The 87,981-nt window shown below is 55.6% G+C and carries 90 protein-coding genes; 40 read left to right on the top strand and 50 right to left on the bottom strand.

The genetic code is table 11. From position 1 onward, the window contains the following. Positions 1-181: 181 nt before the first annotated feature. On the bottom strand, positions 182-976 hold the full coding sequence (gene dph5 / locus QW520_00450) for a diphthine synthase (GenBank protein MEM0448282.1): 795 nt from the start codon (positions 974-976) through the stop codon (positions 182-184). 9 nt (positions 977-985) lie between these two features. On the opposite strand from dph5, the gene QW520_00445 reads away from it, so the two are divergent. Next, positions 986-2,005, top strand: coding sequence for a class I SAM-dependent methyltransferase family protein (locus tag QW520_00445; GenBank protein MEM0448281.1), 1,020 nt, complete (start codon positions 986-988; stop codon positions 2,003-2,005). Here QW520_00445 and dcd read toward each other — a convergent pair. After that, entirely contained in the window at positions 1,982-2,473 is a 492-nt protein-coding gene (gene dcd, locus QW520_00440; protein MEM0448280.1) for a dCTP deaminase, read from the bottom strand. The genes QW520_00445 and dcd overlap by 24 nt on opposite strands. 277 nt (positions 2,474-2,750) lie before the next feature. Between dcd and QW520_00435 the strand changes: the two genes are divergently transcribed. The 9 genes from QW520_00435 (at position 2,751) to QW520_00395 (ending at position 14,061) form a co-directional block, all read left to right on the top strand. Next, positions 2,751-6,290 (top strand): fibronectin type III domain-containing protein, encoded by a 3,540-nt coding sequence (locus QW520_00435; GenBank protein ID MEM0448279.1) that lies wholly within the window; start codon positions 2,751-2,753, stop codon positions 6,288-6,290. 183 nt (positions 6,291-6,473) lie between these two features. Further along, a complete protein-coding gene (locus QW520_00430) occupies positions 6,474-7,556 on the top strand; it encodes an ABC transporter substrate-binding protein (protein MEM0448278.1) in 1,083 nt (360 codons plus the stop codon). Between the two features lie 9 nt (positions 7,557-7,565). Continuing rightward, the gene (locus tag QW520_00425) at positions 7,566-8,618 is read left to right on the top strand and encodes an iron ABC transporter permease (GenBank protein MEM0448277.1); all 1,053 of its coding nucleotides are present in this window, start codon (positions 7,566-7,568) and stop codon (positions 8,616-8,618) included. Further along, positions 8,608-9,423, top strand: a complete 816-nt coding sequence (locus tag QW520_00420; protein ID MEM0448276.1) for an ABC transporter ATP-binding protein — start codon at positions 8,608-8,610, stop codon at positions 9,421-9,423. The genes QW520_00425 and QW520_00420 overlap by 11 nt, the downstream gene beginning before the upstream one ends. Next, on the top strand, positions 9,405-10,520 hold the full coding sequence (locus QW520_00415) for a histidinol-phosphate transaminase (GenBank protein MEM0448275.1): 1,116 nt from the start codon (positions 9,405-9,407) through the stop codon (positions 10,518-10,520). Before QW520_00420 ends, QW520_00415 begins: the two co-directional genes overlap by 19 nt. A 19-nt stretch (positions 10,521-10,539) precedes the next feature. Beyond that, positions 10,540-11,517 carry a cobalamin biosynthesis protein gene (locus QW520_00410; GenBank protein ID MEM0448274.1) on the top strand — a complete coding sequence of 326 codons (978 nt, stop codon included), beginning with the start codon at positions 10,540-10,542 and terminating at the stop codon, positions 11,515-11,517. Continuing rightward, entirely contained in the window at positions 11,508-12,653 is a 1,146-nt protein-coding gene (cbiS, locus tag QW520_00405) for a bifunctional adenosylcobinamide hydrolase/alpha-ribazole phosphatase CbiS (GenBank protein ID MEM0448273.1), read from the top strand. The genes QW520_00410 and cbiS overlap by 10 nt, the downstream gene beginning before the upstream one ends. Next, the gene (gene cobS / locus QW520_00400; GenBank protein ID MEM0448272.1) at positions 12,623-13,462 is read left to right on the top strand and encodes an adenosylcobinamide-GDP ribazoletransferase; all 840 of its coding nucleotides are present in this window, start codon (positions 12,623-12,625) and stop codon (positions 13,460-13,462) included. The genes cbiS and cobS overlap by 31 nt, the downstream gene beginning before the upstream one ends. Next, positions 13,438-14,061 (top strand): NTP transferase domain-containing protein, encoded by a 624-nt coding sequence (locus QW520_00395; protein ID MEM0448271.1) that lies wholly within the window; start codon positions 13,438-13,440, stop codon positions 14,059-14,061. The genes cobS and QW520_00395 overlap by 25 nt, the downstream gene beginning before the upstream one ends. Positions 14,062-14,679: 618 nt before the next feature. On the opposite strand, the gene QW520_00390 is transcribed toward QW520_00395, so the two are convergent. From QW520_00390 to QW520_00380, 3 genes are all read right to left on the bottom strand, one after another. Beyond that, positions 14,680-15,786, bottom strand: a complete 1,107-nt coding sequence (locus QW520_00390; protein MEM0448270.1) for a TIGR00303 family protein — start codon at positions 15,784-15,786, stop codon at positions 14,680-14,682. A gap of 125 nt (positions 15,787-15,911) precedes the next feature. Next, a complete protein-coding gene (locus QW520_00385) occupies positions 15,912-16,955 on the bottom strand; it encodes a hypothetical protein (GenBank protein MEM0448269.1) in 1,044 nt (347 codons plus the stop codon). A gap of 69 nt (positions 16,956-17,024) precedes the next feature. Beyond that, complete coding sequence (locus QW520_00380) at positions 17,025-17,981, bottom strand: calcium/sodium antiporter (protein ID MEM0448268.1); 957 nt, start codon at positions 17,979-17,981, stop codon at positions 17,025-17,027. Between the two features lie 76 nt (positions 17,982-18,057). Here QW520_00380 and QW520_00375 point away from each other — a divergent pair, with 76 nt between their 5' ends. Beyond that, complete coding sequence (locus QW520_00375; GenBank protein ID MEM0448267.1) at positions 18,058-18,336, top strand: hypothetical protein; 279 nt, start codon at positions 18,058-18,060, stop codon at positions 18,334-18,336. Between the two features lie 15 nt (positions 18,337-18,351). Here the strand turns inward: QW520_00375 and QW520_00370 are convergent, their stop codons facing one another. The 3 genes from QW520_00370 to QW520_00360 all read right to left on the bottom strand — a co-directional run bounded on the left by QW520_00370 (position 18,352) and on the right by QW520_00360 (position 22,128). After that, positions 18,352-19,365 (bottom strand): Ig-like domain-containing protein, encoded by a 1,014-nt coding sequence (locus QW520_00370; GenBank protein ID MEM0448266.1) that lies wholly within the window; start codon positions 19,363-19,365, stop codon positions 18,352-18,354. Positions 19,366-19,381: 16 nt separating this feature from the next. After that, positions 19,382-21,565 carry a carbamoyltransferase HypF gene (gene hypF / locus QW520_00365; protein MEM0448265.1) on the bottom strand — a complete coding sequence of 728 codons (2,184 nt, stop codon included), beginning with the start codon at positions 21,563-21,565 and terminating at the stop codon, positions 19,382-19,384. A gap of 113 nt (positions 21,566-21,678) precedes the next feature. Then, entirely contained in the window at positions 21,679-22,128 is a 450-nt protein-coding gene (locus tag QW520_00360) for a (2Fe-2S)-binding protein (GenBank protein ID MEM0448264.1), read from the bottom strand. 225 nt (positions 22,129-22,353) lie between these two features. On the opposite strand from QW520_00360, the gene gcvH reads away from it, so the two are divergent. The 3 genes from gcvH (at position 22,354) to QW520_00345 (ending at position 23,444) form a co-directional block, all read left to right on the top strand. Beyond that, a complete protein-coding gene (gene gcvH, locus QW520_00355; GenBank protein ID MEM0448263.1) occupies positions 22,354-22,737 on the top strand; it encodes a glycine cleavage system protein GcvH in 384 nt (127 codons plus the stop codon). Beyond that, positions 22,734-22,904 (top strand): hypothetical protein, encoded by a 171-nt coding sequence (locus QW520_00350; protein MEM0448262.1) that lies wholly within the window; start codon positions 22,734-22,736, stop codon positions 22,902-22,904. The genes gcvH and QW520_00350 overlap by 4 nt, the downstream gene beginning before the upstream one ends. A 63-nt stretch (positions 22,905-22,967) precedes the next feature. After that, positions 22,968-23,444 carry a peroxiredoxin gene (locus tag QW520_00345; GenBank protein ID MEM0448261.1) on the top strand — a complete coding sequence of 159 codons (477 nt, stop codon included), beginning with the start codon at positions 22,968-22,970 and terminating at the stop codon, positions 23,442-23,444. A gap of 2 nt (positions 23,445-23,446) precedes the next feature. Here the strand turns inward: QW520_00345 and QW520_00340 are convergent, their stop codons facing one another. Together QW520_00340 and QW520_00335 are read right to left on the bottom strand one after the other, a co-directional pair. Further along, positions 23,447-24,772: a response regulator gene (locus tag QW520_00340; protein MEM0448260.1), complete on the bottom strand. Its 1,326-nt coding sequence runs from the start codon at positions 24,770-24,772 to the stop codon at positions 23,447-23,449. A 97-nt stretch (positions 24,773-24,869) separates the two neighbouring features. Next, positions 24,870-25,661, bottom strand: coding sequence for an S-methyl-5'-thioadenosine phosphorylase (locus QW520_00335; protein ID MEM0448259.1), 792 nt, complete (start codon positions 25,659-25,661; stop codon positions 24,870-24,872). A gap of 234 nt (positions 25,662-25,895) precedes the next feature. Between QW520_00335 and QW520_00330 the strand changes: the two genes are divergently transcribed. The 3 genes from QW520_00330 to QW520_00320 all read left to right on the top strand — a co-directional run bounded on the left by QW520_00330 (position 25,896) and on the right by QW520_00320 (position 28,182). Continuing rightward, positions 25,896-26,432 (top strand): flavin reductase family protein, encoded by a 537-nt coding sequence (locus tag QW520_00330; GenBank protein ID MEM0448258.1) that lies wholly within the window; start codon positions 25,896-25,898, stop codon positions 26,430-26,432. 92 nt (positions 26,433-26,524) lie between these two features. Then, positions 26,525-27,106 (top strand): flavin reductase family protein, encoded by a 582-nt coding sequence (locus QW520_00325; protein MEM0448257.1) that lies wholly within the window; start codon positions 26,525-26,527, stop codon positions 27,104-27,106. Then, positions 27,103-28,182, top strand: a complete 1,080-nt coding sequence (locus QW520_00320; GenBank protein MEM0448256.1) for a pyridoxal phosphate-dependent aminotransferase — start codon at positions 27,103-27,105, stop codon at positions 28,180-28,182. Before QW520_00325 ends, QW520_00320 begins: the two co-directional genes overlap by 4 nt. Here QW520_00320 and pheA read toward each other — a convergent pair. From pheA to QW520_00265, 11 genes are all read right to left on the bottom strand, one after another. Continuing rightward, positions 28,172-29,011: a prephenate dehydratase gene (gene pheA / locus QW520_00315; GenBank protein ID MEM0448255.1), complete on the bottom strand. Its 840-nt coding sequence runs from the start codon at positions 29,009-29,011 to the stop codon at positions 28,172-28,174. The two genes, QW520_00320 and pheA, sit on opposite strands and share 11 nt — an antisense overlap. Before the next feature lie 343 nt (positions 29,012-29,354). Beyond that, positions 29,355-30,722 (bottom strand): aspartate kinase, encoded by a 1,368-nt coding sequence (locus QW520_00310; protein ID MEM0448254.1) that lies wholly within the window; start codon positions 30,720-30,722, stop codon positions 29,355-29,357. Continuing rightward, positions 30,719-31,375, bottom strand: a complete 657-nt coding sequence (locus QW520_00305) for a histidinol phosphate phosphatase domain-containing protein (GenBank protein ID MEM0448253.1) — start codon at positions 31,373-31,375, stop codon at positions 30,719-30,721. The genes QW520_00310 and QW520_00305 overlap by 4 nt, the downstream gene beginning before the upstream one ends. Position 31,376: 1 nt before the next feature. Then, positions 31,377-31,979, bottom strand: a complete 603-nt coding sequence (gene hisIE / locus QW520_00300) for a bifunctional phosphoribosyl-AMP cyclohydrolase/phosphoribosyl-ATP diphosphatase HisIE (GenBank protein ID MEM0448252.1) — start codon at positions 31,977-31,979, stop codon at positions 31,377-31,379. After that, complete coding sequence (gene hisF, locus QW520_00295) at positions 31,976-32,728, bottom strand: imidazole glycerol phosphate synthase subunit HisF (GenBank protein MEM0448251.1); 753 nt, start codon at positions 32,726-32,728, stop codon at positions 31,976-31,978. Before hisF ends, hisIE begins: the two co-directional genes overlap by 4 nt. Then, positions 32,728-33,279 carry an imidazoleglycerol-phosphate dehydratase gene (locus QW520_00290; protein ID MEM0448250.1) on the bottom strand — a complete coding sequence of 184 codons (552 nt, stop codon included), beginning with the start codon at positions 33,277-33,279 and terminating at the stop codon, positions 32,728-32,730. Before QW520_00290 ends, hisF begins: the two co-directional genes overlap by 1 nt. After that, positions 33,276-33,986 (bottom strand): 1-(5-phosphoribosyl)-5-[(5-phosphoribosylamino)methylideneamino] imidazole-4-carboxamide isomerase, encoded by a 711-nt coding sequence (locus QW520_00285; protein MEM0448249.1) that lies wholly within the window; start codon positions 33,984-33,986, stop codon positions 33,276-33,278. The genes QW520_00290 and QW520_00285 overlap by 4 nt, the downstream gene beginning before the upstream one ends. Next, positions 33,983-34,582: an imidazole glycerol phosphate synthase subunit HisH gene (gene hisH, locus QW520_00280; protein ID MEM0448248.1), complete on the bottom strand. Its 600-nt coding sequence runs from the start codon at positions 34,580-34,582 to the stop codon at positions 33,983-33,985. Before hisH ends, QW520_00285 begins: the two co-directional genes overlap by 4 nt. Next, positions 34,573-35,598, bottom strand: coding sequence for a histidinol-phosphate transaminase (hisC, locus tag QW520_00275; GenBank protein MEM0448247.1), 1,026 nt, complete (start codon positions 35,596-35,598; stop codon positions 34,573-34,575). The genes hisH and hisC overlap by 10 nt, the downstream gene beginning before the upstream one ends. A gap of 36 nt (positions 35,599-35,634) precedes the next feature. Beyond that, on the bottom strand, positions 35,635-36,498 hold the full coding sequence (gene hisG / locus QW520_00270) for an ATP phosphoribosyltransferase (GenBank protein MEM0448246.1): 864 nt from the start codon (positions 36,496-36,498) through the stop codon (positions 35,635-35,637). Positions 36,499-36,683: 185 nt separating this feature from the next. Further along, positions 36,684-37,061: a winged helix-turn-helix domain-containing protein gene (locus QW520_00265; GenBank protein ID MEM0448245.1), complete on the bottom strand. Its 378-nt coding sequence runs from the start codon at positions 37,059-37,061 to the stop codon at positions 36,684-36,686. A gap of 202 nt (positions 37,062-37,263) precedes the next feature. Between QW520_00265 and QW520_00260 the strand changes: the two genes are divergently transcribed. Next, positions 37,264-37,836 carry a DNA-3-methyladenine glycosylase I gene (locus QW520_00260; protein ID MEM0448244.1) on the top strand — a complete coding sequence of 191 codons (573 nt, stop codon included), beginning with the start codon at positions 37,264-37,266 and terminating at the stop codon, positions 37,834-37,836. A gap of 255 nt (positions 37,837-38,091) precedes the next feature. Here the strand turns inward: QW520_00260 and QW520_00255 are convergent, their stop codons facing one another. The 12 genes from QW520_00255 to QW520_00200 all read right to left on the bottom strand — a co-directional run bounded on the left by QW520_00255 (position 38,092) and on the right by QW520_00200 (position 49,665). Further along, the gene (locus QW520_00255) at positions 38,092-38,826 is read right to left on the bottom strand and encodes a UPF0280 family protein (GenBank protein MEM0448243.1); all 735 of its coding nucleotides are present in this window, start codon (positions 38,824-38,826) and stop codon (positions 38,092-38,094) included. After that, a complete protein-coding gene (locus QW520_00250; protein MEM0448242.1) occupies positions 38,823-39,215 on the bottom strand; it encodes a hypothetical protein in 393 nt (130 codons plus the stop codon). Before QW520_00250 ends, QW520_00255 begins: the two co-directional genes overlap by 4 nt. Positions 39,216-39,419: 204 nt before the next feature. Next, entirely contained in the window at positions 39,420-39,830 is a 411-nt protein-coding gene (locus QW520_00245; protein ID MEM0448241.1) for a 4Fe-4S dicluster domain-containing protein, read from the bottom strand. Continuing rightward, on the bottom strand, positions 39,830-40,996 hold the full coding sequence (locus tag QW520_00240; GenBank protein MEM0448240.1) for a homocysteine biosynthesis protein: 1,167 nt from the start codon (positions 40,994-40,996) through the stop codon (positions 39,830-39,832). Before QW520_00240 ends, QW520_00245 begins: the two co-directional genes overlap by 1 nt. A 54-nt stretch (positions 40,997-41,050) precedes the next feature. Beyond that, on the bottom strand, positions 41,051-42,115 hold the full coding sequence (gene asd / locus QW520_00235; protein MEM0448239.1) for an aspartate-semialdehyde dehydrogenase: 1,065 nt from the start codon (positions 42,113-42,115) through the stop codon (positions 41,051-41,053). After that, the gene (locus tag QW520_00230; protein ID MEM0448238.1) at positions 42,112-43,188 is read right to left on the bottom strand and encodes a prephenate dehydrogenase/arogenate dehydrogenase family protein; all 1,077 of its coding nucleotides are present in this window, start codon (positions 43,186-43,188) and stop codon (positions 42,112-42,114) included. The genes asd and QW520_00230 overlap by 4 nt, the downstream gene beginning before the upstream one ends. After that, entirely contained in the window at positions 43,163-44,257 is a 1,095-nt protein-coding gene (gene aroC, locus QW520_00225) for a chorismate synthase (GenBank protein ID MEM0448237.1), read from the bottom strand. The genes QW520_00230 and aroC overlap by 26 nt, the downstream gene beginning before the upstream one ends. Continuing rightward, positions 44,254-45,522 (bottom strand): 3-phosphoshikimate 1-carboxyvinyltransferase, encoded by a 1,269-nt coding sequence (aroA, locus tag QW520_00220; GenBank protein ID MEM0448236.1) that lies wholly within the window; start codon positions 45,520-45,522, stop codon positions 44,254-44,256. Before aroA ends, aroC begins: the two co-directional genes overlap by 4 nt. Next, complete coding sequence (locus QW520_00215; protein MEM0448235.1) at positions 45,519-46,370, bottom strand: shikimate kinase; 852 nt, start codon at positions 46,368-46,370, stop codon at positions 45,519-45,521. The genes aroA and QW520_00215 overlap by 4 nt, the downstream gene beginning before the upstream one ends. After that, complete coding sequence (aroE, locus tag QW520_00210; protein ID MEM0448234.1) at positions 46,367-47,833, bottom strand: shikimate dehydrogenase; 1,467 nt, start codon at positions 47,831-47,833, stop codon at positions 46,367-46,369. The genes QW520_00215 and aroE overlap by 4 nt, the downstream gene beginning before the upstream one ends. Then, positions 47,830-48,858, bottom strand: coding sequence for a 3-dehydroquinate synthase II (locus tag QW520_00205; protein ID MEM0448233.1), 1,029 nt, complete (start codon positions 48,856-48,858; stop codon positions 47,830-47,832). Before QW520_00205 ends, aroE begins: the two co-directional genes overlap by 4 nt. A gap of 6 nt (positions 48,859-48,864) precedes the next feature. Further along, a complete protein-coding gene (locus QW520_00200; GenBank protein MEM0448232.1) occupies positions 48,865-49,665 on the bottom strand; it encodes a 2-amino-3,7-dideoxy-D-threo-hept-6-ulosonate synthase in 801 nt (266 codons plus the stop codon). Positions 49,666-50,278: 613 nt separating this feature from the next. Here QW520_00200 and QW520_00195 point away from each other — a divergent pair. From QW520_00195 to QW520_00185, 3 genes are all read left to right on the top strand, one after another. Further along, a complete protein-coding gene (locus QW520_00195; protein ID MEM0448231.1) occupies positions 50,279-50,629 on the top strand; it encodes a hypothetical protein in 351 nt (116 codons plus the stop codon). Between the two features lie 6 nt (positions 50,630-50,635). Next, positions 50,636-50,932, top strand: a complete 297-nt coding sequence (locus tag QW520_00190; protein ID MEM0448230.1) for a hypothetical protein — start codon at positions 50,636-50,638, stop codon at positions 50,930-50,932. Positions 50,933-51,126: 194 nt separating this feature from the next. Then, positions 51,127-52,299 (top strand): ATP-binding protein, encoded by a 1,173-nt coding sequence (locus QW520_00185; GenBank protein MEM0448229.1) that lies wholly within the window; start codon positions 51,127-51,129, stop codon positions 52,297-52,299. Between the two features lie 851 nt (positions 52,300-53,150). On the opposite strand, the gene QW520_00180 is transcribed toward QW520_00185, so the two are convergent. The 6 genes from QW520_00180 to QW520_00155 are packed head-to-tail and all read right to left on the bottom strand — an operon-like array spanning position 53,151 to position 59,710. Next, positions 53,151-53,957, bottom strand: a complete 807-nt coding sequence (locus QW520_00180; GenBank protein ID MEM0448228.1) for a uroporphyrinogen-III synthase — start codon at positions 53,955-53,957, stop codon at positions 53,151-53,153. Beyond that, complete coding sequence (cobA, locus tag QW520_00175; protein MEM0448227.1) at positions 53,954-55,597, bottom strand: uroporphyrinogen-III C-methyltransferase; 1,644 nt, start codon at positions 55,595-55,597, stop codon at positions 53,954-53,956. The genes QW520_00180 and cobA overlap by 4 nt, the downstream gene beginning before the upstream one ends. Continuing rightward, positions 55,597-56,871, bottom strand: coding sequence for a glutamate-1-semialdehyde 2,1-aminomutase (hemL, locus tag QW520_00170; GenBank protein MEM0448226.1), 1,275 nt, complete (start codon positions 56,869-56,871; stop codon positions 55,597-55,599). Before hemL ends, cobA begins: the two co-directional genes overlap by 1 nt. Further along, entirely contained in the window at positions 56,868-57,845 is a 978-nt protein-coding gene (gene hemB / locus QW520_00165; GenBank protein ID MEM0448225.1) for a porphobilinogen synthase, read from the bottom strand. The genes hemL and hemB overlap by 4 nt, the downstream gene beginning before the upstream one ends. After that, a complete protein-coding gene (gene hemA / locus QW520_00160) occupies positions 57,796-59,100 on the bottom strand; it encodes a glutamyl-tRNA reductase (protein ID MEM0448224.1) in 1,305 nt (434 codons plus the stop codon). Before hemA ends, hemB begins: the two co-directional genes overlap by 50 nt. Beyond that, on the bottom strand, positions 59,093-59,710 hold the full coding sequence (locus tag QW520_00155; GenBank protein ID MEM0448223.1) for a bifunctional precorrin-2 dehydrogenase/sirohydrochlorin ferrochelatase: 618 nt from the start codon (positions 59,708-59,710) through the stop codon (positions 59,093-59,095). The genes hemA and QW520_00155 overlap by 8 nt, the downstream gene beginning before the upstream one ends. A 141-nt stretch (positions 59,711-59,851) precedes the next feature. On the opposite strand from QW520_00155, the gene cbiT reads away from it, so the two are divergent. The 14 genes from cbiT to QW520_00085 all read left to right on the top strand — a co-directional run bounded on the left by cbiT (position 59,852) and on the right by QW520_00085 (position 72,094). Further along, a complete protein-coding gene (gene cbiT / locus QW520_00150; protein ID MEM0448222.1) occupies positions 59,852-60,394 on the top strand; it encodes a precorrin-6Y C5,15-methyltransferase (decarboxylating) subunit CbiT in 543 nt (180 codons plus the stop codon). Further along, positions 60,391-60,999 (top strand): cobalt-factor II C(20)-methyltransferase, encoded by a 609-nt coding sequence (locus QW520_00145; protein MEM0448221.1) that lies wholly within the window; start codon positions 60,391-60,393, stop codon positions 60,997-60,999. Before cbiT ends, QW520_00145 begins: the two co-directional genes overlap by 4 nt. A 2-nt stretch (positions 61,000-61,001) precedes the next feature. Beyond that, positions 61,002-61,715 carry a precorrin-4 C(11)-methyltransferase gene (gene cobM, locus QW520_00140; GenBank protein MEM0448220.1) on the top strand — a complete coding sequence of 238 codons (714 nt, stop codon included), beginning with the start codon at positions 61,002-61,004 and terminating at the stop codon, positions 61,713-61,715. Beyond that, positions 61,712-62,578: a cobalt-precorrin 5A hydrolase gene (cbiG, locus tag QW520_00135; protein MEM0448219.1), complete on the top strand. Its 867-nt coding sequence runs from the start codon at positions 61,712-61,714 to the stop codon at positions 62,576-62,578. The genes cobM and cbiG overlap by 4 nt, the downstream gene beginning before the upstream one ends. Beyond that, positions 62,553-63,344: a precorrin-3B C(17)-methyltransferase gene (gene cobJ / locus QW520_00130; GenBank protein ID MEM0448218.1), complete on the top strand. Its 792-nt coding sequence runs from the start codon at positions 62,553-62,555 to the stop codon at positions 63,342-63,344. The genes cbiG and cobJ overlap by 26 nt, the downstream gene beginning before the upstream one ends. Further along, positions 63,292-63,957, top strand: coding sequence for a precorrin-8X methylmutase (locus tag QW520_00125; GenBank protein ID MEM0448217.1), 666 nt, complete (start codon positions 63,292-63,294; stop codon positions 63,955-63,957). The genes cobJ and QW520_00125 overlap by 53 nt, the downstream gene beginning before the upstream one ends. Beyond that, the gene (locus tag QW520_00120; protein ID MEM0448216.1) at positions 63,954-64,958 is read left to right on the top strand and encodes a cobalt-precorrin-5B (C(1))-methyltransferase; all 1,005 of its coding nucleotides are present in this window, start codon (positions 63,954-63,956) and stop codon (positions 64,956-64,958) included. The genes QW520_00125 and QW520_00120 overlap by 4 nt, the downstream gene beginning before the upstream one ends. Positions 64,959-64,999: 41 nt before the next feature. Continuing rightward, positions 65,000-65,587, top strand: a complete 588-nt coding sequence (locus tag QW520_00115) for a cobalt-precorrin-7 (C(5))-methyltransferase (protein MEM0448215.1) — start codon at positions 65,000-65,002, stop codon at positions 65,585-65,587. Then, positions 65,584-66,936: a cobyrinate a,c-diamide synthase gene (locus tag QW520_00110; protein ID MEM0448214.1), complete on the top strand. Its 1,353-nt coding sequence runs from the start codon at positions 65,584-65,586 to the stop codon at positions 66,934-66,936. The genes QW520_00115 and QW520_00110 overlap by 4 nt, the downstream gene beginning before the upstream one ends. A gap of 239 nt (positions 66,937-67,175) precedes the next feature. Next, complete coding sequence (gene cfbA, locus QW520_00105; GenBank protein MEM0448213.1) at positions 67,176-67,574, top strand: sirohydrochlorin nickelochelatase; 399 nt, start codon at positions 67,176-67,178, stop codon at positions 67,572-67,574. Beyond that, positions 67,571-68,869, top strand: a complete 1,299-nt coding sequence (gene cfbE, locus QW520_00100) for a coenzyme F430 synthase (GenBank protein ID MEM0448212.1) — start codon at positions 67,571-67,573, stop codon at positions 68,867-68,869. The genes cfbA and cfbE overlap by 4 nt, the downstream gene beginning before the upstream one ends. Continuing rightward, positions 68,866-69,951 carry a Ni-sirohydrochlorin a,c-diamide reductive cyclase catalytic subunit gene (gene cfbD / locus QW520_00095; GenBank protein ID MEM0448211.1) on the top strand — a complete coding sequence of 362 codons (1,086 nt, stop codon included), beginning with the start codon at positions 68,866-68,868 and terminating at the stop codon, positions 69,949-69,951. Before cfbE ends, cfbD begins: the two co-directional genes overlap by 4 nt. Next, positions 69,948-70,742, top strand: coding sequence for a P-loop NTPase (locus tag QW520_00090; protein MEM0448210.1), 795 nt, complete (start codon positions 69,948-69,950; stop codon positions 70,740-70,742). The genes cfbD and QW520_00090 overlap by 4 nt, the downstream gene beginning before the upstream one ends. Beyond that, positions 70,739-72,094: a cobyrinate a,c-diamide synthase gene (locus QW520_00085; protein MEM0448209.1), complete on the top strand. Its 1,356-nt coding sequence runs from the start codon at positions 70,739-70,741 to the stop codon at positions 72,092-72,094. Before QW520_00090 ends, QW520_00085 begins: the two co-directional genes overlap by 4 nt. Positions 72,095-72,192: 98 nt before the next feature. On the opposite strand, the gene QW520_00080 is transcribed toward QW520_00085, so the two are convergent. After that, a complete protein-coding gene (locus QW520_00080) occupies positions 72,193-73,290 on the bottom strand; it encodes an iron ABC transporter permease (protein ID MEM0448208.1) in 1,098 nt (365 codons plus the stop codon). A gap of 122 nt (positions 73,291-73,412) precedes the next feature. Next, positions 73,413-74,855: a hypothetical protein gene (locus tag QW520_00075; GenBank protein MEM0448207.1), complete on the bottom strand. Its 1,443-nt coding sequence runs from the start codon at positions 74,853-74,855 to the stop codon at positions 73,413-73,415. A 92-nt stretch (positions 74,856-74,947) separates the two neighbouring features. Here QW520_00075 and QW520_00070 point away from each other — a divergent pair, with 92 nt between their 5' ends. After that, a complete protein-coding gene (locus QW520_00070) occupies positions 74,948-75,709 on the top strand; it encodes an ABC transporter ATP-binding protein (protein ID MEM0448206.1) in 762 nt (253 codons plus the stop codon). A 52-nt stretch (positions 75,710-75,761) separates the two neighbouring features. Here QW520_00070 and QW520_00065 read toward each other — a convergent pair whose 3' ends face one another. Both QW520_00065 and QW520_00060 read right to left on the bottom strand, forming a co-directional pair. Continuing rightward, positions 75,762-76,670 carry a methyltransferase domain-containing protein gene (locus tag QW520_00065; protein MEM0448205.1) on the bottom strand — a complete coding sequence of 303 codons (909 nt, stop codon included), beginning with the start codon at positions 76,668-76,670 and terminating at the stop codon, positions 75,762-75,764. Between the two features lie 90 nt (positions 76,671-76,760). After that, positions 76,761-77,621 carry a class I SAM-dependent methyltransferase gene (locus QW520_00060; protein MEM0448204.1) on the bottom strand — a complete coding sequence of 287 codons (861 nt, stop codon included), beginning with the start codon at positions 77,619-77,621 and terminating at the stop codon, positions 76,761-76,763. Between the two features lie 364 nt (positions 77,622-77,985). Here QW520_00060 and QW520_00055 point away from each other — a divergent pair, with 364 nt between their 5' ends. Next, entirely contained in the window at positions 77,986-78,420 is a 435-nt protein-coding gene (locus QW520_00055; GenBank protein ID MEM0448203.1) for a CBS domain-containing protein, read from the top strand. A 107-nt stretch (positions 78,421-78,527) separates the two neighbouring features. Then, complete coding sequence (locus tag QW520_00050; GenBank protein MEM0448202.1) at positions 78,528-79,808, top strand: SLC13 family permease; 1,281 nt, start codon at positions 78,528-78,530, stop codon at positions 79,806-79,808. 17 nt (positions 79,809-79,825) lie between these two features. Here QW520_00050 and QW520_00045 read toward each other — a convergent pair whose 3' ends face one another. The 3 genes from QW520_00045 to arsB all read right to left on the bottom strand — a co-directional run bounded on the left by QW520_00045 (position 79,826) and on the right by arsB (position 83,437). After that, a complete protein-coding gene (locus QW520_00045; protein MEM0448201.1) occupies positions 79,826-81,112 on the bottom strand; it encodes a sodium-dependent transporter in 1,287 nt (428 codons plus the stop codon). A gap of 366 nt (positions 81,113-81,478) precedes the next feature. Continuing rightward, entirely contained in the window at positions 81,479-82,108 is a 630-nt protein-coding gene (locus QW520_00040; protein MEM0448200.1) for a (Fe-S)-binding protein, read from the bottom strand. 204 nt (positions 82,109-82,312) lie between these two features. Further along, on the bottom strand, positions 82,313-83,437 hold the full coding sequence (gene arsB, locus QW520_00035) for an ACR3 family arsenite efflux transporter (GenBank protein ID MEM0448199.1): 1,125 nt from the start codon (positions 83,435-83,437) through the stop codon (positions 82,313-82,315). Between the two features lie 95 nt (positions 83,438-83,532). On the opposite strand from arsB, the gene QW520_00030 reads away from it, so the two are divergent. Further along, the gene (locus QW520_00030; protein MEM0448198.1) at positions 83,533-83,973 is read left to right on the top strand and encodes an arsenate reductase ArsC; all 441 of its coding nucleotides are present in this window, start codon (positions 83,533-83,535) and stop codon (positions 83,971-83,973) included. A gap of 34 nt (positions 83,974-84,007) precedes the next feature. Next, complete coding sequence (locus tag QW520_00025) at positions 84,008-84,421, top strand: metalloregulator ArsR/SmtB family transcription factor (protein ID MEM0448197.1); 414 nt, start codon at positions 84,008-84,010, stop codon at positions 84,419-84,421. A gap of 107 nt (positions 84,422-84,528) precedes the next feature. On the opposite strand, the gene QW520_00020 is transcribed toward QW520_00025, so the two are convergent. From QW520_00020 to QW520_00005, 4 genes are all read right to left on the bottom strand, one after another. Then, positions 84,529-84,966, bottom strand: a complete 438-nt coding sequence (locus QW520_00020) for a putative zinc-binding protein (GenBank protein MEM0448196.1) — start codon at positions 84,964-84,966, stop codon at positions 84,529-84,531. After that, a complete protein-coding gene (locus tag QW520_00015; protein ID MEM0448195.1) occupies positions 84,963-85,184 on the bottom strand; it encodes a thioredoxin family protein in 222 nt (73 codons plus the stop codon). Before QW520_00015 ends, QW520_00020 begins: the two co-directional genes overlap by 4 nt. A 42-nt stretch (positions 85,185-85,226) precedes the next feature. Beyond that, a complete protein-coding gene (locus QW520_00010; GenBank protein ID MEM0448194.1) occupies positions 85,227-86,312 on the bottom strand; it encodes a permease in 1,086 nt (361 codons plus the stop codon). 760 nt (positions 86,313-87,072) lie between these two features. Further along, on the bottom strand, positions 87,073-87,981 hold a 909-nt coding region (locus QW520_00005; protein ID MEM0448193.1), incomplete at its 5' end, for a hypothetical protein.

Raw genomic sequence — 87,981 nt, 5'->3', positions numbered from 1 at the left:
AGTCATCGCCAGCGCCAGGGACATGGACGAAGTGCAACTGCAGAAGGTGGTTAGGGACGTGGCCCTGCGCCTTCCGAACACCCGCATTCGCTACACCGCTCGTGTTGATCCTACTTTGGGAGAAAAATTGAAAGTGGTGCTATTGCTGGGAATCGGCCCGAGCCGTCCTTAAGGTCCGTCCTTAAGGTATATCAATTATCTCCGAAGGAGCGCCTGCAAGCCTTACCAAGGCTTCCGCCTCCATGAAGTGCAGCTTGCCAGGTAGGACGAGGGTGTGCAATGGCGGCCCTAGATCCATGCTTTTCATGCTCGGCGCGAACCCGGCCACAAGCTTCTCCGTCGCCGACCCCACTCGGGCGCAGCCGACGATCAAGGTGGTATCTTTTATGAGTCCTCCCCTAAGCTTCTCTTCAGCTTCCATCAGCCAGCTCACACCCTCCATGGCGCTCATATAGCGGCCCTCGCTCTCCCTGATATCCAAGAGGATGAGGGAATGCAGCCCGCGCTTGGCATTCTCCAGGATGTGCTCATAGGGGCTCGAGGGCATGAATCCCTTTTCCTGGAAGGGCAGTGTCACCGTCCGCCCGAACTTGTAGGGTTGAAGCCCTAGTGCGGAGGCGCAGGCAGTGAATATAGAGATTCCATGGATCAGCCTGGTCGCGATGCCTAATTCAATGGCTCTGAGCCGTAGGTCCACATGTGTGGTTGCAGCCATGGTATCCCCGGCGGTCACGAAGGCCACCCGCTTCTCCTTTGCGGCCTCGAGGACCTCTTCCCCCTCCTCCACGTCTATTCTATCCAAGAGGCGGATGGGCCTACCGATGAGCTCCTCCAATGTAGTAACATCACTGTCGATGAGCCTTGAGGTGTAGAATTCGCCGAAGACCTCCTCGCAGGATCTTAGCTCTCGCAAAGCCCTCAGGCTCATATCCTCCACCCCTCCTAGCCCTAAACCGACAAATATCAATTCGCCCATGGCATCACCGTGCGCTCCCTCTGTCTCAAGGTGCCTAAGGGGAAAGGAGAAGAGATCCGTAAAAAGCTTTTAGAGAAGGGCCTACTGGATATAGCACTTAGGGTGAGGAGGGAGGGAGAAGCACTTCTCCTGCCCGTGATCTCCGATGAGGCACGAACGCTAGGCCATGAGGTCATTGAGGAGGAATTCGAATATATTGGAATGGCCCATTCTGACTATAAGGAATTGGTGGAGGTTCCAGAAGGATTGCGACCTCTTCTCCCCACCTCCTTCGATGTTATCGGTGATATAGCCATTATCAAACTACCTGAAGAGCTGCTCCCCTTCTCCCCTTCTATCGGAAAGGCTCTACGCGAATCGCTGCCTCACATTCGCACGGTAGCGGTGGACCAAGGCGTGAAGGGAGAGATGAGGGTGCGCCAGTTGGATGTAATCTCTGGGGGGCCAGGCACTGAGACGACTCATACTGAATATGGGATAAGGCTCCTCATCGACCCCGCTAAAGCATACTTCAATCCCCGCCTGTCCAATGAGCGTAAAAGAGTGGCCTCCATGGTCAGAGAAGGGGAGATAGTAGTGGACATGTTCGCTGGCGTTGGCCCTTTCGCAGTGATGATAGCCAAACACGCCAAGCCGGAGAAGGTATATGCCATCGACCTGAATCCCGCAGCTGTTTCCTACCTTAAGAAAAATATCGAGCTCAATAAAGTGCGAAATGTCGAAGCTAAAGAGGGGGATGCGCGTGAGATCATCAAGCAGCTGCCTTTGGCGGACCGCATCATCATGAATCTCCCCCATTCGGCATTGGAGTTCTTGCCGGCTGCGCTGATGCGCCTCAAGCTAGGTGGCATGATTCACTTGTATCATATTTGTTCTCGCTCCGAGGTGGAGGAAGCGGTTAAGAAACTACTCCAGAGCGCTTTAGGCATGGGGCATAGGGTGGAAGTTCTCAGGGCGGAGGAGCTCAAGACGTATTCTCCTAGCATGAGCGTCTATGCTATCGACTTACGCCTTGCGGAGAGGGTCTAGAGTTATCCCCCTCTGTCCTTGATAATTGCCCGAGCGTTTCTCATAGGTCCGTTCCACCTTCGAGCTCATGGTCTCGAAGCACATTTGCACGAAGCGAGCCCCGATAGGGACTTCGACCTCTTTGTCGGAAGCGTTGAATCCTGCGAAGGTTAGAGTTCCGTGAAAGCCAGCATCGATCTTGCCCAAGCCTACAAGCAAGCCTTTCCTTATCCACGAAGTCCTCGTCCATAGTTGAGCGGCGATGTTATCTGGCATCTCCACGAATTCTACAGTTGAGACATAGAACATGCTCCTAGGAGGTATCTTAGCTATTCCATCCTTGAACACCTTTCCTTCTGATGGCAATGAGAGCTCTGCCACGCGCAGGTCATAACCATTGGGGGTGAGAGACTCAGGGGAGTAGTCGCGTATGGTTAGCGTTCCATCCTTCAGCCGGCGCTCGATCTCATGGTCTGGCAATAGGCACATGTAATTGGAATCGTCATAAACATAAAGAAAGATTGTGAAGCTCTTCTGGACTTGATTCGGAAACAAGGCTTATCTCTAAGAAATAGGGCGAGGCGAACCGCTGATAAAATTGCCATCCATTTTAATATCGTCACGGCGGTCTGCGGCGATGACAAGAGTTATATTCCAGTCGATGGCTAATTATTTCATCCGAAACAAGGTGGGGGGGGGGGGGAGGGCCGATAAAATTCGGCGCTGCCGGTCTTCTTATCCTGTTTTGGAGGGAGGACAGTAAGGTATGATAATTGATGCTGAAAAGCTAAAGCAAGGTTTCAGCCTGCTGGTTTTCATAATGCTGATGATCACGGGGGCGCTGGCAATCATCGGAATACCGTCCCAAGCCCAGGCGTCGACTAATCTAGGTGATTCTGGCTTGGGTGTGGGCACCGCGCCATCAGCGCCTAGGGATTTGACGGTCGATCACGGTCCCGGATTCAACTGGTTGTGGTGGAGACATCCTGTAAGCCAAGGTTCGGAGCTCATTAAGCGATATGAGATTTGGCGCGGCGAAACCCCTGGTGGAGAGACGCTGCATGATTGGGTCTATGTTGGCTCTACATATTATGAAGGCACGTATCTGGGAGGATGGGAGTTCTACAATGATAGCACCGATGTGAATGTGGGGACTACGTATTATTACAAGATAAGAGCCGTCAGCGATGCTGGCAGCGGTCCCTTCTCGAGCGAGGTCTCCGCCACCCCCAGCTATATTGGGGATGTGCCATTGGCTCCTTCAGTGACAGGGCAGAATGGCATTTACTCGGCAGACGTCAGTTGGGACTGGCCTTCAGTGCCGGCTGGCAGTCCACCAGCCAGATTCTTCTTCACCTACCGCGACCCGCCTATCTTTTTCTCCGATACCTGGGATGAGTGGCTGCGTGACACCTCCGCATCGGATGAGGCCGGTTTTGACACAAGGGTGGGCTCATCCTATACTTACAGCGTCAGAGCAGTGAACACCTATGGTCAAGGGGATGAAGGCACAGTCACGGTCCTGATCCAGGGCACAGGAAATCTTCCCTCCGCACCTTTGAATCTCAATGGCTACGGCTTCAACAAATCCGTGATGTTGACCTGGAGCCGGCCTTCCAACCCTTCGGCCATAGGATTCGAAAGCTATGAGGTCTGGAGAGCGACGGCCTCTAATGGGCCCTTCACCAAGATTACGGAGCAGCTGACGTTGTGGGGATACGATGGCTTCTTCTTTGATGCGGGGCTCACGAACGGGGTCACCTATTGGTACAAGGTGAGAGCGAAGAACACCAATGGGGTGAGCGAGTTCTCCAACGTAATAGAAGCTACGCCTACGGAATTCAGCTTACCCTTCGAAGTTTCTCATTTGATGGCCTATCCCGGGAACAATCAAGTCCTCTTGATCTGGGGTTCTGCTTGGAACGCCACGGGTTATGACATTTACCGAGGCGAATCGTCGGGAGGAGAAGTTAAGATAGACCAGATCGCGGGCACTAATTACTACTTTGACACCTCAGCTTTGAATGGCCACACCTATTATTATTATGTCAAACCGAAGAGAGGGAGCTTCGTTGGCAACGCTTCCAACGAGGTTTCGGTCACACCCTCAGTGGGAGAGGTTCCTGGTCCACCAGTAGGCCTCGTGGCCACACCCGATGTCGAAGGTGCAATGCTTTATTTGCCGTCGCAGACCGTCACCTCCATTCTCATAGGATATGAGGTCTACCGAAATGGAACTGCTCCAGGCACATGGGATTTGGCAGAGGCGGTGGTGGATCTTTTCGCTGAGTATGGATTCTCATGGTGGGATTCAGGTAGAATCGACAGCATGAACTACCAATACAAAGTCAGGTTAAAGAATCTGTATGGGGTAGGGCCTTTCTCGGATGTAGTAACATCCTTCGGCAGTCCCACGGGTGAACGTCCTGATAGCGTGTCTGGACTTACTGCTACGGGAGGGCCGGGAAAAATCACTCTGCAGTGGCCCGCACCCTATTCTGGGACAGCTAGGCTCCTTTACTACAGGATTGAGAGGAATGACACGGGAGGTTCGTGGAATGTCCTGGGATATCTGGACGAGACTGCTTTGAATCTGGTCTACGAGGATGATAGCGCGATTCCTGGAGTCACGTACCGCTACCGCGTGCTAGCCATGAACAACTATGGGGATGCTGATGACTACTCAAACGAGGCATCGGCATCCGCTGCCACGCCTTCCTCGCCACCTAGCGCTCCTCTAGGGCTGAGCGCGCAAAGCTCTCTCGGACAAGTAATACTTACGTGGAACGCCCCTGCGAGCCAAGGCAGCTCACCGATAACAGGATACAAGATATTCCGCGGCACCACTCCTGGAGGACAAGGTGCGACCCCCATTGCCACCGTCAGCGCATCCACTCTGACCTATACTGACGTGGTGGCACCTGGTACTTATTATTATGTGGTCAAGGCAACGAATGCCGTGGGGGATAGCCCAGCTTCGAATGAGGCCTCGGGCTCCTCGCTCGCTGCACAGCCACCCTCAGCACCTACGAATCTCACTGCCACCGGGTACAATAGATATGTGGTATTGACGTGGAACGCCCCTTCCAGCAACGGCTCCTCAAGCATCTTGCGGTATGATGTGTTCCGTGGTCTGAGCGCCGATCGGATCGGCATTATCCCAATCGGTAACACACCAGCCAACAGCCTTACCTATAACGATACCATGGTCAGCAATGGCATAACCTATTATTATCAGGTCAAGGCGGTGAATAGCGAGGGTTCAAGCCCAGCATCGAATGTGGCTAGCGCCACTCCGACAGGACCCGCTGTGCCATCCGCTCCCAGAAACGTGGTAGCGGTAGGCCATGACGGATACGTCACAGTGACATGGGAACCACCCGCCAACCAAGGAAGCTCTCCCATCGTAGAATATCGCATATTCAGGAGCACCGTCTTCGGCATTATCGGAGATAATATAATGAGTGTAAACGCCAGCACGTTCAGCTGGAATGACGATGCAGTGACCAATGGGGTCACCTACTATTACGCCGTGAAGGCGGTGAATGAAGTGGGCGCCAGTCCAGAATCAGAGCAGGCCTCAGCCACTCCGTCTGAAACTGGTACAGCGCCAGGGGCTCCGACTGGACTGGTGGCCATGGGGCAAGTGGGAATGATAGTACTTACTTGGAATCCACCTTCTGATGCAGGTTCTGGAGTTACGGTGTATCAGATATTCAGGTCCATCACTCCTGGCGTATATGAAACGTTACCGTTTGCTTCGATCCCTATGGGGACATTAACATACACTGACTATACGGTGACTCCGGGCGTGACGTACTATTATAAGGTTAGGGCGTTCAATCCATTTGGCCTCGGCCCCTTCTCTAACGAGGTATTTGCGATTGCATCCCCTCCACCTTCAGTCACCCCTTCCTTCCCACAAAATCTTACGGCCACATCTGGGGAAGGGAAGGTCACTTTGGCATGGCAACCCCCCTCCTATGATGGAGGCTCTCCAATAACGGGGTATCAGGTCTATCGCAGACAGGGCTCAGGGACGCCCACGCTCTTAGCCACTCTGGGTCCTGATGTCCTCACCTATGAGGACACCACAGCCACGGCTGGCATAACCTATACATATTGGGTGGTAGCGACTAATGCCAACGGCGCGGGAGAGTTGTCAGCAGAGGTCAATGCCTTTCCGCAAGAGCCAGGTGGGACCACGGGAGGGGGCATGGACATGACAATGTTGCTAGTGATAGGGGTGGTAGTGATAGTGGTTGTGCTGGCCGCCCTAACGCTCCTGATGCGGAAGAGAAAGTGAGCCGCGCCCCAAACCTCTTTTCATTTTTTGCAAACACATGAATTATGCTTTATGCTCCACATGAGACTTTCTTCAAGGTCAGCCCTTCAAAAACAATATATATTCTGAGTGGCATGGGTTAGTAAGTTGGATGATATATCCAACTTATTTCCTGATTGAGGTTCTCTAACGGGAGGAGGAGAAATGAAACTCGATAAGCGTAAGAAGATTGTGGTGGCCTTGATAGTGGTGATCTTAGTATCAATTCCTCTGATCGCCTTCTTGGCACTCAACCAGCTTAAAAACGAAGGCCCAGAAGGCCTGATATCAGCGGACGCTTTGGGGCGGACAGTAACTGTGGACTCGTATTCTAGGATAGTTTCCTGCGCACCTGACATAACCGAACTGGTATGTGCCATGGGCAAAGGGGCCAATCTGGTAGGGGTGACTACCTATTGCGATTATCCCCAGGAAGTGGTGGATCGCAAGAGTGCTGGCACCCTAGTTGAGATCGGAGGCTATTGGACGCCTTCGCTAGAGAGCATCGTAGAAGCTGAGCCCACTCTTATTCTGATAAGCTCAGGTGTACAAGCTCATACAGATCTCTTGCCTCAGATGGAGAGTCTCAACCTCACGGTGGTGGCATTGTACCCTGGCAAGAACATGACCGAAGTGGCACAGAACATCAGGTTGATGGGAATCATGTTCAGGGATGAACAGAAGGCCGAGGAGATTTTGAGCGAGATGGAAGAGATTTTGGCCAACATCAGGGCAATAACCACCGTGCAGCCGGTGAAGCCTAAGGTCCTGTTCGCTCTCTGGCTGGATCCTGTGTATACCACTGGTGGATCCACCTACGTGGACGAAATCATATCCATGGCCGGCGGAAGGAACGTATTTGGTGATTTGAATGGATGGCCACAGCCCTCCATGGAGCAGATAATCGAAGCCTCGCCTGATGTGATAATAGTCTCTGGCACCATGATGATGCAGACCCCGCAACAGATAATCGAAGGGCTGGAGAACGACAGCTTCTGGAGCACGATACCGGCGGTACAGAATCATCGAGTCTATGTGGTGGTCAATCAAGCGGAGAACACCTTCCTGCGCCAGGGAGTAAGGATGGTAGAGGCCACCCAGCTGCTTGCAGAGATTCTCTACCCTGACGAATTCGACGTTCAAGTCCCGAACGTTATTGGGAACGAGTATCATGAATATCTGAAGGACATGACGGGTCTGGGGAAGGCGCTGGTATTAAGACACGTCATCTCATCAGGAGGCGCCTGAAGGCGAGTGATGATGGAGGGTTCCGCCACACAAAGGGCGAGAAGGAGACTGGGTCTGATATTGATCGCAGGCTCAGTCTCACTCTTCGCTCTTGTGATAGTCTACGTCTCGCTGGGGCAGGTCAAATTAAACTTCCTGGAGTCCATGAGTGCTCTGATCGGCTACATCTCCAAATTCGGACAGCCCACCTCCAGCCTGACCAAGGCGGAGATGATAGTGGGCCATATCCGCCTGCCTAGGTCTATCGCAGTGATAGGCGTGGGAATCGGTTTGGCCATTGCTGGAGCCATCATGCAGGCCATGATCCGCAACCCTCTGGTGGATCCTTATATAACTGGCGTATCCTCCGGTGCGGCGGTGGGAGCCACCTTGGCCATGCTATTCGGCATCACGGCCGTGGGATTGCTCGCCTTCGCCATTCCCGTCGCCGCCTTCCTCGGTGCCCTGATGGCCTTCGCCTTCACCATGACTTTGGCCGAAGCTTCGGGCGGAAGGGCCCTCAATTATGTTCTGGCAGGTGTGGTCACCGGCACGGCCCTGGCTTCCTTGGTCACGCTCATCCTCTCCATGTCCCCAGATAGGCTTCATGGTCCGATATTCTGGATGTGGGGGTCGTTCAACGGAGTCGATTGGACTCAATCCATTTTGATCATAATACCCACCATGGTCATGACGGCCATCGCTCTACTTTACGCAAGGGAACTGAATGTGGTGCTGTTAGGGCATGAGCAGGCCTATCAACTAGGCATCGATTCGCAGCGCTTTCGGCGCTGGATGATGGTGATCTCCTGCATGCTCACGGCGGTAGCAGTGGCCTTCGTGGGCATCATTGGCTTCTTGGGACTGATAGTGCCTCACATATCTCGCATAATTGTAGGGGGGGATCATCGCCTCCTTCTACCTGCTTCCATCATCATCGGCGCGAACGTTCTCCTGCTGGCAGATATAGTTTCTCGCACGGTAATGGCAGCGGAATTGCCCGTGGGCGCGATAATCTCACTCATAGGTGCCCCGTTCTTCGGGTATCTTTTAGTGAGAAGGGGGCGAGAGTATGCCGGATGAAGGCCTCATCATAAGGATCGAGGGCATCGAATTCAGATACGATGCGTCCAACACTTTGAACGGGGTGACTTTTCAGGCGCGACCGGGAGAATTCCTGGGCCTCATTGGCCCGAATGGGTCAGGGAAGACGACCTTGCTGCGCTGTATAAATGGCTTGCTTAAACCTCAGAAAGGCGTGATATTCTTGGATGGTAGGCAGGTCAGCAAGATGAGGCTAGAGGAGATAGCCTTGGTATGTGCTGGCGTCCCTACCGACATCCCTGATGATTTCAACATCTCAGTGGAAGAATATGTCTTCCTTGGTCGCTACCCTCACATCAAGAACATATGGTGGGAGGAGAAAAGGGACGAGGAGCAGGTGGAGAAGGCCATCGAATGCTTTGAGCTGGAGCATCTGAGGCGGCGTAAACTTTTCGAGGTCAGTAGCGGGGAAAAAGAGCGCGTGCTCTTGGCCAAGGCTGTGGTCCAAGAGCCCAGGGTGATGCTGGTGGACGAGCCCTCGGCCCATCTGGACCTCAAGTTCAAGCTGGAGGTCATGGAGCGATTGCATGAACTGTCCCGGCGTGGAATCACCGTCATCGTAGCTTCTCACGACATCAATCTGTTGATAAAATACTGCGACAGGGTGATTATAATGAAGAAGGGGAGCATCGTCACCTGTGGCGATCCACATGAGGTGATGACGGAAGAGCTCATCAGGGATGTGTACGAGGTGGAGGCAGCGGTGATGCGCGTCGATGGGGAAATCTACGCTGTCCCGAAAAGGCCGGTGAAGGGAGGAGATGGATGCGCCCTCGGGAGCTGATGCGGAGTGAATTGAGCCTTATCGATCGACCAGCGCATGGAGGTGAGGGCTGGCGCTGGGGCAAGGTTGAGGACTTCTCCGCTAACCTGAACCCCCTGGGGCCACCAGAGGGTTTACAGGATGTCGTAAGGACCGCCTCTGATAGTCTAGATCATTATCCTGACGATACCTGTGCTGAATTCAAGGAAGCCCTGGCCTCACATTATTCTCTGGGCACGGAGAATTTTCTAGCGGGTGCGGGGTCCAGCGAGATCATCAGGCTCTTTGCTGAGGTTTTCATTGAGAAAGGGGATACGGCAGTCATCCCCCACCCTACGTTCATGGAGTATTCCTTCGCCTGCAAGCTGATGGGGGGCAAAATCGTACCTTTCGTATTGAATAATGGTTCATTTTATATTGATGTTGATGTTTTGCTCACAACAATAGGTTCCGGTGTTAAAGCCGTATACCTATGCACCCCTAACAACCCCACGGGGGTGGCTACCCGCCGCGCGGATATCCTCAGGTTATCGAGGGCGTTGGAGGAGATGGGGGTCCTCCTCTTCCTCGATGAGACCTTGTTGGAGTTGATGCCTGAGGAAACAGACCTGACCTGTGTCCGCGAGGTCCGGAGCCACCCCAATCTTCTCATCATACGCTCCTTGACCAAATCCTTCGCCGTGCCAGGTCTTCGCTCTGGCTATGCCGTGGCTCATGAGGAAATGATATCCTGCCTAGAAACAGGCCGACAGAGTTGGAACTTAGGGACCATCGAGCAGAAAGCATCCGCCTGGCTAGTCCGAGAATGTCAAGGCCATGTGCGTCGCGCGGCTGAAATACTCAGAGCAGAAAAGGAGAAGGTGTATGCACACCTGAGAAACAATCTTGGTATGGAATTGCACCGTCCAGATGCCTTCTTCTTCTTTATCAACGTGGGTCAAGCAGGGTATGATGGAGCATCCTTCCGAAAGCAGATGCTGAGGCATGGCGTTTTGGTGAGAGACTGTCGCTCTTTCGGATCCCCCTTCGAGAGCTATGTGCGGTTCTGCGTGAAAACGCCTGAGAAGGATGAGGCGCTGATTCGCGCTCTCGATCTATCATTGAAGGCCAAGGGGTGAGCCGACGCAGGACACGCTAATAATTTATGGCTTAATCATCGCCTTAGGCGCAATTGTATTGGACTTGTCTCTGGGGGATCCTCCTAATAAGGTTCATCCTGTGGCTTGGATGGGGCGGTTGATAGGATTTCTGGATAACAGGATCAGAAGGACAGGCCGAGTTGTGCGGGACCGCAGCCTGGGTGCGGCAATGGCGCTAGCGGCCCTCATGCCATTCTTCTTGCTGTATACTTTATTCTTGGGTTTGGTGCGAATTCTCTTCGGCTTATTGATTTGGGCCCTGGTTGGCGCGGTGGCCCTGAAATCCCTCTTCGCCATACGCACCCTGGAGGAGCATGTGAGACCGGTCATCCAGTCGCTTGAATCAGGTGACATGGAGACCGCGCGCAGCAAAGTTCAGATGGTGGTCTCACGCGACACCTCTAAGTTAGACGAGGGACACTTGGCTTCCTGCGCTTTGGAGACCGTGGCGGAGAATGCGGTGGACTCTGTATTCTCGCCCCTTCTTTTCCTGGGAATGGCAGGCATACCCGGTGTGGTGCTCTACCGCGTCTCTAACACCCTCGATGCCATGGTAGGGTATCTAAGCCCCAGGCACAAGGAAGTGGGATGGTTCTCGGCTAAGTTGGATGACCTCCTTAACTTCGTTGCCGCTAGGTTATCGATACCCTTCATCCTGCTGGGTCTGGCGGCCATGGGCCGAGATTGGAGGGAGGCTCTAAGGGTTGCTAAGCGGGATCATTCAAAAACCTCCTCGCCAAACAAGGGCTGGCCCATGGCCGCTTTCGCTGGTGGGCTGGGAGTGAGATTGGAAAAGATCGGCTACTATACCTTCGGGGATGGTTCCCTTCCTAGCCCTCGAAGCATAGAGGATGCGGTGCTGCTGATGAAGGGCTCCTCCCTCCTCTTCTTCGTGCTCTTCGCTCTTCCTTTGTTCCTCATCATAGGCATCAATGTCCAGATTTTATTAGAGGACCTGCTCATGCAGTGGCTGTAGGTGATGAGAAGATGAGCGATTTAGGGGTCAAGGTGGAGCTCAGGACGTTAGGGAAAAATCATTTTGCCATCATTCGCTTGCCTGGAAAAATGAAAGTATTGGCTTCCACCATGCGCAACGGTGGTTTCGCGGAGACGGATACCATACTTATGATGCAAGTGGAGGAAGGTTATGACCACCACGACCCCGAAGCGGACATGGCCGAGAAATTGGAACTTCTTGGTCTAGAGGAGCATACCGTAGGGTTCATGACCGCCGCCTGGATACACAGGGCCTTGACTAAGGCGGAGGTAGAGTATCATGGGGTGAAGGCTGTGGCGGTGGTGACTGCTGGTGTGGTTAACGCGGTGATGGCGGGTGAGCTGCTGCCTGAGTCTATCATAAGAAAACTGACAAAACCTGGCACTATCAACACGGTGGTGGTGGTCGATGTTCCCCTGGAAGCCGCTGGCTTCGCCAATGCCATAATCACGGCCACGGAGGCCAAGAGCGCGGCCATGTTCGATCGGGGCATAAGGGGAACAGGAACGACCAGCGATGCGGTGGCCATATGCGCCCCCCATGGCAAAGGCACCAAGTACGCTGGCACCGCCACGGATGTGGGTATAGCCATAGCTCGTGCGGTGAGGCAAGCTACAGCCCGATCTATTGGAAAATGGTTCGAGGCCAATCCCCCGTTCGACCTGCTATCCATGCTGGAGAGGAAAGGTGTAGGCATGGAAGAGCTGTGGAGCACGGCTCAGGAGCTGTATTGCCCCAACCCAGAATGGGATGTGGGGGAGATACGCAGGAGATTCATTGAGCATATTGAGATGCTCAGGAACGATGTGAACGTGAATTGCATGGTGCAGGCCGCGGTGCTGTTGGAGGAGGAAGGGAATCGCGATAACATACATGGCCTGATGAAGGGCGAGTTCCACAAGGACCCCGTCCATCTGGTGGCTGACGAAATGCTGGGGATCGCTCTCTCTGAGTATATAGCAGGGACGCGAGCTCTCTTCGAGTACACCCGTTATGACAAGAAAAAGCCTGGCGTGCTAAAGAAATTAGGGCCTTTTTTGGATGATATAGTAGCCGCGCTCATCGGGGGCACCATGTCTAAGATATACACCGATCTACTGGGGGCGGGAAGATAGGTCTGAGGGGAATAATCAAAGCCCAATTCTCCCTATTCACCATTCTTCCAGCCCATTGTGGCACAAAGGAGATAGAGGCTCTCTCCCGTCACTTTTATTTGATACCCATCATCGGCGCCTTCTTCGGTCTGGTGGCCGGTGGCCTTTTCCTACTGAGCAACCACTTCCTCAGTGGACTAATGGCTGCTGTGCTGACCTTGCTTCTCGTCCATGCTCTCAACCGCTTCCTGCACATAGATGGCTTGAGCGACTTAGGAGACGGGCTGCTGGCAGGAGGAGGAAGGGAGAAGAAGGTGGCGGTCATGAAGGATTCGCGTTCGGGAGCAGGCGGTATTGCCTATGTGCTGTTCTTCGAGCTGTTAGCTGTGGCATCATTGGCAGCGGTAGGCGAAGAGGACAAGGCGCTTTGGTTCTTGGCCCCATTCGTAACTGAGGTGCTGTGCAAGAACGCCGTCGTGGCCTGCGCTGCCAGCGGACGGCCTGTAGAGGGTCTAGGAGGGCTTTTCGTGAGGAATACCAAGGGCTGGGCGCCACTCTTGTCCACCATCCTCTCCCTGATCATAATCCTTCCTCTGGCTGTATCAATATCGCCCCTCTGGGGTTGCGAGTGCCCCTTCCAAATGCTGGTCATCATCTTTTCCATGGTTCTGGCCAGTCTGATGTCTGGTTTGATTATGGCGAAGGTAGCCATGCGCAATTTCGCTATGGTGAATGGGGATGTGTTGGGTGCGACCAACGAGATTGCCCGCCCGGTCATCCTGATAATCTTGTTAGTGGTGTTGCGATGCTTCGAGTTAGTGCAGTGGTGACTGCTGGTGGAAAGGGGACAAGGATTGCGGAGTTGCGGCAGGAGAAGCCTTTGATACAGATAATGGGCAGGCCGATGATCGATTATGTGTTGGAGGCACTAAAGGGCTCCAAGGAGGTATCGGAGGTAGTGGTCTCGGTCAGTTCCAGTACTCCCATGACCGAGGAGCATGTGCAGCGGCAGGGGTATCGCTTCGTGCGCACCCCTGGAGCGGGATATGTGGAGGACCTGCGCTACGCCATGTACCTACTCTCCACACCTTATGTGTTGGTAGTACCGGCAGATATGCCCTTGCTGCGCTCTAGCTCCATAGACAAAGTGGTCACGGCCTTCTATCGCTCTAAGAAGTCCTCCATAGTGGTCGGGGTCCCGGAGAGCCTCTTTCGCGAACTGAATCAAGGAGCGGAGCCTACGGTGGTCATGAACATGAATAATGAGAGAGCCGTTCCCTGCGGCATAAGCATCGTGGATCGCGATCTGATGTTACGCGGTGAATACCTGGACGAGGCTTATATGGTGACGGAGCTGGTGGACTTCGCTATAAACGTGAACACTGTGGAGCAACTGCATCAGGCCGAGAGAGTGTTGGTCTGTCGCTAAGAATAGAACCCTTTGCAATTCTCCGCCTTTGCCAAGGCGTTGTTCAACACATGCGCGTCGAATGTTAGTCCATTTTCCCACTATAAATCAGATCCGACGTTCCCGAATCATGTCATTCAGGTCAGGAAGCAGGGGTGGATGAAGAACATAACTTTGCAGGTTGCTCCTTTGCGTAGTAAAACAAAAAAAGTGCTTTAGGTTCGATGAATAATACTTGTTCTTAGCTCATCTCTAACAATCTATCAAATCCTCTTCCAGGCACTTGCCTAAAGACAAAAGTTCTCGAATGGCCGATATCGTAAAAGTGACCAGAGAAAACATACCCCTAGCACTAAAATTCAAGATCGTGATTCATGATCGATGTGAAGAACTCAAGCACATTGAATGAGCAGGAGGGAGAAAGCACCATCAGCCCTTATTCTTTAGACCTATGAGTGAGTTGTTGATATTCTCGATCACCAGCAAAGCACAATGATCAATATTTCTTCGCATTCCCCCCTCGATTGCACTCTACCATCACACTCCAAGGAGATTTCGGCGACTTTTCCCCCTCATGTTCGAGGTCAAGAAGTAAACGCAACCAGACGGAATGCTTTGCGGTTGGACTCGGAACCACGGTTACTTCCTGATCATCAACCGTTCATAGGTAGCATCGATATCGGTCAGCATGGTCTTGGCGTCTACAGCCCCTTTCGTACTTGCCATAGCAGCGATGGTCGAGCCCCCTGCTCCTACGCCCTCCTTCACCAGACCTGTCTCGTATATCCTAAGACCCTCGAACCTAGAATTCGAGAAGTCCAGATTGGCAGCGATCACCGGGACCTCACCAATCTGCTTGACCAGGTCGACTATCGAGGAATTCTTGTCCTCGCATATCCACCGAGTGGTCCCAATGGCCAGACTCCTCATGCTTTTGGGCTCCATTCCCTTGACAATGGCCAGGACCGCAGCCATCTGCGTGCCTCCAGCCAAAAGCACTGGCACCTTCTTGGCCGCGCCGGCGATTACCCCCGCCGCGGCTGGCATCATGGGGTCTCCCACTGCGGCGATGGCTGTCATGGGGTCCTTCCTAAGCTCCTCCCTGCTCTTCCTTGAGTTAGCGATGCCCTCTCTCACCACTCGAATCTTCAGCTCATGCGGGTTCTCAGGGAGCGTGGATGAGACCTTCCCATCGGCGTCATATCCTAGAGCTGTAAGGACTCCCAGGGCCGTGGTGGTGCCTCCCGCTATGGACTCCCCTACCACCAGATAGGAGGAGATGGAGGCCAACTGTTCCCCTATCACCACTGCGCGCTCGTATACCTTAAAGGGGTCTTCCACGGCTTTCCCAGTACGTATATCCTTGCCGGCCTTCCCATCCAATGAGAAATAGGGTGCGTTGGGGAGGATATTAGCCCCTCCCACAACGGCGAAGATGGGCATTGAGCCAAGCTTGGTGGCGGAGACGGTTATGAGGCCGGGGGTGGGAATGCCATTAGGAGTCACGGGCACGCCGTTGATGCATTTGCACCAACCGAAGTAGAGCAGCTCGACATCCGCCGCAGGAGTGTAATCGGTAATGGCTGGATTAGCTCCAGCGGCAGAGATGCCAGGGATCTTGCCCGTTTCAGTGTTGCCTATGGCGCAGAGAAATGTGGCCTTCTTGCCCCAAATCTTCTCTATAAACTCCTTGCCCTTGGCTTTCTCATGTACCAGGATAATATCTTCAGGAATGTCGAAACTCATCCGCTCGCCTCAATTGGATTATACATCCAACTATGCTATACCTCATATTCAACCTTTGCGCAAGCGAAGGGCCATCTGGCTAAGAAGATTTGGCATGATAGGAATCATTGATACTTATATTGCCGCTAATCTTCCAATAGGTGGGGAAGAAGCTGAGATAAGGCGATGAATCTCTCCTCATTCTCCGCGAACTTGCGGGAACATTTCGAAAGGCTCGCGCTCCCTTTGGCGAAAGGCACCCTCATGACCAGATGCTGACCAGTAAGTGAGGAGGTGCCATGATCAACGATGAGCGCGACCTCATGAGCACTAAGCTTTTTAGCAGATTCACGAAGAAGCACATCCACATCCTCCAGGATAAGCATCTTCTCCATGGCGTCCTTTTGGTGCGAGATGTCATCTATTTCCTCGATGTGAAGGAACACATCATTGCATTTGAGCTGAGACAGGGCTAATTTGAACCCTTCTTTGTAATTACTCACCTCGTTAGTACCGAGATCAAAGAGTGCAGCAACTCCATTAACGGAGGGGCTTTTCGAGAAGAAGGTAATGTCTTTGGCGCATGGATGTGGTTTCCTATTTATCTCCGAACTGATTCTTCCCCCTCCCCAAGGCATCACCACCATCCCACCATTGGCCGATACCATGCCCCTTATGAAAGGATCAAGCTCGCCGAAATCAGCTCTTTCAAGGTCCACATCCTCTGGAGGGAAGGGAAAATCCTCCACGTGATCGGAGCGAACAGTCAGGATGCCCTTGCCTGGACAATAGAAATTGATCCTAGGGTTCAGGTGCTCAATCGCTGCCATATGGCGCTTCGCGGCCAAGCGCAGCTTGGTATCTTGCTCGCAGGAAAGGCCGTAGACCCATTCGACCCTTCTACCATTTAGCCTCGCTGGGCTTAGGCGATAGGCCACCTCTCCTTCCTTCAGCTTCATCCCGTATCCCAATGCCTCGATCACGCCTCTTGGCACTTCCATCTGGCGACCGGAGACGAACTCCAGCATGAAAAGGTGAGTATAGGCGCGCGCCTCGGTGCAACCCAACTCTCCATGGCTGGCCAAGGAATCCATGAACTTCTTGTCCAATGCCTGCAGCGGCGTCTGATGCCCTAGGTCAGGTATGCGCTCGTCGGCGGCTCCATCGAGGAGGATGATCAAAGTACTCATTTGGAAAGCACGTCCCGTTCCATGGAATCCATTATTTGATATTTACTCTCTCTCACTCATCTTCATCCATCATTGATACGCTATAAGCATTGCCAGATAGACGAGGTACAAGGCGATCAAAGCCATTCCGGCCTTCCGACCTATGGCATTCTTGGTATAGATTATCAGGATGGTCAAGCCCATGAAAGTGATCATAGGAAGAACGCCCGTGATGAGCACGGAATATGGCACATCGATTCGGCCAGATACCACTGCACCAGCTCCCAGGACGACCAATGTGTTGAAGGTGATGGTGCCCAACAAATTCCCCACTGCCAAATCGGGGCGCTTCCTCAAGGCGGAGAGCACGGCCACGGTGAACTCGGGCAGAGTCGTGCCGAAGGAAACGAGGGTTATTCCTATCAGAACTTCTGTTATTCCCAACTCTCGCGCCAAACCCTCCGCGCCATCGATGGCGATCTGTGCGCCTAGCAGGAGAAGGAAGAGCCCGATGAGGATAAGAATGATACCCCTTCCTCTCCCCCCTTTCTTAGCCTCCATGTCCTCGAATTGGCAGGTCACATCCTTTGAGGGATGGCATCTTTCCAAGCCACGCAAAAGAAGGAAGAGATATACTGCGAAGGCGGTTAGCATCAGAAAGCCACCCCACCATTCAATACCGCCCAGGAGAGAGAAGGCGAATAGCATCAGCACGCCAGTTACGGCGGCCAGCCCTTCTTTCCTTATGATGTCGAATTCGACGACCACCGTCATGATGATGGCCGAAGCAGCGATGACGAAAGTTACATTCCCGATATTGGAGCCGATAATGTTACCGAGCGAGACCGATCCCAGACCTTCCGCATTTGCCAGCAATCCCAGCGCCAATTCTGGAGAAGAGGTTCCGAAGCCCATTATGGTAAGCCCAATGATCATAGGTCTGACACCCAATATTGCGGCCAATTGAGAAGCTCCCTCTACTAGCCAACGTCCACCTAAATATATCGAGATGAGTCCGCCTAGAAGCATAAGGCCTTGCTCAAGCACAGCTGGGGATTAGATCACCGACGATTTAACTTCTGCCCGCCAATCCTTGATGATGCTTCACTTCTGACATCTTTCGATGCCTATTGAGGATGTCACCTCTCTTCCTTCCTTGAAGCCAAGCCTCTATGCCACGGAAGAACTCGCCCAAGCTCGGCCTAAGGGCTCCTCTGTCATGGCCATAAGGATGTCCTTTGGTCCCGAGCAAAGCTTTCGCCAAGGGCCGAGTAATCCATCCATAGATGCCTTTGGCGTCATGAAAAAAGGAACCGCGTCTCAGGCTAAAGTTGAATTGAAGAGGCGTAAAGTAAAAGCCCTAGGCCTGGACTCTCGCACGAAGCACCTGATTGCGTTTTAAAATGACGCAAGTGGCTCATCTTCTTCTAAGGGATTCTCGGCGCATGCCTACAAGGATGAGCAATATAGAGCCCAGAACGATAGCCATCATGACCAGCGCCCAGACGACGACGGGATCTACCTTCACCCTCTGCGCTTCGATGAAACCTAGGTCAAGGGTGCTGGAGGGAGTCAACGTCACGTTCATCCTGACCGTTAAAATGCCTTTGCCAGAAATCTCTAGCTCATATCGGCCCTGAGGCGCCGTGAGGCTAAAGCTGCCCCAGGCATCGGTGGTGGTATTGGCCACCTCTTCCCCAGCGGATAGAAGCTTCACCGTGGCGCCGCTTAAGCTTCGGTTGCGCTCATCCCTGAGAACGCCTATTATCGTGCCCTCATCGGTGACACGGAAGCTCCACCCCTCCTCCACCAAATCATTGCCAGCCAGATCCTTTCCGCTCACACTCACGAAATAGACTTTTCCTGGCGTCAAAGGCTCATAGGGGCTGAGAACCAAGCCTCGCACCCCCCACGTCACCGACCCCTCCACGCCCTCAACTATCACGGAACTTTGCTCCATCTCCTCGGAGAAGGATATCATAATCTCCGCGTTGGCGGGAACCATCTCTCCCGTGGGGGAGCGCGAGATTATGGTGGGAGGAACGGTGTCGATGAAGAATCGCACTTGCGCCTGGTGCAGCGTTCCAAGCTCGCCCAGAGCCTGCACCTGGACCAAATGCCATCCGTCTTCCAATCCTTTCAGCGCCAAGCTGTCGGAGGACCAATTGACGATTAATGGTCCGCCATCGATGCTGATCTCGAAGGTGAACCTCTCGGGAGTGGGCGAATGGAACGACCATTTTACGGTCACGGAATTGACGTTCAGGCGCGTGCCGTTCAAAGGCTGGGTTATGATCAATCCTCCATCCGTCATCTTATTCGAAGCAGGGGAGGTGGAAGCGAAGGATGCGGAGGCTGCGAAGAAGGGCAGTACAAGCGCGGAGATGATGAGTATGGCAGTAAGGAGGTGGAAGGAATGGGCGCTTCTCATTTTGACCAAGGCAAATTCACCTCATCCTATTCAAAGCTACGGCGCATTGGCCCGCCGCGATGCATCCATCGCCATTGGGAAGGCGATCATGGCAAACGAAGGTGAACCCGCTCCGCTCCACCATCTCCTGCACCATGGAGGTAATGGTATAATTATACGACACGCCCCCGCTTATTCCTATGCTTCTTATCCCTCTTTCCCTCGCCTCTTCCACGGCAATTTCCACTAGGCCGCGCAGGACGGCCCTCACCAGGGAACGCGCTTTATCCTCTCTCCTCCCTGAGGATTCGACCATTGCCCGGAACATTTCCGCGCTCTTTATCACATCCCCTTCGCGCACCAAAGGTATTTCCACGCTCTCCTTGCCCCTCTCCAGCAGGGGCTCCAGCTTCATGGCCGGCTCGCCGTCATAAGTGCGATACTGACAAACCCCTAATTGATAGGAGATAGCGTCCAGCAACCTCCCCAGGGAGGTGCTCTTAGGTGACTTCGACATCATCTTGCGCAGCAGCTCAGTCTCATCCTCCTGAAACATCGTTGCCTCCAGGCCGGCCATCTCGCATAGGGCGAAGGCCAAGCGCTTGATATCATGCACTGCCCTTTCCCCGCCCAAAAGAGGCATCTCTTGCAGATGGCCCACCCTCTCGAACGAATCCAAGTTGGAGTAGAGAACCTCTCCTCCCCAGGCTACACCATCAGTGCCATAACCAGTGCCGTCCACGGCTAGCAGCACCAATTCCTCCAGGGAGGAATCGAGCATCAGAGCCGCCGCGTGCGCGTGATGGTGCTGCACCTCCACGACCTCTGCCTCAAACCTCTCTGCCAACCTCCTTCCCAGGCGGCGCGTGGAGTAGCCAGGGTGAAGATCCACGGCCACGGCTTGGACTTTATTCACATCCAGGAGCCGCATCTGATAGGATAGCGCTGACTCCATGAACTCCAGCACGCCGTAGGAGGAGCCATCGCCTATGTATTGAGTGGGGTATAGCCTGCCCTCATGCGCCAAGGCACCTGCGAGATGCTCTTGCGCCCCCATGCCCAGCGCCGTGCCTTTGAAAGGCATCTCCAAGCTTGTCGGTATATGGCCCCGGGAGCGCCTGAGGAAAAAGGTGTGCCCTTTGTAGACACGAAGCACCGAATCGTCGCATCTATTGATGATAGCGCGGTCGTGCATCAAATAGCAATCCGCTCCTAGCGAAAGGGCATCCTCGTCCCTCAGCACCATAGGCTCCCCCGGGACGTTGGCTGAGGTCATGATCAGAGCATCCTCTTCCAGATAGGAGAAGAGCAGGTTTTGCATCTCGGTGTAGGGAAGGAAGATTCCGATGTTGCTTAAACCCGGCGAGATCAGGTCCGCGAAGGGGCCAGGACGTTTTGGGACCAGCACGATAGGGCGGTGGGAGGAGAGCATCTGCTCCTTCTCTTCTTGGTTGGGGGAAGAGTAGCGCAGCGCCGCCTCCAGGTCCCTTACCATGACCGCGAAAGGCTTCTCTGGCCTGCGATACCAGAGCCTTAGTCGAGGAAGCGTCTCTAGAGTGCAGCAGATATGCATCCCTCCCCATCCCTTGCATACGCCTATTCGTCCTTGATGCAGCAAACGGGCGAAGGTGGGGATGGGCTCGCCCTCCATGCGCCTTCCTCGCCAGTCTAGAAGGTAGAAGGATGGACCGCAAAAAGGGCAAGAGATGGTCTGATGATGGAACCTGCGGTCAGAAGGGTCCTCGTACTCCCTCCTGCATTGTGAGCACATAGGGAAGGCCCTCATGGATGTCTTCTCACGATCGTAGGGAAGGTCCTCAATAATGGAGAATCTGGCCCCGCAGTCGGTGCAATTGGTGAAAGGGTATAGGTAGCGTCGGCCTGAGGGTGAGAGCATCTCCTCCCGGCAGCGGTCGCACATGGCCACATCATTTGGTATCCCCACGCCCTTCGCCCCTGCTTGGCTCGGAACTATGCGGAAGCCAGGCCCCAATTCCTCTGCCGGTTTTCCGGGGACTATCTCCACCTGCTCTAGCTTAGCCAAGGGTGGGAGTTGCTCCCTCAGGCGCCGCAGCAGCTCCTCCACGTCCCGATCGACCTCTATTACCACATTCGATCCGTTATTCTGGACATAGCCGTTGAGGCCAAGGGATGAGGCTATGCGATGTACCGCCGGTCGAAAGCCCACTCCTTGCACCACACCTCTAACCACGATCTTCATGGGAGCGGGCAATCCAACATACCCTGGCTATAAAATCGTTTGTCTTTTTGTACCGCCAGTCCCTGAATGTGCTCCCTATCCTAAGCGCATATATGGCTTGAAGGGGGTGATACTCAAGGCTGCAGGGTAATGCTTGCGCTACCTGTCGAACCTCGCTTGGCCAATTCTCTCTCGATGAAGGGCCGGTAGTTGCGAGAGCAGCAGCGGCCAGCAGGGTTGGTTATCTTGCACTGTCCTCCGCCTCCTATCCCTGTGGCCTTTTTCACTTCCTCAAGCGTCCTCGCGCCACATTCGATGGCTTTGATAACATCCTCCTCCGTGACCTGCTTGCAATAGCATAGCGGTCGGGGAGGAGTCTTCTCCTTGAAAGTCACTCTGGTCTTTACATCCTTCTTCTTCAGGACTCGGCCTGATGAATTGAAGTAGATTACCTCACAACCGGGGTTTTCGCAATAGAACCATTTATCATCGCTTAAGGGCCAACACTCCTCTCGAACGTGGTTCGCCACCGTGATCCTTTCTACCTCTAATCCCTCGTTTTGGCAAATCATGCATAAAGCCATTGGCATCGTATTCATTCTTTGATTGGTTAAACTTTTCTCTTTGCCTCCAGCAGCCCTAGCCAATTCAATGGTCTGAAAAAGCTCTTTCGGTTCCTGGCACCGCCGTTCTCAGAAAATTGACCCCTTAAGCTCAAGCCGCTGCCTTAAATGATATCACCGAGGAGAAAATCGTGCGAAGTGGAAACCTATATGTCTGCCAAGAGAATACGTCCAGGAGGAGACAATATGAGCCTCATCCCAGAAGAACTGCGCTACACTAAGGAACACGAATGGCTGAAGGTCGAGGGAGGCAAGGCACGCGTGGGCATAACAGATCATGCCCAAGCGGAGCTGACAGAGATAGTTTATGTGGAGCTGCCTAAGGTGGGGAAGCAGGTCAGAAAGGGCGAGACCTTGGGCGTGGTGGAGAGCGTGAAAACTGTATCCGAGATATACTCCCCGGTCAGCGGAGAGGTGGTGGAGGTCAACTCTCGGTTGGAGGAGAAACCGCAGCTGATCAATGAAAGTCCTTACGAGAAAGGGTGGTTTGCCCTCTTGAAGCTCTCTGATCCATCCGAGGTCGAAGGTCTCCTGACCCCCTCGGCTTACAAGCAGCATATAGGAGAATGAACCCCAACTTTTCTATCCCATCCCGCGCTGGACTGGCCCTGAATCTAGCAATAGCCAGGGCGGCCGGAAGCCCACATCCCTGGCGCTTCAGGTCTCCGGAACTCAAAGGATTGGGCGGTGAAGGCATCATCCTCTCCATCCATCTCAATCGAGTCCACGCATCTTGAAGGAATGTCGCCATCGTGATCATAGCATCAGATTTAAGTCCTATGCGCTCAAGTATCATCTCCATGGGTATGAGTAAGACTCTTCGAGTGGGGGACAAAGCGCCGACCTTCATCCTGCCAGATCAGGACGGGAACATGGTGGACCTAGGTCAGATAATAGGGAGAAAGGCTGTGGTCCTCTATTTCTATCCTAAGGACTTCACTTCCGGCTGCACCATGGAGGCACGGGAGTTCCGAGATATGCATGAGCAATTCCAGAAGGAGGGAGCGGAGGTCATAGGGGTGAGCGCGGACGATGTGGCCACGCACAAGCAGTTCGCCTTGGAGCACGAGCTGCCTTTCAAGCTGCTATCGGATACGGAGAACAAGGTGCGGGATATGTATGGGGCCTGGGGACTGGCGCACACTCCTGGAAGGGTGACTTTCCTGATAGATAAGCAGGGCGTCATCCGCATGGTCTTCTCCTCCCAGATGCAGCCGCGGAAGCACATAGAAGAGGGTCTGCGCACCTTACGGGAAATCAATGCCCAAAACCCCTAAGATCATCTCTCGATGATGATTAGACCGATATGCTCCGCGTTCAAGGGCAGCAGGGTTACCTCCAAAGGGGTAGAGCCATGGCCACTCTTCTTCACTGTCAGGATGTTTATGCTGCGCCCTCTCCTCAGGGCTTCGCGCGCCAATGCATCCAGGTCATGGCTAAGTAAGGTGGAGCAGTCCTTCAGGGTGGAAAAGCCCTCCCCCTCGTTCCCGAATAGCAGTCGCGCGGCCGCCGGATTCCACACCACTGGATGTATGGATCCCTTGCCGGCAGAGAAGTGCCAGATCATGATGCCGTTCTCACAGGCATCTATCATGGCTGCCATGAGGGTGCGGAGCAGCTCCGCCTGTCCTCGCCTCTCCAGCTCGAGTTTTGCCGCCTTATGTAGCCTGGAGAGCGCCAGTGCCGCCGCTGCGTTGGAGGCCAACGGTTCGAGGAAGCGAAGATGCTTCTCGCAGAAATACTGTTCCAGGCGGGACATCACTTGAAGGACGCCTATCACTTCACCCTCATACCTCAAAGGAAGCAGCACACAGGATCGTAGTCTGTTGGCGTGCCCACCTGTCTCCTCAATAAGCTTCAGCACCCCCTCATCCAAGAGGCCACCGCCCCTTCTACGCATGATATCCAGATCAGGGATGATGATTGGCTGACTGGAATGGATCACTTGGCTCTGCATGCACTCCCTATTCTCAAGGATGGTGGATGGACTGAAATGTGAGCGATCCAATCTGTGCCCATCCAAGATAGCGGCCTCGGTCATGAACGTCTTGGTCGAGGGATCATAGGAGGACAGGATGATCATGTCCGCTTCAAGCACCCTGTGAACCGCCTCGTACATTATGTCGCCTATCGACTCCAGATCAGTAACGCCCATGAGCTTGCCCGTAGCCTTGAATAGCGTCTCTAGCTCTCGATTGCTCCTCTCCAGTTCCGACTCTGCCCTCATCTGCTTAGTGAGCTGCTCCACGGCGTGCCTCAGCTCCATGAAGAGAGAGCGCACATCCCCTCCTTTCTGAATGTAGCGATTCGCCCCCAAATTAAGAGCCTCTATGGCCACCTCCTCACGTCCCTTCCCAGTGAAGAGTATGAACGGCACCCTTTCGCCATTTTCCCTCAGGACTTTAAGCACCTGAATGCCATTCATCTCAGGCATTTGATAGTCGCATACAATAACATCGTAGCTCTTGTTGGAGAGGGCCGAGAACGCATCATAGACCACATCGAAAACATCCACCTTGAGGCTCCCATCCATCTCTAAGAACTCTTTGGCCAGCTCAAGCATGGGTCTTTCGTCGTCTATGTAGGCTGCTTGGATCGTGGCCATACTTCCCCTCTCCCTTGCGCCCCCTCCATGAGGGAAAGAACGAAACGTTCTTCAAAATTATAGGGCGATTATATATTAAATATTCGTCTGCTTCGCTCTAGGCACCTGCAGCTTCCAAGGCGTTAGGGCACTCGCACCTCTCCCTCTCCACCGGTATCTTAGGTAAGGCAGAACAGAGCAGGACCTTTATCCGATGCATGTTCTCGGACATGGTCTTGAGGATGGTGTCCACATCCACTGGCCTTTCTGCCCAAACGTCATAATCGGTTATCATGGCCAAGGAGAGGTAGCACATCTCCAGCTCTCGGGCGAGCTGCGCCTCTGGGCATAGGGTCATGCCTATCACGTCGGCAAAGGCCCTGAACATGCGCGACTCAGCTCGGGTCGAGAACCGAGGCCCTTCGATGCACACGTATGTGCCCTTCTTATGATGAGGTATCCTCTTGCGCTTGGCCTCACCTATGAATATCTCTCGCAGCTCGGAGCAAAAGGGATCGGCGGTGGAGACGTGGATGGTCCGCGCACCATCATAGTAGGTATAGGCCCGATTCTTGGTGAAATCGATAAACTGGTCAAGTATAGCTATCTGCCCTGGCTTGTATTCTTGCTGCAGCGAGCCGACGGCACAGGGGGAGATTATCCTCTCCACGCCCAGCTCCTTCATGGCCCACAGGTTGGCACGACTGTTCACCTTATGTGGCGGCAGCACATGACCACGGCCGTGGCGGGGCAAGAAGGCCACATCCACCCCCTCTATTTCGCCGATTCTTATCTCATCCGAGGGCGGACCATAGGGCGTGCCCATCTTGATCGATTCCTTGAGTTTGAACATATCTGGGTCATCCACACCCGTGCCGGCGATAATGCCTATCCGTGCTTTCGGCCTCATATATTGGCCATAATAGGTAGCGGATAAAAAATCATTGTTATGAGGCAGGGCCCTTTCCCCCTTGAAAAAGGTTTGCGGGGCAGAAGGCAAAAACATCTCATCCTGTTACATCGCACGATATTGCCTTGGCTGCGATCTTTCTGCGAGGGGGAGGGTAACAATTGAAGATTCATCGCTTTTCGAAGATTCAATGCCATTAGTTTTATTATTCATACCGCATCCTCTTTCAATTCTATGACGCACCATAAGACGGAAGTGAACCCCATAATGGCCTGCAGGGGCTTCCCTGCGTTCCCAGTAGCATTAGTCGGAGTGGGCAACGCCAGGGAATGCGTGGAGTGCAATGTCATGACCGTTGTACTGGTGCACATATTCTCCTTCGATCCGCCTGTGATAGGCATTGGAATATCTCCTTGCCGCTATACCTATGACCTCCTGAACAAATATGATGACTTCACCGTCAACATTCCTGGTAAGGAGCTGGTGGAAGAGGCTCTTTTCTGCGGACAGAAGTGCGGCCGTGAGGTGAACAAGTTCGAGGAGTGCGGCTTCACTATCATTCCAGGGAAGAAAGTATCGGCTCCCATCGTGGAAGAATGCCTGGTTAACCTGGAGTGCAGGAAGCGTCAGGTGTTCGATGCTGGGGACCACTACTGGTTCCTGGGGGATGTAGTACACGCCCAGGTCATGGATGGCGACATCCGAGAGCGGGCCCTGATGTATTGGGGAGGGGAGTTCCGGCTCATAGGCAATTGCATCAGGAAGCGATGAAGTCGTAGGATAAGATGAGAATCTTCCTCTGGGGCCGATTCCCTAGAAGCTTTATTTAATAGGTTCAGCACATAGTTCTGCAGGTGGATAAAATGGTCGCTGAGCCAGAGAGGATAGATTTGGAGCAGTCGGAAGCTATCGCCGCGCTGCCCCCAGCACCAGTGATGTTGGTGTGTTCGGGTTCGAAAGAGGAGGATTGGAATGTGACCACTATCGGGATGTTCAATGTCTTCTCGCTGTTCCCTATAGTGGTGGGGATAGGAATCAAAACCTCCAGGAACATGTACCGCCTAATCGCGGATTCTGAGGACTTCACCATAAACGTGCCCACGGCTGAGCTTCTCCAAGCAGTGGAAATATGCGGCAGGGAAGCGGGTGCCAGGAAGAACAAGTTCAAGGAGGCAGGTCTCACGCCGCAGAAAGGAAGGAGGGTGGCCTCGCCCATAGTCAAGGAATGCCCTCTGAACATTGAGGTGAAGAAGCTCTCTTCAGGGAAGAAGAAGACCATGTATTCGGTGCATCAGGGGGAGATGGATATAGGGGACCATACCTGGTTCTTAGGGCAGATAGTCCACACTGACATGGTAAAGGATTACGACCGCACCAAGGCCCTCCTGTTCTGGGACGGAGAGTACCGGCTGGCTGAGAAATGCCTCAAGGGCAAGGAGGAATGAGGTTCGAGCCGTTCCTGCTGGAGGAATGGCTTCTGCGGTGCCGCGGCGCCTGCATAGACATGGATAGATCGGGTGCACCAGAGCCTTATGAAGAAGGCTTCCGACCAAAGGTGAACGATTGGGAGATAGATGAGTTCGAGGCGGAGGAACGTCTCTACGAAGCCATCTCCAGAGCTTATGGCGCGGAGCGTTCGAAGATAGCCCTAACCCCAGGAGCGCAGGCGGCGAATTACGCTTTGTACGAGTCCTGCTTCTCCCGCAAGGACATGGGGCTCATTGAGGAGCCGACATATGCCCCTATGCGCGCCTGCACGAAAGCATTCTTCAGCGCCTTCGGGATGGTGCCGCGGAAGAAGGAGAACGACTTCTCACCGGATATTGAGGTTCTGGAAAGGGATCTTAAGAAAGGGGCAAAGGTCGTCTCTTTGACCAATCTGCACAATCCCAGTGGAAAGAGGATTGACGATGAGGAAATGAGAGCGATCATCGAAGTAGCGGAGGAGCAAGAAGCCTTCGTGCTTGTCGATGAGGTTTACCGCGAGATGTGCTATTCTCGCCCCCCCAGGTCTGCCTTTCTTCTAGGCGATAATTGCGTGATTACCAATGGCATGTCCAAGCTTTTCGGCCTAGGGAAGCTGCGCGTGGGCTGGCTCATCGGACCGGAGGAAGTGGCGAAAAGGGTGAACGAATCCCGCCTATATTCCTCCTGGCGTCTACCATCGCGCTCCATGGAGATAGCCATTGCAGCCCTGGAGCGCAAAGATTGGTTCCGCGAGCGCGTGCTGAGGATATCCAGCAGGAACCTCCCTTTGATCAGGGATTGGGCTGAGGATTCAGGTCTGGAGATCACCGAGCCCGATGGCGGTCTACATCTGCTACTGCATCTTCCAGCAGGCCTGGATGACGAGGTCTTCGCCCAACGACTGTTGCGCCATCGTTCCACTGCGGTCTGCCCGGGCAGGTATTTCGGGATACCAGGGAGTGTAAGGATGACCTTCAGCTTGGAAGGGCAAGAGCTTAGCCAAGGTCTGGAGAACATCCTTCATGTGCTCCGCTCCTCGGATTCTAGGAGCTAGGCTCCTTGGCGCGCCTGTATGAGCCAAAAACCTTCACGAAAGAGGCCTTGGTGACCAGCTCGGTGAGGGCATCCCTTACCTGCGGTTCAGAGACATGGCCGTCGATGTCCACATAGAACACGTATTCCCACGTCCTTCCCCTCCTAGGCCGAGATTCCAATTTGCTGAGGTTCACGCCACGCTCAGCGAACACCCCTATGCACTTGTAAAGGGCTCCAGGGATATTCTTGGTGCTGAAGGCGAGTGAAGTCTTGTCTCCTTCGGAGGGAAAGGATGCGCTCTTCTCCAGCACGAAGAAGCGAGTGAAGTTCCGCTGACCGCTTTGGATGTCCTCGGCCAGTATCTTCATGCCATAGGTGGAGGCAGCCCGGCGCGAGGCGATGGCCGCTTCTTCCTTCAAGCCCCTTTCTTTGATCATCTTCACGCTGCCAGCGGTATCGTATGCGGGCACCTTCTCCCATTCGGGATGAGAGGTCAGGTAGTTCCTGCACTGCCCTAGGGCCTGGGGATGCGAGTACACCCTGCGTATGTCCTGCAGGGTTGCTTGAGGGTGGCCTATGAGGCAATGGCGCACCCAGATCAGGATCTCGCCAGTTACGGTGAGATCACTGTCCAGGAGCAGGTCGGAGACGGTGGTCACGCTCCCTTCCAAAGAGTTCTCCACAGGCACTACGGCATGTGTGACTTCTCCCGTCTCCACCTTGCGAAAGACCTCTTCGAACTCGCTACAGGGCACGGTCTCCACCTCATTGTGGAAATACGAATGCACCGCGTCCTCGCTGTATGCTCCCCTCACACCCTGAAAGGCTACCTTCCTTTTCGCGCTCATAATACATCTTGTGCCAATGTCTTCCGCTTAGAAAAGGCATGCGCTGAAAACCTGCGACGGCAAAGGAAGGAGATTTTTCAAAAGTCTGAACGGCATAATGAAATAGAATAAATATTACCAATAAATTACAATAGTTGGATGATACATCCAACTTAAATCGAAGCATAGTATCATCCAGGGCCGGCCGTCATGATCCTGCCGCCCAGAGCCAAACTTGATTCCACCTCCTTATCTCAGGCTCCAACGGGGTCAGCGGCTTCTCCTGACAAGGCGGTCGGCCCTCTACGTCAAGTCAATGATGGACCCTTGAGCTGAAGGGTTCGGCGCTCTCCCCAGCTTCGCCTCACCCCCCGAAGAACTCCTTGTGGATCGCCCTCGTGGTCCTTTCCAGGTCCTTCCGGTCTACGGTGAAATGGTACGCCACCAGCGAGGCACCAGCAGAGATCATGTTCACGCTCACGCCTTCCCGGGCCACGGCGGTGAAGACGCGAGCCGCGATGCCTTTCTCGTACCCCAACCCCTCTCCTACTACGCACAAGAGGGCGATGTCGTCCACCGTCTCTATCCTCTCTATCACCCCTCTTTTCGAGGCCTCCAGCGCCTTTTGCGCCATGGCCAGGTCGTTCTTGGAGATGAGGAAGGCCACACAGGTCTGAGAGGTGGCGGCGGAATAGATGTTAACGTCCGCCTCGGTGAGCTTGCTGGATATCTCCGAGATGACGCCTGTCTTATAGCCCGCTCCTGCACCGTAGATCTTGATGATGGCCATGTTCTTCATGAAGGAAATGGACTTTATGCCCTGGGCCTTCTGCACCCCCGAGGGCTTGATGGCCGTGCCTCTCAGTTCAGGCTTGAAGACGTTCTTGACATAGATGGTTATGTTCTTCATGCGCGCCGGTTCCACCGTGCGGGGATGCAATACCTGTGCCCCAAAGTAGGATAGCTCGGCGGCCTCGTCGTAGGACAAAGTGTCCAAAGGCACCGCCTCTTTTACGATCTTAGGGTCCACGGACATGAAGCCGTCGACATCCTTCCATATCTCCAAAGAATCGGCGTTCAGGGCGTTGGCGATAACCGCTGCAGAGTAATCGGAGCCGTTGCGTCCGAAGATGGTCACATGTCCCTCGGGAGTACGGCCGAAGAACCCCGTGACCACAGGGGTCTCGCCCCTGTCGAACATGTGGCGGATGCGGGGGCAGATGTTCTTGGCCGTGGCATCGAGCAACGCGCTCGCTCCTCCATATACACCGTCAGTGATTATGCCCAGCTCGTCGGCATCGATGGCCACCGCCTTAACTCCCATGTCCTGCAAGGTCGCGGCCACCAAAACCACGGAAAGTCTCTCTCCCAATGATTGGATTATATCCTTGGTCCTAGGCGTCAGCTCTTCCAGATAGACGAAGCCGTACAGCGCCCGCTCTAGGCGGGTGAGCTTGTCCTTGATCTTGGCGCAGGCCTCCTTTCTTATCGTTTCCGATGAGACGCTGTCCCTAAGAAGAGAGATGTGCTTTTCTTCCATCCCTTTTATGAAGGCCTCGATCTCGTCCTCCTTGCGCAGCTGCCCCATGAATTGAATGAGCTCCTCCGTCACCCCGGACAGGGCGGACACCACCACCACCTTCAGCTCCTCGTCCGCGGCTATGATGCGGCACACCCGCTTCATGGCCTCTCCGCTTTTGAGCGAAGACCCTCCGAACTTCATCACCTTCATGACCTTGCCCTCCTGACCAATTCTTTCGGTGTGATTTGCACCGCCTTCCTGGCCTCCTCTTCTGGCAGGCCGGCGGCGCGCGCTATCATGAGCGCCCCTTCCTGGTCGATCAGGTCGGAGGGGGAATGGGCGTCGGTGTTTATCACCATCATGGCTCCGGCTTTCATGGCCATGAGGGCCACGTGGCCGTTGGTGGGATTGTGTGAGCGCCGGGCGGTGATCTCCAAGGCCACCCCGTTCCTCTCCGCCAATTCGGCCTCCTCCTGGGTTATGAATCCGGGATGCGCCAATATGTCCACCTCTGGGTTGGATACGGCTGCCAGGTTAGTGCCCTTCTCCACCGGCTCGCTTACCGTCTCGCCATGTATGACGATGATCTCCGCTCCCCTCCTCCTAGCTTCCTTGACCACCCTGTCTATCTGCCTAGCCGGGACATGCGTTATCTCCACCCCCACTAGGAGGTCCAGGCCATAATCCGAGGCCAGCTCCACGTCTCTCCGGGCTTCTGTTATCAATCTCTCCAGATTGGAGAGGGAGGCATGGTCGGTTACCGCTAGGGCGCTATGTCCCTTCACCGCCGCACGCCTGGCCAATTCGATGGGGATGAGCTCTCCGTCGGAGAGGAGGGTGTGGGTGTGGAGATCGATCCTCATCTCACTTCCTCCTCTGCCACAACACGCGGTACACCCCTTCCATATCCACACCCTTTCCCTCCAACACCACCATCAGATGATATATGAGGTCCGCCACCTCCCGGTGCTGCGCCTCTTGGTCCTGCGACTTGCAGGCCAAGGCCACCTCCGCTGCTTCCTCTACCACCTTCTTGAGCATCTTGTCCTCGTTGGCGAGTAAGGAGTTGGTGTAGCTGCCCTCCTTCGGACTTTCCTTCCTCTCCTTTATTACCCTCTGCAGCTCGGGGATTATGGCGGAAGTGCCCTCCAGCTCGCCGTATACCAGATCCTGGAAGCAGCTAGGGCGCTGCAAATGGCACGCCACACCCGTCTGTCTCACGCGCACCAGCAAGCAGTCGCGGTCGCAATCGACCTGCATGGAAACTATGTCCTGCACATGTCCTGAGGTCTCTCCCTTCATCCACAGCTTTCCCCGGGAGCGAGAATAGAAATGAGTGCGTCCGGTCTGCAGCATCTTCTCGTAGGCCTCGCGATTGGCGTAGGCCATCATCAGGACCTCTGAGGTCAGGGCATCCTGGACTATGACGGGTATGAGTCCCTTCTCATCGAACTTGAGCTCCGTCATCTCACCCTCACTCCCCTCTCCCGCAAATAGCTCTTCACCTGGCCCACCGTGAGCTCGCCATAGTGGAATATGGAGGCGGCCAAAGCTGCCTCCGCCTTAGTGCATTTGAGCACTTGGAATATGTGCTCGGCGCTGCCACATCCCCCTGAGGCTATCACGGGGATGTCCACGGCCTCCGCCACCTTCTCCGTCAAAGGGATGTCATATCCATCCTTGGTGCCGTCAGCGTCCATGCTCGTGAGCAGTATCTCCCCTGCCCCCAGCTCCTGCGCCCTCACCGCCCACTCGATGGCATCCAGCTCGGTTCGCTTCCTGCCCCCGTGGGTGTAGACCTTCCAGCTAGACCCCTCGCGCTTGGCATCGATGGCCACCACCACGCATTGGCTGCCAAAGTCCTCGGCGCACTCCCTGATGACCTCCGGTCGCTGGACGGCTATGGTGTTGATCGATACTTTATCCGCCCCTGCATTTAGGGCGGTGCGCATGTCCTCCCGGCTGCGTATCCCTCCTCCCACCGTCAGGGGGATGAAGAGGCGCTCGGCGGTCTTCTCCACCACGTGCATCAGGGTCTTGCGTCCTTCGGCCGAGGCCGAAATGTCCAAGAAGACTATCTCATCCGCTCCCTGGGCTTCATAGGCGGCGGCCATCTCGGGAGGGTCGCCCACCTCCTGCAGATTCATGAAGTTGACTCCTTTGACCGTCACCCCGTCCTTGACATCCAAACAGGGTATGATGCGCTTGGTCAGCATCAGCTCCTCCTCACTTTGGGCTGGGATTTGGTGGAAAGCAAGCGATCCCTGGGCCTCAATGCGCTCCTCAGCGCCAAGCCTAGGGCCTTCACGCTCGCCTCTACCAGGTGGTGCTCGTCGAACCCCCGTATCCTGACCACGTGCAAGGTCATCCCCGAGGACATGGCCAATGAGCGCAGGAAATGATGGTATAAGGCATTGGGGCATTCGATATCCACATAGGGTCTGTCGATCAGATCCAAGGCCACGGTGATCAAAGCGTCATCCATGGGGACGGTAGCCGAGGCTATGCGCTCTATCGGTCCTTCTCCTATGGACTCCTTCAGGGCCATGCCCAATACTATGGCCACATCCTCCAGGAGATGATGCTCGTTGTCCCCCTTCCCTTTCACCCTAAGATCCCAAGAGGCGTACTTGGCCAGGGACTCCAGCATGTGGCGTAGGAACTGGTCCTCTAGCTCTACCTCGGCCTTGCCCTTCCCATCTATGTTGAGCTCGATTCTTATCTCGGTTTCCCTGGTCTTGCGCTCCACAATGGACTCGCGCTTCATCTTCCTCTCCTCCAGATATCCGCGGGATCGATCCGCTTGGTATAGAGAGCGATGCCGGCCACGGCCGCCCCCACTCCCAGAGACTCCAAAGCCTTGATGTCATCCAGGTCCTTTATGCCCCCCGAGGCGATCACCTTGTGCGGGCAGCGCTCCACGAAGCTACGCACCTCCTTGGCATTTATTCCTTGTGCCCTCCCCTCCACGTCCACATCGGTGTGCAGCACCGCTGCCAGAGGAAGCGGGCGAATAAGCTCGAATATCTGCTCCAGGGCGATTCGCGCGGATTCCTGCCATCCCTTGACCTGCAACTGCCCTTTGGCCACGTCCAAAGCTAGCACGATCTTCCCTGGGTGGCGTTGGGCGATCTCCCGCAGCCAATTGGGGTCCGAGATGGCCCTGGTCCCCACTATCACTCTGGCCGCTCCCCATTCGAGGTACTGGTCCACGATGGCGGTGGAGCGCACTCCCCCTCCGATCTGCATCGGTATCCTCAGGGACTGAAGCATCTTTCTTATGATATGGGGATTGCCACCCTTGCCGAATGCGCCATCTAGGTCTATCACATGGATCATGGGCGCGCCCTTCCTTTCCCAATCCAGGGCCACCTCCACTGGATCGGGCAGCACGATCTGCTCCGTGCCGGGCTTGCCTCCCACCAGCTGGACCACCCTCCCCTCTAATATATCAACCGCGGGAAGCACCATCATAGGCAAGCCTCCGCGAAATCAACGAAGTTGCGCAAGAACCTCATGCCTGAGAGGGAGGACTTTTCGGGGTGGAACTGCGTACCATAGGTGTTACCCTTAAGGAATAGGGTAGGCACCTGGCCGAAGTAGTCCGTGCTTCCTATGGTAATGTCCTCACTAGGCATGCCGTGATATGAATGCGCGAAGTAGAAGTAGGGAGAGGGGATGCCATCCATTATGCGGTCCTCGCTCCGCACCGAGTTCCATCCCATGTGCGGCACCCGCTCCGCCTTGAGCCTGACCACCTTTCCCTTATAGAATCCCAATCCAGGCGAGCCCCCCTCTTGGCTGGACTCGAACAGGATCTGCATGCCTATGCAGATGCCCAGGCAAGGGGTGGCGTCCTCCAGCCTCTCCAGAAGCCTATCTCTCACCGGAAGCAGGCGCTCCATGGCCTTGTCGAACGCTCCCACCCCTGGGAGCACGATGCACTCCGCTCCTAGCAGCTCCTCCATGTCTCTAACGATGTAGGGCTTGGCCCCGCATATCTCCAAGGCCTTGCGTATGGAATGCAGATTCCCCACCCCGTAGTCGGCAATGGCCATGCTCACTGGCATTCGCGCAACACCTCCTCCAGCTTGCTGAGCAGCAGATCGTTCATCCATGCGGTGCCGATGGTGGTGCGCACGCAGTTTTCCAATCTCCTCCTGTCCCCGAAGTCGCGGATCATGACGCCTTTCCTGGCTAGCGATTCCACCAGCTCCCGGTGGTCGACATCCCCTCGGAAGAGGATGAAATTGGCCTCACTGGGGAAGGCGTGGAAGCCGAGAGCGGTCAATCCATGTTCCAGCTGCCTTCTCCCTTGGTTCACCACCTCCACGCTGCGCCTCAGGAAATCCTGGTCCTTCAATGCCTTGATGGCCACGGCCTCGGAGACGCGATTCAAGGAATAAGGTATCTTGACTCGCTGCATCACTCCCGCCAACTCGGGGTTGGAAACGGCGTATCCTATGCGCATGCCCGCCAAGGCATATGCCTTGGAGAAGGTGCGGGTGACTATGACGTTCTCGTAATCCTCCACTCGAGGTATGAAGGATTTGCCGGCGAATTCACCATAGGCTTCATCCACCACCACTATCCTCTCCGGCACGCTCTCGATGAGAGCTTCTATGTCATCATTGCGGAAGGTGTTCGAAGTGGGATTGTTAGGGTTGCAGAGCAACAGCACTTTGCCTCCCGCGCGGTTCAGAGCATCCACATCCAATTGGAAGTCCTCTGTTAGATCAATGAATACAGGTCTGCCCGCGTTCACCTTGACGAAGAATGAATGTAAGGAATAGCCAGGGTAGGGGAGCACCACGCTCTCTCCTGGCTCCACAAAGCTCTTGAATATTATGTCCAGGGCCTCATCCGAGCCATTGCCCACCACGAAGTCCTCAGGCGGGAGATGGTAAAGCTCCCCCAAAGCCGACCTCAGGGCGTCGGAATAGGGCGAAGGGTATTGATTCAGGTCCATCTCCATGCATTCGCGCAGCGCTTCCCTGGCCGCAGGGTTGGCGCCTAAGGGATTGGTGGAAGTGTCCATGCGCAGCCCGGAGACCTTGGGATTGTAGTAAAGCGGTATGTCACGCACCGTAGACCTCTGCCATTCCTCTCTCAGCGGATCACCTCAGGGGACCATGCGATCTATAGGGACGATGAGTATTCCTGTAGCCCCTAGCCTTTTCAGTCGGGTGATAGCCTCATAGGCCTTGTCCTTGTCTATGACCACGTGCACCGCCACCACATCATCCCGCCCGGCGATGTTCATCACCGTGGGGCCCGCTATCCCAGGGAAGTACTTGCGCACCGCTTCCAATGATTTCACCGGCACGTCCGCCATGAGGTACTTCTTGTTGGCCGCGTTCTCCACGCTCTCTATGGCCGAGACCAGCTCCTCGATCTCATCCCTCTTCCTCTGGTAAGATTCCGGGTTGACTATGACCACGGCGTTGGAGCGCGCGATCACCGCCACCTCCTTCAAGTGATTGACCTTCAGGGTCGAGCCCGAGGATACCAGGTCCACGATGAGGTCGGCCACTCCAATGTGAGGAGTTACCTCCGCTGCACCCGATATGGTGGTTATCTCCACCTTCTTCCCTTGCTTCTCAAAGTATTTGCGCGTCATGCTAGGGAAGGAGGTGGCGACCACCGAGCCGTCCTTTATGTCCTCCACTTTTTCTATCCCTGAGGATTCAGGTGCGGCGACGGAGAGCCTACAATGCCCAAAGTTGAGGTCATACACGGTCTTGACATCCAATCCAGCTTCGAGTACAAGGTCCTTGCCTGTGATCCCCACATCCACCGCTCCCTTGGCCACGAAGCTCACGATGTCAGAGGCGCGCACAAACATCACCGCCACGTCTCGCGCCTTGACGTTGGCGAAGAGCTTCCGTTCCTCCGAGTCCTCGATCTCCAGGCCTGCCTGCCTCAGAATCTGCACCGAGCGTTCGCTCAGCCTTCCCTTATTCGGCACGGCCAATCGCAGCGTCAATATCTCACCTTGACAACAGGAGACGCAATGACCAATGCATACTTAAAATCAACTAATAGAAACCAAAAGACTGGATTAGGCAAACAGATTCAAGAAATTAAGGGGCGCGGCCCGACGGAAGAGGGGGGGGGGGGAAGGTTTAGGGAGATAGGAGGAAAGCTTTCCCGCGAGCGCGCCCTGTTCCTTCAATCGCACCTGGTTCCTATCGGCTTCTCGCTTTCTTTCGAGGGTGAAGAGGTCAAGGCATCGTAATCGTAGCTCTCCACGCTGCCATCGATCATATCCAGCTTGACCCGCACCTTGTTCTTCTCCAGCAGTATCATGCCATTCTTGATCTTCGCCTTATAGAGGCTCACGCGCTTGCCCTTCTGCGTCAGCCCCCGGTCCACGCAATATAGAAGTCCCGCCTTTTCCAACGAGCGGATCCTCCGGTAGCACGCCGCTATGGGTATCCCCAGCTTCTCACTCAGCTCGTTGACGCTCTTGGGGAGTCCCATGGTCGCCACCAGTACCTTGATGGAGTATTCCTCGGTCAGCAGACTTGAAGTTTCCAAAGCTTGCATCTTGGAATCCCTCGCTTATAGCATTGAGCCGCGTGCTTAATATTTAAGATATCAGAGTTGAGAATCAATTTTGATACGAGTGATTATTATAAATCCAGACGTTCAATCTTGCTATCTCAAGAGACGAAATTTCTCATTATCGATAGGGGTAACATAGCTAGCGGCCGCAAGGGATATCATGCTCTCATATGATGAGGTGGCGATGGCTGACGTCGAACGCTGCCCTTGGAGGTATGACGACCTACTGCGCAAGTATCACGATGAGGAATGGGGCACGCCCGTCCATGATGACCAGGAGCTGTTCGAGCACCTCACCCTGGACTGCATGCAGGCAGGTCTGAGCTGGATAACCATTCTGCGCAAGCGGGAGGCCTTTCGACAGGCCTTCGGGGGCTTTCGCGTAGAGAGGGTGGCGGAGTTTAGCCAGGCTGAGATCGAAGAGCTTCTCGCCAACCCCAGGATAGTGCGCAACCGTCTGAAGATCCAGGCCACGGTGAACAACGCCAGGTGCGTCCTGAAAATGTGGGAGCGAGGGGAGAGCTTGGGGGAGTTCCTCTGGTCCTTCGTGGGAGGGAAGACGCGGCATAATCATTGGCGATCTTTGCAGGACGTGCCCGCTGAGACACCTGAATCCCGGGCCATGAGTTCCGCTCTCAAGGCCCGGGGATTCAGCTTCGTAGGCCCCACCGTATGCTACGCTTTCATGCAGGCCGTGGGCATGGTCAATGACCATCTGGTCAGTTGCTTCCGCCACCGCGAGCTCATCGGGCTTTGAATCATGACTGTGGCTGAGCGATCCCAACCCCCACTCATCCTTCTGATAGTGGTTTTTTGGTCAAGGGCAGGCTTTGCACCTTCATCGATTGAACTCCGACAGAGTAGAGCGAATTTAAAAGCCGGGGAATAGTATAGACAAGGAAATTCCTTGACGACCAGCATCCGCAATTATTAGAAAGTTAGTGATGCTAATGGAAGAAACCTCCCGTTTCCCCCACCCGCGCTACATAATCTAATAGCTTCTCTAATAGCTTCATATTATAGGTCTCGAAACCTCCTTCAGGTCGACCTTCGTCAGGACCAAGGGGGGGAGATCTCCTTTGCATGCCATCCTTTCCCCTATGATGAGGAGCGCGCCCCTTACGCCTGGGATCCGAGCCACGAGCTCCACCGCCCTCCTCATGCTCTTCTCCTCCGCCGACTTCGCCTCGTTCCCCAGGCGAGTGGCGCAGGCGTCCGCCAAGGCCGCGTCCTCCGCCACCACCACTGCCGCGTCCGCCATTCCGAATGATATGGAGGGTCCTACCGTTCCCGAGGAGGTGCAGACCGAGACATGCCTCTCATCCCCAGGGAAGCGCATGCCCAACCCGTTCCATCTCGACTCACCTGCGTATATCCCCACCACTGCCTCCTCAGAGAGGAACATGGCAATGTCGCCGCCATTGTCTACTATGGCATGCCTGGCTCCTGCCTCCACCATGCTTCTAACCGCCTCCTGAGCTATGGCCCCTGCGACCGCTGCCATGGGCCCCACTCCGGCCAGGGCTGAGGCCACGCTCATCCTCCTCACTATCTCAGGAGCGTTCGCAGGTGCTTCATATGGCTCCAGGGTGTCACGGAAGAAAGGGTCTTGGGATATGAAGCGCAGGATATCCTCCCGACAGCGGAAAATAGATTCCTTGGCCAAAGGCAGGAAACGCTCCTCGGCCAAGATGGTCACGGCGGTCTCGCCCAGCTGGAAGCGCTCTCGCACCTGGTCGGCGGTCACTGCTTTACCTTTGCCTTCTTCCTCTTCCTGAGGATGTTGAAGACGATGAAGAAAATGAAGCCATACACTCCTATGGCACCGCCCAGCGCCACGATGATGCCGTTCTCGCTCCCGGGGGTTTCATGCTCTTCCTCATGCCCTCCCCCCTCCTCAGCCGCGAGCGCGGGCGAGGCGAGGAACAGCATCGCAACAGAAACCAGGCACAGGATCAGGGCGAAGGATAGCAGCTTGGTGCGCATATCGACAAACCTCTCTTCAAGGCAGTGCAGGGGGCATCGCTGAAGTCCGATAATAAATTTATCACTTTCCTGACCTGAGGGGATACTCAAGGTCAGATGTTCCATGACAAAGCAGGTCAGAGTCGGCGCATTGGCTGCCTGAAAGGGCATGTCGTGTTGAATGCCCTGATTATGACAGCCTTTTAGAGGGCGCCTTATCTTCGATCGCCCAACGATCCAGTCCGCTGTGGACAGGAAAAGTCATCAAAGCTCGCTCCTAGATGCGCCGAGAATGGAAGTCCGGGTCACCCGCATTTTTCTGAGGACGCTTCATAAGTAAAACCTGGAAGCTCTATGGCCCGCAGCGATGAATGCTCACACCTGAGCTCTCAGCCTTATGGCTCCCGGAGGACAGGCGTCCACGCACATGCCGCAGGCGATGCACTTCTCATTCAGGAAGGATACCTTGAACGTCTTCCCGTCCATGACGAAGGCTCTCACCGGGCAGATGGAGATGCAGGCTCCGCAATGGGTGCAGCGGGCCTCGTCCTTGCGTATGTACTCTTTAAGCTCCTGCACCTGGACGTGTGAGGCTTCCAGATAGCGTACCGCTCTCTCTATCTGCATGCCGCTGCCTTCCAGGACGATCATCAGCCTTCCACCCGACTCATCCACCTCGGCGCGGAGGATGTTAACCATAAGATCGAATTCCTTCACCAGTCTATAGGTTATCGGCTCCGAGACGTTCTCTGGAGTGAAGGTGAGCAGGTACTTGCGCACAGCCATCAGGAAACCTCCTCGCGCGAGCGCATGTCCAATCTCCTCATGCTCCTTTCCTCGGGCAGTGATGCCACCTTCTCGGTCAGCAGGAACTCCCCTTTCTGAATCCAATCCTTAAGCGTCTCGGCTATCTGCCTGGCCTTGGCATAGGAGGAGAGGGAGGAGGTCCGCACCCTCTTGCCCGATATCTCGATGCTGCCCGAGCGCAGCTCGGCGTAGGAAACCTCGTGTATGGGAAGACGATCGCGCGAGGCCACGGCGTAGTCCAAAACAGGGGCGAAGATCTCCTCGTCCCTGACCGCGGCGGAACGCATCAGATCCTCGTCCAATATGGGAATGGGCACGCCTATGCCCACTCCCAAGGTGGTGCCATATTTATGATAGGTAAGGGCGCGAACGAATTCCGTGCTCATCTCTCTAAGATCGCCTATGACCGCCAGGGTGCGCGAAGCTCCTATGGGCACCCCGTTCCTTTCAGGCGTGGTGGTACGGTATTGTGTACCTTCCCAGGCTACGTAGCCCTGCGCCCCTCCCAGGAAGATGCGCGTGCCTATGCCGATGGTGCGCAGGTGAGGGTCCTTCAGGAGAGGCGAGAGCTGTCCCGCGCTGGAATAGGTGGCGTTTCCGAACTTGGGCAGCAGCTTGCCCATATAGGTGAACAAGGTGCGCTCTGAAGAATTGGTCGCCACCCCGTAATTCTGGTAGGCGTTGCGGGGGTTGAACATGTAAGCCTGATTCACCGTCATCAACGAGATGTAGGTGTCAATCTCCTTGCGCGGATAGCAATCGGTTCCGTAGGAGATGGCCCTCAATCTCACTGGCCTACGGGCGATAAGATCCTCGATGACATGCGCTCCGCCATACTCCATATTGCCATCCTCGCGCAGTTCGGTGGCGCCTATATAGGCATCCACGGCCGCTATGCCAGTATAGGCAGGCACGTCGTTCAGCCACACCTTGGTCATCTTTATCGGGGGCTCCGAGTGCCCGAAGTTTATGAAGGCACCAGAAGAGCACATGGCCCCGAAGGTGCCGGTGGTGACCACGTCCACCTCCTTGGTGGCCTTGGCCACCCCCTCCCGTTGCACCAGCTCGATCGCCTCCTCCGCGGTCATGACCACCGCGTCTCCCTTCTTGATCTTCTGGTTTATCTCCTCGTAAGTGCGCTTCATCTTGCCGCCCCGGTCCCATGCTCTATGAGCGCTGCCATCGTCATTAGCTCCCTTCTAGCCCAACATCCCTTGGGCATAGGCCAGCTCGGCGTTTATCACCGAACCCCCTGCCCCTCCTCGGATGGTGTTATGAGAGAGGAGGAACAACTTGAGGTACTTATCCTTCTTTCGCACCCGTCCCACGGTGACCGCCATCCCCTTGGCCCTAGCGGGCTCGCCCGCGTTCACATCCCATAGGGGCTGAGGGCGGTCAGGCTCCTCACGCACGATGATGGGATGCTTGGGGGCTGAGGGCAGATCCAGACGCTGCGGTTCACCGCGGAAGTCTCTCATCACGCGCATGCACTCCTCCAGGTTAGCTTCTCTCCTGGTCTTCACCGTCAAAGCCTCCAGATGGCCGTCGTGCACGGGCACCCTGGCGCATGATGCCAGCACCTGTATCTCTGCCTTGTGTATCTGGCCGAGGTGATAGGTTCCCAGGATCTTCGCCGTCTCCTCCTCCATCTTCTCCTCCTCATTCTTTATGTACGGGATGACGTTGGAGAGGATATCCAATGAAGGCACGCCTGGATAGCCTGCGCCGGAAACGGCCTGATACGTGCTCACGACCACCTGCTCCACACCGAAGGCATCCTGCAACGCCCTCAGGGGAAAGACCATGCCTGTGGTGGAACAGTTGGCGTTGGTGACGATGAATCCCCCACGGGGGTAGGTCCTCTGCTCCTTGACGATCTCGAGATGCTCAGCATTCACCTCGGGGACGAGGATGGGGACGTCGGCATCCATGCGATGGGCGGAGGCGTTGGAGAAAACCGCAACTCCCGCCTCCGCCAGTTTGGTCTCCACTTCCCCTGCGACCTCGGAAGGCAGCCCCGAGAACGCCACCCTGCAGTTCTTGGCTATCTTGGGGATATCGATCTGCTCTATTCTGCGCTGCAGAGTCTCAGGCTTGAAGATGTGATCCTTGACCTTATTCACCTCGGCCAGCCTCTTCCCCTCCGATCTCTCCGAGGCATACAGCCCTTCCATCTCGAACCAAGGATGCCCTTCCAGCAGCTGCACGAAGCGCTGACCTATCATGCCTGTCGCTCCCAGGACCGCTACTCTCACCCTGCTCATTCTGTCCCTCCGAAATATTTCCGTCCCGTCTCCATAAGACGCTCGAACTCCTCTCCTTCCTCGGCCATGGCCGCCTGGCGGACCTCATCCAGCGATCTGACCATAAGGTCGAAGGACTCTCGCGTATGCGGATTGAGATGCTGTATCTCATAGTAAAGCTCTGGGTTCTCCATGGCCACCCGAGCAGCGGTGCAGGCCTGATGGCGGAAGGTAGTGGAGGCAGCCCTATCCAGCTCCTCGCGCGAATAACCACTCTTGCTCAAGGCGGTAAAGAAGGCTAAGTTCAGGGCGTGTGACATGCCTAGCACTATGGACATGAGCCGGTCATGCTCCTCCACCTTGATGGTGTGGACGTTGGCCCCAGTGTCGGAGAAGAGGGCCTTGGCCCCTTCCGTCCCCTCCGAGGAGCCGCAATCGCATATCAGTATATTCTTGTCCAATATGGAGATGGTCTCCGGACCGAACATGGGATGGACCGAAGCGATAGTGATACCTTTATCCACAGCCTTCCTCAAGGCAGGGAGGATGGGGTCCTTGATGGAGCATATGTCGAACACCAATCCCTTAGGCTTAAGGGCTATAACCTTCTCCAGCATGTCCTTGGAATTGGATATGGGGGTGGCAAGCACCACCACGTCGGCGCGCGACACCGCCCTCTTGAGGTCGTTCTCATAGGGGAAGAAGGTGGAGGATACTATGTCATTTACCATCACCTTGTGGCCTTGCGAATCGAAATGCCGACAGAGCCAGGCGCCCATCTTCCCTGAGCCTCCTACCACCGTAATCCTCCTTGGCTCGGCATGGGGAATGCGGAACTGCGCGTCCACGCTCTCATGGACTAGTATCCGGGCGATGCGGCGAGCCGCCTCCTCCGATATCCCTGCCTGTTTGGCCCTGGAGACGTAGCGAGCCTCCACCTGCTCCTCCACCCGCACATGCCTCACCGGCATGCCCTTGCCCACCTTATACTGCCCCATCTGCAGGGCCAAGCGCATGCGCTCCGCGATCAGGTCCATTATCTGGTTATCCACTTCCTCTATGTGCCATCTAATGGCATCGACGTTGTCTGGCAATGAAGCCCCCCCTTATCATCAGGTCCACCAGCACCAATGCCGTGGCCGCCTCCACGACCACCACGGCGCGAGGCACTATGCATGGGTCATGCCTTCCCTCGATTTTAAGCATGGCCTCTTTTCCCGCGCTAAGGTCCACCGTCCTCTGCTCTCGGGGAATGGAAGCGGTAGGCTTGAAAGCCACCTTGAAATCCAAGGGCATGCCGTTGCTCATCCCTCCCAGCACGCCGCCAGCGTTATTGGTCGTCGTCACCACCTTCCCTCCCTCGAAGCGATAGGCGTCATTGTTCTGCGACCCCCTAAGTCTGGCAGAGGAGAAGCCGCTGCCGAACTCCACGCCCTTCACCGCGGGAATGGCGAAAATGAACTTGGCCAGCTCCCCATCCAGGGTGTCGAAGAAGGGCTCACCCACTCCCACGGGCAACCCTTCCGCCAGGCAGCGCACCACCCCTCCCACCGAGTCCTGCGCTTCCTTGGCCGCCAATATCGCGGAGTACATGCGCCTATCGAGCTCGTCGCTGGCGGCGCGCGTCGGCCTCTTATAGACAACATCAAGTACATCTTCCAGGCGCCGCTCCTGGTAGTCGACTACTTCGCCTATCGAGAGGGTGTAGGCAGCGATCCTCACGCCCCCCTCTGCCAGCACCGCCTTGGCGATGGCCCCTGCCGCAACTAAAGGCGCGGTCATGCGCCCTGAGAACTGGCCTCCGCCGCGTATGTCGTGCGCGGGGCCGTATTTCATGAGAGCGGGATAGTCTGCATGCCCCGGTCTCGGCCTGGTCGAGAACTCTGCGTATTTGGAGCTGTCCTGGTCCTTATTGACTATGAAGATCTGTATGGGCGCGCCGGTGGTTTGCTCCTCCCAGATGCCGGATTGCAGCTGCACCATATCCTCCTCTGCCCTGGGAGTCCCGATCTCTGGAGAAGGGCGGCGCCGCTCCATCTCCCTCTGCACCATGTCCTGGGTGAGGGTGATGCCAGCAGGACAGCCATCCACCACACAGCCGACCCCTACTCCATGGCTGCTGCCGAATAGGGTCACACGAAAGCTATGGCCATAGCTGTTCATTCCACCAGCCTCATGTCTGCCCCTAGGCTTCTCATGTCCTCCAGGAATCTAGGGTATGATATCCTGAAGCATTCGCCATGCGTGATGGAGGTGGTTCCCTGCGCCACCATGGCTGCCACCGCCGCGGCCATGAGTATGCGGTGGTCCTCGAGAGAGTCCACGATGGCACCGTGCAGTCTTGCAGGGCCTTTTGTCAAGCAGCCATCCCTGGTCTCGCGCACCTCCGCCCCCATGGCCTTGAGGAAGTTCGTGGTGGCGCGGATCCTGTCGCTCTCCTTAAGGCGCACATGCTCAGCATTGACGATCTCCGTCGTGCCCTTGGCCTGGGTGCCTATCACGGCCACGATGGGGAACAAGTCGGGAGCGTCCGCCAGGTCCACCGTTATGCCTTCAAGCTCGCCCTGAGACACCCTAATCGAGCTCTGCCCCCTCCTCACCTCCGCTCCCATCTCCTCTAGGATGTCGACGATGCGCTTGTCGCCCTGCCTGTCCTGGGGATCCAGGCCAGTCACGGACACACCTCCGGTTAACGCTCCAGCGGCCAAGGGAAAGGCGGCGGAGGAGTAGTCGCCCGGAACACGATAGTTCTGAGGAGCGTATCTCTGCCGCCCCTCCACCACAAACCCCTTCTCATTCATCTCCACCCTGGCCCCGAAGGTGCGCATCATGCCCAGGGTTATCTCCACGTAAGGCCGGGATTTCAGGGGGCTGGTGAGCTCTATCTCCGTGTCCACCTCTTTCAACGCGGAGGAGATGAGCAGGGAGGAGATGAACTGCGAGCTCACATCCCCTTTGATGCTGCATCTGGTGCCTTTATTCGGCCCTCTCACCACCAAGGGTGCCAATCCATTCCCGCGGGTAGAGAAGCATTCCACTCCCAGCTGGCGCAATGCATCAATCAGGGGTTGCATCGGCCTCTTGCGTATGGAAGCATCGCCTGTGAGTACGGTGGCACAGGGAAGCAAGGAAGCTATCCCGGCCATGATGCGCATAGTAGTTCCTGAATTCTCGCAATCTATGACATCCTCGGGGCAGCTCAGCCTCCCCCCATCCATGATCACGTTCGGTCCCTTGATCTCCACCTTGGCCCCGAAGGAGCGCGTCGCGCTCAAAGTGGCCAGGGTATCACCGCTGAGCAGCACCTCCTTTATTTGCGAGCGCCCGTCGGCGAGCAGTCCAAGCGCCAGCGCCCGATGCGAATAGCTCTTGGAAGGGGAGGCGGTGATAGTACCGCTGGCCTGAGATGGATTTACCACCAGCCTCATCTCTTGACCTCCGGTTGGTAAAGTTCTGCCACCATGATTTCCTCGGGTAGGAAGAGCTCTCTTATCATTCCTACTTTTTCCCGTTCCACCAGAATGACCGTGGCTGGTCCTGTGCCAGATAGGCCCGCGGCATAGGCGCCCGCGCCTAAGGCGCGATACATGGCATCCAGGCTCTGTCCCAAGGCAGAGGAATAAGCCAGGGAATTGATGAGCATGGCCTCGGCGTAACGGCCTTTACGGGCGCGCTCGAAGGCCGCCTCGGCGGCGGGGGCGATGGCTCTTATCCTATCCAAGGGTAGGGAGGACTTGCGCACCTGATAACCAGGGACGTGTATCACGGCTACCAGGCCTGCCGGGAGTAAGTCCTGTCTCACCACTCTCTCCCGCCTGTTGTCCGTGAGCACCACGCCTCCCAGCATGGAGGCGCAGGCGTCGTCGAACGCTCCTGTGACCGACACCTTGGCCTCGATGGCGCTCTTGGTGCCGATGCGCACCGCCTTAAGGGGGTCCACCTTTATTCCTAATGCTTCATAAGTTGCCAGGACCACGGCGTTGGCCGCGGCGCTGGAGCTCTTCAGCCCGCGGGAGATGGGTATCTGCGACCTGGTCGTCACCGTGGCTCCGTAACCTTGCCTCGGCGCCTCCCGGTTGAGCACGTTGAGTACGCATCTCTCCACCAAAGCGGTAGGCTCCCCCTCGAATCCCTCGATGATCACATTTATCTTCTTGCTGTAGTCCAGCTCTACTTCGGCTTCAGTAATCAGGTTCAAGCCGAATGCTGCCCCTTTCCCCGCGGCGATGGCGTTGACTATGGTCCCCGCTCCATGCGACCTGCCCTTCCCCTTCATGCCCTCGCCTCCCTTATGGCGCTGAGCATCACCTCAACTCCTACCTGGGCATCGGTCCAAAGAGCGAAGGAACGCGCCGCTTGATGCACCAGCATGCTCTCTCCATTGGCCGTTATAGCCCCTCTTTGTTTAGCGAACCTGAGAAGCTCGGTCTCAGGAGGATTGTAGATGGTATCCATGACGAACTGGCCTGGCCGTAGGGTCTCGATGGGTAGGGGTAGCTGCTTCGGGAATCCCTCCATCCCCACGGGGGTGCAATTGATGATGATATCGAATTCCGTTTTCCGCAAAGAATCCTCTCCCAGCGCTGCGCATCCCTGGAAGGCTTTGGCGAGCGCCTCAGCTCTCGCCTGGGTGCGGTTGTATATCCAAACCTCCGCGCCCGCGGAGGTAAGAAAGGAGCAGGCCGCCCTGGCCGCTCCTCCAGCCCCGATGACTAGGGCCCTCTTGCTGCGGGGCTCTATGCTCTTCTCCTTGAATGTGCTCTCTATACCGTACACATCTGTGTTATGGCCTATCAGCCTACCTCCCCTGACCACCACCGTGTTCACCGCGCCCACCACCTCTGCCGACGAGTCCGCCTGATCCAAGAGAGGAATGATGGATTCTTTATAGGGGATGGTGACGTTGAATCCCTTGATTTCATATTCCAGTACCACATCGATGAAATCCTCCAGCTCTTCGGGGGGGAGGTCGAAGCGAAGATACTTGCCTGAAATCCCAGCGGCTCTCAGCGCAGCCTGGTGCATGGTGGGTGAGAGGGTATGGCCCAAGGGATGACCTACTATCCCCAGCACGATAGAGTCTTTAGAAAAGGAACGCATGGTAGCCAGGTCGATCTGTCCCGGTGCTGTCTCCTTGCCTTTGCACAAGGAGGCGTAGGTGAAAGCGCATCCAAGGCGATCAGCGCGGATCCGCGTCAGCTCTCCCATCTCACCCATACCTATGAGGACGAATTGCTTGCCCGTGGCGGAGTACATCTTGGCCGCTCGGGCCAAGCTCAGCAAATCCCTCGCCCCCCTGATCATGAAGGCCGCTTTAGGCAACGCCTCCTTGGAGGAAGCCAGGACCAGCTTCTCCACGATGCTTGACGGCGGAGGCGTGCCGCTAAAATCATGATAGGAGCAAATCATGCTCGCCCTCTTCAGCTCCCGGTAGCGGTGCTTCATGAGCTGCGAGCCAAGCTCAGCGTCCAGAAGGTCGAAGCCAGAGCGAAGGCACTTGCGGAAGAAGCGCAGCCTCTCTTCTTCCCCTCCTTCGAATCTACCCCCATGCGAAGCCAGGCGCAGCGTGGCTATCTTGGGAATATCGATTCTCTTAAGGCACGCGAGATCCTGAGGAAGGGAGGGCATGGCGTCAAATCTTATCTCCACCAGATCAGCTCCTCCTTCCTTGGCCGCTTGGACGGCTTGGGCCGCCGCTTTCAAGTCCTGCTCCATTACAGAAACGCATATCTTGCTCATAGTTCGGTGATCGTCTCCGTTATGGCCTGGCCGAAGTGCCTTCCCCCTTCTTCCACCTTGACTAATATCTCCTGTCCCGGCTTGAGGTCAGAGATAGAGATGGGACCTTGAGGGGAGCATAAGCGTATGGTCTCGGCGTTCTGCAGTATGGTGGTGAACCTCCTCTCCCCCACCTTCACCTCCACCAGCAACAGCGGGCGGCGCTCTATCTTCGCCCTTCCCACCACCACGGCGCGCCCCCTCCCCTCCGAATCCACCGCCAGCACCTCATCTCCGCTCCTTATCTCGGAGAGATAGCGCGTCTTACCTGAGGGGGTGAGGATGTAAGCGTGCACCGCACCGGCATTGACCCTGAAAGGCCTGGAGGCCACATACTCACTCTCTAAGCTCTCCGAGCAGACCAGGAACAAGCAGGCGGATTGCGAGCCTACCAGCATCCCCTCGCCCACGCGCAGCATAGAGCAGGTGTCCACACACACCCTGTCCCCCACTCCCGCCGGTGCGATCCTGCTCACCACGGCTTTGCTCAGCTGCATCTTAGGCAGCTCCTGTTCCCGCAGCACCTGGAAATCCTTCAGCTTGGAAGGTGACGAGGGCTGGAGCACCACGCCCGACACCCCTACCTCCAGGGTAGCTAAGAATAGCTTCGCTTCCTCAGGGGTGGAGGCCACGGCCATTATCTTCGTCCTCGACTTCTGGAACTCGGCGATGAGGTTCTCCAGAGGGATGACGCGCCAGTCTTTGGCCTCTACCATCAGATGCTCCACCTTGTCCTTGAGGGCATAGGCTCGCTTCAGGTCCTCGTTGGAGCTCACCTCAATAAGCTCGCCCACCTTCTCCTCCTCCAGCAGCAGGTCCTTGCCCTTCAGGACGATAGCGTCGAACCGTCCCAGGCGCTTGAGCTCCTTGTCCTCCTGGCGGATCACTATCTGCACGTACCCCGCTTCCAAGGCGCTGGAGGTCGCCTTCTTGCGCTCTTCGTAGGTGGTCAGGTGGTCGGTCCTGACCCAAATGATCTTGGGCATGGCTGATCACTTTAAGAACTTGAGCGCTTCCTCGACCTCCATGTCATCCAGCACTATGGAGGAGATGGCGCGCGTGATGCCCACCACGTTGCGATGCTGGAAGATGTTGCGGCCTATGCTCACTCCCTTGCCGCCCGCCTCTATGGAGTCCTTGACCATTTGCAGAAGCTTCTCATCCGAGTCCATCTTGGGGCCTCCGGCGATGACCACGGGGGCCAAGGCTCCGCGCGTGACCTCGCGGAAAGTATCAATGTCACCAGTATAGTTGGTCTTGACTATGTCCGCCCCCAATTCCGTGGCCACACGAGCGCATTGCTTCAGCAGCTCTACGTCGAAGGCGTCCTTGATGTCCTTCCCCCGGGGATATGCCATCACAAGCAGAGGCATGCCCCATTCGGCACAACTCTTCGAGACCTGCCCGATGTCCTTGAGCATCTCCGGCTCATCCTCATTGCCCAGGTTGACATGGACGGAGACTGCGTCCGCGCCTATCCTTATGGCCTCTTCCACCGTGGCCACCAGCACCTTGTGATTGGCCCATGAGCCAAGATTAGTGGAGGCGGATAAGTGGAGGATGAGACCGATGTCGCGGCCGTAAGAGCGATAGGAATAGGGAACGGCCCCTTTGTGGAGCACTATGGCTGTGGCCCCTCCCTGGGAGACCATGTCAATGGTCCCGCGAAGGTCCACCAGGCCCTGTATGGGCCCCATGCTCATACCATGGTCCATGGGGACGATGACCGCTCGCCCCGTCCCTCGGTCGATGATCCGCTCCATGCGCACGTTCTTGCCAAGCAGCATTGTCATGCACCCCTATTCCGCACCGTGTCAATATGTATCACGCATATATCCCTTTCGTAGGTTGGTCCTCTTCGTGAGCAAGTAGATATGATGAATGCTAAGGTTGGTGCCACCTTATAACCTTGTGCTTGGAGAGGCCATATGCCTTTCCTGACCTAATCTGGACATCCGGCTCGATCCGTAACAGCTCATTCCACGAGAAAGAGAAGAGTGTTGAGCTTCTCATTCTCCTTCTGCGAGATTCAAATCTCATCATTCTTCTTAACCTAACCTTTTTTAAATATTCATAATAAGATAATATCCTGGAAGCCCTAGATGATATGGTGGGATTCGGAATCCTCAAATCCAAGTGTCCTTGGTGTGATTTCCTACCTCGAAAACGACTAAATAGAAGCTGAAAATGCCTAAAACGGGGCATCTCAGTGCGAAGAGGGTGTAGAAATTTCGTCCTATGAAAGCCATTTTTTCTTATCTTTTATTTGCAAAAACCAATAGCTTACAATTTATCAATTAAAAGGTTGGTTGAAAGACGATTCTTATGTGGAAATTGTATAATGGCTTGATTGCAGATCATGATATTAGAGCTGATTTCTAATACCGTTTTTGCATCAGTCGGGTCTTGGAAAATTCTATCGATGCTAAACTGGAACTTCGGTTGGAAAGAAAAACCTTCGAATACTACAGCAGCCATCTCATTTGCGTAGGCGGAACCTGGAACCTACTGAAATACGTAGCAATGGAGAAACTGCCCTTTATTCCAACAGAAAGCGAAATCGATCACCTAATCGTCAGACACGAAAACAAAACAAGCGCCTTTCTTCAACTCCTAGAAAAACAGGCGCAAGATGTGGGCGAAGCGTGGCAATTCAAATGGACAGACATCGACATCGAGCGCAACACTGTAGGAATAACGCTAGAAAAGCATAACAACTCAAGAACACTCAAAATCTTCCAATGCATAAAAGAATGAGTTTACTTGGCCTATCGAAAACCTCAAAATGCGTCTTCAGCGGAACCAGTTGAAAATCACCACGAACTTATTGGAAAGTGGCAGAAAATCGCAGCAATAGGCAGCAAAAAACCGCGCCTAACAAAATCATCTTTCACACGCTACGCCACCGGAATGCAACCATGGAGTACCACAAACCCCTCAACATACTCCACATTATGCAAATCTCTTGGTCGCGGTAACATCACGAACATCCTCAAATACACCCAGATAATAAACTTCACATACGAGGAATACAACGTAAAAGCAGCCTACACAGAATAAGAGCTATCCAGCTTTCGAAAGCAGGCTTCGAGTACATCTGCGATTATAATCAAAACAAAATCTTGAGAAAAAGTGAATTAATCATCACCTCTCGCCTTAACGAAAATGGTGGGGTCTTTCCGTTATGGGCGGATCGGTTTTGAAGCTCAGAATCGATAGCGACTTCTATGTAAACCCATTTTTTGAGACTTACGATGGTTAATTATTATTTTATTCTTGATGTTGAAAACTTTATTAGTATGGGTAGCCATACTAGGTATGGGTACCCAAACATGTATTTTGATCCACGGCCAAAAACAAAAAAAGAAGATCTATACAATCGTGAGAAAGAACTTAAACAGTTTTTCAAGGCAATTTCTTATTCATCTTTGATTGTGGTTACTGGTCTTCGTCGGACGGGAAAGACGTCTTTTGTCAACGTTGCGTTAGTTGAGAGTGATTGCCCTTTTGCCATTTTGGATTTGCGCGGATTGCCTTTTAATCCTTCTTATGCTGATATTGTCCGGAGATTGGAAGCAGCTTTTAGACAGATTAATCGAAAATGGCTCTCTGATTTTTCAGAGGCTTTAAAACATTTGAAGGGCGTGTCATTTCTTGGTAACGAGTTGAGCTTCGAGTGGGGTAAGGCAGGAGTGGACCTGGCTGAGCTTTTCAGTGAGATCGACAAGTGGGCTGAAAAGAAGAACAGAAAATTTTTGATTGCATATGACGAAATCCAGGTTATTCGTGGAGATAAGTGGATGCTCCATTTTCTTGCACATGTTGTTGACTCTTACCATAATATTGTGGTCGTGGTGACAGGTTCAGAGGTTGGCGTCTTGTTTGATTTCCTGGGTCTTGATCAACCTAACTCTCCTTTGTACGGAAGACATTTTGTTCAAGTTCAAATGACAAATTTCTCTGCCAGTACGGCAAAGGACTTCCTTGTTTCTGGGTTTAGGCAGATCAAGCTGGAGCCCAGCGCTGAATTGTTAGAGTACGCTGTCAAAAGGCTAGATGGGGTTCCGGGGTGGCTTACGCTGTTTGGTGTAAGGTGTCGAGACAGAAATGATTGTTCAAGGGAGCTTGTAGATGAGGTTGCTTCTGAGGCTGGAAAACTAGCGAGGGAAGAGGTTTTGAAGATTGTGGCCTTGTCTCGGCGTTATGGTGCTACTCTGAATTTTCTCGCGAGAATAGGTCCAGCCACTTGGTCGCAAATTAAGTCTGTGATTGAGACCAAGGAGGCGCGATCAATAACAAATCATGCTGTTACAACCGTTCTTAAAAATCTGTGTAATATGGGCATAGTAATGAGGATTGACAACAGATATGTGATATCTGATGTACTTTTAAGTGAAGGGATTAGAGAGGATCCTCTGCCTGAATAGTTATTTTTGGTCATGGAAGCTGAAACATGGTTAAAGGAATTCAGGGGTAGGGGTACCCATACAAAGTATGGGTGGGCATACTTTTATGTTTCAAATTTTTCGCGAAATTAACAAAGTCAGCTAGGAAAAGGCATATAACACAAAAAATCTGGGAGGCTGAATGGGGTCTTTGGTTTGTGACACCTTGTTGGGCGCTACAGACAATGCTGACCCGACAATTCTGATTAAAGGCGGAAACATGGTAGTCTACATTAAGTAAGCCCACCTCCAACAGTTCTCGCTTTTTCCTTTTTTCAATCTTTTCAGGCGGTTTAAATGGTATTTCTTACCTTAAGAACGACTGGAATGAAGCTGAAAGGGCTCTAATCCGGGCAACTCGTTGCAGAGGAGAGGTTACGGACCCGATCTTTTGAAAGTCTCTTTCCTTTCTTATTTTTCTGAAATCTTCAATGCACGCTCCCAATGAACTTCGCTAAAACCAAGAGGATGAATTTATGAGGCTTGATAAACAAATTGACACATGGTCGTTTTGACTTTAGAAAAAAGCAAAAAAGCATCAAAATGCGATTAAAAGTATATTCATCGTTATCGTTAGCGTTATTCCAGAACAATACTTATCCCAATTCTTGAAAAAAATAGATTTCAATAACTTATATAAATTACAATGGTAGGAAAGATGAGAAATTGAGCAGGGAATTTTTAAGCGATGAAGTGGGGTTATTCAGTTTACAACAGGAATATCTAAGGATCTTCGGCGGGACACGTCTTTTCACAAAACTAGCCGAGATGGAATGAAGGCCTGAGGCGGGGAATGGGCGCAACATTCATGATGGCTCGAGCGCTCGCCCCGCTCAGCATCCCCTCGGCTTTTTTTCCAGCCAATCCTTGACCGCTTGCAGCAGATCGATGAAGGTGGCGCGCGCAGGCATCACGTCCACCCTTATCCCGTAGGACTCCAACGTCTCTTTGGTGGGAGGGCCTATGGCTCCTACTATCTTAGCGGATAAGGAGCGCATCACTGCATCCATGCCAGATCTCGAGGACCAAGTATCCAATAGGATGCGGGCTGAAAGGGATGAGGTGAACAGGAAGACATCCACCTCTCCCCTCTCGCCATGATCGATCAGCCGCTGCAGATCCTCCGCTCCCTCGCGTCTCATCAGGGAATAGACCACCACTTCGTCAGCCTGCAGTCCGGCTTGCCTGAGCCCTGGAAGCAAGGCGCCCGAGCCCTGATCGGAGCGCAGTACGTAGCATCTGGCTCCAGGTCGTGACAACTTTTTGGCGTATTGCACCAGGCCTTCGGAAGTGAACTCCTCGGGAATGCCCTCTGCGTGCAACCCTTCCTTCTCCAGCTTCCTGCATGTCGCGGGTCCGATGGCCACTATCTCGGTTCTTCGGAGGTGCCGGAGGAAATCCTCCCTGGCAGATCGGCGCTGAGCCAGATCCAGGGCTGACTGCACCGCTGTGGCCGAACTGAACATGACCAGATCCACCCTCTCCTTCCGCAGCTCATCCAAGAAGAAGTCGAATGCCTCGCTGTCCCTGAGCTCTATCTCGATGGGCGATGCGCATATGGCTTGGAAGCCGAACTGCTCAGCTAAGCGCATGGACTCCTCAAGCCTGTCCTGGGGGCGCATTATGGCCACCAATGTCATGCCAGATCCCCCAAGACCTCGCGCATGCGCGCCACCTCGCCCACCACGATCACCGCTGGTGCTCCCATCCCCAGCGACTCGCACACCTCTGCTACATTCCCCAGAGTGGCCACCGCCGTCCTCTGCCCTGGTAGGCTCCCTTTCTCCACCACTGCCACGGGGGTCCTACGGTCCATCCCCGCTTCTATCAGGCGCTGCATGTTTTTTCTCAAATTGGACATGCCCATGAGGATCACCAGGGTCCCCCCTGCCTTCCCCACCTGGGCCAGGGCTCCCCAATCTATGGACTCCTCCTCCTTCTCCGCGCTCTCATGCCCGGTGACGAAGGTAACATGGGAGGCCATCTTCCTGTGCGTTACAGGTATCCCAGCCATGGCGGGCGCGGCGATGGCGCTGGTCACGCCTGGTATGAGGTGTACCCTGAGGCCGGCGCGCCGCAAGGCCTCCGCCTCCTCACCTCCTCGTCCGAAGAGGAAAGGGTCGCCACCTTTCAAGCGCACCACCTTTTTACCTTCCCTGGCCTTCTTCACCAATAGCTCATTTATTTCCGCCTGCTCCGCCTTATGGCCGCAGCCGCGCTTGCCCACATCGATGACCTCGGCCTCCTTGGGCGCCTCGTTCAGAAGCGCCTCCCCTATCAAGGCGTCGTGCACCACCACCTCGGCCCGCCGCAGCGCTTCCAGCCCCTTAAGCGTAAGAAGGCCTGGATCCCCGGGGCCTGCCCCTACCAGGAAGACCTCGCCCGTTTGAGCGCAGGTGTCACGTGCGCTCTCCTGGAACCTCCGCAAAAGTTCTTGGGCGAAGCTCTCCAGCCCCTGCTCGTCGCCAGGCTCGAGGTCGGCCTCGGAGGAGACGAGGCGCCCCCCCTCCTCATCCATCATCTGCGCCCTGATGGACATGCCGCGTTCGGTCAGTCTGGCCAGCACTCCTATAGGAAGATAGCAGCCTCCTCCCAGAAGACCTAGGACTCTCCTCTCCGCCTCCACTTCTATGCGGGTGGGGAAATGGTCGATGCGCCTGAGCTGATCGAGGAAGCCACAGCCCTCGGCGCACACCACCGCTATCGCGCCCTGGCCTGCCGAGGGCACGAACACCTTAGGGTCCAGCGCATGACAGCGCACCTTCAGGTCCAATCGCTCCAGGCCTGCCTTGGCCAGCACAATGGCATCGTATTCACCCTCGCGCAGCTTCCTCAATCGTGTGGTCACATTGCCTCTGAGATCCTTGACCGTGAGATCGGGGCGAAGCCTCCTGAGCACCGCGGCGCGCCTTACGCTGGAGGTCCCCACTACCGCTCCTGGAGGGAGCTTCTCCAAGGGTTCTTCTGACACCAGCACATCTTCCACCGGCCCGCGGGGCAGAACGGCCGCGATCACCGTTCCCGGGGTAAGGGCCACTGGCATATCCTTGAGGGAGTTGACTGCGGCGTCTATCTCTCCCTTCAATATAAACTTGTCCAGTTCCTTGGTGAACGCTCCTATCCCTCCTAAAGAGCGGAGCGGTCGGTCCCTGACCTCGTCCCCTGTGGTGCGCACCTTCCTCAGCTCCACCTTGAGCTCAGGGCAAGCCCTCGCTAAGGCCTCCATCACCATCCTTGCTTGTGCCATCGCCAGGCTGCTGCCCCTCGTGCCCAGGATCATCAGCGCACCTCCTGCAATGAGGAAGCGTAGGCCTCCACCGTCCTCCTCACATCAGCGGATGAATGCGCTGTGCACAGGAAGCAGGTCTCCCATTGGGAAGGGGGAAGATAAATGCCATGGTCTAGTAGGAAGCGGAAGAGGCGCATGAATCTCTCGCCGTCGCAAGTGAGGGCGGAGCGGTAATCCCGCACTTCATGTCGCGTCAGGAACAATTGGAACATGGAGCCGATGCCCTGCACTTGGAATTCCAGGCCGAGTTCCCGGCAGACGCGGGCCAGGCCTGCGCGCATCTCCTCTCCTCTCGCATTCAGATGTTCATGCCCCTCTCGAGCCAAGGCCTTGATGGTATGATAGCCGGCGGTCAAGCTCATGGGATTGCCGCTGAAGGTCCCTGCTTGATACACCTTGCCCAAGGGGGAGATGAAGGACATGATCTCTTTGGAGGCACCGAAGGCCCCTATGGGCATGCCCCCTCCCAATATCTTGCCCAGAGTGGTTATGTCCGCCCTCACCCCGAAAAGCTCTTGCGCCCCGCCCAGGGCCAAACGGAATCCCGTTATCACCTCGTCGAAGATCAGCAGCGCACCATGCTCGGTGCAGAGCTCCCTTAGCCCCTGCAGATAACCTTTCTCAGGCAGCACCGGCCCGATGTTTCCCAGCACTGGCTCAAGAATAACAGCCGCGACCTCCTCGCGGTTCGTTACCAGAAGCTGCCGCACCGCTTCCAGGTCATTATAGGGAGCGAGCAAGGTTTGGGATGCCACTTCTTCCAACACTCCCAGTGAGTCGGGGGCGCTATGAGTGGTGGCGCCCGAGCCCGCCCGGACCAGGACAGCGTCATGCGCTCCGTGGAAGCCGCCTTCGATCTTGACGATCTTTTTGCGCTGAGTGTATCCCCTGGCTAAGCGCAAGGCATGCATGGTGGCCTCGGTACCAGAGGAGACGAAGCGCAGCATCTCCACGTTGGGATAGTAATGTGAGATCATCTCGGCCATGCGCGCCTCCATTTCTATCGGCGCGCCATATAGGGTGCCTAGCTCTGCCTGGATCTGCAATGCCTTTACTACCTCTTCAGGCGCATGCCCCAGTATAAGAGGACCGAAGCCCAGGCAGTAGTCTATGTACTCATTCCCATCCACGTCGTACAAACGAGAGCCTTTTCCCCTCGAGATGAAGATGGGATAGGGAGCGAAGGCCCGCACCGGGCTCGACACCCCACCGGGAAGCAGAAGCTTGGCCTTCTCGAAGCATTGGCGGGAATGCTCGGTATTCACCAGTCACCCTCCTTAAGCGCCCGCGCCGCTTCTAAGGCGTGATATGTGATGATGATGTCGGCACCCGCTCGCTTGATGCTGGTGAGCACCTCCATCATGCCCCTTCGCTCCTCTAAAATCCCCTGTGAAGAGGCTAACTTCAGCATGGAGTACTCTCCCGAGACATTGTAAGCGGCAATGGGAGCAGGGAATCTTTCCCTGGCCCTGCAGATCACGTCGAGATACGGCAGGGCTGGCTTGACCATAAGGATATCTGCCCCCTCATTCAGATCCATCTCCATCTCCCGCAGCGCCTCTCGAGCGTTGCCTGGGTCCATTTGATGCGTGCGTCTGTCGCCGAAGGAGGGTTTCGAGGCCACGGCATCGCGAAAAGGTCCATAGAAGGCGGAGGCGTACTTGGCTGAATAGGACATGATGCCCACCTCCTCGAAGCCAGCTTCGTCCAGTGCATGTCTTATGGCTCGGACCTGACCATCCATCATGCCGCTCGGCGCCACCATGTGCGCTCCTGCCTTAGCCTGGCTCACCGCTATCCTGCCATAGAGTTCCAGGGTGGCATCGTTGTCCACCCTGCCCCCCCTCACCAGGCCGCAGTGGCCATGCGAAGTGTACTCGCAAAGGCAAAGGTCGCAGACGACGGTGAGTTGGCAATCGGACCTTATGCTCTTCACCGCTCTTTGCACCGGGCCCTGCTCTTCCCAGGCCCCGCTGCCCTCCTCGTCCTTATGCTGCGGCACCCCGAAAAGCAGCACCGATTGTATACCAAGCCGCTCTGCCTGCTTAGCTTGAATGGAAGCTTCGGAAGGGGGAAAGGCTTTGACTCCAGGCATGGAGAGGATCTCACGCGGCTCTTCCAACGTTTCATCCACGAATATGGGAAGCATGAGGTCCTCTACCCTCAAGGATGTCTCCCTTACCATCCGCCTAATGCTCTCTCTGCCCCTCAAACGTCGCAATCTCGTCTCTGGGAACATGCTTGGGTTCCTCCGCCTTGAATAGCTTCATCACCATGAGAGAGAGGTGGGGGTCCCCTATGCGCGAGGCCCCTTTAAGGTAGTCAGTAGGATCGGCCAGGAACCGGTTGATCAACGCCTCTGCCAAGTCATCCATGACTTCCTTGGGGTCGTCGCCCGCCCTCAACCTCCTGGCGGCCTTCTCCACCTCCCTTTCCTTGATGCCGTTGAATTTGGTGTAAAGGCATTTTATGGCCATTTCTGCTGAAAGCTCGTCCAGGCGGGTGCGCAGCTTCTCCATCTCCTCGGATATGATGCGCTCCGCGTCCTTGACCTCCGCCCTGCGCTTGCGCAGATTCTCCATGGCCACGTCCCTGAGTCCGTCAAGGTCGTAGAGCTGCACCCCTTCCAGCTCGCCTACCTCAGGGGCCACGTTGCGCGGCACGGAGACATCAATGATAATCATCGGCCTACCCTTCCTCAGGGACATGGCTGGGGCTATATGCCTTGGCTCTAGGATGTTGTGCGTGGCGGAGGTGGCGCAGATGACCACATCGCTCTCCGCCAGGAATTCGGTGAGGGAGTCGAAGCGCACCGCCTTGCCGTTGAGGGCGAAGGCCAGCTCCACCGCTCGAGAGTAGGTGCGGTTGGAGACGAAGACCGCTTCCGGCCCCCGGCCCATGAGATGCCTGGCGATGAGGGTTGCCATCTCCCCGGCCCCGATGACCAGTACATTCTTGCCTCGCAGATCTCCCACCTTGCTCTCCGCCAGCTCCACAGCTGCTGAACCAATGCTCACAGACCCCTTGTTCAGCCTGGTCTCGGCTCGCACCTTCTTCCCTACTTGGATGGCTTTACGGAAGGAGAGGGAGAGCAGCGGCCCGATGCACCCCTCCTTCTCGGCCAGCTCGAAGGCCTCCTTCACCTGCGATTGTATTTGATCTTCTCCTACGATCATGGACTCGAGGCCTGAGGCCACTCTAAGCAGATGACGCACGCTCTCCAGCCCGTCCAGGTATTGCACCAGGTTCTCCGAGCTATCGAAGGGCACGAAAGAGTTGATATAGAGCTCAAGAGCCTTCCTAGTGGCGGCCCAGTTGCAGGTGGCGGTGTAGATCTCCACCCTGTTGCAGGTCTTGAGTACCGCGCACTCCCTCACACCAGGGAGCTGCCTGACCGCACTTAGCATGTCTCGGGCGCTCTGCTTGCTTGCCATCTCCAGCTTGCCCATGTCCGCCCGCTTGTGCGTGATGTGAGCGCTAAGAATGCTATCCATCTCTCTCCCTCCATTTCGAAACGGCCAATTCGAACGCAGCCTGGGAGTTTGTTCTCAAAGCATTCCATACCTCATCGTCCTTGAGAACACTCCAAAGGAAGTCCTCCCTCCTCTCTTGTCCTTTGATGTTCTCTTTGGCCCAGGAGCGCAGCTTCTCTTGCAGCCTGACCATGTCCTCGAACTCCTTGGGGATCGATTGCTCCAGCCATTCTCGTATAAAGCGCGACATGGCCGGGCTGCGGCCTTCGGTGGAAACGGCAATGATGAAACCATCCCTGCGCACTACTGAAGGTATCAGGAAAGTGGACATGCCATCTGCTCGATTGCACCATTTACCCCTCACCTTGGCCTCCCGCTCGATTTGAGAGTTCAGCTCCTCGTCGTCCGTTGCCGCCACCACCATGTCAGCCGTACTAACGAATGCGGAAAAGGACTCATGCAGGTCAGCCTGCACGAACTGAGCGCCCGATACCTCAGAACGAGGAGCTTCCCTGTCGACCAATCGAACCTCAGCCTCCTGAGAGAGGTATCTGGCCTTCCGAAGCCCCACCTTGCCTGCCCCCAAGACTGCGATCCTCTTCCCTCTGAGGTCCAATAGCAAAGGAAGCATGAGTATCACGACCGAGCCGAATCATAACATCCGATATTATATGATTTCACTGCGCGTCTGAACAATCTAACTTTCCCCCGGATTTCGGTTGGATGATACATCCAACAATTATTTAAGTTAGTTGGAGGATACATCCAATTAATGGACCTCAAGGAGGTGGACAGGCTCAGGGGAGGCCCTACTCAGGAAGAGGTGATACATGTGGCCTTGGGCAAGCTGCGCCTTAGGCCGGACGACGTCTTCCTAGATTTGGGCTGCGGCACCGGTGCGGTGACCCTCGCGGCCGCCAGGTCATGCGCTAAAGTACATGCGCTGGACATGAGGCCTGAGGCGGTCGAGCTCACCAGGAGAAAGGCTGAGGAGGAAAGGCTGAGCAACGTCCAGGTGTGGCAGGGTGAGGCCCTGGACATCCTTCCTCGCATTGGCAGATTGGACGCGGCCTTCGTGGGAGGCTCGAAGGGCCTGGAAGGGATAATAAGAGCGCTGGTTTCCCAAGTGAGAAGGCGCTTTGTGATCGCCGCGGTGAAGATAGATACCCTGCATAACGCGCTGAGCTCGCTCAGCTCTATTGGCGCTTTGGAGGAGGCGGTCCACCTACAGGTAAACCGCTCCTACCCCATAGCCGGCGGTCACATGTTCAAGCCTATCGATCCAGTTTATCTTGTGATTGGGAGGGGTGTATGATGCTGGTGGCCGTGGGACTGGGCCCAGGGGAGAGCGATCTTCTCACCTTGAGGGCCATCGATCTGCTTAAGAGGGCGGACAAGGTCTTTGTCCCCGGCAAGATCGCCGCTCAGATAGTCTCTCCCTACGCACAGCCAGAGATTCTCGATTTCCCTATGACCGAGGATGAGGAAGAGCTGCAGGAAGCCATGAGGCGCAACGCGGACGTCATTGCCCCCCATGCCAAGGAAGGTCTGGTGGTGTTGGGGATATTGGGGGACCCCAATTTCTTCTCCACTTACAATCATCTGTACTCCGCTCTCAAAGAAAGATATCCTGAGGTGCAGTGCCGTGCGGAGCCGGGCATCAGCTGCATCACCGCCTTCGCCTCCCGCCTCAATCTGGCCGTGGATCAAGGTCTTGAGGTATCCGATGGTACGGAGCCGACCTGCCTGCTCCTGTTGAAGGTCAGGAGGCCGAGGGAGGCAGCGGCCAAGCTGCGTCAGCAGGGATACAAGGAATTCTTCCTAGCGGAGAGGATGTACATGCCAGGGGAGAAGATATATCGAGGGGAGGAGCTGCCGGAGCGTTCCGACTACATGAGCGTGCTTTTCGCGAGGAAGTGAGGATGGCCAGAGTTTTCTTCGTAGGTGCTGGGCCGGGCGATCCGGACCTGATAACGTTGAAAGGCGATGAATTGCTGAGGAGCGCTGAGGTGTTGGTGTACACAGGCTCTCTGGTCAATCCTGAGCTAATATCCAGATCCTCAGCCCCAATAAAGGTAGACAGCTGGGGCATGAGCCTGGAGGAGATAGTAGAACTGATGGCGAAGGAGGCCAAGGAAGGGAAGAAAGTGGTAAGGCTGCACAGCGGCGACCCCTCCATCTACGGCTCGATCGTGGAGCAGATGGTCGAGCTGGATAAGAGGGGGGTGGACTACGAGGTGATACCAGGCGTCTCGTCGCTCTTCGCCGCCTCCGCTGCCCTTCGTACGCAATACACTTTGAAAGGAGTGTCGGAAGCGCTCATAATCACCAGGCCCAGCGGACAGACTTTGGAAGACGACGAGCTGGAGGAGCTTTCGGCCCACAAGGCATCCTTGGTTATCTTCCTGGGCTCGGACCGAATTGAGGAGGTGGTCTCCAAGATCAGGAGGCCGCCAGACACGCCCGCGGCTGTGGTATATCACGCGTCCTGGCCGGATCAGAAGGTGATCGTGGGGACATTGTCAGACATCGCTGAGAGGGCGAAACGGGAAGGGATCTCGCGCTCCGCGCTCATCATCATCGGTGAGGTGGTCGATCCAAAGCTCCGTTACGAGAGGTCGGTGCTGTACTCATGAGGACAGTGGTAGTGCATGCGAGTCACGAAGAGGCAGCCGTGAGGGTCGCTCGTGCTCTGGGAGCCGATACGCGCCCTCTTGAGGGCAGCGCTCTGGAGGAGGCATTCCAGGAGTACGAGGCGGTGGTGGCCATCATGGCCGTGGGAATAGTCTTGCGCAAGCTCTGCCCTCTTTTGAAGGATAAGTGGAGGGACGCGGCCGTGGTGGTGGTGACGCCGGACATGAGATTCGCCATACCTTTACTGGGAGGGCATCACGGGGCTAACAGGATAGCGAGGCAGCTTTCCTCGTTAGGCATGATACCTGTAATATCCACGGCGACAGACGCCCTAGGCCGCGAATCCGTGGAGGAGCTGGCTTATCGTTTCGGAGCGGACGTGGTCAACAGATCCTCCACCCTTTCGGTAAATTCAGCTTTTCTCAAGGGCGATGTGCCCGTGTACGCCATCCACGGTCCTGCAATGATTCTGGCGGGAGAAGGCGTCTCCTTCTTGGTGAGGAAGGGAAGGTATTGCGTGGGCATCGGCTGCAACAGGGGCGTGACTGCAGAAGAGGTTAGGGAGGCAGTGTCCTCAGCCTTTCAAGAGGCGAAGATTAGTCAGGAAGATGTCTTCGCCTATGCCACCACCGAACGCAAGCAGGACGAGAAAGGGCTAGTACAAGGAGTGCGCCTCCTGGGCGGCAACCTGTTGTTCCTCGACGACGAGACGCTGAATTCGCAGCAGGGATGCTCCTCGTCCAAGGCGGAGATGATCGGGCTGAAGGGCGTGGCCGAACCGGCGGCGCTGGCGATTTCGAGGCACAAGAGATTGGTCCTGGAGAGGAGGGCGAGGGGCAATGTCACAGTCGCCATCGCGGAGTGAAAGCAAAGGCAAGCTCTATGTGGTGGGGACAGGCCCGGGGGACGTAGGGCTCCTGACTCCCCAAGCACGTCAAGCTATTAGGATAGCGGACGTGGTCCTGGGGCACAAGCTTTATCTAGACCTGGTGAGGGACGAGCTGGAGGGAAAGGAAGTAATCTCTTCTGGCATGGGGAGAGAGGTGGAGAGGGCCAGAGAGGCATTGCGTCTGGCCAAGGAGAGGACAGTGACTCTGGTGAGCGGTGGGGACGCGGGGGTCTACGGGATGGCCAGCATAGTGCTGGAGCTGGCGGAGAGAGAGGAGCCGGGAATTGAAGTGGAGGTGGTGCCAGGGATAACCGCCGCTAGCGCGGCCGCGGCACGCCTGGGCGCGCCTCTTTCAGGCGATTTCGTGGTGATATCGCTGTCAGACCTCCTCACTCCCTGGGAGGAGGTGGAGCGGAGGCTGGACTTGGCCTTTGAGATGAAGGTGCCCGTGGCCATGTACAATCCGCGCAGCCGGGGGAGGAGCGGAAACCTAGCCAAGGCGCTCGCTATCGCTCTCAAGCACCTCTCCCCGCAGACGCCGGTGGGGGTGGTGCGCAACGCCTATCGTCCGCAGGAATGCGTGTTCATTACCACTCTAGGTCAGCTCTGCGAGGACGATGGGATGGTGGATATGCATTGCACGGTCATCATCGGGGGGGAGAATAGCAGGATCTGGAAGGAGGGGAATCATGTCAAAGGGATCATCACGCCGAGAGGATATCACAGAAAGTATGTATATTGACCTGGGCGCGGACACGCCAGAGGGTCGTTCCATCTCATGGCGAAGCCGAATGCTCGCCCGTGAGAGGGTAGGGGATCAAAGCCCTGAGGACCGCATACGTCAAAGATGCTCCGTGGCGGTGGGCGACTTCGCCATGGCCGACCTGCTGCGCTTCCAGCACGACCCTGTGGGCGCGGGCGTCAGGGCGCTCAAGGTGGGCGCGCCCATCTTCGCGGACATTCGCATGGTCCAGGTGGGCATACAGAAGAAGGGGCATCGGAGCCAGGTGGATTGCCTGCTGGAATACGGGGAGGATCTGGCACAGGAGAGGGGCATAACCCGGAGCAGCGCGGGCCTTCATAGTCTCAGACCTCGCCTCGACGCTTCAATAGTGGTCATCGGCAACGCTCCCTCTGCCCTCTTGGTGCTTTGCGAGCTCATCAAGGAAGGGGTCAGGCCGGCTCTGGTGATAGGCTGTCCCGTGGGGTTTGTGAATGCCGCGGAATCCAAGGAGGAGCTGAGGCGCCTTGACATCCCCTCCATCTCTACCGAGGGCACCAGGGGAGGCACGCCGGTGGCCGTGGCGGCCATGAACGAGATAATCACCATCTTCGCTGAGGGCCAAAGAGAATGAGGGACCCGGTGACAGGCTACGAATACCCCGAGGAGTGGGTGCGAAAGTGCAAGGACCCCGCTGAGCTGAGCCTGGCGAAGAGCGGATTAGGCGTCCTGCTCGCCGATGGCAGAGTGCTCAGGAGGGGGTTCACCACCGGGACCACGGCCACGGCCGCGGTCAAGGCCTGCATACTATCATTATTAAACCACGTGGACAGGGTGGAGGTGGAGCTGAACTGCGGCCTGAGGGTGGAGGTTGAAGCGGAAGGTGATAATGGCATAGGCCAGGCCGTAAAGTATGCCGGCGATTATGTGACTGATGTTACTGCCAACATCGAGCTCCAGGCCAGATATCTAGGAGAGGCGAAAATGCTGGAGTTGCAGGCGGGAGAAGGGATAGGAAGATTGAGTCGAGACACTCCACTCTATCAAAAGGGCCAGGCTGCCATCTCTGCCAGTGCCATGTCGCAGATAGCAAGGAACGCGCAAATCGCCTTCTCCGCCGCAGGGTTGCCAGGCGCCAAGGTGGAGCTGAGTGCTCCAAGAGGCGAGGAGGTGGCAGCGCGTACCCTCAACCCTCGCATGGGCGTGGTGGGAGGCATCTCCATACTGGGCAGCACCGGCCTGGTGGAGCCGTGGGACGACCATCTAGGCCAAACGGTGATGGAGAGGGTGCGCAAGGCTGACAAGGTCGTGCTCACCACCGGGCGCATCGGCCTGAATCATGCCAGGCGCATGTTTCCCAGGCATGAGTCGATCCTGGTAGGCGTAAACATCGAGAAGGCTCTGCAAGAGGCGAGAGGTGAAGTCGTTCTTCTAGGTCTCCCAGCGCTCATAATGAAATTCATTGATCCGGAAGTGCTGAACGGAACGGGCGCGGCGACGGTGGAGGAGCTCATGCAGCATCCTGAGGGGAAAGCAGTACTAGAGCGCACTCTGGACAGGTTCAAGGAAAGATATCCTGTCGTAGGCATCGTGGTGGTGGACAGGAGCGGAAGGGTTCTAGGGGAGAGGGCGTGAGAGCGATGTTCCATTCTTTGAGGTCTTGATAAAGAGGGGTGGTGAGCTTGATAGTGGTAGGTGTGGGCTGCGGGCCCGGTTTCATGACCCAGTATGGCGCGGAGTGCATTCAGCAGGCCAAGCGTGTCTACGGCTCGGCCAGGGCCATAGAGCTGGCCAAGCCCTTCATCGCACCGGATTGCGAGGTGCACGTGCTGCAGGACTATTCCAACCTTGACAAGCTACCAGAGGATGCGGTGCTGCTCTCCACGGGGGACCCCATGCTGGCTGGCCTGGGCCATCTGGGGACGGAGGTGGTACCTGGCATATCTTCCATGCAGCTAGCCTTCGCCCGCTTGAGGCTGCCTTTGGTGAAGGCGGTGGTGGTGGATGGGCACAATTCCGATCCCTCGCAAGCGATCCAGGAGGCGGTGGGAGAGGCGCAGAGAGGAAGGATTCCATTCATCCTGGCTAAGCCTGGCTTTGACCTTTCCCTTCTCGCCAAGGAGCTGGAACAACACCTGCCCTGCTGCAAGATCGTGACCTGCGAGGAATTAGGCTATCCCAAGGAGACCATAACCTTCGGCACCCCGAAGGCGCCCCCCAAGGTCAAATCCGGTCTTTTCTCGGTGCTGGTGATCAGGACTTGAGCCTCCATCACAGGCCGCGGATAATGATCGCGGGGGAGCGCAGCGGCGTAGGCAAGACCACCATCGCCCTGGGCATCATGGCCGCGTTAAGGCGGAGGGGATTGAAGGTGCAGCCGTTCAAGGCCGGACCCGATTTCCTGGACCCCATGCATCATTCGCAGGTGGCGGGAAGGCCGTCGCGTAATCTCGACACCTGGATGTTCCCTGAGTACGTGCTAGAATCGTTCCTTCGCGCCTCGGAGGGAGCGGACATCTCTGTCATCGAGGGGGTGATGGGCCTGTATGACGGCTTCGACGGCCGCAGCGAGGAGGGAAGCAGCGCTCATCTGGCCAAAACGCTTCGTTGCCCTGTGGCCCTGGTGATCGGCGCCTCCTCCTCCTCGCGCAGCCTGGGAGCGCTCGCTCTGGGCTTCGCCTCGTATGATAAGGAAGTCGACCTGAGAGCGGTCATCTTCAATCGGATTAGTGGGGAGAAGCACCTTCAAATAGCCGAGGATTCATTGAAAGGGCTGCTATCCTTAGGAGGCATCCCGCAGAGGAAAGAGGCGCACCTTAGCAGCCGGCACCTTGGCCTCGTACCGGCGGAGGAGGAGGACAACTCCCAGCGGTATGAGGAGGCAAGGCGCATGGTGGAGGAGAATCTGGACCTGGATATGTTGGTGGAAATAGCTCGCTCTGCGCCGGACCTGGAAGGAGAAGTGTTCCCTCATGACAAAGAAAGTGCAGATTGCCGCATCGGCGTGGCCAGGGATGAGGCCTTCAACTTCTATTACGAGGACAACTTCGATCTGCTGCGCGCCGCGGGAGCGGAGCTGGAATTCTTCTCCCCCTTAAGGGAAGGGGTGCCTGACGTGGATGGCCTGTACATCGGGGGAGGCTACCCCGAGATCTTCGCTCAGCGGTTGGCGGAGAATGAGGAGTGCATCACCCGGATAAGAGAGGAATGCCTCGCAGGTGTGCCAGTCTACGCTGAGTGCGGAGGGATGATGTACCTCTGCTCCAGGCTCGTCGATCTCCAAGGGAATTCGCATCGCATGGCATCCGTTTTCCAGGAGGAGGTGCGCATGGGGGACAGGCTGCAAGCCCTGGGATATGTGAGGATGCGAGTGCTGCGCGACAACATCCTCTCCCGTCAAGGGGACGAGATCAGGGGGCATGTGTTCCATTATTCCTCCGTTCCCAGTTCGGAAACGAGGGCCTGGGCCTATGAGCTGAGCAAACCTGGCGGAATATCGGGGAGGATGGATGGCTTGATGAGGTGCAATACTCTCGCCTCCTATTCGCATCTGCACTTCGGCACGGATCCAAGGATAGCGAGGCGCTTCGTCGAGGCCTGCACAGGAAGATGAAGCGACCTCGCTCTCCGCTCATGGAGCAGAAAGCCTGTCGTGCGCGTTTTCCTCTGAGTGCGGAGGCCTCAGGACGGGAGAAGATTCTCCACAGGAAATCATTGGATGGATAAGCCATCCATGCCTAGCCAGCATCTCATTCTCATCAAACTTTTTATCAGAGTTTATTCATTGACAAAGGCCTAGTAAGGCCGATTTGCAGGCAAAAAGGAAAGGAAAAGGGAAAGGAGCGTTAAAAGATGAGAATGGGCGTCCTTGTGGTAGGGCATGGGAGCAAGCTAGCTTACAATCGAGACCTGGTGGTGCGCATGGCGGAGATACTGGAGAGCAGGAAGGAGTTCGGGCCGGTGGAGGCGGCTTTCATGCAGCTCAACCAACCGGACATAAAGACGGGAATAGCCAATCTGGTCAAGAGAGGGGTCGATACCATCTACGTGCAGCCCTGCTTCCTGGCTTCGGGCATACACCTCACCGAGGACATCCCTGGCGAGCTAGGCTTGAAGAAGGGCCAGAACGAAGGCGAGATGATGATCGAGGGCAAGAAGATAGTCCTGAAGTACTGCGGTCCCATCGGCGCGGATGAGCGCATCGCGGACATATTGTCCGATCGCATCAAGGAAAGGATGAAGAAGGGGTGAGCTTGAGGGTACTTCTTCTTGACCTCACGCACGGCGCGGAGGTCCTGGCCCGAGAATATCTAAGTCAGGGGCAGGAGGTGACGGCGGTGGACGTGTATCACACCGCTCCTCTGGCCATGAAGAGGCAGCTGCGGGAGGAGGGGATCAGGGTGCTTTCGGCGGCCCCCAGGGAGCACTTCGACCTGTTGGTGGCCCCAGTGCACTGCCCGGATCGCTATATCGGAGGAGCGAGCTTCGACACCAGGCTCACGCATCACGAGGCTGTAGGGCGGCTGGCGAGGTTCAGCGTCCCGGTGGTGGAAGTAACGGGATTGGGGGCGAAAACCTCTACCGTGCACCTCCTGGCGCATCAGCTGGCCTACGCGGGGAAGAAGGTCCTGGCCCTCAGCAGCCGGGGCGCCTTCTTGGTAGATAAGACGGGCACCAAGGTGTTAGAGCCTCGCTCCAGCATCGCTCCCGCCTCAGTGCTGAGGATGAGCAAGGTGCGCATGGGACAGGACATCGCCGTACTGGAGGTGAGCCTGGGGGGGACGGGCAGCGCTGACGTGGGCATCATAACCTCGCTATCACATGATTATCATATCGCGCAGGGCACGCGCCGCGCCTCTGACGGCAAGAAGCAGATGCTGACTTTGATGAAGGAGGGAGGCACAGCCCTGTTCCCGGCCGCAGAAAAGGATATCTGGCTCCCCCATCTCCCGCAAGGCAGGAGAGCTATCACCTTCGGACGCGGAGGTGATGTCCAATTGCTCCTCCCGGAGGACATGAGATTGGGTCAGCCAGTGCACGCCGCCTTCCGCTGCCCCGAGTGCCTCTACGGCTTCAGCATGCCAGGCGATTTCTTGGGTGCTGCGTACTCCACCGCCCTTGAGGCCAGCTTCGCCGCACTCATGGCGATGAACGAAAACCTGGACCTGGCCATGGAATCATTGGAGCATTTCCATGGGATACCGGGAAGGGGCGAGCTGCAGGCCAGGCAGGGAGGATGGACGATCAAGGAGCGCAACCCCGGGGTGTCGGCCTCTTCCCTCGAATACCTGGTATCGGTGCTGGAGAGGGATTATGGAATCAGGGACTTAGGGGTGGTGGTGGACCCAGTGAGCGTAAAAGTGTGCGAGAAGCTCGACCTGAAAGCTATTAGAGACGCCCTCGGCCAGCATCCAAGTGTCGAAGGTCTTTACCTTTCCGAGAACGCCCCCGAGCAGCATGAGGGCTTCGAGCTCATTGCCTCGCAAAAGGATGCCGAGTATAAACATGAGGTGCTGCTCTGGTGCATGAAAGAGGGGTTCACATGACTGAAGTGCTGCATCCCCGTCCCAATCCTATCGTGGCCGCCATGTACACCTTACGCGACCTGGAGGCGGAGGTGGTGGTCATGCACGGCCCTGCTGGCTGCGGCTTCATGGCCTCCCGGCGCCTGGAGGAGGCGGGGGTGAGAGTGGTCACCACGGGGATGAGGGAAGGGGATCTGATATTCGGGGCGGAGGAGAAGCTGGTGCGGGTCTTGGCACAGGTGGAGCAGGAGTTCCATCCCAGATTAGTGGGCATCGTGGGCACCTGCGCCTCCATGATCATAGGGGAGAATCTCGACTCCGCCATCAAGAAAGCGGGGCTGAAGGCGAAGGTGCTGGCGGTGGACACTCACGGCTGCGCGGGCCCGAACACGTCGGGCGCGATCAGGACCTTGGAGGTAGCGGCGCAGCAGGGAGTCATCAGCCAGGAGGAGTATTTGCGGCAGAAGGAGATGCTGACCCGAGCGACACTGATAGAGGCGGACAGGGGCCTGACCTCCCGCCGGTACCTCGAACCCCATCCCGGCGCCACCAAGCTGAGCGTGGCCTTGGAGATAGTAAGGGCGCTGCGCCAGGGCAAAAGGGTCAGCGTGACCTTGAATGCCAAGAAGGAGACGGCCTTCGGCTTCGCGGACGTGATGCGGGCCGTGGAGTACGCGCGCTCCAGGGTGGGCGGGGAGACGCTGCACCTGGGCAACCTGTCCACAGAGATTGGTCTGCCCCGCATACGCCGCTATGCGCGAGAGATCCAAAGGGACCTCAAGGAGGCGGATGTCGAGCTCGCGCTAATAACCGGAGGCTTGGACGAGTACCCCGTGGCGGGAGAGAGGGCGGCACGCTTCTTGGAGAGGGAAAGGGCCGATCTGCGCATCTTTGCCGGCCTGCCTCACGCCGTACCAGGGATAACACCTGAGGACATCCTGGTCACGGATCAGCCCCGGGAGCTGCGCAACTACATCGATAGAGGGTTCGCCAAGAGCGTGGGCGAGATAAACACGCACGCCATGGTGATGAGCGCCCACGGCATCCTGAAGAACGAGTTGGGCGAGACCATCAGGCAGATAGTTGATGGGGGGATGGCCTGAGGCAGATAGCTATCTATGGGAAGGGAGGCATCGGCAAGTCCACCATCTCCGCCAACGTGGCGGCCGCGCTGGCGGAAAAGGGCCTGATCACATGGTACGTGGGGTGCGACCCGAAGAGCGACGGCTCCATGACCCTGCTGCGTGGGCAGAGGGCGCAGGCCTTCCTGGAGATGATGAAGGGGACGGGCCAGGGGAAGCCCTATGAGGTCGCTGTCGGATATGGAGGGGTGCGCTGCGTGGAGGTGGGGGGGCCGCTGGCAGGCGTGGGCTGCGCGGGAAGGGGCATAATTGTAGCCGTGCAGGCGCTCTCCAAGGATCATTTCTCTAAAGAGAACATAGATGTCATAATCTACGACGTACCAGGGGATGTGGTGTGCGGGGGTTTCGCGGCGCCGCTGCGGGAGAGGTACGCGGACGAGGTGTATATCGTGACCAGCGGCGAGTACCTGTCCCTATACGCAGCGAACAACATCGCCAAGGGGCTGCGCAACCTGAACGTCAAACTGGGGGGCATCATCTGCAACTCCAGGGAGGTGGAGGGCGAGAGGAATGTGGTGGCGGAGTTCGCCTCTCAAATAGGCACAAGGATGATCGCCTTCATCCCTCGCGACCCGGTGGTAAGGGAATGCGAGAACCAGGGGATGACAGTAATAGAATGCGCTCCTGCAAGCGCCCAGGCATCGGCCTACCGCTCCTTGGCCGAGGCCATGATGCGCAATAAGGACTTCGCCCTCCCGCGACCGATGGAGCCTGAGGATATTCGAGCACTGCTCAGGGGGAGTATGGCTTGAGCGTACCCCGAGTGGTGATCGCAGGGGCCAGCAGCGGTGTGGGCAAGACCACGTTGGCCACCGGCATAATGTCCCTGCTCTCCAAGCGCATGAGGGTGCAGGGCTTCAAGGTAGGGCCCGATTTCATCGACCCCATGTTCCATCGCGCCGCCACAGGCCGACCCTCGCGCAACTTAGACTCGGTGTTCATGGATCGGGGCACGCTGCGCAACCTCTTCGGTTGGGCCACGAGGGACGCGGACGTGGCGGTGATAGAGGGCGTGCGCGGGCTCTATGATGGCTTGACCGCCACCGGTGATGAAGGCTCCACCGCGGAGATTGCCAAGATCCTGAAGGCGCCGGTCATCCTGGTAGTGAACGCCAGATCGTTGGCCAAGAGCGCCGCCGCGCACGTGCTGGGCTTCAAAGCATTGGATCCCGAGGTGCATATCGCGGGCGTCATCCTGAATCAGGTGAGCGGGCCAAGACATCGCCAGAAGGCGGTGGAGGCGGTGCAGTCCCTGACCGGCACGGAGGTGGTGGGGGTGGTGGAGCGCAGACAGGAGCGCCTGGCAGAGAGGCATCTCGGCCTGGTGACCGTTCCAGAGCAGGATGTAAGGGAGACGATGCGCATCATCGAGTCCTACGCCTCTGAGCTCGACCTGGAGAGGATATTGGGCATCGCGGAGAGCGCGCCGGACATCGATTTCCCTGCCGTCAGTCCCTTCCTAAAAGGGGATGGAGCAAGAGTGAAGGTGGCGGTCCCCCGTGACAAGGCCTTCTCCTTCTATTACGAGGAGAACTTGGAATCCCTCAGGTGCGCGGGGGCTGAGATCGTGTTTTATAGCCCGGCCGATGGCGATTCTCTCCCCGAAGCCGATGCACATTATTTGGGAGGAGGCTACCCCGAGATATATCAGCGTGAGCTATCCTCTAATCTCGACTTTCTGGAAGGCATCGGGAGGGCATCCGCGGAGGGGAAGTTGATATACGGGGAGTGCGGAGGCATGATGGCCTTGTGCCGCTCCATCGTCTATGGAGGTGAAGAATGGCAGATGGCCGACGTGTTCCCTTATAGGGCGGAGCTGACGACTCACAGGCAGGGCTTGGCCTACGTGAGGGCGAGGGCCACGCCCGACAACCCGCTCTTCCCTGGAGTGGAGATCGTGGCCCACGAGTTCCACTACTCACGCCTGTTGCCCACGCCCTCCGGCCCATATGTGTACGAGGTCCTTCGCGGCACAGGCATAGACGGCTCGCATGATGGCCTGAGGATGAGGAACACCATCGGCACCTACATGCACCAGCACGCCCTGGCCAACAAGAGATGGGGTACGGGCATGGTGAGCTTCATCCGCGATCATGTGCCTTAACGAGATTGTGGCTAGAATCTAACATGAAGAAGGCCGTTGGCGCCATAGGCTTTCTCATACCACCCCCTCATTTCTGCAATCGATGGGCTTAAGGAGGCTCATATCGACATCGCATCTCTCCTGGCCAATAAGAGATAGATCAGTATTGGCCCTCCGATGAGGGCGGTTATGGCCCCGACGGGTAGCATTATGGGGTTGATGAGATCCTTGGAGATGATATCCGCTGCCGAGAGCAGTAGCGCGCCCATCACCGCCGAGGCCGGGATGAGGTATTTCAGATCCCCTCCCAACAGGAGGCGCGCTATATGCGGCGCCAGCAGGCAAATGAAGCCGATGGCGCCGGTGAAGCTGACCACCACGGCGGTGGAGACGCAAGCTAGGATTATTGCGAGCAGGCGTACGCGCTTGACGTTCACCCCCAGCGCCATGGCGGTGTCATCGCCCATGCGCATCACGTTGACGTCCTTCACCAGCCAGATGGAGGCCGCCAAGGTGATCACGAACATAACCATCACGTAAGGCACCTGCCAGAGGGAGGCGCTGTTGAGGTCTCCCACGGACCAGAAGAGGGCGGATTTTACCGCGTCCACGGAACCGAAGTATTGCACCAATATGGTGGAGGCGGAGAAGATGTAGGAGATGGAGATGCCCACGAGAATCATGGTAGTGGGCATCATGGCCCGGCGGAAGGAGGCTATGAGTATTATGCCCGCGGGCAGGAGGGAGAAGAGGAAGGCGTTAAGGATTATCCCCATGGTCCCCGCCCACGCCACCAGGCCCATGATGATGGCGAGGGAAGCGCCGAAGGAGGCGCTGGCGGAGACGCCCAAGGTGTAAGGCGTGGCAAGAGGATTGCGCATTATGGTCTGCACTATGCAGCCGGCTATGGCCAATATGGCGCCCACGAAAGTGGCCATGAAGACTCGGGGAGCATAGACCTGCAGCACGATCTGCTCCGTCTTGTAAGGTATCTGGAACGTGCCGGGGAAGATCTGGTTGATTATTACTTTATAGACCTGCTGGGGCGTTATAGTGGTGGAGGAGATGGTGATGGAGTAGGCCATCACCGCCACCAAGAGGGCGAGCAGGGCGGAGATGATGGCGATTTTCTTGACTCTGAGCCTTCGCACCATCTCCTTCTGGACGTCTCCCAACTCCTCCCGGCGCAACCAGCGCATCATCCCATTTTCCATCATGTCCTTGATTCCTCATTCACCTTGTGCCAGTACTATTCTTAAAGGGTTTGGAGGCTCGGTAGAGAGGCAGGTCTCCCCAAGCCGTTGCCGTGTGCCTCAACGCCTCTCATTGGTCTGGGCTCTCATCTGTACGGATGGTACATGAACACCCCGTCGCGCGAGACATCGTACCCCTTGATGCCCAGCCAATCCCTGATGTAGTGGTTGTGCAGGGCGATGGGGTCTATGCTCTTGTAGTACTCATGATTGATTATGTTGCCGATGTAGGCGCCCAAGAGCACCGCTCCCGTGGGACCGTTCCTGAAGTCCCCTGCGATGAGGAATACCTTGTTGGGGTCTATGTCCACCATGAGGGTATGGGCGGGAGAGGTGGCGTTGTTCCAGGCGGAGGCGATCTCAGCGTGGCTCCTGGCCAAGTATCCATGCTCCGGCACGCCCGCCACCACCTGACCTCCATAGGTGTACTTCACCATGTGCAGGAAGATGTACTCGATCTGAGTGCGGTTGTCATCGTTGAAGAGGGCGTCCACCTGAGACCTCTGGGAGAGGCTGGTGTTGTAGGTGCTGCCATACAGCTCATATCCTATGTTCCTCCCACCCCCCAGCAGGCAGGCCTGGCCCAAGGGGTCGGTGAAGCAATATACGGTGGCGGTCTTGATGTTCGGGTCCATGAAGTAGGAGTTCTGGAAGGTGCTCATCAGCACCATAGGCTTCTCCTCTTCGGGTATGGAGGCGGCTATGGCCGCCAGGCGGTCCCGGGTCTCCAGCACCCAGTTGGCGTAGGCCTCGGCCCTCTCCACCTTGCCGAAGATGTATCCCGCCTTCAGGATGCCCTGGATGAAGTTGGAACCTCTGGCATTGGACATGTCGGGATTGTAGAGGCCGAGATAGATGACGTCGCAGTCGATGATCTTGGTCTGCTTGGTCTCGTAGCCGTTGGTGTAGAAGACCAGGAGGATGTCGAGGTTGAGCTCGTTCACGAAGGGATAATCAGGAGTGTTCATGTTGACCAGGTTCGTGATATTGGCCTTCTGCCGCTCGGTGAAGTAGAAGTCGCGGTACATGTAAGGGGCGTTGTCCACCGCCACAATCTTGTCCGCCAGCCCTAAGATCAAGCAGAGCTCCACATTGGAGTAGTACTCCGCGCCGATTCTGGATATGTTGAGGTCCACCTTGCGCTTGGCGCCGATGCCGTCTTTAAGCCAAAGGTGGGTCGCCTTCCTCTCCACCACGGCCCTGGTCTGCTGCACGTCCAGATCGTCAATTGTACCGTCCCCATTGGCATCGGCCAGCTCCTCGTTGAAATTGGTCTCGTTGTAGAAGTCCTGCATCTCCTGCGGTGTGGGGCCTCTGGACTTCAAGGAAAGGTATCTTTCAAGCACGCTGACGTCGTCCATGTCCACGTTGGAATCGCCGTCGGCGTTGCCGTAGACCTCCAGGGCTATGGTGGTGATATCCTTCTCTTTGGACTTGTTGTCCTTCGGCATCGAAAAGGCGGCGTACACACCGACACCAGAAAGAACCACGATTGCGGCCAGTATGATTGCGAGAAATTTCAATTTCATGAGTAACACGAATTGTAAAATAGTATAAAATATTTTGTAACACGAATAAGAGAAAATTATTACTAATAAATTTCAGTTATGCACTGAGAGACATGCTCCTCAAGATGGATGATGTGGTTTTCAGTTACGGCAGCGTCAGCGTGCTGCAGGACGTATGCCTGGAAGCGTTCCCAGGGGAGATACTAGGCCTCGTAGGGCCCAATGGGTCAGGTAAGACCACCATGCTCAGATGCATCAACGGCATACTCACGCCCAAGCAAGGGAGGATCGCCATCGATGAAGAGGATGTCAAAGAGCTCACGCGCCTGGAGCTCACCAGGAAAATAGGGTATGTGCCTCAGAACGCCAGCGCCGAGATGTGCACGCCCACCGTATTCGAAGTGGTGCTCATGGGTCGGAGACCGCACATCACTTGGGATTACACGAAGAGGGATCGTGACATCGCTTGGGAGGCCATGGAGGAGATGCGCGTCAAGGACCTCGCCCTGAAGAGGTTCGACCAACTTAGCAGCGGGCAAGCGCAGAGAGTCCTCTTGGCCAGGGCTATCGCTCAGCAGGTGCGCATGCTTCTTCTCGATGAGCCGACCAGCAATCTGGACATAAAGCACCAGATCGAGGTCATGCGCTCCATACGCAATCAGGTCCTGACCAAGAACATCGGCGCCTGCGCCGTGGTACATGATCTCGACTTAGCCATGCGCTTCTGCGACAAGGTGGTGATGCTGCACGAAGGAAAGGTATTGGCCGCGGGCGCCAGGGATGAGGTCCTCACAACGGAGAATATAAGGAAGGCTTATGGGGTGGAGACCGTCATCGCGGAGGTCTACGGAAGAAAAAGAGTGCTAGTGATGTGATCTCTGCTATCGTTCTTTTCATCCCCCTTCGCCTCGACTTCGGGCAAAAATTCTATTTCCTGACACCTCTGCAGTCACTCCCATTCTCTTCTACTCTCTCCCAGAACAGCACCCCGACCCGTCTGGGCTCTCTTAAGCTGCCGTTTATCCAAGGGGCTCGCTCTACCTCCCGTTCCACTATGCTTCTCTCCCTCTCTCCCACTGGCATAAGGAGGCTGAGGTAATCTAGCTGCCCCTCAATGATCTCCTCTCGTGTCCTCTTCACCTCCACATAAGTCATAAAGGTCCAGAGGCTAGGGCAACGGCCCAGGGAGTGCAAGAATCGCAAAGGATACATGATGTCGTAGCCCTGATTGGAAAAGGAGTTGGGGCCTATGGCATCCAGGATGCGGAACTGCAACGAATCGCGTAATGGCTTGGCCGAGGCGACCAGACAGCAGCTGCGGCGCGACAGAGACTCCATCCTGAGCAAGGATCTCCAATCGTTGGTGGCAGGGCAGAAGGAGGAGAAGACCAGATCGAAGCGCTTCCGAGTAGAGAAATCCTCCCACGTGCCATGGAGTGGAGTAATATTCTTTACCCCAGCGGAAGCGGCCTTGTTTTGCAGCCTCTCCAACATGTCCTTGGAGTAATCCAAGCAGACCACCTCGTCTGCGGTCTCGGCGAATAGCAGCGCATGGGTGCCAGGGCCGCATCCTATGTCCAGCACGCGGTCTCCCGGCCGCAGATGGCCTTCACGTCTGAGCAGCTCCACCGTTCTCCCCTCCACGTCCTGGCCGAAGACGCAGTCCTCGTAGCGTCTGGACGCTCTTCCCCAATAGGCGCTCATCGCTTCCGGCTGCACCTTGGCCGCGATATGAGGTATGCGTTGCCTGACCTCCTCCCATTCCTTGATTATCAATTTGCACTCGGCATTCATACGAGTCTCCCCACCATCTCTGTGCTCTTCCCGTGCGCGCATCTTTTCCCCTGCCCCGGTGGCGTTCTTAGTGTCGTAGATTAGACTACTGCTGGGCGAAAGCGAGACCGAGCATTGGTGCTATCGTCCCTTTCAATCCCGGCATCTCCATTCCTCCGGCTCACGACAGCTCACATTTCGCTCGAGGACAGAGGGGCGCTCCCAAATCAGCACCCCCATCACCAATTTGGATCCTGTTTGTAGGAGACGACGTCGCACCGCTGTCTCCACCTCCTCGCATCGAACGTCCTCTACTTCCTTGAAGCAATGTAGGTAGGAACGCAGCGTCTCCTTATCCAAAGATGACGCGTCAAAACTCGTCTCCACCTCGACGGTGACCAGAATCGGTTCTCGGCCCAATTCTCTCAGGAAGGCCAAGGGGAATCTGATATCGAGGCCGTGAAGCGTTAGATCTTTTCCCGCTAGATGGGATAGGAGTGCGACGTAGGGGTCTCTGCTCCCACCCATGTGGCTTACCAGGCAGCAGCTGCGGCGCGAAAGCGATTCCATGCGGATAATCGATCCAGGCTCAAGCACGGCGGGGCAGAAGGAGGAGAAGACCAGGTCGTAGGTTCGCGCGGGTTCGAAATCCTCCCAGGCCGAGCATTCCATCCTCAAATTTCTAATCCCTTGCAACTCAGCAGCGCGCTCCAACTGTCGCAGCATGCCGGGGGAGAAGTCGAGGGCAGTGACCTGGTCGGCCACCTTGGCGAAGAGGAGGGCATGCGTCCCAGGTCCGCATCCTATATCCAAGACTTGATCGCCCTTCCGCAGCGCTCCCCGCCTCACCAGATGCCTTACCACTTCCACATCATGCTCGCCAGCCTCAGGGCTAATGATGCGCGAGAGGGCGTCCCAATGCTCTCGATATCTCCTCCCGTCGCAATTCAATGAGAAGGAAGGTAAATCCCTCATCTCCAAGAGCCAGGTGGTCAAAGCCTCCATGTTGCTCATCACTTTGATTATACGTAATCCTCCTTCTACGCTTAATTTTTGCTACGATTGTTCAATTCTTGCTACTATAACTTTGAGCATGCAGGGGTAATGTGAATGATCATGTCTTCGCTGATAATCGCTAAAATCACTGATTTCCTGAGCATCGAGCGGGGAGGAATGCCTCGTCCCACGTCCTCGAGCATATTGTTGGAATATGGATAGAGCATTCAGGCTCATCCCTATTTGTCATATGTCGATTCCAAGGACACTGTCAAGCAAGCATCCTTCGAAAAATAAGATGAAAGATCAATCTCTTGCAAGCCGTAATCCCCCTCCTTTCCACACCTGAGTTTTAATACCCCTGCCCTCATCTGCTTGAATCATGGTCAGGAAGATAGCGCAAACAAAGGTCAAGGAGGTCATGACCAGGGAAGTGGTGACCGTGACCGAGGACATGACCATCGAGCAGCTGAGGGAGGCCTTCGACAAGCACGACTTCAACGCCTTCCCCGTGGTCAGGGGCGACATGGTGGTAGGCATAGTCACCAAGCTGGACCTGATGAAGGCCTTCTCCACCGGCAGGACCGTCTCGAGGAGCAGGGTCTATGACCTCTGGGCGGAGAGGGTGGGTGACGTGATGCGCAAGGCCATCATATCCGTGGGCCCGGAGGATCCCGTTCAGCTGGCGGTGGACTACATGGTGGAGTTCAGGCTCCACTCCCTCCCCGTGCTGGAGGGCAGGAAGCTGGTAGGCATCGTCTCCCGCAAGGACGTCCTTCCCTGCCTGATTGAGAATGGCCGAGAGGTGGGCGCCTGAGCCGCTCCTCCTTCATCATCAGAGGAGGGGGAGGCTAATCTTCCGTTTCAGACCGTTTCAGATAGTAATAAATCATCTTCTTCGCATACGCCTTCCCGGGATGCACTTTGGACAGCTCGCTCCTAGCCCTGGCCATATTCGCCGCGGTATACATACTCATGATCCTGGACCTGGCCGACCGCACCGTCCTGGTGATTTTCGGCGCTCTCTCCATGATCGGCCTGGGCATATTGACCGAGGAGCAGGCCATAGCCGCCATCGAATGGAACGCCATCGGCCTCATCTTCGGCATGTTCATCCTGGTGGCCGCGCTCAACGAGAGCGGCTTCTTCCGTTGGATTGGATTGAAGTGCCTGGCCTTGGCCAAGTTCGAGTTTCTGCGCATCTTCGTCCTCTTCTGCGCCCTCTCCGCCTTCCTGGCGGCCTTCATGGACTCCATCACCGTCCTGGTGTTCATGGCGGCCCTGAGCATAGAGGTGTGCTCCATCCTCAAGGTCCCCCCTCTGCCTTTGATCATAGCCATGATCTGCTCCGCCAACATAGGCGGGAGCGCCACCATCATGGGCGACCCGCCCAACGTGGTCATAGGGACGGGGATGGGCCTGACCTTCATGGATTTCATCACCCATACCGCCCCCATATCCGTGATGGCCTTCCTGCTCAATCTGGGCATCTTCTATCTCTGGTATTGCAAGTCCTTCCACTGCGAGAAGGTGGACTGCAAGCGCATCATGGAGGAGCATAAGGACCTGGACCCCTTCAGCGCGGTCAAGGACATAAAGCAGATGCGCCTGGCCCTCATCGTCTTCGCCTTCACCGTTACCCTGCTGGTGATGCACAATGTGCTGGACCTGCTGGTGGCCTTCGTGGCCGTGCTGGGTTCCGCCCTGGTGCTGCTGCTGCGCCGCAAGCGCTTGGACGACATCATCGAGAAGATCGATTGGCACACCATCATCTTCCTCATGGGCCTGTTCGTGATGGTGGGGGGCTTGGAGGCCACGGGGGTGCTGGAAGGACTGGCGGATGGCATCGCCGATGCCGCTGGCGGCAGCACCATCCTCTTGGTCCTCATCCTCTTCTGGTCGGTGGCGCTCATCTCCGCCGTCTTCGACAACATTCCAGTGGTGGCGGCCATGCTGCCTGTGATACGCTCCATCTCCGCCCACACCGGGGTCTCCGCTGACTCTCTGGCATACACCACCGCCCTGGCGGCGGACATTTCAGGCAACGCCACGCCCATAGGCGCTTCGGCCAACGTGGTGGGCCTGGCGGTGGCGGAGAAGAACGGGGTGGAGTGGTCGTGGAAGAGCTACTGCAAGGTGGCCATACCCGCTACCTTTGCCGTGCTGGGACTGGTGAGCCTGCTGGTCCTCCTCACCCTCTTCTGATGCCTTTGGGCGCATGTTCACACCAGGAACTTCGCCACGCTCAGGGCGGTGACCATGCCTAGCAGGAGGGGCACGAGGTAGCGGGTGAGCAGCAGGACTGGCCTCGCCCACCTCTCCCCTATCTCCTTGGCCAGGCTCTCTTGATCGAGATGGTAGGCGAAGACCAGGCTGATGAGCAGTCCGGATATAGGCAGCCCTAAATCGCCCACGGTGGTGTCCATGAGGTCGAGTATGGGTATTCCGGACAGATTCAGGCCCACCGAGCTGTAGCTGAGAGCGGGCAAAAGGCCTATGAGAAACACGACAGCGGTGAGCAGGGCGGTGACGCGCTTCCTGCTCCAGCCCTTGCACTGCATGAGCACGGTGACGTCCACCTCGAGCATGGAGATGGAGGAGGTCAGGGCGGCGAAGAAGAGCAGGGAGAAGAACAGCACTGCCATCAGCTGCCCCAGGGGAAGCCGCTCGAAGGCGAAGGGCAGGGTGGTGAAGGCCAGCTCTGTTCCCAAAGTCGGGCTCAGGCCCAAAGTGAAGACGATGGGGAAGATGACCATGCCGGCGAGAAGCGCGACCATCAGATCGCCCAAAGCTATGAAGCCCGTGGACTTCACTATGTGCACGTCCCGCTCGATGTATATGCCATAGGTCATCAGGATGCCGAACCCCACCGACAACGAGAAGAAGGCTTGCCCGAAGGCCGCGCTCCAGATGTTAGGGTCCCCTAGCACGCTGAAGTCAGGGGTGAAGAGGAAGGCGAACCCCTCTCCCACGCCAGAGAGGGTGAGGGAGTAAAGGAGCATTATCACCAGGATGATGAAGACCACGGGGATGAGGATCTTGGAGATCTTCTCGATGCCACCTCTCACGCCTGCGGAGACGACGAGGCCCGTGGCCAGGGCGGAAGCGACGAAGGTCGCGATGGGCCATAAGGAGGAGGTGAAGGCGGAGAACTTCACGTCGATGCCCAAGAGAGAATAGAAGGCGTAGGCGAGGGTCCAGCCGGTAATGACGAGATAATAGCTCAGCAGCAGGGTCAGAAGTATGGGTATCAACCAGCCAAGCTTCCGCAAAGGGCTGCGAGTGGAAAGGAATGCAGACACCACGTCCTTGCCCATGCCCCTCCCCACGGCGAACTCCAATATCATGAGGGGCATGGCGAAGAGGATCACAGCGACGAGGTAGGGGACGAGATAGGCCCCTCCGCCGTTCTGTCCCACTACCGAGGAGAACCTCCAGATGTTGCCTATGCCCACCGCCGAGCCGATCGCTGCCAGGAGGAAGGTCCTGCCCGAGCTCCACCTTTCCATCTGTCCCACCTTCGCTCCTTCCGGTAGAACTCCTGCGTATAAATCGCTGACGAGCCGATATACCTGTAATTGGGACGTCGACACGGGCTAATCGGCAAGGGGGTTGGGCTCTTCAAGGGCATGGAGGCGGAGGGAAGAGCGATCAGCCGAAGAATGCGTGGTGAAGCGCCGCTCCTATGTCCTTCATGATATGCAGGCGCGTAAGCTATAGAACAAATGGCAAAAACTCATCCGTCTCCCTAAAGGCTCGTTCCGTTCAACCATAAGTTTTCGATGATTGATAGAGCATGAATGCGAATCTCAGGTTCCGCGAAAAATCTCGGTCAGTCGCTCATCGATGATTCTCCCTTCTCACTCCCCAACGCCTCACCCCTCATCTGCATTCATCTTGGTGATGTATGCCGGGAGCTCGAAGCCGCTCTTAGGCCCGACCAAGACCTTCCAACGGGTCATGGCCTCGACTTGCCTTTCGATGCCGGCGCAGAGACCAGGTATCACTATGGTCCTATGGTCGACCTTGGCCGCCACGGCGCTGTTGGTCAGCCCCCTCATGATGGTCATGGGGGTCATGAGCTTCATGCCCGCGGCGTGATCTACGGTGAACCCCTTGGTGTCCGTGGGCACCACCCAAGCGCTCACCTTGGGAGCGGCCTCGAAGATGAGCTTTAGTGCATACAAAGTCACACCGCTGTTACCTGTCACCAGGACGGGCGAGTCTGGGCCAGGGGAGTTAAGGGCAATGAGGCTTTCGGGCACCGTGCTCATCGAGGCATCAGCCTCGCGCACCTCGAGCTTGATGGAGAGGACACCTGAGAGGGACTCCTTCATGCGCAAGGCCATCTCAGGGCATCTCTCCACCCCCGCCTCGCCCTGGCTCAAGGCCATCGCGAACTCCATGCAATTCTCCCTTCCACAGTTCCCGCAATCCTTTCCAGGTAGATACTTCGCTATATCCTCAGGCGACATCCCGTAGAAGTCCACAGCTTCGACCACCATGCCTTCATGCCCTCCTGCCTTCTTGCGCGCTCGCTCTCAAGAGCTCTCCTCCTGCTCCTTTTCCATAGCAGGAAATATGGTCAATCTGGACTCGTGAGACTGAATGCAAACTCGTCGGAAACACCCAAGCGAAGCTGCATTCCGTGAAAAATTGATGACGGATGTGGAACGGTGGGATATTTGATACACTTTTTGAGCCCCAACTCATAAGCTGCCTCCCACCCGCTTCTCCGACCTTCTCAAAGGCTTCCCGTTCGCCCCCCAATACCTCCTCCTCATCCACAAGGCCACGTTCACCAGTGAGATCAGGACAGGCACCTCTATGAGTGGGCCTATGACCGCGGCGAAAGCCACCAGGGAGCCGATGCCGAAGACGCCGATGGAGACGGCGATGGCCAGCTCGAAATTGTTGCTGGCCGCGGTGAAGCTCTGCGCGGTGGCATGAGGATAGTCGAAGCCCAGCCTGAGCGAGAGCCAATAGGAGAGGAAGAACATGATGAGGAAGTAGAAGAGCAATGGGATGGCCACCAATACCACGTCCCAGGGCTTCTGTATTATGTATTCGCCCTTGAAGGCGAACATGACCACGATGGTGAAGAGCAGGGCCAGGAGCGAGACCTTGCCCAGCTTGGGCATCAATCTCTCCTCGTACCACTGCCGGCCCTTGCGAGGCAGGAGGGAGTAGCGGGTCACGATGCCCATGAGGAAGGGTATGCCCAAGTATATCAGGACGCTCTGCGCCACGTCCCACATGCTGATGTCGATCTCCCTGCCGGAGCCGGGCGAGACCCACTCCGACGCCACCGCGATCAAGAAGTAGGCGTAGAAGGCGTAGAGCAGTATCTGGAACACGGAGTTCAGGGCCACGAGGATGGCCGCGTACTCGCCATCCCCTTCCGCCAGGGAGTTCCAGACTATCACCATGGCTATGCACCTCGCCAGCCCGGTCAGAATGAGGCCGATGCGGAACTCAGGGTGATCGGGCAGGAAGATCCAGGCCAGGGCGAACATGAGCATGGGACCAACTAGATAGTTCAGGGCCAGGGAGGTACCGAACATCCTCTTGGCCTCAGGTTGCTTGGGTATCTGCCTCAGCTCCTCGTACCTCACCTTGGCCAAGGGAGGCCACATCATGAGGATGAGGCCGATGGCGATGGGTATGGAGGTGGTGCCCACGCTCAAGGAGTCCAGGAAGTCGGCGGTCTGGGGAAGGGCAGCGCCTATGCCGATGCCGAGGAATATCGCCAGGAAGATCCAGACAGTCAGATACTTGTTCAGGAAAGAAAGCTTGGCCGAGGAAGAGTCGGGCAATTCTATCGCTCCCTTCAATTCATTTCAATATAAATTGAAATATATCTTGGATATTTATGTTTTCCTAACGGGTGTTAAGGTATGTTAATACCAAGACGGCGGAGGGTGCGAAGGTGAGCGGAGATATAGGCCAAAGGAAGGAGGGAGAGAAGAAAAGCGTGCTCTTCATATGCACGCACAACTCGGCGCGCTCGCAGATGGCGGAGGGTCTGGTCAACCATCTTTTCTCGTACCGTTACATAGCCAGGAGCGCGGGGACCAAACCGGCGGGGGTGAATCCCTTGGCGGTCAAGGCCATGGCGGAGATAGGGATAGACATCTCCAGGAAGCGCTCCAAATCCTTGAAGGAGTTCGAGGGCCAGGAGTTCGACTTGGTGGTCACGCTCTGCAGCGAGGCGGAGGAGGCCTGCCCCTTCTTCCCGGGCAAGGAGCACATGCATCAGGGCTTCGAGGACCCCTCGGCCGCCACTGGCGATGAGGAGCAGAAGCTGCAGGCCTTCCGTCGCGTTCGTGACGCCATAAAGGCCTGGGCGGAGGCAACGTTCAAGGCCTGAGAGTGCGATAAGGGATGACGACACGCGTGAGATTATGGGCGAGAGCAAGGATGAGAGCGTAGGCAAAGATAAGCTGGAGGGCTTGGCCGAGCTGCCGGAGGAGGTGGAGAACGGGCTTCGCTCCGTCGGAGGGCTGGAGGGCCTCAAGGCATGCATCCCTGATGAGGACGAGATGCGCGCGATCTCCGAGCTGCACAACGCCCTCTCCGACCCCATCAGGATAAGGATCATACATTCCTTGGCCGCGTGCGACCTCTGCCCCTGCGTGCTGAAGGCATTGACTGGGCTCTCAGACTCCAGATTATCCTATCATCTCAACGTACTCGAGGAAGCGGGTCTGGTGATCTCCCAGTCCAAGAGGCGTTGGCGCATCTATGCATTGACAGATAAGGCGAGGAAGTGCATATCCATCGAGGAGAGCAAGGAGAATGAGAAGAGTCAAGGCTGATCTAATTCCTGGCCACGAGGGCGAAGGACTGGCGCTTATGAAAATGTAGCCGAATGCAAGGAGCGCGACATCCCTGAACTTCTTCGTGGCAAGGCTTGAGAAGGACGTTATCTCTTTTCGAGCTCGACCTCTATCTTGTCAACAATTTTCTGAACCTCTTCCTCCTTCAACTCCAGTACATAATTCTTCTTGATTCCCATATCCGTCACGATGACATGTATGTCTGGTTGTGCGTCTATATGTTCCAACGCTCTCTTGGCGCAAGCGACGCCGCACCCATCAATGCACACCACTACCTCCGCCTCCTGCGCTGTTCTCACCATGACAGGCACATGACCGCCGACCCCTGCCAGGCAAGCGAGCTTGCCCTTGCCTGCTCTCACCAGGCGGCGAGCGGCCTCGTAGCTGCCATATCCGACGTTAGAACCTCCCGCGCACGAATAAAGGATGACTTGCCTATTCCCGCAGCCGCAGGACTCCTTGGATGATGTCGCCTCAGGCAGGCAACCGTTCGTTTCTTTATCCTTTAGCCCCATCTCACTCATCCCTTCCGGCCGGCATCTTTCAGCATGCTGACTATCTCCTCCACGCTAGGTATCCTGCCCATGGCCTTGGGCTGGCCGTCTATGAACAGGGCGGGCGTCATCATCACCCCCCTCTCCGTCATCTTCTCCACGTCCTCCACTTTGATGATCTCCGCCTCTATGCCTGCTCTCGCCACGGCCTCGCGCACGTTCTTCTGCACCTCTATTGCACTTCGCACAGCCTGTTCCCAGGACTTCGATCCTTATCATTTCACATCACCTCATCTGGTCACCAATGGCCCCAGGATCATCCCTAGGGCGGTGGAAATAGCGATGACAAGCAGCATATAGGCCACCGTATGCTTGGCCCCGAACATCCTCCAGAGCACGATCACGCTAGGTAGGCTGATGGTCGGCCCGGCCAATAACAGGGAGAGGGCCGGGCCACCCGCCATCGCCCCTGCATTGTATCCGAAAACGCCCCCGATTATGGGCACCTCCAGCAAGGTGGGCATGTACAGCACCGCGCCCAATATGGAGGCCAGGAGGCAGGAGGACAGGGAGTTCTCGCCCAGGAAGGGCTTGAAGGTCTCCGGGGGCACGAAGTAGGCGAAGACCCCCACGATGAACGTTCCTAGAATCAGCACGGGAAAGATCTTCTTCGCCAGGTCCCAGGTCTCCCGGCCCCATTCACTCACCTCCTCCCTAGAATAGTAGTATATCAGGATGATGGCCACGCCCACCGTGAGGAAGTAGACGCTGACCGCTCGCACCAGCTCATCCAGCTTGGAGGCTCCTATGACCAGGATGAGCACCAGGAAGAGGAAGAACACGCCACCTGCCCATCTGGGCCTCTTCGTCTCAGGAGGCGCGGCGGAAAGGACGTCAAGCTTGCACCTCTCCGCCTCCTGGCATCTCCTCTCCTCTTCCCTGCGGAAGATTAGGGCCATGATCAGTCCGATGATGATCGAGGATAGGACAGCGGCTATCGCCCTGGTCAAGCCTAGATCGTATCCTAGGACCTGGGCCGTGTAGATGACGGCCAAGATGTTGATGGCTGGGCCGGAGAAGAGGAAGGTGGTGGCGGGACCTATGCCGCTGCCCTTCTTGTAGATGGCGCTGAAGATGGGCAGGATGGTGCAGGAGCATACCGCCAATATCGTCCCGGAGACGGAGGCGACTCCATACGACTTCCACTTCGCCACCTCGAATCCGAAGTATCTGAGGACGGCGTCCTTGCGCACCAGGGCCACAATCGCGCCGGCGATGAAGAAGGCTGGGATGAGGCAAGTGAGCGTATGCTGGGCCAGATATTCTATCACGGCATCGATGCCGCTATGCAAAAAATTCCATAGCCAATTGTTCATAGATATCATTTCAACTTTTTTTGAGATAACTATTTTGGTAGGATATAAAGGTTGTTAACACATTTTAGACAATATATTCAAAATTTAATAGTCAGATCTTTTCTTTCAAATTCTTCGGATTATATGGTATCTTTTTTTGTAATCTACCAGGAGAACCGACCGGTACTCAGATGATATTTTTGGCGGGGTTTAGTTGAAAACTAAAAACGCGTTTAAGGAGTTATTCTGATATTTCAGCCCCATCTTCGATATCAAGAGCAAAAACCTCCGCCATGATTTCATCAAGCTGAGTAATATCCACTGAACGTCCATTAATCGTGAGCCTCTTGATCTTCTTGGTATCTGACGAAGCGAAGTAAAGTTTATTCTCTTGTATCTTATTATAGTTAAATCTCAAACATAGATTTTTGTTGGTGCCATTAATTTTTGAAAAAATTTTTTGAAAGACCCAACCTCAGTAATCTGAATAATCTACAACATTCCAGCAACTCTTTAATATTGGTTTAAAATTTTGAGAAATGTAAAGATGTTTAAAGTTTAAAATATTTTAAATTTATCATTTTATTATATAATAAATTAAAAAAATATATAATATTTTACTTCATGATAATTTTATAGTGAAAACTGATTCTTTACCATCACATGATTCATAGAATTTAATAAATCTCAGGACAAAAATGTTTTAATAGAAATGTTTTTTAGTGATTATTTTTGCATTGTTTTCAACTGAACTTACAATTCAAATATTAAAATATTTATATTAATTTAATTTTTGATATATGTTGATATTTTTGCTCGAATAATAATTGCTAAAACTGAAATTCATATTTAATAATATATTAGGATTATAATCAATATTTACAATTTTATTAGATAACCTAGATGGTTTATTTATGATCTGATTTCTTAAAAAAATATTCTGATACTCTATCATCGTAATATTATAATTAATAATGTAATTATCTATTACATTGTTATTTGAAAAATTTAAAGGGTTATCTACATACATAATATAAGAATCTCCTAAAATTTTTGAATTTGAAATTTGCTTTCCAAATTTCCAACCTATTTTTTCTGAATCCAATAATGCCATTTGAACTTTATTTGAATCTGAGGTCAGTATTATATCCATGGAACCCACGGGATTTATTAATAGTAATATTATAAGAAGTAAAATTATAAACATTAAAACTATTCTTTTTTTACTAATTAACAAAATTCCTATTATACTAGGAAGTGCTATAAATATTTCGGAGACATAAAACCATCGGTGTTCTAGTGGTAATATTTGAGTAAAAGTAGCGAGAAAAGTTAATAAAGCTAAAGATATACACAAAAAACCAAAAAAGAATTGAATGAATTTTTTATTATTATTAATTAACCAAAAGGAACCGATAATCCCAAGGCAGAAAAATAGAATTAAACCGCTCGTAGTTATAATCTGATTGATCAAAGAACCTTGAAGAAATTGCCCCAAAATAGGTCTCGCTTGAAAATCTAGCGATATAATTTTTTCTATTTGATAACCTATCATCGATATTTGACCAGTTATGTAACTCCAATAACTTAAAGGAATCACAATGGAAATAATGAGTAAACTTAAACGAATATTGTAAATATAGCTTAAATTTTTATCTTTATTATTATATATTAAATTTGAAAATATAAT

Source organism: Methanomassiliicoccales archaeon (assembly GCA_038740345.1).
GTDB lineage: Archaea > Thermoplasmatota > Thermoplasmata > Methanomassiliicoccales > UBA472 > JAJRAN01.
The sequence above is the reverse complement of the archived record's forward strand: the minus strand, read 5'-3'. Positions and strand labels throughout refer to the sequence as shown.

Bases quoted from the DNA above. Each gene is read 5' to 3' on its own strand.
- dph5 (MEM0448282.1), bottom strand. From the start codon at position 976: ATGGGCGAATTGATATTTGTCGGTTTAGGGCTAGGAGGGGTGGAGGAT.
- dcd (MEM0448280.1), bottom strand. From the start codon at position 2,473: ATGTGCCTATTGCCAGACCATGAGATCGAGCGCCGGCTGAAGGATGGA.
- QW520_00435 (MEM0448279.1), top strand. From the start codon at position 2,751: ATGATAATTGATGCTGAAAAGCTAAAGCAAGGTTTCAGCCTGCTGGTT.
- QW520_00430 (MEM0448278.1), top strand. From the start codon at position 6,474: ATGAAACTCGATAAGCGTAAGAAGATTGTGGTGGCCTTGATAGTGGTG.
- QW520_00425 (MEM0448277.1), top strand. From the start codon at position 7,566: ATGATGGAGGGTTCCGCCACACAAAGGGCGAGAAGGAGACTGGGTCTG.
- QW520_00420 (MEM0448276.1), top strand. From the start codon at position 8,608: ATGCCGGATGAAGGCCTCATCATAAGGATCGAGGGCATCGAATTCAGA.
- QW520_00415 (MEM0448275.1), top strand. From the start codon at position 9,405: ATGCGCCCTCGGGAGCTGATGCGGAGTGAATTGAGCCTTATCGATCGA.
- QW520_00395 (MEM0448271.1), top strand. From the start codon at position 13,438: ATGCTTCGAGTTAGTGCAGTGGTGACTGCTGGTGGAAAGGGGACAAGG.
- QW520_00390 (MEM0448270.1), bottom strand. From the start codon at position 15,786: ATGAGTTTCGACATTCCTGAAGATATTATCCTGGTACATGAGAAAGCC.
- QW520_00385 (MEM0448269.1), bottom strand. From the start codon at position 16,955: ATGAGTACTTTGATCATCCTCCTCGATGGAGCCGCCGACGAGCGCATA.
- QW520_00375 (MEM0448267.1), top strand. From the start codon at position 18,058: ATGCCTATTGAGGATGTCACCTCTCTTCCTTCCTTGAAGCCAAGCCTC.
- QW520_00370 (MEM0448266.1), bottom strand. From the start codon at position 19,365: ATGAGAAGCGCCCATTCCTTCCACCTCCTTACTGCCATACTCATCATC.
- hypF (MEM0448265.1), bottom strand. From the start codon at position 21,565: ATGAAGATCGTGGTTAGAGGTGTGGTGCAAGGAGTGGGCTTTCGACCG.
- QW520_00360 (MEM0448264.1), bottom strand. From the start codon at position 22,128: ATGGCTTTATGCATGATTTGCCAAAACGAGGGATTAGAGGTAGAAAGG.
- gcvH (MEM0448263.1), top strand. From the start codon at position 22,354: ATGAGCCTCATCCCAGAAGAACTGCGCTACACTAAGGAACACGAATGG.
- QW520_00350 (MEM0448262.1), top strand. From the start codon at position 22,734: ATGAACCCCAACTTTTCTATCCCATCCCGCGCTGGACTGGCCCTGAAT.
- QW520_00345 (MEM0448261.1), top strand. From the start codon at position 22,968: ATGGGTATGAGTAAGACTCTTCGAGTGGGGGACAAAGCGCCGACCTTC.
- QW520_00340 (MEM0448260.1), bottom strand. From the start codon at position 24,772: ATGGCCACGATCCAAGCAGCCTACATAGACGACGAAAGACCCATGCTT.
- QW520_00335 (MEM0448259.1), bottom strand. From the start codon at position 25,661: ATGAGGCCGAAAGCACGGATAGGCATTATCGCCGGCACGGGTGTGGAT.
- QW520_00330 (MEM0448258.1), top strand. From the start codon at position 25,896: ATGACGCACCATAAGACGGAAGTGAACCCCATAATGGCCTGCAGGGGC.
- QW520_00325 (MEM0448257.1), top strand. From the start codon at position 26,525: ATGGTCGCTGAGCCAGAGAGGATAGATTTGGAGCAGTCGGAAGCTATC.
- QW520_00320 (MEM0448256.1), top strand. From the start codon at position 27,103: ATGAGGTTCGAGCCGTTCCTGCTGGAGGAATGGCTTCTGCGGTGCCGC.
- pheA (MEM0448255.1), bottom strand. From the start codon at position 29,011: ATGAGCGCGAAAAGGAAGGTAGCCTTTCAGGGTGTGAGGGGAGCATAC.
- QW520_00310 (MEM0448254.1), bottom strand. From the start codon at position 30,722: ATGAAGGTGATGAAGTTCGGAGGGTCTTCGCTCAAAAGCGGAGAGGCC.
- QW520_00305 (MEM0448253.1), bottom strand. From the start codon at position 31,375: ATGAGGATCGATCTCCACACCCACACCCTCCTCTCCGACGGAGAGCTC.
- hisIE (MEM0448252.1), bottom strand. From the start codon at position 31,979: ATGACGGAGCTCAAGTTCGATGAGAAGGGACTCATACCCGTCATAGTC.
- hisF (MEM0448251.1), bottom strand. From the start codon at position 32,728: ATGCTGACCAAGCGCATCATACCCTGTTTGGATGTCAAGGACGGGGTG.
- QW520_00290 (MEM0448250.1), bottom strand. From the start codon at position 33,279: ATGAAGCGCGAGTCCATTGTGGAGCGCAAGACCAGGGAAACCGAGATA.
- QW520_00285 (MEM0448249.1), bottom strand. From the start codon at position 33,986: ATGATGGTGCTTCCCGCGGTTGATATATTAGAGGGGAGGGTGGTCCAG.
- hisH (MEM0448248.1), bottom strand. From the start codon at position 34,582: ATGCCAGTGAGCATGGCCATTGCCGACTACGGGGTGGGGAATCTGCAT.
- QW520_00265 (MEM0448245.1), bottom strand. From the start codon at position 37,061: ATGCAAGCTTTGGAAACTTCAAGTCTGCTGACCGAGGAATACTCCATC.
- QW520_00260 (MEM0448244.1), top strand. From the start codon at position 37,264: ATGGCTGACGTCGAACGCTGCCCTTGGAGGTATGACGACCTACTGCGC.
- QW520_00250 (MEM0448242.1), bottom strand. From the start codon at position 39,215: ATGCCCTTTCAGGCAGCCAATGCGCCGACTCTGACCTGCTTTGTCATG.
- QW520_00245 (MEM0448241.1), bottom strand. From the start codon at position 39,830: ATGGCTGTGCGCAAGTACCTGCTCACCTTCACTCCAGAGAACGTCTCG.
- QW520_00240 (MEM0448240.1), bottom strand. From the start codon at position 40,996: ATGAAGCGCACTTACGAGGAGATAAACCAGAAGATCAAGAAGGGAGAC.
- asd (MEM0448239.1), bottom strand. From the start codon at position 42,115: ATGAGCAGGGTGAGAGTAGCGGTCCTGGGAGCGACAGGCATGATAGGT.
- aroC (MEM0448237.1), bottom strand. From the start codon at position 44,257: ATGAACAGCTATGGCCATAGCTTTCGTGTGACCCTATTCGGCAGCAGC.
- aroA (MEM0448236.1), bottom strand. From the start codon at position 45,522: ATGAGGCTGGTGGTAAATCCATCTCAGGCCAGCGGTACTATCACCGCC.
- QW520_00215 (MEM0448235.1), bottom strand. From the start codon at position 46,370: ATGAAGGGGAAGGGCAGGTCGCATGGAGCGGGGACCATAGTCAACGCC.
- aroE (MEM0448234.1), bottom strand. From the start codon at position 47,833: ATGAGCAAGATATGCGTTTCTGTAATGGAGCAGGACTTGAAAGCGGCG.
- QW520_00205 (MEM0448233.1), bottom strand. From the start codon at position 48,858: ATGCCCAAGATCATTTGGGTCAGGACCGACCACCTGACCACCTACGAA.
- QW520_00200 (MEM0448232.1), bottom strand. From the start codon at position 49,665: ATGACAATGCTGCTTGGCAAGAACGTGCGCATGGAGCGGATCATCGAC.
- QW520_00185 (MEM0448229.1), top strand. From the start codon at position 51,127: ATGGTTAATTATTATTTTATTCTTGATGTTGAAAACTTTATTAGTATG.
- QW520_00180 (MEM0448228.1), bottom strand. From the start codon at position 53,957: ATGACATTGGTGGCCATAATGCGCCCCCAGGACAGGCTTGAGGAGTCC.
- cobA (MEM0448227.1), bottom strand. From the start codon at position 55,597: ATGATCCTGGGCACGAGGGGCAGCAGCCTGGCGATGGCACAAGCAAGG.
- hemB (MEM0448225.1), bottom strand. From the start codon at position 57,845: ATGTTCCCAGAGACGAGATTGCGACGTTTGAGGGGCAGAGAGAGCATT.
- hemA (MEM0448224.1), bottom strand. From the start codon at position 59,100: ATGGATAGCATTCTTAGCGCTCACATCACGCACAAGCGGGCGGACATG.
- QW520_00155 (MEM0448223.1), bottom strand. From the start codon at position 59,710: ATGCTTCCTTTGCTATTGGACCTCAGAGGGAAGAGGATCGCAGTCTTG.
- cbiT (MEM0448222.1), top strand. From the start codon at position 59,852: ATGGACCTCAAGGAGGTGGACAGGCTCAGGGGAGGCCCTACTCAGGAA.
- QW520_00145 (MEM0448221.1), top strand. From the start codon at position 60,391: ATGATGCTGGTGGCCGTGGGACTGGGCCCAGGGGAGAGCGATCTTCTC.
- cobM (MEM0448220.1), top strand. From the start codon at position 61,002: ATGGCCAGAGTTTTCTTCGTAGGTGCTGGGCCGGGCGATCCGGACCTG.
- cbiG (MEM0448219.1), top strand. From the start codon at position 61,712: ATGAGGACAGTGGTAGTGCATGCGAGTCACGAAGAGGCAGCCGTGAGG.
- cobJ (MEM0448218.1), top strand. From the start codon at position 62,553: ATGTCACAGTCGCCATCGCGGAGTGAAAGCAAAGGCAAGCTCTATGTG.
- QW520_00125 (MEM0448217.1), top strand. From the start codon at position 63,292: ATGTCAAAGGGATCATCACGCCGAGAGGATATCACAGAAAGTATGTAT.
- QW520_00120 (MEM0448216.1), top strand. From the start codon at position 63,954: ATGAGGGACCCGGTGACAGGCTACGAATACCCCGAGGAGTGGGTGCGA.
- cfbA (MEM0448213.1), top strand. From the start codon at position 67,176: ATGAGAATGGGCGTCCTTGTGGTAGGGCATGGGAGCAAGCTAGCTTAC.
- cfbD (MEM0448211.1), top strand. From the start codon at position 68,866: ATGACTGAAGTGCTGCATCCCCGTCCCAATCCTATCGTGGCCGCCATG.
- QW520_00080 (MEM0448208.1), bottom strand. From the start codon at position 73,290: ATGATGGAAAATGGGATGATGCGCTGGTTGCGCCGGGAGGAGTTGGGA.
- QW520_00075 (MEM0448207.1), bottom strand. From the start codon at position 74,855: ATGAAATTGAAATTTCTCGCAATCATACTGGCCGCAATCGTGGTTCTT.
- QW520_00070 (MEM0448206.1), top strand. From the start codon at position 74,948: ATGCTCCTCAAGATGGATGATGTGGTTTTCAGTTACGGCAGCGTCAGC.
- QW520_00065 (MEM0448205.1), bottom strand. From the start codon at position 76,670: ATGCGCGCACGGGAAGAGCACAGAGATGGTGGGGAGACTCGTATGAAT.
- QW520_00060 (MEM0448204.1), bottom strand. From the start codon at position 77,621: ATGAGCAACATGGAGGCTTTGACCACCTGGCTCTTGGAGATGAGGGAT.
- QW520_00055 (MEM0448203.1), top strand. From the start codon at position 77,986: ATGGTCAGGAAGATAGCGCAAACAAAGGTCAAGGAGGTCATGACCAGG.
- QW520_00045 (MEM0448201.1), bottom strand. From the start codon at position 81,112: ATGGAAAGGTGGAGCTCGGGCAGGACCTTCCTCCTGGCAGCGATCGGC.
- QW520_00040 (MEM0448200.1), bottom strand. From the start codon at position 82,108: ATGGTGGTCGAAGCTGTGGACTTCTACGGGATGTCGCCTGAGGATATA.
- QW520_00025 (MEM0448197.1), top strand. From the start codon at position 84,008: ATGGGCGAGAGCAAGGATGAGAGCGTAGGCAAAGATAAGCTGGAGGGC.
- QW520_00020 (MEM0448196.1), bottom strand. From the start codon at position 84,966: ATGAGTGAGATGGGGCTAAAGGATAAAGAAACGAACGGTTGCCTGCCT.
- QW520_00010 (MEM0448194.1), bottom strand. From the start codon at position 86,312: ATGAACAATTGGCTATGGAATTTTTTGCATAGCGGCATCGATGCCGTG.